Source organism: Azospirillum formosense (assembly GCF_040500525.1).
GTDB lineage: Bacteria > Pseudomonadota > Alphaproteobacteria > Azospirillales > Azospirillaceae > Azospirillum > Azospirillum formosense_A.
On record NZ_CP159402.1, the window covers coordinates 223544 to 333727 of the forward strand.

Consider the following 110184-nt stretch of genomic DNA (forward strand, 5'->3'; position numbering starts at 1 on the left):
ACGCGCCCCGTGCGCTCATCTATCACGCGAGATCGCAAAGGGATACGTGACCGCCATGTTCTCCATTCCGCCCGCCAACAAGCCCGTCGCCGCCGGTGCCGCTCCCGCCGCCGGTGACCTGATCAAGGACAGCAGCGACCGCGCCTTCATGGTCGACGTCATCGAGGCGTCGCAGTCCGTGCCGGTGATCGTCGATTTCTGGGCGCCCTGGTGCGGCCCGTGCAAGCAGCTCGGCCCGATCCTGGAAAAGACGGTGCTGGCCGCGAAGGGCAAGGTGCGGCTGGTCAAGATCGACACCGACAAGGACCCGATGATCGCCTCGCAGCTCCGCGTGCAGTCGATCCCGGCGGTCTACGCCTTCTTCCAGGGACGTCCGGTGGACGGCTTCATGGGCGCCCTGCCGGAGTCGCAGGTGAAGGCCTTCGTGGAGAAGCTGGTGAAGCTGGCCGGCGCCGCGGGCGGCGGCGAGGGCGACATCATGGAGGAGGTGCTGGCCCAGGCCAAGGAGGCGCTGGAGGCCGGCGACACCCAGACCGCGTCGGAGATCTACGGCGAGATCCTGCAGGCCGATCCGGAGAACCCGAACGCCGCCGCCTTCGCCGGGCTGGTCCGCTGCCTGATCGTCAACGACGAGCTGGACCGCGCCAAGCAGATGCTCGACAAGGTGCCGGAGCCGATCGCCAAGGACAAGGAGATCGCCGCGGTGCGCAGCGCGCTGGAGGTCGCCGAGCAGGCCGCCAACGCCGGCCCGATCCCGGAGCTGACGGAGAAGGTCGCCCGCAACCAGGACGACCACGAGGCCCGCTTCGACCTCGCGCTCGCCCTGTTCGCCGCCGGCCGGCGCGAGGCCGCGGTGGACGAGCTTCTGGAGCTGGTGCGCCGCGACCGCGCCTGGAACGACGAGGCCGCCCGCAAGCAGCTCGTCAAGTTCTTCGAGGCCTTCGGCCCGACCGACCCGCTGACGGTGCAGAGCCGCCGCCGGCTGTCCTCGATCCTGTTCCGCTGATCACGGGCCGGCGGCGCGGAACCGTCTCCGCGCCGCCGCCGGCACCGTTCCAGGCCGCTTCGTTCGCGGCCGCTCTGTTCGCCGTGTCCGGGGGTTCTATATTCGTCGCATGAGCCGGAACCCCATCGACCCGTCACCGGACCGCTTGCCGCGGCAGCTCCCGATCTTCCCGCTCGCGGGGGTCCTGCTGCTGCCGCGCGGGCGCCTGCCGTTGAACATCTTCGAGCCGCGCTACCTCGCGATGGTCGAGGACGTGCTGGCCGGCGACCGCATGATCGGCATGGTCCAGCCGACCGATCCGGCCTGCCGCCTGCGCGAGCCGGCGGTCTACGGCACCGGCTGCGCCGGGCGCATCACCAGCTTCGCCGAGACCGAGGACGGCCGCTACCTGATCACCCTGACCGGGGTCAGCCGCTTCGCGATCATGCGGGAGCTGGAGGGCCAGCGCGGCTACCGCCGGGTCGCCGCGGACTGGGACCGCTTCTCCGGCGACCTGATCGACCCGCTGGAGCGCGGCGGGAGCCTGGGCGACGGCTGCGGGCTGGACCGCCCGCGTCTGCTGGCCGGGCTGAAGGGCTATTTCAAGATGCAGGGGCTGTCGGTCGACTGGAAGGCCATCGACGGCACGCCGGACGAGCGGCTGGTCACCTCGCTGGCGATGATCTGCCCCTTCTCGCCCAGCGAAAAGCAGGCCCTTCTGGAGACGCCCGACCTGCCGGAGCGCGCGAAGCTCTTGATCGCCCTGGTCGAGATGGCCATTCTCGACGGCCACGAGGGCGACGGCGGCAACGCGCTGCGTCACTGACCGTTTCCTTCGACCGACACTGCACCTTCCGACTGCGAGGCCCGATCCATGAGCGCCCATCCCCACGACGACACGCCCGCCGACGGCAAGACGCAGGCGCGCGTCGATCCGAAGCTTCTGGAAATCCTCGTCTGCCCGCTGACCAAGGGGCCGCTGCGCTACGACGCCGAGCGCGCCGAGCTGATCAGCGACCGCGCCGGGCTCGCCTATCCGATCCGCGACGGCATTCCGATCATGCTGATCGACGAGGCCCGCAGCCTCGACGGGAAGCCGGGGGCGGCCTGATGTCCGACGAGCAATTCGCGTCGGACGCCTTCGGCACGAAGCATTGGCCGGTGGAAGTCCGGCTGAAGAAGGAGGAGAAGCGGCTGGAGGTCGATTTCGACAACGGCCGGACCTTCTCCTACCCGGCGGAGTTCCTGCGCGTCCACAGCCCCAGCGCCGAGGTGCAGGGGCACGGTCCGGGCCAGAAGCAGACCGTCTCGGCCCGCCGCCACGTCGGCATCATGAGCCTGGAGGCCATCGGCCACTACGCCCTGCGGATCGTCTTCGACGACCTGCACGACAGCGGCATCTACTCCTGGAAGCTGCTGTACGAGCTGGGCGAGGACCAGGACCGCCTGTGGGCGGAGTATGTGGCGGAACTGGAAGCCAAGGGGCTGAGCCGCGATCCCCGCGGCCGGCGCTGACGCGATGGAAGGCGGGGGCGGCTCCGGCCGAGGCCCCGCTTTTTCCATGTGGCTTGTCCGGGCGGCTTTTTCAGGTGGCCTTTCCGGACACCGGGGCGCGGCGTGTTGCGCTTTCATGAAAAGGGCGTAGATAGGCCCATCGACCGTTCCTCCGCCGCAGGATGACCGCCGTGACCGCGACCGACCCGCCCGGCGCGACCGCCAGCCAGACCGCCGCCCCCGACACCGATCCGCCGCCTGTGGGCGGCGCCGGGTTGCCCGTTCCCACCACGCCAGCACCGGACACGGCGCCGGACGGCCCGCCACCGCCGCCGCCACCGCCGCCGACGGGCGGCTGGGGCTGGGCGGGCGGCTATGGGCGGCGCGGCAGCGCCCTGCGGCAGAGGCTGGCCGCGCATCTGGCGGCCCGGCGGCGCAAGCGGCGCGCCTGGGCGCGCGACATCGCGCGGATCGTCCTGGTGGTGTCGACACTGGCGCTCGCCGTGCTGGCCGTGGAGATCGCGCGCAAGGCCGTCGTCGTGCTGAACCGCGCTGATCTGGGCATCGTCCACCTCTTCGGGGAGCGCGGCTGAAGCGCTTGATGTTCCCTCTCCCCAGAGGAGAGAGGGCTAAAATGGCCGAACGCAGGCGAAGTGCTCCTCAGGGCAGGATGACCACGTAGCGTTTCGTCGTGGTCTCCAGCACCTCCCACACGCCGTCGAATCCCGGCTCCAGCGTGAAGCGGTCGCCGGGGCCGACCAGCCAGCGGCGCCCGTCGGCGTGGCTGATGGCGCTGCTGCCCTCCAGGATCTCGCAATACTCCCACTCGTCGTAGACGATCCGCCAGGAACCGGGGGTGGAGCGCCAGACCCCGGCGAAGCGCTTGCCGTCCGCCGACTCGTACTCGTTCCAGGTGGTGAAGACCGGGGCGCCGGACAGGACGCGCTCGGCGGCCGGACCGCCGGTCTCGGGCTCCGCGGCGGGGCGGGCGGGGTCGGTCAGCAGGGCGAAGCTCATCATGGGTCTCCCATTCACCAGGCGGCGAGCAGCGGCGGCAGGCCGTGGAGGCTGTCGATGCGGCGGTAGTTCTCGGTGGGCGGCTCGGCCACCTCGTGCGCCCAGGTGACGTGGTAGGGCACATGCACGGCGTGGCCGCCCACGGCCAGCACGGGCAGGATGTCGGACCGCACGGAATTGCCCACCATGACGAAGCGCGCCGGGTCCACCCCGTGCCGGTCGAGCAGGCGGCGGTAGGTGGCCGGGTCCTTCTCGCTGACGATCTCGATGGCGTCGAAGCGCTCGGCGAGGCCGGAGCGGGCGATCTTGCTTTCCTGGTCGAACAGGTCGCCCTTGGTGACGAGCAGCAGCCGGTAGCGCCCGGCCAGCCCCTCCACCACCTCCTGAACCCCGTCCAGCAGGTCGACCGGGTGCTCCAGCATTGCCTTGCCGAACTCGACGAGGCTCTGGATGTCCCGCCCGCCGATGCGTCCGTCGGTCAGGTCCACCGCCGTCTCGATCATCGACAGGACGAAGCCCTTGATGCCGTAGCCGTAGACGCGAAGGTTGTCGCGCTCCGCCTGGAGCAGCCGGCGGTCGATGTCCGCCGGATCGGCCAGATGGTTGGCGAGCAGCGCGCGGAAGCGGTCCTGCGTCATCGAGAACAGGGACTCGTTGTGCCACAGCGTGTCGTCGCCGTCGAAGGCGATGGTGTCGATCATGGAAGAACTCGGTGTCGGACGACGGTCGGAACCAGAGGTAGGACGTGCCGCGGCGCCTGTCCAGCGCTCCGTTTTAAACCCTGTTTGTTGGTGGACTGCACAATTTGTGGCGCCCAAAAGCTGTGCATTCGTCCATTATTCTTGCATCGGTGATATTCCTACGACAGCTATCGAGAAAGCTCACGGCTCGCATACCCACATGGCGGTGGCGGGTTTGCGCGGGATGAGCAATATTCTTTCTCACAAAGCGAGGGCGCGGCGGCCACTTCCGGCAGGCCCCCTCGGGACCTTCAAAGATAGGATGACCACCATGGCAATCGCTCTGCGCACGGCCCCCTCCGGCCGTACCCTGCGCCCTGCTCCGGTGGCGTATGTGCTGGACAGCGTTCTGGACACGTTCGCCCTGTGGCGGCAGCGCACCATCACCCGCCGCGAGCTGGCTCGCCTGGACGACCGGATGCTGCACGACATCGGCATCTCCCAGTTCGACGTCGAAGACGAGATCAGCAAGCCGTTCTGGAAGGCTTGATGCCGTCGTCACGGCGGCGGGAGACCGCAAGGAAAAGGGCCGCCCCTGTGTAAGGGAGCGGCCTTTTTCGCATTTGGGTCCCGTTTCCGGCGTCTGCCCCCTCCCCGACCCTCCCCCTCTGCGAGGGAGAGGGTGCCTTCTGCGAAGCGGTGGCCAGTCCCCTCCACCTCGAAGAGGGGGAGGGTTAGGGAGGGGGCAGCAGAAGCTGGACATGAAAAAGGCCACTCTTCCCGCAGGAAGAGTGGCCTTTTTCTTAACCGAACCGCCGCCCGATCAGATGCAGATCTGCTGGAGCGGGGCGAAGCCGTTGAAGCAGACCGCCGAGTAGGTCGTCGTGTAGGCGCCCGTGGCGTGGATGCGCACGCGGTCGCCGGCCTTCAGGTCCATCGGCAGCTTGTACTCGGCGCGCTCGTAGAGCACGTCGGCGCTGTCGCAGGTCGGGCCGGCCAGCACGACCGCCTCGGTGTCGCCTTCCCCGTCGTCCCCCATCACTTGGATCGGGTACTGGATCGCCTCGTCCATCGTCTCGGCGAGACCGCTGAACTTGCCGATGTCCAGATAGACCCAGCGCTTCACGTCGTTGGCAGACTTGCGGGAGACGAGGACGACCTCGCTCTCGATGATGCCGGCGTTGCCGACCATGCTGCGGCCCGGCTCCACGATGGCTTCCGGCAGGCGGTTGCCGAAGTGGGTGCGCAGGGACTCGAAGATGGCCTGCCCGTAGGCGGTGGTCTCCGGCACGTCGGTGCGGTAGCGGGTGGGGAAGCCGCCGCCCAGGTTGATCATGCCGAGGTCGACGCCCAGCACCTCAAGCTCGCGGAACAGCTGCGCCACCTGGAAGATGGCGTGGTCCCACTGCATCAGGTCCTTCTGCTGCGAGCCGACGTGGAAGGACACGCCGTAGGGAACGACGTTCATGCCCTTGGCCTTCAGCAGCAGCTCGCGCGCCATGGCGAGGTCGCAGCCGAACTTGCGCGACAGCGGCCACTCGGCGCCCTCGCCGGAGGTCAGGATGCGGCAGAAGACGCGGGCGCCGGGGGCGGCGCGGGCGATCTTCTCCAGCTCCGCCTCGCTGTCGAAGGCGAACAGGCGCACGCCCAGCTCGAAGGCGCGGCGGATGTCCGCTTCCTTCTTGATGGTGTTGCCGTAGGAGATGCGCTCCGGCGCGCAGCCGGCGGCCAGAACCATCTGGATTTCCGGGACGCTGGCGGTGTCGAAGGCCGAGCCCAGACGGGTCAGCAGGCCGAGGATCTCCGGTGCCGGATTGGCCTTCACGGCGTAGAAGATCTTGGCGTCCGGGAGCGCTTCCTCCAGGTCGTGGTAGTTCGCTTCCACGACGTCCAGATCGACGACGAGGCACGGGGTCTGCGGACGCTGCTCTTCGAAAAAGCGCGCAATCTTATCGGTCATCTCAGTCTCCCGGACGCAAGATGAAGGTGTCGGACGAATTGTGAAAAAGCAGGGGCGGAGCGGCCGCGCGCTGCTGACCGGTCAGAAAGAAAAGACGGTCAGGCGCTCAGGCCGCCCATACTGGACTGCCGTGTCGCCTTGCGGGGAAGAGCTGAACGGGACAGAACCGGAAAGAGTCGGAGACGGGTGAGCCGGCGCCCACCCACAACAACATGAACCATCGTAACCTCCAAGACGCCGCCTTGCTTAAGGGACGGTCGGGGATCACGCGTTACGTCGTTGCATAACCACATCTCGAAAAGGACGAGGGGCGGGCCAGCGGCACGTGCGCTTGCGAGTTGCGGTTACATAGATCGAACCGGCCGCCTTTTAAAGTGAAAAATGCGACCGGGCGCAAAAAAGTAGCAAGCGTTACGCAAAGGTAAAAATAGGGAGGAATAACATGGACTTGAGTACGGCCATTCCGGTCTGGGACATGGCGGCCCGGCTGGCTGCGGCGGCGGTTTGCGGGGCGGCGCTGGGACTCGACCGCGAGATCCGGGGCAAGGCGGCGGGGCTGCGCACCCACACGCTGGTGGCCATCAGCGCGGCGGTGACCACCCTGGTTGCGCTGGAGCTTTACTGGGGCATGGCCGGGAAGGGGACCGGCGGGGGCGACATGGATCCCACCCGCGTCATCCAGGGCATCGCCCAGGCCATCGGCTTCATCAGCGCCGGGGTGATGTTCCGCGCAGGGACCACGGTGCGCGGGGCGACCACCGCGGCGGTGATCTGGATGGCCGGCGCGCTGGGCATCGCCTGCGGAGCTGGTTTTTATGTGCTGGCGGGGATGGCGCTGGCGCTCTGCCTCGCCGTCACCATTGTCTTCTCCTACGTCCTGCGCTGGATACCTGAGTCCGTCAAGTCCGAGGACTGACCAGAAGCCGGTGGGCCAGCGCGCCGCCGAGAGCGACCAGCCCGATCGCGGTCATCATGGGAAGCTGGCTGTCCGCGTGGGTGTGGCCGAGCACCACGCCGATCAGAGCCGCCACGGTCATCTGCACGAAGCCGACCAGCGAGGAGGCCAGCCCGGCCATCATCGGGTAGGGGCCGACCGCCCCGGCCATGGCGTTGGGCAGGGTCAGCCCGGCGCCCAGCATGAACAGGAAGACGGGACCCACCACCGCCGCCAGATGCAGCACCCCGCCCAGCGCCAGCCCCACCCCCAGCAGCCCGCCCGCCAGAGACACCGCCGTGCCGGTGCGGATCATCCGCGGGCCGCCCAGCCGCGCGCTCAGCCGCCCGGCCAGGAAGGAGCCCACGGCGTAGCCCAGCACCACCGCGCCGAAGCTCGCCCCGTACTGCGCGGGCGTCAGGTGCAGTCGTCCGATCAGCACGAAGCTGGACCCGGAAATGAAGGCGAAGATGCCGCTGTAGGCGAAGGCCACCGTCAGCATCTGCCCGACGAAGCCGCGATCGCGCAGCAGCAGCGCGTAGTTGGCGAGCAGCCGGCCGGGCTGCAGCGCCGTCTCGTCGCGGTTGGCGTTGGTCTCGCCCATCAGGGTCCAGGTGGCGGCCAGGATCAGCGCGGCGAAGCTGGTCAGCAGCAGGAAGTTGCTCCGCCAGCCGAACCACTCCGTCAGGACGCCGCCCAGGATCGGGCCGGCGGCGGGGGCCAGCGTCATCGCCATCGCCATGTAGGCCAGCACGGTGGCCGCCCGGTCGCGCCCGAAGACGTCGCGCACCACCGCCCGCGCCACCACCGGCCCGCAGCAGGCGCCCAGTGCCTGGAAGAAGCGGGCGACGATCAAAGTCTCGATGTCGTCGGTCAGCGCGCAGGCCGCACTCGCCACCAGATAGATGAGGATGCCGCCGAGCAGGGCGGGCCGCCGTCCGAACCGGTCGGACACCGGCCCGTAGACGAGCTGCGACACCGCGAAGCCGGCGAGGAAGACCGACAGGGTGAGCTGCACCGTGGCGATGTCCGTGCCGAACACGGTGACCAGGGTCGGCAGGGAGGGCAGGTAGAGGTCGGTGGACAGCGGGCCGAAGGCGACGAGCGCCGTCAGCAGCACGCGGACGGTCAGGGAATCGGGACGGGGCATGGAGGGAGTCGGGCCGAAGGACGGAGGGAGGAGCGCACTCTAGCAGAGGCGCGGCGCGACCCCGTCACGGCGTTTCGGTATGACCGTCATTTGCAAATGAAACCATTTCCGTCCCGTCCCCGCCGCCTTCGCCATAGCGCAGCAGCCGCGCGCCGTTGGCCTTCAGCCAGAGGCGCGGCGTGCGCACGTCGCCGGTCAACTGCGCGCACAGCGTCCAGAAGCGCTGGGAGTGGTTCATCTCGCGCAGATGCGCCACCTCGTGCCCCACCACGTAATCCAGAACGGACTCCGGCGTCAGGATCAGCCGCCAGGAGAAGGAGAGCCGCCCGGTGGCCGAGCAGCTTCCCCAGCGGCTCTTGGTGTCGCGCACGGTGACGGCGGCGACCCGCGCGCCGATCAGCGCGGCCTTGGCGCGCGACCGCTCGGCCAGCTCGCGCCGCGCCTCCGCCATCAGGAAGTCGCGCACCCGGCGGGCGACATGCTCGGCCCGGCCGCCGACCAGGATCGCGCCGTTCTCGCGCCGGGTCGCCCCGCGCAGGTCGGGGTTGTGCCGGATGACATGGTCGGTGCCGAGATAGGGCACCACCGCCCCGTCGGCGAAGGGAAGCTGCGGCGGCAGGGCGGCCAGCCGCGCCCGCACCCAGCCGTCGTGCCGCCCGACGAAGCGCAGCGCCTCGGCCTCCGGGACGCCCACCGGGATCACCACCTGGATCAGCCCGCGCCCGGCGTCCACCCGCAGGGTCATCCGGCGGGCGCGGGCGCTTTCCCGCAATTCCAGCGGCACGGGCAGGCCGGCGACGGCCAGCGCGCGCGGGGCCTTGGGGCGTGGGGCGTGGGTTTTGGAAGGGTGGGATTTGCGGCGGAAGAGCATACCTGACTTATAGCCCGCAAGGCCGGCCGGGGCCAATGGGAGCCTTCTCTTTCACATTCAAACGGAATTTGTCCCAAGTGAGTTTTGCATGTGATATTTGACTCGGATGGGCAAGTGGCCGGATAAGTGTGCTCTGATCTCAGTTTTTGCGGTGAAGTTGTGGCCGAGTATACCCAGAAGAACTCAACCGAAAGTCATATGACTGATCGTGCGATCTGGCTTGAGGCTCTGGTCTCCGCCAACGGCGCCGCTCACGCTCTGCTTGGGCTGGACGCTCGGCTTCTCGTGGTCAACCAAGCCTTCGCGGCGGCCTTCGGCTGTCTGCCGGAGGAGGTGGAGGGCAGGGAGCTGACCGACCTGGGCGTTCCGGCGGCCATCGTTTCCCAGGTCGAGGCGCAGGTCCGCCGTGCCGTCCTCACCGGCGCGCCGGTGTCCGCCTTCGGCCTGCTGCCCCGGGGCGAAATGGTGCTGAGCCCGGTGCGCGACGCGGACGGGGCGATCACCGCGGTCGCCGCCATCGCCGACACCAACGCCGCCGCCCTGGCCGCCGCCCGCGCCGAGGCCGAGCGCGCGAAGGCCGAGACCGAGCGGGTCCGCCAGGAGGCCGAGACGGGGCGCACCGCCATCGGGCGCTTCCTGTCCGCCGCCAGCCACGACCTGCGCCAGCCCTTCCAGGCCATGCACCTGTTCCATCATCTGCTGATGGGCCGCCTGACCGATCCCGGCGCGCGCGATCTCGGCGAGAAGCTGGAGATGTCGATCGAGGCGGCGGAGGCGCTTCTGCGCGCCCTGCTGGACGTTTCGAAGCTGGAGGCCGGGCTGGTCCGGACTCAGGTGCAGACCTTCCCCATCGACGAGACGCTGAGCCGCCTGCTCAACGAGTTCGCGCCGGAGGCCGACGCCAAGGCCCTGCGCTTCAACGTCCGCCCCGCGGATGCGGAGGTGAGCACGGACCCGGTTCTGCTGGAGCAGCTTCTGCGCCCGATCCTGTCCAACGCCCTGCGTTTCACCGAGTCGGGCGGCGTGCTGCTGGCGGCGCGGCGGCGCGGCGCGGCGTTGCGCATCGAGGTGTGGGACACCGGCCTCGGCATCGCCCCCGCCGACCAGTCGGCGATCTTCGACGACTTCCACCAACTCGGCAACCCGAACCGCGACCGGCGGCACGGGCTGGGGCTCGGCCTTGCCATCGTCCGGCGCCTGGCGGCGCTGCTGGGCCTGCCGGTCTCGCTGCGCTCGGTGCCCGGCAAGGGCTCGGTCTTCGCGGTGGACGTCCCGCTGGCGACGGTGAGCGCCGCGGACCTGCCGGTCGCGAGCAGCAGCGCGGCGTGACGGGGCGGGAAACCGCACCCCCTTCATCCACCGAACGAAAAGAGAGCGTCGTCCCCGCTTGCGCCCGCCGACCCGTCCATCGGCGCCGCGCCGGGCGGTGATGGAGCGCGCATACTTCCTCCGAAGGCCGGGTCCGTTCACGGCCCGCCGCGCCCGGCGTCAGGGTCTGGGTGCGGCTGCGGCGCGGCCCGGGATCGGAGGACGGCATGCATCGACTTGCAGGGCGCCGGTTGGCCATCGGCTTGGCGGGGATGGTCATGGTCGCGTGTGCGATCCCGCCCGCCGCCGCGCAGACGACGAGCCTGGACTGGGACCAGCGCGGCTGCGTCTTCGGACCGCGGCCCGGCCTGGACCGGCTCGTGCCCGGTTACAACCCCGGTGCGCAGCCCTATTACTGCCCGCCGCCCGCCGCGCTGTACCCCGCGCCGCCGGTCGCGGCTCCGGCGGCGTCGCTCCATCTGTCGGCGCCGAGCCGTTCCTACTGCCTGCTGCGCTCCTCCGGCCTGATGGGCGACAGCCTGTCGCAATTGGCCGGCTCCCTGTGCCGGGACGACGCCGCGCTGTGGGCGCTGGCCCAGACAGGGCACCCCGAGAGATGACGTAAGGGGGATAGACCATACTGATACGTACGGCTGATTGACAGCCTCCCTCTCTGTCCTTAAGGCTTGCAAAAAAGGGCAAACACTTATGCGGGGAGGAAAACCATCGATGCCGGCGCAGCACCCGTCACCACCCTAAGTCCCGTTCCGTGCGTCACGCAGGACCGCTGTCGCAACCGTGAATAGCGGGTGCGGTGCGTCCCTGCGCGCGCGTTCCGCATGCGTCATCAAATTTTCACAAGACCGTCGCGGGACCGCAACCCGCGCCCTGCATGTCAGCACATCACGCAATCGATTGGTTCCAGGGAGAGACCACCATGCTGACCCGCCGCAAGCTCGCCGTCTCGACGGCCGCCTTCGCGCTCGCCGCCGGTTTCACCGGCGCCGCCTACGCCCAGCAGAAGACCGTCGTCGAATTCTGGCACGGCCTGCCCCAGCCGCTCGGCGGCCAGCTCGAGCAGGTGGTGAAGGGCTTCAACGACAGCCAGGACAAGGTCCAGGTCAACCCGACCTTCAAGGGCAGCTACCCGGAGACGATGCAGGCGGCCATCGCCGCCTTCCGCGCCGGCAACGCCCCGCACATCGTGCAGATGTTCGAGGTCGGCACCGCCACCATGCTGTCCGCCGGCCCGGCCATCAAGCCGGTGCACCAGCTGATGAGCGAGACGGGGTCGGGGCTCGACGCCGCGGCCTACATCCCGGCGGTGCGGGGCTACTACAGCTCCAAGGACGGCAAGATGATGGCGCTGCCGTTCAACAGCTCCACCACCATCACCTTCTACAACAAGGACGCCTTCCAGAAGGCCGGGCTCGACCCCAACAAGCCGCCGGCGACCTGGCCGGAGGTGGCCGACGCGGCGCGCAAGCTGAAGGCGGCGGGCGTGACCTGCCCGATGACCTTCTCCTGGCCGACCTGGACCCAGTTCGAGCAGGTCGGCGCGCTGCACGACAAGCCCTTCGCGTCGGAGGCCAACGGCTTCGGCGGGCTGAACGCCACGCTGAAGATCAACGACCCGTTCTTCGTGAAGCATCTCCAGACTCTGATCGACCTGCAGAAGGAAGGCGCGCTGCGCTACGGCGGTCGCGACAACGCCGCGGACTCGCTGTTCCCGTCGGGCGAATGCGCGATGATCCAGGCCTCGTCCGGCCTGCGCGGGCGCATCGTGAAGGAGGCCAAGTTCAACTGGGGCGCCGCGCCGCTGCCCTACTGGCCGGACGCCATCGCGTCGCCGAAGAATTCGATCATCGGGGGCGCCGCCTTCTGGGTGATGACCTCGCCCAAGCGCACCGCTGACGAGTACAAGGCCGTCGCCGCCTTCTTCAGCTACCTCGCCCGTCCGGAGGTGGACGCCAAGTGGCACATGGACACCGGCTACGTCCCGGTGACGCTGCAGGGCTTCGAGCTGGCGAAGAAGGAAGGCTTCTACGAGAAGAACCCCGGCGCCGAGGTGCCGGCTGAGCAGCTCACCCGCACGGCCACCACGGAGAACACGATGGGCCTGCGGCTGGGCAACCTGCCGGAAATCCGCAACATCATCCAGGAGGAGATGGAGAAGGCGTTCCAGGGCCAGCAGACCGCCCAGCAGGCGCTGGACAACGCGGTGAAGCGCGGCGACACGGTCCTGCGCAATTTCGAGCGCGCCAACAAGAACTGAGTGGTTCTGTGGCTTGTCCCCTCTCCCCCCTGGGGAGAGGGTCAGGGTGAGGGGGGTGCGCTTTTGCCGGACGCTCCGACATGCGCAAATCCCCTCACCGCCCGCTTCGCGGGCACCCTCTCCCCGGAGGGGAGAAGGTTGAAAGGGGTTCCATGCAACGTCGCGTGATTTTCGACAACAGGGCGCTGCCCTACCTGCTGTTGGCGCCGCAGGTGGCGGTGACGCTGATCTTCTTCATCTGGCCGGCGGCGCAGGCGCTGTGGCAGTCGGTGCATCTCCAGGACGCCTTCGGGCTGCGCAGCCAGTTCGTCGGGCTGGAGAACTTTCATGCGGTGCTGAGCGACCCGAACTATCTGGAGACGGTCAAAACCACCATCATCTTCAGCGCGTCGGTGACCGTCCTGTCGCTGGCCTCCGCGCTGGGGCTGGCGGTGATGGCCGATTCGAAGATACGGGCGGCGTCGGCCTACAAGACGCTGCTGATCTGGCCCTACGCGCTGGCCCCCGCGGTGGCGGCGGTGCTGTGGATGTTCATCTTCAACCCGGACATCGGCATCCTGGGCCGCGCGCTGAACAACCTCGGCTACGCCTGGGACTACCGGCTGAACGACGGGCAGGCGCTGACCATGGTCATCCTGGCGGCGAGCTGGAAGCAGGTCTCCTACAACTTCATCTTCTTCCTGGCCGGGCTGCAGGCCATCCCGCGCTCCGTCCTCGAGGCGGCGAGCATCGACGGGGCGGGGGCGGTGCGCCGCTTCTGGACGATCACCTTCCCGCTGCTGTCGCCGACCACCTTCTTCCTGCTGGTGGTGAACATCGTCTACGCCTTCTTCGAGACCTTCGGCACGATCCACGCCCTGACCCACGGCGGGCCGGGCAAGGCCACGGAGACGCTGATCTTCCGCGTCTACCAGGACGGCGTGGTCAACCACGACCTCGGCGGCTCGTCGGCGCAGTCGGTGATCCTGATGGTCATCGTCATCGCGCTGACCGCCATCCAGTTCCGCTTCGTCGAGCGCAAGGTGCATTACTCATGACCCGCGACCGCGACACCCCGCGCTCCGGCGGGCGCCTGATGGACATGGTCCCGCACCTGATCCTGATGCTGGGCGTCCTGATCTTCGCCTTCCCGATCTACGTGACGATCATCGGCTCGACCTGGGACGCCGCCACCATCGGGCGCGGCAACCTGCCGCTGACGCCGGGCGGGGAGATGCTGAACAACTACGCCTCGGCCTGGAGCGAATCGCAGGGCAACCGCGTCATGCACACGCCCGTGCGCATCATGATGTGGAACAGCCTCGTCATGGCGCTGGTCATCGCGCTGGGCAAGATCGCCATCTCGATCATCTCGGCCTACGCGGTGGCCTTCTTCCGCTTCCCGCTGCGCATGGCCTTCTTCTGGATGATCTTCATCACGCTGATGCTGCCGGTGGAGGTGCGCATCATCCCGACCTACGAGGTGGTCGCCAACCTCGGCCTGATCGACAGCTACGCCGGGCTGACCATCCCGCTGATCGCCTCGGCGACGGCGACGCTGCTGTTCCGGCAGTTCTTCCTGACCATCCCGGACGAGCTGGTGGAGGCCGCGAAGATCGACGGGGCGGGGGCGCTGCGCTTCTTCCTGGACGTGGTGCTGCCCCTGTCGCGCACCAACATCGCGGCGCTGTTCGTCATCCTCTTCATCTACGGCTGGAACCAGTATCTGTGGCCGCTGCTGATCACTAACAGCGCGGAGATGGAGACGGTGGTGATCGGCATCACCAAGATGATCGGCAACGGCGAGGCCGCGACCGACTGGAACCTCATCATGGCGACGACGGTGCTGGCCATGCTGCCGCCGGTGGCGGTGGTCGTGCTGATGCAGCGGTGGTTCGTCAAAGGCCTTGTGGACAGCGAGAAGTAAGAAAGAACCAATCGAGATGGCAACGGTCGATCTGAATCAGGTCCGCAAGTCCTACGGCTCCGTGGAGGCGATCAAGGGCATCGACATCAGCGTCGCGGACGGGGAGTTCCTCGTGCTACTCGGCCCTTCGGGCTGCGGCAAGTCCACGCTTCTGCGCATGGTCGCCGGGCTGGAGAGCATCACCGGCGGCGAGATCGCCATCGGCGGGCGGGTGGTCAACGGGCTGGAGCCCAAGGACCGCGACATCGCCATGGTGTTCCAGAACTACGCGCTCTACCCGCACATGAGCGTGTTCGACAACATGGCCTACGGACTGAAGATCCGCGGCCTGCCCAAGGCGGAGATCCAGGCGCGCGTGGCCAAGGCCGCGGAGATCCTGGAGCTTGGCCGCTTCCTCGACCGCCGGCCCAGCCAGCTGTCGGGCGGGCAGCGCCAGCGCGTCGCCATGGGCCGCGCCATCGTGCGCGAGCCCGCCGCCTTCCTGTTCGACGAGCCGCTGTCCAACCTGGACGCCAAGCTGCGCACCCAGATGCGCGTCGAGATCAAGCGGCTCCAGGACCGGCTGGGCATCACCAGCCTCTACGTGACTCACGACCAGGTGGAGGCGATGACGCTGGCCGACCGCATCCTGGTCATGAACCACGGGGTGGCCGAGCAGATCGGCACGCCGCTGGAGGTCTACCAGCGTCCGGCCAGCCTGTTCGTGGCGGGCTTCATCGGGTCGCCGCCGATGAACGTGCTGGACGCGCGCTTCGACTCCGCCGGGCAGGCGGTGGCGCTGCCCGGCGGCACCGCCTTCCTCCTGCCGCGCCCGCGGCCCGACATGGCCGGGCGGCCGGTCAAGCTGGGCGTGCGGCCGGAGCATCTGGCCGTCACCCCCGGCGACGGACCGCTGATCGTCACGGTCGATCTGGTGGAGGCCCTGGGCGCCGACACGGTGGTCTACGGCCGCCTGCCGGACGGCGAGGCGCTGGTGGTCCGGGTCGCCGGCCTGCCGTCCTGCCGCGAGGGCGAGACCCTGCGCGTCGGCGCGCCGCCCGACGCCCTGCACCTGTTCGACGCGGAGAGCGGACGGCGCCTGCCGGATTGATTGGGTGCCGGACCGAACGGGGTCGAGAGGTTGCATCCTCAGCCGCCCCATGCCCTCCTGTCGATCCGTCATGTCCCGCCGGAAACAAGGATAAGAAACGTCATGAAACTCTACCTGAAGCCGGGCGCCTGCTCGCTGTCGCCGCACATCGTCCTGCGCGAAAGCGGCTTGGCCTTCGACGTCGCGGTCGTCGACCTCGCCGCCAAGACGCTGGAGGACGGCGGCGATTTCCTCGCCGTCAACCCGAAGGGCCAAGTGCCGACGCTGGCCTTCGACGACGGCGCCATCCTGACCGAGGGCGCCGCGATCGTTCAATACGTCGCCGACCGCGTGCCGAAGAGCGGCCTGCTGCCCGCCGTCGGGACGATGGAGCGCTACCGCGTGCTGGAGTGGCTGAACTTCATCGGCACGGAGCTGCACAAGACCTTCAGCCCGCTGTTCCGCCCGACCACGCCGGACGCCTTCAAGGACATCGCCAAGCAGACGCTGACCGCCAAGCTCGCGGTGGTGGAGGCCGGGCTCGCCGGCAAGGACTACCTGACGGGCGACCGCTTCACGGTGGCCGACGCCTATGGATTCACGGTGCTGCGCTGGGCGCCGCGCGTCGGCCTGCCGCTGGACGGCTATCCGAACATCACCGCCTTCATGGCCCGCGTCGCCGCGCGCCCGGCGGTGGCCGCGGCGCTGGCGGCGGAAGGGATCGCCTGACCGCTGGCCGGACGGGGAGGGGACGCACCTGTTCGATCCCGAGACAGGCCGGTGATTGCCCGAGTAGACTGCTCGGGCAATCACCAGCAGGGAGGGGGCGAAGACCCCGACGAGCATGAGCGCAACCGACCGCAAACCCGTTCCGCCCTTCCACCTCGCCTTCCCCGTCCGCGACAAGGAGGAGGCGCGCGCCTTTTACGCCGGCCTGCTGGGCTGCGGGGTGGGACGGGAATCCGACCGTTGGATCGACTTCGACCTCTACGGTCATCAGGTGGTGGCCCATGTGACCGAGGAGGCCGGGACCCGCGCCACCAACCCGGTCGATGGCGAGGACGTGCCGGCCTGCCATTTCGGCGTGATCCTGGCGTGGGACGACTGGCACGCGCTGGCCGACAGGCTGAAGGCCGAAGGGGTGAAATTCCTCATCGAGCCGCAGATCCGCTTCAAGGGTCAGGCCGGCGAGCAGGCCACCATGTTCTTCCTCGACCCGAGCGGGAACGCCCTGGAGTTCAAGAGCTTCCAGGACATGGGGCAGATTTTCGCGCGGTGACGCCGGCGCGATCCTTCGACGCCATCGGCATTTCCTTCACCGTGGCGGGAAAAATCCGGCCCATGCCGCCGGTCCGGTTTTCCCCTCCGTCCCGGCGAAGGCCCGTGTTTCCGCGCCGTCGGGATGGCATGAAAGCTGCTCATGGGAAATTGCCGAAGCCATTTCGGCGGTCAACCGTGAGGTGTTTCATGAACCGCCTGCCCGCCGCCGCGCCGGGATTTGAATCGTCAAGAGCCTACGCACTGAACGGCGGCGTGGTCACCCGCTTCTCCGCGGCGACCAAGGCCACGCCGGAGATGATGGCGCGCGTCGGCGATCGCGCTTTTCAACAGCAGATGAGAATCGCGGCGGACCCGAACGCCGTGGACCCGGCGGTCACGGCGCGAAGCCGCGCCGTGCAGGCCCACACGCTGTTCCGGCAGGGCGGTCAGGTCGTCGCCGTCGTCTGGCGGGACGGCCAGACGCAAATGAGCAATGGGCTTGCGGCGCGGCTGGACTGGAGCGCGCTGGAGCGGCAGACCGCCGCCCTGTCCGACGCGCAGCGGCGGGACGCGATCGCCGCAGCCATCACGAAACAGATGGGAGGGAGCGTCCAGGTCCAGCGCTACGGCGACAGCGGCGCCGCGCCGACCCGTGGCGCGGTGATCGACGAGCAGGCCGCGGCGAACCGGTCGGCGGACTGGGCGATGCACGGCGGGCGGTGATCCCGCCGCGCACCGGACAGGCACAGGCTGTATAGACTCAGGCCGCGGACCGCTTGTTGCCGCCCGGCTGGCCGCCGTGCGGGGCGGGGCGGCGGTTGTGGCGGTTCTGCTGGTTGGCCGAGGCCTTGGCCTTCAGCGGCTGGTCGCCGGTGGCGCCGGCAACCCGCGCGCCCTGCGGCGCCGGCGGCTTCGCGCCGTGGGCCTTCGGCGCCTGAGGCTTCTGGCCCTGCGGCTTGTTGCCGCCCGCCTGCTGCTGCGGCTGGCCGCGGCCCGGACGCGGCTGCTTGGGCGCCGGCTTCGGCGGCTTGGCGGAGGAGGCGTGGATCGCCGCCACCACCGACGCGTGGTAGGGATGGTCGTGGTCCGCCGGGACCGGCTGGCGGATGGTCTTCTCGATGGCCTTCAGATAGGCCACCTCCTCCGCGTCGCAGAAGGACACCGCGCTGCCGTCGGTGCCGGCGCGGGCGGTGCGGCCGATGCGGTGGACGTAGCTTTCCGGCTCGTTCGGCAGGTCGAAGTTGATGACGTGCGTGATGCCGTCGATGTCGATGCCGCGCGCCGCGATGTCGGTCGCCACCAGCGCCTTGAGGTCGCCGCTGCGGAAGGACTCCAGGGCGCGCACGCGGGCCGACTGCGACTTGTCGCCGTGGATCGCGTCGGCGGGGACGCCAGCCTTCTTCAGATGGTCGGCGATGCGGTCGGCGCCGTGCTTGGTGCGGGCGAAGACGATCGTCCGCTCCATGGCGCCCTCCTGGAGGAGGTCGGCGAGAAGACGGCGCTTGTCGGCGCGCTCCACGAACAGCACGCGCTGGGCGATGCGCTCCACCGTGGTGGACTGGGGCGCCACCTCGATCCGCTCGGCGTCGGTCAGGATGCTGTGCGCCAGCTCGACCACGGCTTCCGGCATGGTGGCGGAGAACAGCAGGGTCTGGCGCTGCTTCGGCAGGACCGCCACCACCTTCCGCACGTCGCGGATGAAGCCCATGTCGAGCATGCGGTCGGCCTCGTCCAGGACGAAGATCTCGACCTGGTCGAGCACGCACTGCTTCTGCGCCATCAGGTCGAGCAGGCGGCCCGGAGTCGCCACCAGCACATCGGTGCCGCGGGCCAGGGCAGCGACCTGCGGGCTCTGCCCGACGCCGCCGTGGATCACGGTGCGGCGGATCGGCAGGTGGCGGCCGTAGGTGCGGAAGCTCTCGCCGATCTGCAGCGCCAGCTCGCGCGTCGGCGTCAGGATCAGCGTGCGCGGCGCCTTGGCCTGCACGCGCTTCTTGTTCTGGAACAGCCGCTGCAGGATCGGCAGGGTGAAGGCGGCGGTCTTGCCGGTGCCGGTCTGGGCGAGGCCGAGAACGTCGCGGCCCTCCAGAAGAACGGGGATGGCGCCGGCCTGGATCGGCGTGGCGGTCTGGTAACCCTCTTCGGCGACGGCGCGCAGAAGGGGCTCGATCAGGCCGAGGCCACTGAATTCGGTCATACGGGGAGGGTCCTGGTCACGTGAACAGAGGCTGCACCTGGGCCGTGCCCGGACATGGCCGGGGCGGCGTGGCTTGGGGCGCTCCGCCGCGGGAGTGCGCGGAGCCATCAATTCACCGTGGGAAGGCGCAAGCGGCGCCGGTACCGGGACGACAAGGAGCCGGCAGCCCCAAAGCAAAATCGACCGACCACACATAGGCGGTGGGGCGGCTTTTGGCAAGCAAACAAGGACCTTGGCCCGCTTCCGGACCGGAAATGTCCCTGGGCCGGGCGGCGATTCCGGGGGACGGTGGGCGGCGCGGCGTGCCGCCTCCCGGTGGGTGAGGCATTTTGCCGCGTGAATTCCCGGACAAAAAAACGGGGTATAGGATTGCGAATGAATTTCAGTATTATGATCCGCGCTGCAGCATGGCGACCCGGATCGCGGGAGACGGCGCCGCAACGGATGGCAAAGGCGGTGGGGCAATGACGTCGCGTCTCGAATCCTTGTGCCTGGAAAAGGGGCTGAAGATGACCGGCCAGCGCCGGGTCATCTCCCAGGTCCTGTCGGAGTCGGAGGACCATCCCGACGTGGAGGAGGTCCATCGCCGCGCCGTCCTGATCGACCCGCGCATCTCCATCGCCACGGTCTACCGCACGATGCGCCTTCTCGAGGACGCGCAGGTGATCGAGAAGGTGGATCTGGGCGACGGACGCGCCCGCTACGAAGAGGCGTCCACCGACCATCACCATCATCTGATCGACACGCGCAGCGGGCGGATCATCGAATTCGCCAGCCCGGAGCTGGAGGCGCTGAAGGAGCGCATCGCGCGGGAGCTGGGCTACCGCATCGTCGGTCACCGGCTGGAAATCTACGGCGTTCCGCTCGACGGCGCTTCTCTCGACGGCGGCGGCACCCTGGACGGCAACTCTGTGGATGGCGGGGAGCGTCGATGAAAGGCATGCGCTGGCTGACGATCGACCCCTACCCGGCGGTGAGCCTGAATTGCCGCGACGCGGTCCAGCGCTGCTACGCCGGCCTGTGCGACTGCGGCCAGCCGGAGCGCTACGCGCTGGAGGCGGCGGTGACCGTCTTCCGCTACCACCATCCCGAAACCCCGCCCTTCCAGGCGGAAACCATCGTCAGCCAGTGGGTGGCCGGACCGGTCCGGCATTGACTCCATCCCCCGCCGGCGTCACCAGCGCCGCCGCTTGCGCTCCAGCGTGTCGGGGGCGAAGTCCTCGGGCCGCAGGGTCTTGGCGAAGTCCGGCGGGGCGAGCTGGTTGTCGAGGCCGCTCACCACATAGCGGTCGCCGGTGAGGTTGTAGGTGATCTCCAGCGCCGGGGCGAAGACGGGCACCTGGGGATAGGCGACGCCGTGCGCTTCGGCGTAGCGGACGAGATCGCCCTTGGCGTCGTAATGGTCGGCCATGACGATCTGCCAGGTGTCCTCGTCCAGATAATAGGTGCGCTCCGGCAAGGCGTGGCGGAAGTTGGGCTTCACCCGCGCCTCGACGATCCAGACCCGGTGCATCTCGTAGCGCAGGAACTGCGGGTTGGGGTGGCCCAGCCACAGGAAATCCACCGGCGCCAGATTGGGCGTGTTCATCCGGCTGGCGTTGTAAGGCACATACATCTCCCGCCGCGTCACCAGCGCGAAATCGAAGCGGTCGAGCGGGCCGCTGAACATGTCCAGCATATCGGCGGTGCGGATTCCGCCGCTGGCCGGGTCCGGCGTGTCGTAGACGAAATCCGGCGCGCGGACGGGCTTGCCGCCCTCGCCCTGGCGGAACCAGGCGGCGAAGCCGGACTGGATCGGGTTCAGCGTGCCGTGCAGCAGCAGGGTCGTCCCGGCCTCCGCCTTGGGCATCAGGGTGGTGCGGCGGTAGTGGAAGGGCCGCCCGCCGTCGATCCCGGCGGCGTAGCTGGACTGCCAGTCCTCGCGGTAGACCGCCGCGGTGTGGATTCCGCCGGCCTCCGGCAGGACGGTGGCGCCGGTGCGGCTGAAGGAGGTGCCGCGCCAGCGCAGGATGTGGTTCCACATCGCCTGCACGCCGTTGGCCGGGATGGGGAAGGGCACGCCCACCTGCGCCCCGCTCAGCGCCAGACCGTTCTCGCCCAGCCTGGCGCGCTTGGCGTTCGCGATCGATTCGTCGTAGACGCGCTGCGGCGCGGCGGCGCTGCGGCGGCTGGGGAAGACCGGGATCTCGAAGGACGGGTACTTGGTCAGCATCTCCTGCAGGCCGCCGGACAGGCGGACCTTGTAGCGGTCGATGTCCGCCGGCCCCACGGTGAACCAGCGCCCGTCCTCGTCGTAGGGGTCGGGCAGGGGCGTGCCCGGCTTCCAGCCGTCGGGGGCTCGGGTCAGCCCGCCCTTCCAGGCCGGAATGGCCCGCGTCCGGCTGGCGCCGCGCACCGCGCCGAAGGGAGTCAGCTCCTCCCCCAGGGCCGGGACCTTCTCCTGCGCGGCGATCGGGGCGGCGTAGGGAAGCACCGGCAGGGAGAGCAGAAGGCTGGAGAACTGGCGGCGGTTCATGCGCGTCTCGCGGCGTGGCGGGTCGCGGGGACGATACCCCAATCGGGCGCCGGTTCGAACGGACAAAGGGCGTTCAAGTGGGGGGTCAGGGCGCCGCTGCCGTGGCGAGGGCGCGCTCGACCTCCCGCATCGCCTGTTCCAGCGCTTCGGCGAGCGCGGTCACCCGGTCCCAAGGGGCGTCCTGCCTCACCGCCTGCTCCAGCGCCTGCGCCGCGTCGCCGAGCGGTTTCGCGCCGGCGTTGCGGGCGCAGCCTTTCAGATTGTGGGCGCCGGCGCGGATCGCCGTTGCGTTGCGCGCGGCGACGGCGGCGGCGACCTCGTCCGTGATGTGACGGCTGATGCCGACGAAGTCGTTCAGCAACTCGTCCATCAGCGCCCGGTCGCCGGCGCAGAGCCGGCGCAGCGCGTCGCGGTCGATCGCGGGACTCTCCGGCGGCGGCGAAGGTGGACCCGGCGCCACCGCGTCGCTGTCCGTGGGCGGCAGGAAGCGCGACAGAACGGCGTCGAGCTTGACCAGATCCAGCGGCTTGCTCAGCGCGTCGTCCATGCCGGCGGCGAAGTAGCTCTCGATGTCCGCCGGGGCGGCGTTGGCGGTCAGGGCGACGATCGGCAGATGGGCGCCGGTGGCGCGCTCCGCCGCGCGGATGCGGCGCGTCAGCGCGAACCCGTCCAACTCGGGCATCTGGATGTCGGTCAGCAGCAGGGCGTAGCGCCGCCGTCCCAGAGCGGCCAGGGCCTCCGCGCCGCCGGTGGTCAGCTCCGCCGTGTGGCCCAGCGCGGTGAGCTGCATCTGCAGGACCTTGCGGTTGATGGCGTTGTCCTCCGCCACCAGGATCAGCCGCCCGCGGGCCTCCGCCTCGGCGATGGCCCGCTCGGGACTCGGCGTGGCCGGGGCGCAGGGCGTTGCGCAGGGTGTGGCGGGGGGCGGGCCTTCGCCGGGTGCGGCGTCCGCCAGGGCGCGCCCGGCGGCCACCGTGACGGCGCGCACCAGCGCGGCGCGGCGGACCGGGCGGCTCACCGGGATCGCCCCGTCGGCGGGCTGCCCGCCGCCGGCCGCCGGGTCCTGCAACAGCACCGTCGGCACCCGCGCTTCGCCGGCGCGGCGGCCCAGCAGCTGCGGCGCCTGGGCGGCGGCCGGGGTGTGCAGCGCCTCGTCGACCACCACGACGTTCAAGGCGCCGCTGGCTTCGCAGGCCGTCCGCGCCTGTTCGGCCAGGGCCCCCGGCTCCCCGGCGGCCAGCACCCGCGCCCCGGCGGCCTCCAGATAGTCGGCGACGATCCGGCGCTCCGCTGTCTCCGGCAGGCCAACCAGGACGGTCAGCCCGGCAAGGTCCGGCTCCGCCGCCGCCGGGGAGGCCGGCGCCGCGGCGGCTTCGGCCGGGGCGTGGGCGGCCGCGCTGTCGAGCGTCAGCTCGACCCAGAAGGTCGAGCCCACCCCCGGCGCGCTGTCCACCCCGATCGTTCCGCCCATCAGCGCGACCAGCCGCCGGCTGATCGACAGGCCCAGCCCGGTGCCGCCGAAGCGCCGGGCGGTCGAGCTTTCCGCCTGGGTGAAGGGCTGGAAGAGCTGGCGGCGCGCCGTCTCGGCGATGCCGATGCCGGTGTCCGCCACCTCGATGCGCAGCCGGGTGGCGGTCCGGGTGTCGGTGCCGGCCCCGGCCGCCAGGGTGGCCTGCACAACGATTCGCCCGCGCTCGGTGAATTTGATGGCGTTACCGCACAGGTTGAACAGGATCTGGCGCAGCCGCACCGGGTCGCCGGTCAGCGCCGGCGGCAGCGCCGGGTCCACGTAGGTCAGCAGCGCCAGCCCCTTGGCCCGCGCCGCCGGGGCCAGCGTGTCGGCCACCCCCTCGACCAGGGCGGGGATGGAGACGGGCACCTGCTCCAGGTCCATCTTGCCGGCCTCGATCTTCGAGAAGTCGAGGATGTCGTCGATGATCCGCAGCAGCGAGGTCGCCGATTCGCGCATGGTCGCCACGGTGTCGCGCTGCCCGCCGTCCAGCGGCGTGCGCTCCAGCAGCTCCAGCATGCCCAGCACGCCGTTCATCGGGGTGCGGATCTCGTGGCTCATGGTGGCGAGGAAGGCGGACTTGGCGGCGGTCGTCTGTTCGGCCTGTTCCTTGGCGCGTTCCATCTGGTGCTCGGCAAGCTTGCGCCGGGTGATGTCGTAGACCCAGGCGAGATGGACCGGCCGGCCGTCGAGCCGCATGGGGTCCACCGACACCAGCACCCAGAAGGTCGAGCCGTCGGCCCGCCGCACCCGCACCTCGGCGTCGCGCAGCGAGCGGCGGAAGAAGGTCCAGTGCGTCTCGTGCGCCTCGGTGTTGTCCGGCTCGATGAACAGATCGGCGATGGAGACCCCGACCAGCCGCTCCTTCGGCACGCCCAGCAGATGGACCAGCCGGTCGTTGCACATCACCAGCACGCCGTCATGGGTGTAGGCGCAGACACCGACCGGGCTCGATTCCAGGATGGCGCGCATCTGCTCGCGGCTCTGCCGCAGCTCCTGCGTGCGCTCGGCCACCTTGGTCTCGATGGAGCGGATCTGGTCGTAGGCGCGCAGCGCCGCGATCACCGCGGTGAACAGCCCCTCCGCCGACAGGTCGGCCTTCGACTTGTAGTCGTTGATGTCGCAGCCGACGATCACGTCGCGCTGCGGCGCCTGTCCCGGCTGGCCGGTGCGCAGGATGATGCGGACGTCGAGGTTGCCGAGAGCGCCGCGCACCCAGCGGACCAGCGTCAGCCCGGCATCGTCCTCCTCCATCACCACGTCGAGCAGGATGACGGCGATGTCCCGCCGGTGGCTCAGCAGGGCGCGCGCCTCGGCGGCGGAGCGGCAGCCGATCAGCTCCAGCCGGCGCCCTTGGAACTCCACGTCGTCGAGCAGGAGGGCGGTCATGGCATGGACGTCGTCCTCGTCGTCCACCACCAGGACGGGCCAGGGCGGGGTCTCCTCCCGGTCTCCATCCTCCTCGTCGGCGAACAGGATTTCGTCGTCCGGGTTGGGATCGGTGTCGGGCACCATCAGCTCGTCGGTCATGATGCGTCCGTCATGCTGCGTCGGTTGCCGGGTCCATCCCGGCGGCGCCGGCCATCCGCGGCGCCGTCAGGGGAATCCGCAGGAGGAAGCTGGTGCCCCCGCCCGGGCGGTCGTTCGGACGCGGGCTCTCCACCGAAATCCGGCCGCCCAGCGATTGCGTCACCAGATTGAAGACGATGTGGAGGCCGAGCCCGCTGCCCCCGGTGCCGCGCTTGGTCGTGAAGAAAGGTTCGAACACCTTGGGCAGATTGTCCGGGGCGATGCCGACGCCGTCGTCGGAAAAGCGGATGTCCAGCTCGCCGTCCGGCAGTTCCTCCACGGTCAGCGCCATCGCGCCCTCCCGCCCGTCGGGGAAGGCGTGGGTCAGCGCGTTGATGACCAGATTGGTGATGACCTGGCTGAGCGCGCCGGGGTAGCCGTCCATGGTGATGCCGTCCGGGCAGGCGACGGTCATCCGGTGCGGGCTCTTGCGCAGGCGCGGCCCCAGCGAGGTGATGATCTCGTCCAGGTAGGAGCGCAGGTCGAAGCGGCGGCGCTCCTGGCTGGTCTGGTCGACGGCGACGCGCTTGAAGCTCTGGATCAGCTCCGCCGCGCGGGTCAGGTTCTGCTCGATCAGGCGCGCGGATTCGCCCGCCGCCGCCACATAGGCGGTGAGGTCGGACTTCTTCAGCGCGCCCTTCGCGAAGGCCTCGGTCAGCGTCTGCGTCTTCGACGCCAGATGGGTGGAGCAGCTGTAGGCGATGCCCACCGGCGTGTTGATCTCGTGCGCGACGCCAGCCACCAGCAGGGCGAGCGAGGCCATCTTCTCCGCCTGGACGAGGCTGTCCTGGGTTTCCTTGAGGTCGGCGTAGGCGGTCTCCAGCGCCTCCATGGCGTGGAACACCTCCTCGGCGGAGCGCGCCTCCACCGTCACGTCGGTGAAGGTGCGGACGAAGCCGCCCTCCGGCAGGGGGTTGGACCGCACCTCGATGATCGTGCCGTCGGGCCGCCGCCGCTTGAAGGCGAAGGGCTGGTCGGGAACCACGGCGGTGTCGTCCAGTTCCAGGTCGGGATCGATGCTGAAATCCTCGAAGGCGCCCTGGGCGCGCTGGCGCTGGATGATCTCGGGGAACAGCGGGTTGCCGGCCAGGAAGGCCGCCGGCACGTCGAGAAGCTCCGCGGCGCGGCGGTTGGACATGACGACCCGCAGGTTGCGGTCCACCATGATGATGCCCTGGTCGGTGTTGTCGAGCGTGATCTGAAGGACGTTCCGTTCGCGCGCCAGATCCCGTTCGGCCTGCATGCGCTCCGTCACGTCGGACATGGTGCCGGTCAGGCGGACGGCCGTTCCCTCGCCGTCGCGCAGGGCGGTCGCCCGGTCCTCGATCCAGCTCCAGCCGCCGTCGCGGCGGCGCATGCGGTAGACGGTGGCGTAGGCGCTGTCCTTGTCGCGCACGCGGCTGCGGGATTCCGCGACGACGCGCGGCCGCTCCTCCGGGTGGATCAGCGACTCCCAGGTCCGCGCGGTCATCTCCAGCTCCGCCGGGCCGTAGCCGAGCAGGGCCGGAAACTCCTTCGACCACCAGTACTGGCCGGTCCGCAGATCGTAATCCCAGACGGAGGAGCGGGTGGCGGTGATGGCCAGCCCCAGCCGCTCCTCGCTCTGGCGCAGGGCGGCCTCCTCCTCGTCCAGCCGGGTCAGCATGCCGTTGTAGGCGGCGATCACCCGCCCCAGCTCGTCGGCCGACGACCAGTGCACGGGCTGGCGCAGATGCTCCTGCTCCGCGGTGCGGATCGAGGCGATCAGCCGGCCCAGCGGCACGCCGATGGTCAGCCGGTGCGCGGTCAGGGCGGTGACCAGCGTGCCGATCAGCATCAGCAGCAGGAGCCACAGCGTGTTGACCATCTCCTGCCGGATCTGCTCGTCCACCGGGGCGTAGCTGAAATGGAGGGTCAGCGTGCCGAGCCGGCGGTTTTGCACCTGGATCGGACGGCGCACCGTCTCGCGCCCGGCAAAGGAGCGGCAGTCGTCCTCCGGCCACGCGAAGCGGCCGTCGGCCAGCTCGTCCGCCACCTCGATGCATCGAAGCTCGCGGTTGACGGAGATCGCCTGGATGATGTTGCGGATGGCCGGAACGTCCACCGCCCACAGGCTGGAGGACAGGGCGACGGCGTTGATCTCCGCCACCGCCTCGATCCGGTCGCGCAGGGCGCCGCGCAGATCCTTGTACTTGCCGTAGAAGAAGATCGAGGAAAAGCCGAGCGTGGTCAGGACCAGGATGGGAATCAGGATCAGCAGGAATTTCGCCGACACCGTCGGCACCGTTTTCCACGCCTGCTCGATCACCGTCATGAAAGGGGTTCCCGCTGCGGGGTCGCGTGACCGGGGCGGAGCGGCGGCGGGCCGCGGCCTTCACCGGTCAGGTGGTTGTACTCTCAACGGACGCGGTTCGTCTATGGTGTGAATGGCGTGAAAATTCTCCTTATGATCGATTAATTCGAGCGCATGTATACTTGAAGCTTGAGAGGGGATCGGCCTTGCACTACTGTCCGCGGGAGCCGCTTGCGCGGTGCAACACAAGAGGATGTCATGAATTTCCAGGTGCGCCGTTCCTCCGAAACCATCGAGGTGCTGTTGAGCGGCCGGTTGGAATTCACCGACCATGACAGCCTTCCCGACATCGTGGACCTGCTGAACGGGGAGGGCGCGCGCCGCGTCGTCCTGGACATGGACGGGCTGACTTTCATCGACTCCGCGGGGATCGGCATGCTGCTGATCCTCCAGGACGAGGCGGAGCAGCGCAACATCAAGCTGGTGCTGCGCAAGCTGCAGGGCGACGTGCTGCGCTCCATCGATCTGGCGCGGATCGGCGAAGTCGTCACCATCGAACGGTGAACGGACGATGGACGGTCCCTCCGCCTCCTCCACCAGCCTTCCGCCCGGTCCGGCGGGCGCGGTACGCCCCTTCAGCGTGATGAGGGACCGGGTGCCGGCGGACATCGCCGCACGGGTCGCGGCGCGCTTCGGCGTGGGCGATGCCGCCGGGGGTGCCGAAGACGCCGTCGATGACCGGGTGGCCGCCGCGGTCCTGCTGGCCCAGGCCGACCGGGACATCCTGCGCGGCGCCTTCGGGCTCAACCGCTTCCTGACGGTGGAACTGACGGAGCGCGAGGACGGCACCGGCGCCATCGACGCCGACTGGCTGGGCGCCCCGCCGGTGGAGCGGGGATTCTACCTGTCGCTGACGACCGGCACGGCCTACGGCCTGCAATGCGCGGTTCTGGTCTGCGACGAGCTGACCCGGCGCGGCGTGCTGACGCCGGAGCGGCGGGGCAACATCGAGCTGTGCCTGCACGAGGCCATCGCCAACGCCATCGTCCACGGCAATCTGGGCATTCCCAGCGCGACCAAGGAGCAGCCGGAGGGCTACCGCCTGTTCAGCCGGCTGTTGCGCGAACGGCTGGGCGACGGCGCCGTGCGGCAGCGGCGGATCGACATCTTCGCGCGCTGGGGCGCCGGCAGCCTGTCCATCGCGGTGGTCGACCAGGGCAACGGGTTCGACGCCGCGACCCTGCCGCAGGACACCGACAGCGGCGCCCATTCCGGACGCGGCTTCGTGTTCATGCGGGCGCTGGCCCGGCGCATCCACGTGACCGACGGCGGGCGCTGCACCCTGCTGCAGTTCGACCTGTGACGGGCGGGCGGGGTCGCGCATGCCCATTTCCCTCGCCGCCAGCCGTGTCCTGATCGTCGACGACAACGAGTTCAACAGGAAGTCGCTGGCCCTGATGATCCGCCGCGCCGGGCTGACCCAGATCGAGGTCGCCGAGAACGGCGTGGAGGGGCTGCGCAAGGTGGAGAGCTTCCGCCCCGACCTCGTCCTGCTCGACGTCAGCATGCCGGTGATGGACGGGCTGGAAATGTGCCGGCGCCTGCGCGAGCGGCTGACCCACGAGGAGTTGCCGATCCTCTTCGAGACCGCGCTGGACAGCGACGAGGAGCAGGTCCGCTGCTTCGAGGCCGGGGGCAGCGACTTCATCTCCAAGCCGATCAAGCCCGGCGAGTGCGTCGCCCGCGTCCGCCACCAGCTCGAAAAGCGCAAGCTGTTCACCGACCTCGCCAACTTCCGCGCGCGCGTGGAGCGGGAGCTGAAGCACGCCAAGGCGATGCAGCTGTCCCTGCTGCCCGAGCCGAAGGAGCTGGAGGCCGTCGCCGAGCGGTACGAGCTGGTGCTGGACGCCCATTTCGAAACGTCGTCGGAGCTGGGCGGCGATTTCTGGAACGTCTACCCGCTGGACAGCCACCGCGTCGCCGTCCTGATGGTCGATTTCGCCGGGCACGGCATCACCGCCGCCATCAACACCTTCCGCCTGCACACGCTGATCGACCGCTTCCCCATGCAGCATGTGCCGCCGTCGGAATGGCTGTCCGGGCTGAACCGGGCGCTGAAGGAGGTGCTGCCGGTCGGGCAGTTCGCCACGGCCTTCTTCGGCATCCTGGACCTGCACACCGACACGCTGACCTACGCCTCGGCCGGCGCGCCGAACCCGGTGGTGGGGATCGCCGGGGAACTGCGGCTGCTCGATTCGGCGGGGCTGGTGCTGGGCGCGTCGCGTCGCGCCGTCTACGCCGACCGCAGCCTGCGCCTGCCGCGCGGAAGCTGCCTGTTCCTCTACAGCGACGCACTGATCGAATGCAGCGGCCCGGACCACGAGCCGATCGGCCAGGACGGGGTACCCGGCCTGCTGCGCGACGCCATCGCCGCCAACCGCGCCCGCCCGCTGGGGCCGCTGCTGGAGCGCTTCTACGCCCGCACCAGCCTGCCGCTGCGCGACGACCTGACCGCCGTGTGGATCGCCCGCCGGGCGTGAAGCCCGGAAACAGGGAAAAGCCGGGAAACGAGAACCGGGAAACAAGAAAAGGCCGCCGCGGTTGTCCGCGGCGGCCTTTCCGCCTGAATCTCGGGGGGAGGGGCGCCGTTACGCCTGCGTCTCGGAGGCGGCGTAGCGGCGGCGGACCCACATCACGCTCTTCACCGCGAAGAGGGTGACGCCGATGCCCAGCGCGATGAGCAGGAGAATCTTCGGGCCGTTCTCGCCGATGGCGGCGGCGGCCTCGCCGAACAGGTAGCCGGCCCCGGCGAAGCTCCAGGCCCAGATGCCCGCGGCGATGAAGTTCCAGAACAGGAATTTGCGCCAGGGCATGCGGGATGTGCCGACGGCGACCGAGGCGATGTTGCGCACCCCGTAAAGGAAGCGGAATGCGAGGATGAAGCCGACCCCGTACACCTCCAGCCAATGCAGGACGCGGGACGCGCGGGCCTCCGCCGCCGGGAAGCGGGCCAGCGCCTTGGCGCCCCATTTGCGGCCGATCCAGAAATAGCACTGGTCGCCCATGAAACTGCCGATCCAGACGGCGGCAACCAACCAGTAAAGGTTGATGATCCCCAGATGCGCGCCCATCCCGCCGAAAATCACGAAGGTCTCGCCTTCGAAGAAGGCCCATATGAAGGCCAGGGGATAGAAGGCATCGCCCCAATCCTGGAGCCAGGTCATCCAGTCCAAAGCACCCTCCCCGCGGGTCGTTCCTTTCGTCCCGGACCGCCGGCGGCGCGCCACGGAAACGCAGGCGCGGCCATTGGTCAGGCTACGGACACATCATTGCACATAAGTGCGTGTCTTGTCGCGCAATCATTCCCGAATCGGGGGGAGGAACCCGTACAAAGTTGGGGTACGAAACGGTCTATTGCGGGGGGATTATTTTGTTTCCGGACACGTATTCTGTGAATCGGTCAGTGTTCGTGACTTGGTCAACCATCCTCCCCCGACAATTCGCCGACCGCCTGCCGGGCGGCGCGCAGCAGCAGGGGATTCGGTTCGGACGGGCCGTCCTCCCCCTCTTCCTCCTCCCACGCTCCCGGAGCGGCGCGGCGCTTCAGTTCGCGCGCGGCTTCGATCAGCAGATGGGCCAGCTTGTGGTCGGGCAGGGCCTGCGCCAGCGCCCGCAACTCCGCGTTGGTCAGGGCCGCCGGGTCGAAGTCGGCGCGCGGGGCCATCGGGACGGGCGGCGGCGGGACGAGCGCGAGGGTCATGGGCGCCGGGGCCGACGGTGACGGCACGTCCTCCCGCACCACGTCGACGGCCACCGGCGCCGCCACGGTGGTGGCGCGGGTCCGGCGCGCCGGCTTGCGCGCCCGCTCCGTCTCGGGCAGGCTGTCGAACAGGAGAGGTTGCGTGCTCATCCGGTCACCCGCGATCCGTTCACCGCTAGTTTGCGAAGTGTTCTCTTTTCATTCTAGAGAACGAAGGCCGGAAGTCGAGGGGAAACTTTTCGGGCGGGCGCGTGTCGGGCGGATGCGTGTCGGGCGGACGCCTGGGACGCAGACGCCCCCTGGAACGCGGAGTCAGGCGATCGCGTCGAGGAAACGCTCGGGACGCAGGATGCGGGTGCGGCCCACCTGGCGCACCGACAGAAGCTGCCGGTCCACGGTCACCAGCCAGTCGGCGTCGGCGGCCAGCGCCACCGCCAGGAACATGTCGTCGTCGGGGTCGCGGCACAGCCGTTCGACCGGGGCGGGCTCGACCCGCCGGGCCTCCGCGGCGAAGGCGGCCAGGAAGGCGGCGCGTTCCGCCGCCGGGCGGTAGCGCTCGAAGTCCGGGCGCATCAGCACCTCGCGCAGCTCCGCCAGGGTGGCGTCGGAGACGACGGCGGCACCCCGTGCCCGCACCGCCGCGACGCTGTCCCGGATCGCCAGGCTGCGGCGGGGCACCTCGGCGCCGAGCAGGGCGTAGCCGACGAGGATGTTGGTGTCCAGAACGACCCGGAAGGGGCAGGCGGCGTGGTGGAGGCTGGCGGTCATGCGCCCGTCGGGTCCATGGCCGGTCAGCCCTTGCGGGTCAGCAGCAGCGCGGTCAGGTCGTCATCGATCGGGCCGATGGCGCGCAGGCGCTCCAGCAACCCGTCCAGGAAGCGGGCGCCGTCCGTTTCCGCCATCCGCTCGGTGACCAGGGCGGCGAGGCCCGGCTCGTCGAGGACGTCGCTGCCGACCGGGATCTCGATGGCGCCGTCCGAATAGAGGAACAGGCGCCCGCCGGGGGGCAGGGGGAGGGAGCGCTCCTCATACTCCGCCGCGGCGAGCAGGCCGAGCGGCAGACCGGCGCTGTCGCCCAGCTGCGGCGCCGGATCGCCCGGCGCCCAGACCATCGGGCGCGTCGATCCGGCCGAGGCGTAGACGAAGCGGTTCTCCGAAGGCTCGACCACACCGGCCAGCATGGTTGCGAACTGCCCGTTGGGAAGCAGAGCGCACAGCCGCCGGTTGACGATGGACAGGAACTCGGCGGGGGTCAGGCCGGACATGTCCATCTGCTGGCAGATCGCGTGCAGGCGGAAGGTGTTCAGCGCCGCCCCGACGCCGTGGCCGGAGAAATCGACCATGTAGAGCATGGTCCGGCCCCGGCCTTGGACTTGTCCCCGATCTTGGCCCTGGCCCGGTTCGGCGTCGTGCCGCAGGTCCCAGAAGTCGCCGCCCAGCTCCGACGAGGGGGCGAAATGGGCGGTGATCCCCACCCCCGTCGCGGCCTCCACCTCGGCCAGCCGGTCCGGCGTGGGCATCAGCCGCTCCTGCATCTTGCGGGCGAGCGACAGCTCGCTCTCCGTCCGCTCGCGGAAGCGTTGCAGGTCGTGGAGCAGCGCGCGGTTCTGCAGATGGATGCGCACGCGGGCCAGCAGCTCGACCGCGTTGATCGGCTTGGTCACGTAATCGGTGGCCCCGGCGGCGAAAGCCTTGGCGCGGTCCTCCGCCCGGTTCAGGCTGGACTGCACGAGGACCGGCAGATCCTTCCAGGCGGGGAGCGCGCGCAGGCGCCGGCACATCTCGAACCCGTCCAGGTTCGGCATCATCAGGTCGAGCAGGATCAGGTCGGGCCGGAAGCTGTCCAGCCGGGCCAGCGCGTCGTTGCCGTCCTCCGCCATCTCGATCCGGGTGACGCCGCCGCGTTCCAGCAGCGCCTGGAGCAGGTGGCGGTTCACGCGGTTGTCGTCCACCACCAGGACGCGGGCCGTTTCCAGCCCCGGAACCTCCGGAAGGTTGTTCATCGCGCGCCCCCGTGCCCGATCCAGACCAGCGTGTGGTCGTCGAGCGGCACGTCGCCCTGGGCGGCGGCGAGCGCCGCGGTCACCGCCGCGAAGGCGTCGCCATCTTTTCCGCCGTCATCGCCGCCATCATGGCCGCCGTCATGGCCGCCGCCGGCCATGGCGTTCCGGACGGCGGCGCTCTGCAGCAGGGCGGCGAATCCGCCGTTGCCCCCGCCCAGCGCCTCCAGCACGGCGGTCGAGTGCAGGACCAGCGCGGCATCCGGCGGGAAGGGCAGGCTGCGCTCCTCGTAACGGGCGCCGGCGGCCATGCCCACCGGCTGGCCGGTCCCCTCGCCGAAGACCAGTTCGGCGCTGCCGGGCGGGATCAGGACCGGCGGGGCCGCCGCCGCCGCCGCGTAGGTGAAGCGCTGCCCCGCACGGTCCACCACGCCGTAGATCACCGTGGCGTGCTGGCCAAGCTCCAGCAGGCAGACGGCCCGCTCGTTCAGCTCGCTCAGGAAGGCGCCGGGCCGCTCGCCGAGATGCGGCGCCAGCTCGTGGATCAGCGTGTGCATGCGGAAGGCGTCCAGGGCCGCCGACACACCGCGCCCGGCCATGTCGAGCAGGAACAGCCCGAACCGCCCGCCGGCCAGCGGCAGCACCCCCCACAGGTCGCCGCCGAGGTCGGAGGACAGCGCCGTGTGCGAGCGCAGCGTCACCCCCGCGCCATCCGTCAGCGCGGCGCACAGCGCCGCGGAGGGCAGCAGATGGTCGTACATGGAGCGGGCCATTGCCAGCTCCCCCTCGACCCGCGCCCGGTAGGTCTGCAGGTCGCGGATCAGCACCCGGTTCTGCAGGTGGATGCGCACGCGGGCGACCAGCTCCGTCCGGTCCAGCGGCTTGGAGATCAGATCGGTGGTTCCGGCGGCGAAGGCGCGGTTGCGGTCGTCGCTGGACGACAGGGCGGTCTGAACCAGCACCGGCAGGTCCGCGTAGGCGTGGTCGGCGCGCAGGCGGCGGCACACCTCGAACCCGTCCATCCCCGGCATCATGATGTCGAGGATCAGCAGGTCCGGCGCCTCCGCCGCGATCTGGGCCAGCGCGTCGAAGCCGTCCTTGGCGTAGGCGACGTTCTGGAAGCCGGCTTCGGTGAGCAGGGCGCCGATCAGTGTGCGGTTGAAGTCGGTGTCATCCACCACCAGGATGCGGCAGGCGGCGATGGCGTCGTCCATCAGAGGGGGAACCTCATGCGGATGCGGCGCCCGCCGTCGAGAAGCTGAAGCTCTTCCACGATGGCGGCGATCAGGTCGAGCCCGCGGCCCGAGGCGCCGTAGTCGATGCGCTCCGGCCGGGCGAAACCGGTTCCCTCGTCGGCGACCTCCACCACCGCGCAAGCGCTTTCCAGCCACGCGGTGACCTCGATCCGGCGCTCGGCGAAGGCGGGGTCGGCCATGCGCGCCGCGAGATCGTGGGAGAAGCGCTCCAGCGCCTCGACGCTCAGCCCCTTCATGCCTTCGACCTGGAGGTTGCCGTGCACCACCGCGTTGCTGATCGCCTCGTGCAGCGCCAGCTCCATGTCGTCGCGCTGGGCCTCCGGCATCGGGTGCAGGGCGGCCAGCCCGTTCAGGATGCGCCCGGCCAGATGCAGGCGGTTGGCGGTCACCGTCGTCACGCAGGCGAACAGGTCGGCGCGGGCGGCGCGGCGCGCGGCCTCGACGATCCGGTCGTCGGACAGGCCGGCGACCTCGATCCAGGCGCCGAAGGGCCGCTGCCAGAATTCCGGCGCCTCGACGGCGCCGGCGTCGCCCACCAGAAGCAGAACGGACGCGCCGAAGGCCTCTCCCGCCGGGGAGCCGGGCCGCCGGGGCGGAAGCCGAAGCGCCGCCGACAGCCGGTCCAGCCGGTCGGCCGGCACGCCCAGGCCTTGCAGGGCGGCGACACGGATGGGGGAGGGGACCAAGGGGCTCAGTCCTCGATCGTCACGATCTTGTTGAGCTGGGCCACGGTCAGCACGCGCTTGACCTGCCCGGCGGCGGAGCGCAGGACGAGCTGCTTGTCCGCGTTCGCCATTTCCTCCCGCGCGATCAGAAGCATGCCGATTCCCGCCGAATCGACGAACTCCAGCGTGGAAAGGTCGAGCACCTGACGCTTGGCCTTGTTCTGCAGCATCTCCCGGATCAGGGCCCGCAGCTTGGCGTGGTCGTTGAAGGTCAGGCGACCGCGCAACCGAACCAGGGTCTCCTGCTCCTTGTCCTCAATTCCGTAGTCCATCGGTCCGGTGTTCCTGAAGGGTGTTCCTGAAGGGGCAGTGGGGCGGGTGGCCTTGTGCGGGCCACGCCACAATGGAGCAAGACCGGCCGGGGATTCCAGAGAATCCCTTGGCCTCAGAAAAGTTCGATGTCGCCGCCGGAACTGTCGTCCTGGCCGGCATCGACGTCAAGGACGCCATGCTCGTCCAGCGCCGTCCCTTCCAGCAGCAGACGGCGCACGAAGCGCTGGCGCATCTCGCTCAGCTTGAAGCGGCCCAGCAGCTCGTCGAGCCATTCCTGCGGAACCTGCGGCCCCAAGGAAGCGGGCATTTCGACGCGGGTGCGGTTTTCCAGCTCGTTCAGCCCTTCCGCCATGATGGCGAGGCTGTCGTTGATGGCCTCCAGCCGCTGCTTGGTCAGGTCCTGGAACTGCATCCCGGTGACCATGCGGCTGATGGTGGTGGACATGTCCGACGACACGGTCGCCGCGGTCTCCAGCACCGCCTGGAAGTGGTTGGTCTGGTCGACCAGGCTGTCCATCGTCTTGTCCACCCGCTCCTTGGCGAGCATCTGGGGGGACATGTCGGTGTCGGCGATCTGGCGCAGGATGTCGTGGCCGTTGCGCACGCCCTTGACCACCGCGGTGACCTTGGAGCGCATGCGGTCGGCCAGCGCCCCGGTGGAGCGGGAAAGGTGGCGCACCTCCTGGGCGACCACGGCGAAGGTGCGCCCGGCCTCGCCGGCGCGGCTCGCCTCGATGGTGGCGTTCAGCGCCAGGAAGTTGGTCTGGCGGTTGATGGCGTCGATGTCGCCGATCGACTTCTCTAGCTCCGCCACGTCCTTCTGCACGTCGTCGAGCAGATAGACCATGCTCATGGCGTGGCGCGACAGCGTGACGATGTTGGCAATCATGTCCGCGATCATCTGCTGCATGCCGGTGACCAACTGGTCCATCGGCACCCGCTCCCCGTCGATGGAGACGGAGCCGGCCATGCTGACGATCTGCTCCACCCGCTCCGACTGCTGCATGGCCTTCTCGGCCAGCTCGCGGAAGCGGGAGGAGAGGTCGAGCGTGGCGTCCTCGACCGTGGAGGAGGTGCGGGTCAGCTCGTGCTGCACCGCTTCCAGCGTGCGGCGCTGGATGTCGGCGTAGCCCATCCAGGTCGCCAGAAGCTCGCCGGTCACCGGGATCTTCGGGCCGATCTCGGGCAGGCCGTTCACCGGGGCGTCGCCGTCGGGCAGCTCCGGCGTCTGCGGTTCCGGTCCGGCTTCCGGGCGGGTGGCGCGGCCGTAGAAAGACATGGTGCTGCTCCTCAGTTCGCGCGCGTGCGGTGTTCGCCGATGGCGTCGAACGCGCGCAGCATCTCGGCCGGTATCTGCGCCAGCGGCAGTTCGACGGCGACCGCCCCGGCTTCCCGGGCGGCGCGCGGCATGCCGTAGACGACGCAGCTCGATTCCTGTTCGCCGATGGTATAGGCCCCCGCGTCGCGCATCGCCAGCATGCCCGACGCCCCGTCGCGGCCCATGCCAGACAGGATCACCCCCACCGCGTTCGCTCCCGCCGCCTTGGCGACGGAGGAGAACAGCACGTCCACCGACGGGCGGTGGCCGCTGACCGCCGGCCCGTCCTGGATGTGGCAGGAATAGCCCTGGGCGTCGCGGATCACCACCAGATGCCGGTCGCCGGGGGCGATGTAGACCTTGCCCTGGACCAGCCGGGCGCCCTGGGTGGCGACCTCCACCGTCGGGGGCGAGATGCGGTCGAGCCGGGCGGCGAAGCTGGGGACGTAGCTCGGCCCCATATGCTGGGTGATGACGATGGGCGGGCAGTCGGCGGGCATGACCGCCAGCACGTCGCGGATGCGCTCCACCCCGCCGGTCGAGGCGCCGATGGCGATGAAGCGCGTGCCCGACCCGGCGCGCCGCGGCGTCTGGAGGGGCGAGGCCGCGGGCTTGGGCCGCCGCATCGACAGGCGGGCGGTGGCGGCGATGCGGATCTTGCCGACCAGCTCGTGGGCCATCGCCTCGAAGCCGTGACCCTCCGAGCCGTCGGGCTTGGCCACGCAGTCCACCGCGCCGATCTCCAGCGCGCGGATCGTCGCCTCCGACCCCTCCTGGGTCAGGGAGGAAACCATGACGACCGGCGTCGGGCGCAGCGTCATGATCTTTTCCAGGAAGGACAGCCCGTCCATCCGCGGCATCTCGACGTCCAGCGTGACGACGTCCGGGTTGGTCCGCTTGATGACGTCCCGCGCCTCGTAGGGGTCGCGGGCGACGCCGACCACCTCGATGCCGGGCTCCTCGGAGACGATGGCCTTCAGCATCTCCCGCATCAGGCTGCTGTCGTCGACGATCACGACGCGGATGGGGCGTGTCATGGCTCAGTCCTCCCCGAACAGTTCCACGTCGCCCTCGATCGGCTGGTGCCGCAGGGTGGAGCGGAAATGCAGTTCCTGGTTCGCCGTCTCCGACAGGGCCTCCGGCCGCAGCATCTTGCGCATGGCCTTGCCGGTGTGGGGAAAGTAGTGGATGCGCCGGGCCGAGGCGCCGCCCAGATCCTGGCCCATCAGCTTCAGCCCCTCGCGCCGCACGTAGTCGAGCGCGAAGGCGGCGTTGCGCTGGCCGACGTCGAAGCTGGAATCGATGACGCGGGCGCCCCCGAACAGCTTCACCTCCAGCCGCCCGCGCTGGGCGCCGCGCGCCAGCAGGTCGTTGATCAGCCGCTCCATGGCCACCGAGCCGTAGCGCGCCGCCGCCCCGGTGCCGGCGTCCTCGGACTCCGGTACTTCGGGCAGCAGGAAATGGTTCATGCCGCCGATCGCCGTCGCCGGGTCGTGGACGCAGGCGGCCACGCAGGAGCCCAGCGTCGTCACCATCATCACGTCCGAGCGGTCGCTGACCAGATGGTGGCCGAGGAAGACCTTCAGCGTGTGGGCGCGGAACTGCGGGTGGAAGTAGCCGCCGGTCTGCCGGGCCTCCGCCGCACGGCGGCTCGCGAAAGCGGTCATGCGTCACAGCCTCCGGTAGATGGTGGGGCCGGTCTGGCGGAAGCGGTCCGACACGCCGTACAGGCTTTCCGAATGGCCGAGGAACAGATAGCCGCCGGGCTCCAGCAGGCGAGCGAAGTTGCCGATCACCTGGGTCCGCCCGACGCGGTCGAAATAGATCAGCACGTTGCGGCAGAAGATCGCGTCGAACGGCCCCTTCATGGGCCAATGCTCCAGCAGGTTCAGCGGCTTGAAGGTGATCAGCCGCTTCAGCTCCTCCTCCATCGCCACCATCGGCTCGCCGTCCTCGCGCTGGCGCCGGGTGTGGCGGTCGCGCAGGGGGGCCGGGATGCTGTTCGCCAGATCGGCGGGATAGACGCCGCGCCGGGCGGTGTCCACCATGTGGGTGTCGATGTCCGTCGCCAGGATCTTCGCGTCCCAGCGCCGCAGCTCCGGCCCGAAGCTGGAGGCCAGGACCATGGCGATGCTGTAGGGCTCCTGCCCGGAGGAGCAGCCGGCGGACCAGATGCGCAGCCGCGGGTGGGAGGACTCCCCGGCGTGGCGGGCGCGCATCTCCGGCACCGCGGTCTTCGCCAGGAAGTCGAAATGGTGCGATTCGCGGAAGAAGCTGGTCAGGTTGGTGGTCAGGGCGTTGACCAGGAAGCCGACCTCGTTCGCTCCCTCCTCGCTCTCCAGCAGGGCGCAATAACTGTCGAAGTCGGTCAGGCGCAGGTCGCGCAGCCGCCGGGCGAGGCGGGAATAGACCATCTCGATCTTGTGCGGGGCCAGCGCGATCCCGGCGAGCTGGTAGAGCATGCGGGCGATGAAGTCGAAGTGCCGCCGCTCGAACGGGAACTCCCGCCGGCCCGACGTCGCCGCGGGGACGCCGCCGCGGTCGGCCGCGTCCGGGGCGGGGCTGGGGGCCGCGGTCATGCCGCCCGTCCTCGGGCCTTGGCCCGGGCTTCGCTGGCGAGCGTGTCCAGCAGGCCGAGCACGGTGCCGGACAGCCGGTCGAGATCGGCCAGGGCCTGCGCCTCGGCGTCGTCGTCCCCCTGTTCATGGGCGCGCAGGGCGCGCTTGCCGGCCTCGTGGAAGCGGGCGTGCGGCTCGGCGATCCGGTCGAAGGACGGGCAGGAACGCACGGCGGCGTCGCTCACCGTGTCGTACCACTTGCCCAGGCGGCAGCCGTGATGGTCGGCCAGCCGGTCCGCGGTGGCGTCGCCGTGGCCCTGGACGGTCTTCAGCACGGTGTCGCGGAAGGTCACATGGTCGATCTTGGTGTTCTCGATCAGCTGGATGTGGCGGGCCAGCTCGGACCCGCCATGGGCGTGGCCGGCGTCCAGCGAGAAGAAGGCCATCTGCTGGCGCAGCTGCCCGCCCTGCTCCTCCAGCGAACGGGCGGCGGCGGTGCTTTCCTCGACCAGCGCGGCGTTCTTCTGGGTCATCTCGTCCATCTGGGCGACGGCGGTGTTGACCTCGTCCAGGCCGGACGCCTGCTCGGCGGTGGCGCGGGCGATCTCCGACACGAGGTCGGCGACCCGCGCGATGCCCGCCACGATCTCGGTCAGCGAGGAGCCGGCGGAGCGGACCAGCTCCACCCCGTCCTTGACCTGCGCCCCGCTGTCGAGGATCAGCGTCTTGATCTCCTTGGACGCCTGGGCGGAGCGCTGGGCGAGGTTGCGCACCTCCTGCGCCACCACCGCGAAGCCGCGCCCGGCGTCGCCGGCCCGCGCCGCCTCCACCGCCGCGTTCAGCGCCAGCAGGTTGGTCTGGAAGGCGATCTCGTCGATCACCCCGATGATGTCGGAAATCTTCTGCGACGAGCGCTCGATCCCGCGCATCGCCTCGACGGCGCTGGCGGCGACCTGACCGCCCTTCTCGGCGGCGCGGCGGGCGTCGTTGGCGAAGGCGTTGACCTGCTGGGCGTTGTCGGCGTTGGAGCGGACGGTGGCCGCCAGCTCCTCCATGCTCGCCGCGGTCTCCTCCAGCGAGGAGGCCTGCTGCTCGGTGCGCTCGGACAGGTCGAGGCTGCCGTCGGCGATCTCCCGGCTGGCCGCGGCGATGGACTCGGCGGCGCTGTTGATGCGGCGGACGATCTCCGACAGCTTTTCCGTCGTGCCGTTGAAGTCGTCCTTCAGGCGCAGGAACACGCCCTCGTACGGCTTGTCGATGCGCCGCGACAGGTCGCCCTGGGACAGCGATTCCAGCATGGCGGCCAGATCCTCGGTCACCCCGGAGACGTTGGCGGCCAGCCGGTTCATGCCCTCGCTGACCAGCCGGAAGAAGCCGGTCTTGCCGTCCAGCGCGATCCGCTGGGCGAAGTCGCCGCGCACGGCGCTGTCCACCATGGCGGCGATCTCCGCCTCGATGGACAGCTCGGCGGTCAGGTCGCGCCATTCGACGACGAGTCCCAGCTTCTCGCCGTGGCGCCCGGCGACCGGGCTGGCGGTGATCTCGAAGCTGCGGCGGCCCGCCTTGACCATGCCCTTGTAAGGGCTGGAGAGGCCGGTCAGGCTGGAGCGCAGGCGCGGGGCCTCGGTGTCGAGCGCGTCGAGGGTCGTCCCGATCAGCCCGGCGGCGTCGAAGGCGGGCAGGGCCTTGCGCAGGTCCGCTTCGGCGGCCTTGAACATCGCGAGCGCGGCGGCGTTGCAATAGGTGACGGTCCCGTCCTCCCCCACCGTCATGATGCAGGATGACACGCGGTCGAGCGCGATCCCGGCCCGCACGGCGGTCACCGCGTCCTCCTTGAAGGCGGCGACGGCGCGGGCCATCGCGCCCAGCTCGTCGCGCCCGTCGGTGTGGGGGACGGCGACCGACAGATGGCCGTCGCTGAGGTCGGTCATCACCTTGCGGATGCCCTGGACCGGGCCGGTGATCGAACGGGCGATGACCTGGGCGGCGCCGATGCCCAGAAGCAGCGACAGGCCGCCCAGCAGCAGGGCCAGCAGGACGCTGTTCCCCACCTCGGCCTCGGCGTGGGACTCGATCCCCTTCTGCTCGGCCTGGATGGCGGTGGCGATGGAGTCCAGCGTCGCGTTCAGGGCGGTGACGACCTTGGCGACGACCTCGGCGCGCAGGCGGTCGATCTCCTTGTCGGCGGCGAGGGCGTCGCGGAAGGCCGTGCGGTAGCCCGGCGCCCGTTCCGCCACCTCGCGCAGCAGCGCCGCCACGCGGGGTTCGGTCAGCAGGGCCTGCGCCTCGCGCACATGCTCCAGCATCTCGTCCAGGTTCTTCTCCATCGGCCCCACGGCGGCGGCGTCGCGCATGCCGAGCGCGCGGTTGGCGAAGAGGCGGCTCAGCACCCAGTGCTTCTCCATCTCCTCCCCGACCAGAGCGGCGTCCTTGTCGCCGGTGGCCTGGGCGCCCTCGACGATGCGCTCCAGAGTCTCGGTGATCTGGGTGCCCAGCGGGTCCATGGTCTGGCGGATGGCCGCGTCGTAGCGGTCGCGGACGACGCGGATCGCCTCGAACTGGGTGTGGTACTCGGTGTGCAGCCGCGCCAGCTCGGCGAAAGCCGCCGCCTGGCTGGAGCGCTGGATGGCCGCGCCGTGGGCGGCCAGCGCCTGGTCGAACTCGGTGCGCAGCGCGCGCTGGCGGTTGAGCGCCGCGGGGTCGCCGGACACCAGATAATCGCGCCCGTGGATGCGCTGGTTGGCGAGCCGGGCCGAGAGATCCTTGGCGAAGGTGGCGAGTTCACCGCTGGAGAGCACCGCGTCGACGCTGCCGTTCAGGCTGCGGATGCTCAGCAGGCTGGCGGCGACCTGGGCGGCCAGCAGGGCGAGCAGGAGCGCGAAGGCCAGCCACAGCCGCTTCGAGATGCCCATCGCCCCAACGAACGAACCGACCCCTTTCGCCATGCCATCCCCCTTGCCCGCCGCGTCACGCCGGCGTTAGCCCTTATTTGAAACCAACCCGTGTGAAAAGCCGCGACATGACGCACCCCCTTCGGCGCCTTGCGCGGGCGCCTCCGGGGGCGCTCCGGTCAGGACGCCCGTTCCAGCGCCGGCAGGGCCCTGGTCGCCGAGTCCAGCTCGCCGTTCTCGACCGAGAACAGCTTCTCGACGCAGAGCAGCGTGACCATGCGGTCGTCGGCGGTGTAGAGGCCGCTGAGATACTCGGCGTCGACCATGCCGCCGTCCACGTCGGGCGGCGGCTTGATGGCGTCGTGGCCGATCGCCAGGATGTCGGAGATGGCGTCGACCAGGATGCCGCGGGTGCGCTCCCCCACTTGGATCACCACCACGACGTGGCGCTTGGTGACCGACGTGGCGCCGCCGCCGAAGCGGGCGCGCAGGTCGAAGATGGGGATGATGATGCCGCGCAGGTTGATGACGCCCCGCACATAGTCCGGCAGGTTCGGCAGGCGGCTTTCCGGCGTCCAGCCGCGGATCTCGCGGACCGACAGGATGTTGACGCCGTACTCCTCGCTGCCGACGGTGAAGGTGACGTACTGCTCCTCGGCGGCGTTGACCGCCATGACGTCGTTTCGGGCGTCGGTGCGGCTACCGCCGACGGTGGCGAGCGCGGTGGAACTGCTCATCGCTGTGGCCTCAGACCGGTTCGAGTGCGGGTGCGGGCAGCGCGGCCACCGGCGAAGACGGCGGACGCGGCGCCCTGGAATCCATGTGCCGGCTCATCTCGCGCAGGCCCGCGACGTCCAGGATCAGGGCGACGCGCCCGTCGCCCAGGATGGTCGCGGCGGCCACGCCGTCGAGGCGGCGGAAGTTCGCTTCCAGGCTCTTGATGACGACCTGCTGCTGGCCCAACACCTCGTCCACGACGAGGCCGAGGCGCGAGCCGTCCTCCGTCTCCACCAGCACGACCAGCGCGCGGGTGGGGTCGGCGACGGCGCCGGGGATGCCGAACAGCTGGTGCAGGTAGACCAGCCGCACATACTCGCCGCGGGCCATCATCACGTCGCACTTGCCGACCAGCCCGTGCAGGTCCGCCGCCTTGGGGCGCAGGCTCTCCACGATGTTGGTCAGAGGCAGGACGAAGCGCTCCTCGCCCACCGAGATCACCATGCCGTCGAGCACCGCCAGGGTCAGCGGCAGCGACAGCACGAAGCGCGAGCCTTCGCCCGGCGTGGAATAGACGCCGATGCGCCCGCCGAGCGAGGAGATGTTCCGCACCACCACGTCCATGCCGACGCCGCGGCCCGACAGGTTGGACACCTGATCGGCGGTGGAGAAGCCGGGCAGGAAGATCAGGTTGTCGATCTCCTCGTCCGACAGGGCGGCCCCCGGCGGGACGAGGCCCTTCTCGATGGCCTTCGACAGCACCTTGGGCCGGTTGATGCCGCGCCCGTCGTCGGTGATCTCGATGACGATGCGGCCCGAGCGGTGCTGCGCCGACAGATGGACGGTGCCGGCGCGCGGCTTGCCGATGCGCTCCCGCTCCTCCGGGCCTTCCAGCCCGTGGTCGATGGAGTTGCGGATCATATGGGTCAGCGGATCGACAAGGTTCTCCACCACCGTCTTGTCCACCTCGGTCGTCTCGCCGCTGGTGACGAGCTGAACCTCCTTGCCGGTCGCGGCGGCGCATTCGCGGACCAGACGCGGCATGCGGGAGAAGACGCTGGACACCGGCTGGGCGCGGATCGACATCACGCTCTCGCGCAGCTCGCGGGTGTGCTGGGCCAGCTGCTCCAGCCCCTCCAGAAGCTCCTGGAACTCGCCGGGGGGCAGCTCGCGCACATGCTCGGCGATCATCGCCTGGGTGATGACCATCTCGCCGACCATGTTGACCAGCCGGTCGATCTTGTCGAGATCGACGCGGATGGTGTGGCTGGTCAGCCCGGCATGCTCCGCCCCGCCGCCGTTGGGGCGCGGGCGGGCGGCTTCGGCCTTGGGGGCGTCGGCCTTGGGCGCTTCGGCCGGTGCGGCGACCACCGCCGGCGGGGTGGCGACGGGCACCGGATCGGTGACGGGGGGCTGCGCCTCGGCGGCGGCGGGCGGCGGGGCCTCCGCGGTGATGCGGATGTCGCAGTCGTCGGCCACGAACTCGAAGACGTCGTTGATCTTGTCCAGATCGACGTCCGCGTCGGCGATCAGCGTGACCGTCCAGGAGAGGTGGAGGAGCTCCGCCTCCAGGTTCTGCAGGGTCGGCAGGGCGTCGGTGTGGCAGTCCACGGTGGCGTCGCCCAGCCGGCGCAGCGCGCGCAGCATGAAGGCCGGCTCGTTGCCCGACATCAGCAGGTCGGGCCGCGGCCGGAAGACGATGGTCCAGCGCAGCTTGCCGGGAGGAACCGGGTTCTCCTCCGCGCGGGCGGCGGCGATGGCCGCCATGGCGTCGCCGAACAGCCCGGCCTCGTCGTCCTCGTCGTCGGCGTAGACGGCGGCATGAACGGGGGCGGGAGCCGCCGCCGCTGCCGCTGCCGGAGCCTGGGCCTGAGGAGCGCCGCCCGACAGGTGGCGGCGCAGGGCGGCCACGGTGCCGTCGGTGGTCCCCGCCGGGGCGGCATCGCCTTCGCGCGCGTAGGCCAGCATCTGGCCGAGCAGGTCGTTGGCGCGGATCAGCGTGTCCACCAGCTCCGTCGTGACCGGGACGGTGTTGTTGCGCACCCCGTCCATCACCGTCTCGAACTCGTGCGCGAAGGCGACCAGCTCGGTGAAGCCGAAGGCGCCGCCGCCGCCCTTGATCGAGTGGACGGCGCGGAAGATGGCGTTGACCTCGTCGGAATCGACCTCGCCCGGCGTCAGCCGCAGCAGGCCGGCCTCGGCGACCTCCAGCAGCTCCGCGCTTTCGTCGAAATAGGTTTGCTTGAACCGGCTCAGGTCTTCCACGGGCGCCCCCTCACAAGCCAGGATGCGGCGTCAGCCGCACACCTTCTGCACGACGGAGATCAGCTTCTCCGGGTTGAAGGGCTTCACGATCCAGCCGGTCGCCCCCACCGCCCGGCCTTCGGACTTCTTCTTCTCGTCGGCCTCGGTGGTCAGCATCAGGATGGGCAGCGTGCGGTGCGCCGGGGTGGCGCGCAGACGGCGGATCAGGGTCAGCCCGTCCATCACCGGCATGTTCAGGTCGGTGATGACGAGGTCCACCTTGTTGGCGCCGATGACGCCCAGCGCCTGCTGGCCGTCGGCGGCCTCGACCACGTCGTAGCCGGCGCCCTTCAGCGTGAAGGAGACCATGTCCCGCATGGTCCGCGAATCGTCGACGGTGAGTACCTTCTTCTTCACGCTTGGCTCCATTGCTTCAACCAGCCGTCCAGCCCCAGATCCTCGCAGGCTTCCGCCAGGACCTCGGACGGCTGGGCGATGGCGAACGTGCGGTTCTGTTCGGCGGCGTGCCGGGAGGCGACCAGAAGAGCCTGGACGCAGGCGGTGCTGACCCGCTCCACGGCCGCGGCCTCGGCGATGACGGTCCGGGACGCGGCGAAGCCGGCGCGCAGGCTGTCCAGCAGGGGCTGCGCCATGGCGAGGTCGAGGTCGCTGGGCAGGCCCAGCCGCACCGTTCCCCCCTCGTCGCTCCACTTGATCAAAGTCACCGCCCGTCTCCTTGCAACCCGACCGGGCAACGCCCCGTCCGGAAGACTGATCATGTCCGGCATTTGGTAAAAAACCTGCCTGAAACACGTATAAGGATTCGTTAAGGCAACTGGACTGACCTGTGTCAACCGGAGCGCGTTCCGGCGGTGTGGTCCGGTTCTTTCGCGGCTTGATCCTTTTGTGGCACGGCGACCCGGCCAGTTCCTGCCGCAGCTGTTTCCGCCGCATCCATTTCCGCCAGCGGCACGGTGAAGGCGAAGGTGGCGCCGTGGCCGGGTGCGCTGTCGACCCGGATGCGGCCGCCGAGATGCTCGACGATGCGCTTGCTGATGGCCAGCCCCAGCCCGGTGCCCTGCGGCTTGTCGGTCATGGTGTCGCCGACCTGCCGGAAGCGGTCGAAGACGATGGCCTGATGCTCCGCGGCGATGCCGGGGCCGCTGTCGGTGACGGACACGCGCAGATGGCCGTCTTCCGCCGCGACGGACAGCGCGGCCCGCCCGCCCGCCGGGGTGAATTTCGCGGCGTTGGACAGCAGGTTCACCGCCACCTGGACCAGCCGGTCATGGTCGCCGCGCACCGGCGGCAGGCCGTGCGGGATGGTCACGGACAGCGCGATGCCGCGCTCGTGGAACAGCCGGGCGGTGGCCGCCGCCGCCTGCTCCAGCGCCGCGCCGAGGTCCATCGGGCGGACCTGCCAGTCGATCTCCCCGGCCTCGATCTTCGCCATGTCGAGAACCTGGTTGATGAGGCGGGTCAGCCGCTCGCTCTCGGTGATGACGAGGCCGAGGAACTCCTGGCGCTGCTCCAGCTCGATGTCGGGGTTGTCGTGCAGCACCTCGGTCAGGGCGCGGATGGAGGTCAGCGGCGTGCGCAGCTCGTGCGTCACGGTGGACAGGAACTCGTCCTTCAGCCGGTCCAGCTCCGTCAGCCGTTCGTTGGCGGCGCGCAGCGCGGCCGAGGCGCGCTCCAGCTCCGCCGTCTTGTGTTCGAGCTGGCGGCTGTATTCGATGACGTGGCTGGTCTCGTCGAGCATCCGCATCAGCTCGGGGTAGCTGACCTCGCCGCCCTCCACCGCGGAGGCCAGCGCCACCCGCGCGGACGCGGCGCCGATGGCCCCGGCCAGCAGCCGCTCGGCGAAGCGCACCAGCTCCGCCCCGGCCCGGCGGTCGGGCTCCAGCGGGCCGTTGCGGCGGACATGCTGGGCGAAAGCCGCCTCCGCCCGCTGCGGGCCGAGGAAGCGCGCGACGATGCGCTGCAGGTCGCCGACCGTGGCGGTGCCGCGCCAGGCGCCGGCGGGCAGGGGGGTGTCGCGGTGCTGGAACACCTCAACGAAGGCGGTGGCCTGCGCCCGCTCGCCCAGGCCCGGCCGGTCGAGCAGGGAGACCGCCACGTAGAGGCCGATGTTGAGCAGCATGCTCCAGAATAGGGCGTGGGTCAGCGGGTCCATGCCGTCGAGCCCGAACAGAGCGTAGGGCTGCAGCAGGGCGACGCCCCACGGCCCCTGGTCGATGAAGGAGGCGGGCAGCCAGCCGGACCGCGCGAAGCTGGGCAGCAGCAGCGTGTAGGCCCAGGTCAGGATGCCGGCGCCGAGGCCGGCCAGCGCGCCGCGCCGGGTCGCCCCCGCCCAATAGACGCCGCCGATCAGCGCCGGGGCGAACTGCGCCACCGCCGTGAAGGAGATCAGGCCGATGGCGCTCAGCGCGTAGGCCGAGCCGGCGATGCGGAAATACAGGTAGCCGAGCAGCAGGATCGCCACGATGGCGACGCGCCGGATGGTCAGCAGAAGCGGCGACAGGTCGTGCAGCCGCTCCAGCCGGGCGCTGCGGGCGCGCAGCAGGAGCGGCATCACGATGTCGTTGCACACCATGGTGGACAGCGCGATGGCCTCCACCACGATCATGCCGGTGGCCGCCGACAGCCCGCCGATGAAGGCCAGCAGGGCCAGCCACTCGTTCCCGGCGGCCAGCGGCAGCGCCACCACGAACATGTCCGGGTCCACCGCCCGGTCGGGAAAGCGCATCAGCCCGGCCACCGCCACCGGCAGGACGAACAGGTTGATCAGCAGCATGTAGAGCGGGAACAGCCACAGGGCGCGGGTCAGGTGCCGCTCGTCCACATTCTCGATCACCGTCACCTGGAACTGGCGGGGCAGGCACAGCACCGCCGCCATCGACAGCAGCGTCATGGTCAGCCAAGACCCGTCGGCCAGCGCCGGGGCGGAGGTGTAGAGGGCCTGGATCTCCGGATGCTCGGCGGCCGTGGCGAACAGCGCGGTTGGGCCGTCGTGCAGCCCCCAGACCACCGCCGCGCCGACCGCCAGGAAGGCCACCAGCTTGACCACCGATTCGAAGGCGATGGCCGCCACCATGCCCTCGTGATGCTCCGCCGCGTCGATGTGGCGCGTGCCGAAGATGATGGCGAAGGCCGCCATGACCACCGCCACGTAGAAGGCGTTGTCCAGCACGACGGGCAGGGACAGGCCGCCGGTGGCGCCGGACGGGTCGGTGCCCCACAGAACGTCGAAGCTGACCGCCACGGCCTTGAGCTGCAGGGCGATGTAGGGCGTCACCCCGATCACCGCGGTCAGCGCCACCAGCCCGCCCAACCCCTGGCTGCGCCCGTAGCGGGAGGCGATGAAGTCGGCGATGGAGGTGATTCGCTGCGCCTTGGCGATGCGCAAAATCTTGCGCAGCACCAGCGGCCCCAGCAGCATCAGCAGGGTCGGGCCGAGATAGATCGGCAGGAAGCCGATGCCCAGCGACGCCGCCCGCCCGACCGAGCCGTAGAAGGTCCAGGTGGTGCAGTACACCGCCAGCGAGAGCGCGTACACGTACGGCGACGCGATGACGCTGCGCCCGCCGTCGGCCCGCCGGTCCGCCCACCAGGCGATGGCGAAGAGGAGGAGCAGATAGGCGAAGCTGGCGGCGACGATGGTGGGCCAGGGCATCTCAACGCCCCCTGCGTTCCAGAAGCACCGCCGACAGCGCGATCACCCCGCCCCACACCCCCAAGGCGTACACGTACAGCAGCGGCAGGCCGAACAGCGTGTCCCCGGCGCCGAAGACGCGCAGCAGCGGCGGGTTGAAGGCGACCACGCCGAACAGGAACAGCGCGATTAGCCGGTCGGTGGCCGCCCGGCGCGGTGGAGGGGGAATGGGTTGCGGGGCGGGCCCGCCGGTCAAAAGGCGCGCTCCCGCGCCGCCAGCTCGACGATGATGTTGGCGCCGCGGATGGCGTCGTCGAGCGTGCGGACGTCGCGTTCCTTGAGCATCTCCACCATGCGCAGGAAGACCGCGGCGGTGACGAGGCTGTCGCCCAGCGCCGTGTGGCGGTCCACCACCTCGATCCCCAGCCGCTCGGCGATGCCGTCCAGGGTGTGGTCGCCCCCCTCGCCGAGCAGCATCCGCGACAGCAGCATGGTGTCGAGCACCGGGCTGTCGAAACGCACGCCCGAGACCCGCTCCTTCATCTTCAGGAATTTCAGGTCGAAGGCGGCGTTGTGGGCGATCAGCACCGCGCCCGACACGAAGCCGCGGAACTGCGGCAGCACCTTGTCGATGGTCGGCTTGTCGGCCACCATCGCGTCGGTGATGCCGTGGAAGGGGATCGATTCCGGCGGGATGCTCCGCTTCGGGTTGACCAGCGTGTTGAAGGTCTCGCCGGTCAGGATGCGCCCGCCGACGACGCGCACGGCGGCGATCTGGATGATCTCGTCGCCGGTGCTGGGCGACAGGCCGGTCGTCTCGGTGTCGAAGACCACGTAATGGAGCTGGTCGAGCGGTGTGCGGCCAAGCTCGCTGGTGGCCAGCGGCTGGTGCAGCAGGTTGAAGTCGAAGAACTCCGGCCGCGCCCCGCCGCGCGCCGCGGTGTGCGCCGACGGCGGCTTCAGCGCGGGCGGCAGCGGCACGCGCAGGCGCGACAGCAGCTCGCCCTCCGATCCCGGCCCCTTCACCGGCTCGCTCCACATCGTGCTCTTGTGGTGCTGGAGCACGTCGCCGACCGTCAGGCCGCCCAGCGCGTCGGGCAGCGGGTGGTCGAGCCAGCTGTCCACGATGCCGCTGGGCACCGACGGGCCGCGCCAGGTGATGTCCAGATAGACCCAGCGGTCTCCGGGCTCCACCGACAGGTCGTAGGCGGGGACCCCGGTCAGCGCGTAGACGTACTCGATCAGATAGCCGAACAGGATGACGAGGCTGTAGCTGTCGCCGTGCACCCATTGCGGCAGGCCGGTCAGCGTCACGCCGTACTGCGCCTCCGGCCCGACCCGGTGGCGGATCAGGTTGATGAGGTTGGTGGAGTGGATGTCGCTCATCGGCCAGGAGCCGGTGACGACGCTGCGGTACGCGTTGGTGACGCGGGCCAGCCGCTCCGACAGGGTGTTGGAGGACTCCATCAGGGCGGCCTGGAAGGCGGCGCGCTCCTCCGGCCCCAGCTCCGGCGTGTCGTCCAGCGTCTCCAGAACGGCGCGCAGGTTGGCGATGGGGGCGCAGAAGCCCTCCGTCGCCTCGCGCAGCAGGGCGTCGCGCTGGCCGAGCGCGGCCAGCTCGCTGGTGGCGTCGGACAGGGTGATGACGTAGCCGGTGATCGTCGGCGGTTCGTCCGATCCCTCCGGCGGGTCCTGCAGGATGGCGCTCATGCGCCCGGCCAGCAGGATGCGGCCGTCCGTGGTGGCGCCGACGAACTGGGCGGTGGTGCCGTGCTCGTGCTCGACGTGCCGCCCCTCGCGCACGCGCAGGGTCAGCCGCTCCAGCGTGTGGATGACCGGCTCCGCCACCACGAAATGCAGCAGCGAGCGGCCCAGCCCGAGGTCGCCGGCCAGATGCAGGATGTCGAGCGCCGTCTGGTTGTAGAGAAGGATCTGATGCTTGAGGTTGCAGACCAGGACGCCTTCGTGCAGGTCGCGCAGGACGGCGGCGAGCCGCGTCTTCTGCTCCTCCGCCTTGGCGGTCGATTCCGCGACGGTGCGCGCGGTGTCGCGGCGGGCGGCGGCCAGCTTGTCCGACAGCTCGTTGACCGCCCTGGCCACCGGGGCGAGGTCGCCGTAGCGGGCCAGCGGGATGCGCGCGCCGGTCTTGCCGTCGGCGGTGCCATGGGCGATCAGCCCGGCCTCGCGGCTCAGCGTTTCCGAGGCGCGCAGCAGCCGCCGGTCGACCAGCCCCCACAGGCCCCAGACCGCGGCGGTGACGGCGGCGGTCATGGTGACGGCGTAGGTGACGAAGGCGTTGGGGTCGTTGTTCGCGCTGAAGCCGACCGCGGCCCCCGCCGACAGCAGGGGCAGGCCGACGCCGGCGGCGCGGAAGGCCAGGGGGATGATCCGGCGCGGTTCCGCCGGGGTGGCCGGGGTGGCCGGGGTGGTTGACGGAGCGGCGGCTCCGGTGCTTCCGGTGGTCGCCGGGGCGCTCATGGCTGAGGCTCCGCGGCGCCGCCCGGCGCGCCGTCCTGGTGGTTGTCGGGGGTCAGGTACTTGCGGACGGTGGCGACGAGGTCGCGGGTCGAGAAGGGCTTGGTGATGTAGTCGGTGGCGCCCAGCGCCATGCCCTTCTGCCGCTCCACGTCGCGGCTCTTGGCCGTCAGCATGATGATGGGCAGCGACTGGTAGGCGGGGTCGGCGCGCAGCGACTGGCAGACGTCGAACCCGTCGCGCCGCGGCATCATGGCGTCCAGCAGGATCAGGTCGGGCGTGCTTTCCGCAACCGATTCAAGGGCTTCCTCGCCGTTGCGGGCGATGCGCACGGCAAAGCCCGCCTTCTGCAGCAAAACCTGCAGCGACAGGACGATGCTGGGCTCGTCGTCGGCGACCAGGATCGTCGGCTTCATACCAGGGTTTCCTCCGGTTCGCCGGTCTGATGCGCCGGCTTCTTGCGGGCTGCGCTTGTTCTAATATGCGTGCCTGTTCAATCCCATGTTAGCGGCAAGGAGAAGGACAGATCAAGACGAAGCCCGTCCGCAATACCGAAATTGCGGACGGGCTTTTGCAAAGGAAAGAAGCGGAATAGAGGGAAGCGACAGTTTGTCGCGGCGGCGCCGTTGCCTGCGGTCAGCGCGTCGAGACGACGATGGGCTGCGCTTCCACCTTGCCCTTCAGCGACGCGGCGGCCTGACGGGCGGCGGCGGTGTCGGCGTAGCCGCCGACGCGGACGACGTGCCAGGAGCGCTGCTCGGCGTCGGTCCAGTCCAGCGCGTAGGCGTTGAAGCCGAGACCGCGCAGGCGGCGGACCAGCCCCTCGGCGTTGTCGGCCTGCTGGAAGGACCCGACCTGCACGGCGTAGCGCCCGTCCGCAGCGACGGCGGACGCCGGCGGCGTCAGCACGCCCGAGGACGGCGCCGTGGCGGGCGGCGTGGAGGCGGGCGTCGTGGAGGCGGGCGTCGTGGAGGCTGTCTTGGGGGCCGGCTTGGCGGGTTGCGGCGCCGGGCGCGCCACGGCGGCCGGACGCTGGGGCGCGGCCGGCGGAGGCGGGGCCGAGAGCATGGCCTGAAGCTCCGCCGTTTCCGCGGACTTCACCGGGGCGGGCGCCTTGGCGGGCTCGGCCGGGGGCGGGGCGATGGTCGAAACCGGCGGATGCGCCGGGGTCTTCGCGCTCTCCGCCGTTTCCACGGGGTGCGGCGCGGGTTCGGCCGGCTTGGCGGCGGCGGGGGTGGGCGAGGGCAGGGCCGGCGGTTCCGGCACCTTCAGCGCCGGCGGCGGAATCTGCGGCAGCGCCATGGGCGGCGTGGCCACGGCGGGCGCCGGTGCGGCCGGAGCGACGACCGTCTGCGTCTGCATCGGCGGCTGCGGTTGGGCCGGGGTCGTTTGGGCCTGGGTCGGTTGGACTGGCGCGGGGGCCGCGCGCGTGATGAGCGGTTCCGGTTTGGCCTGGGCCGGAGCCACGGCGCTGGGCGAGCCGCCGCCGGGGGCCGGGGCGCTGGGGACGGCGGTGATGAGCGGCGCCGGGGGCGCGGACGGCGCTTCCCCGCCCTGGTCCAGCATCACGACGACCGCGCCGATGCCGATGGCGGCGGCGAGCGCCGCGGCGATCTTGCCGATGGGCAGATGCCGCTCCGCCTTCCGCCCGGCGTCCGGGGACAGGAGATCGTCATCCTCCGCCGGGTCGGCCTTCAGGTCGTCGTTGAGGGCGCGCAGAAGGCGGGCGATGTCGTCCCTGGCCTCCCCGCCATCGTCGGCGGGGGCATCGGCCATGGGGCGCGCCTTGTGATCCGCCGTCCGACCGGCGGCCTTCATCTCATCCTTGAACGTCACGGCGGCGTGCGCACCCAGTTGAAGATCGCAAGGAATCAGCAGTCACGGGACCGCGGCCCCGAAAGGGGCGCGCGGCGTTCCAAAGACCTTCTACTGTATTTCGACGTTCGTTCAAACGCCGATGCGACGAATTGGCGTGAGAAAGTTGGGCCGGAAGCGCGCCCAGGGCGCTTCAGGCCGCCGACCGGTAGGGATGTTCGGCCATCCAATGGCGGGCGATGTCCAGCCGGGTGGCGACCCACGCCTTGTCGTGGCCCCGCACATAGTCGAGGAAACGGGCCAGCGCCGCGGCGCGCCCCGGGCGCCCGACCAGACGGCAGTGCAGCCCGATCGACATCATCTTCGGCTGGTCTTCGCCTTCGGCGTAGAGCACGTCGAAGCTGTCCTTCAGGTAGGTGAAGAACTGCTCGCCGGTGTTGAAGCCCTGGTTGGTCGCGAAGCGCATGTCGTTGGCGTCAAGCGTGTAGGGCACGATGAGCTGCGGCCGGCCGAAGCGGTCGTCCCAATAGGGCAGGTCGTCGGCGTAGCTGTCGGCGTTGTAGAGGAAGCCGCCCTCCTCCGACACCAGCTTCCAGGTGTTGGGGCTGCACCGCCCCAGATACCAGCCGAGCGGGCGGGACCCGGTGACGCGGGTGTGGATCTCGATGGCGCGCAGCATGTGCTCGCGCTCCACCTCTTCCGGCAGATGCTGGTAGTCGATCCAGCGGTAGCCGTGGGTGGCGATCTCCCACCCGGCGTCCAGCATGGCGCGGACGGCGTCCGGGTTGCGCTCCAGCGCCATGGCGACGCCGTAGACGGTCACCGGCAGGCCGCGCTCCGTGAACATCCGGTGCAGCCGCCAGAATCCGGCGCGGGACCCGTACTCGTAGATCGACTCCATGTTCATGTGCCGCATGCCGACGATGGGCTGGGCGCCGACGATCTCCGACAGGAAGGCCTCCGACGCGGCGTCGCCGTGCAGGACGCAGTTCTCCCCGCCCTCCTCGTAGTTGATGACGAACTGCACCGCCACCCGCGCGCCGCCCGGCCAGTTGGCGTGCGGCGGACGGGACCCGTAGCCGATCAGGTCGCGCGGGTAGGTCTGGGACATGGCGGGTGCGCTCCGTTGGGAAGAGGGACGGTCAGGAGGCGGAGGACGAGGACTTTTCGGCCGGCGGCTCCTCCGGCACCTGATGGCGCAGGATCAGCGGGGCCTGGAGGGCGCTGAACAGCAGGGTCAGCGGCATGATGCCGAACACCTTGAAGTTCACCCAGGCGTCGGTGGTCATGGTGCGCCACACCACCTCGTTCAGCGCGGCCAGTAGCAGGAAGAACCACGCCCAGCGGATCGCCAGCGTGCGCCACCCCGCGTCGGACAGGTTCAGAACCGACCCCAGGACATGCTTCAGCACGTTGCGCCGCGTCAGGTGCGCCGTGAACAGGACCGCGGCGAACAGCAGATTGACCAGCGTCGGCTTGATCTTGATGAACAGGTCGTCCTGGAGCCACAGCGTCAGCCCGCCGAACAGCAGGACGAAGCCCGCCCCGACCACCGGCATCACCGGCACCTTGCGTTCGAACCGCCAGGAGATCAGGACGGAGATGCTGGTCGCCACCATGAACACGGCGGTGCCGATCATGATGCCGGCCTGGGAATTGGCGATGAAGAAGGCCGCCAGCGGGCCGGCTTCGATCAGCAGTCGGGCGTATTGGTTCATGATCCTCACATAGACCGAACCGGGCCCGGGATAAAGAGGGAAGCGGGGGGACGCCCCCGCTCCCGGTCAGAACCGGTAGGAGGCGCGGATCGAGCCGTAGTTGCTGTATGATTTCTGCCCCTCGAACTCCGGCGACAGGAAATTCTGGGCGTAGGAGATGCCGAAGGGGCCGTAGCGCAACGCCACGCCGAGCTGGAAGGCGGCGACGAAGTTGTGCTTGTCCACCGACCGGCTGTCGCGGAAGCTGTTGCCGTCGAGGAAGATGTTGCGGGCGACGGCGCGCCCCTCCGCCCCGGCGTAGACGTACCAGGAGAAGGGCGGGCGCGGGGCGCCGGAGGCCACGCTGTCCTGGTAGGGGATGCTGGCCGTCGGACGGAGGATCAGCGCGCCGACCGGCGGCGCCATGTTGCCGCCCAGCCGCATCGTGACGCCCGCCCCGCCGAAGGTCAGGACGTTGCCGACGCTGCCGGCGACGTGGGGGCTGATGTCGGCCTCGAAGGGGCCGATGCGGGCCGGGCGCTCGGCGCGCCAGACATGCTCGTAGCTGAGGATGATGCCGGGCTCGTTCTTGAGCTGGTAGTCCCAGCCCTCCGGCCAGCGGGCGCCGGGAACGATGCGGTGCACCGCCTTCTGGGTCTGCTCCGCCAGCGAGGCCGGGCCGACCATGCCGAGGTCCAGGTCGATGCGGTCCACCTGCCGCGTCTCCTCCGCGATCACCGACAGGCGGCCGTACAGCCAGCCGGCGTAGGGACGGTCGGTGGGGTCGGGGATCGGCTTGGTGATGTCGCTGGGGGTGTACATGTTCTGGCCGAAGGCGATGCCGTAGCGCCGCACCCCATGCTCGCCGATCCACGGGACGAGGTTGGCCAGCCAGTCGATGTTGCCGTAGGTCGGGCGGTCGCCGGAGACGTAGTAGAACTGGACTCCGTTCGTGTAGTAACGGTCGGTGCCGCCGCCGAACAGGTCGTTGTCGACCCAGGCACCGATGGACGCACCGGACCGGGGCGTGGTTTCCGCCGGCGGAGCGGTGCCGGTGTTCGGAAGGCTGTCCGCCTCTGGTGCGCTTTGGGCCAGCACCGGCCCCGCCGCCAGCCCGAGAGAAAGGGCGGCGATCACGCTCCAACCTGCACGCACGGCCATAATGGTCGACTTCCCTTCGTTGCCGAGCACCCTAAGATAAGACGCGGGCGCCCTTTGGCGCCTGCACTTTCGGGTGGGGCAAAATGGCTTTCGGAGGGCGGCTTACTGGAAGGCCGCCTCGGCGAAGCTGCGCAGCTTGCGGGAATGCAGCGTCTCCATGCCGTGCTCGCGCAGAAGCTCCATGGCGAACACGCCGATCTTCAGATGCTGGTCCACCCGCTCGCGGTAGAAGCGGTCGGCCATGCCCGGCAGCTTTAACTGCCCGTGCATCGGCTTGTCGGAGACGCAGAGCAGCGTGCCGTAGGGGACGCGGAAGCGGAAGCCGTTGGCGGCGATGGTGGCGCTTTCCATGTCCAGCGCGACGGCGCGGCTCTGGCTGAAGCGCATCAGCGGCTCGCGGTGGTCGCGCAGTTCCCAGTTGCGGTTGTCGATGGTCGCCACGGTGCCGGTGCGCATGATGCTCTTCAGCGCGTAGCCGGACAGGCCGGTCACCCGCTCCACCGCGGTCTCCAGGGCGCGCTGCACCTCGGCCAGCGCCGGGACGGGCACCCAGGTCGGCAGGTCGGCGTCCAGCACATGGTCGTCGCGGACATAGCCGTGGGCCAGCACATAGTCGCCCAGCCGCTGCGTGCTGCGCAGCCCGGCGCAATGGCCCAGCATGATCCAGGCGTGCGGGCGCAGCACGGCGATGTGGTCGGTGATCGTCTTGGCGTTGGACGGGCCGACGCCGATGTTGACCAGCGTGATGCCGTTGCCGTCCGGGCGGGTCAGGTGGTAGGCGGGCATCTGCGGCAGGCGGAGCAGCCGCGCGCCGTTGGTGGGCGCCTCGCCGGGGGTGCCCCCCAGATTGGCGTTGTGAACGATGACGCCGCCGGGCTCCACGAAGCGGTCGTACTGGCTGCGGTAGGCGGCCAGCTCGGGATCGCCGGTCGGCTCCATGATCTCGCGGGCCATGCGGATGAACTCGTCCACATAGAACTGGTAGTTCGTGAACAGGACGAAGTTCTGGAAATCCTCCGGCGCCGTCGCCGTGTAGTGGCGCAGCCGGTGCAGCGAGAAATCCACCCGCGGCGCGGTGAACAGGGCCAGCGGCTTCACCGCGTCCAGCGACTCCTCGTAGGTGCCGTTGACGATGGTGTCGTCCATGCGGGCGAGGTCGGGCAGGTCGAACAGGTCGGGCAGGCCGGCCAGCCGCTCCGGCGTCAGGTCGCCCTCGACGTGCATGCCCTGGGGGAAGGCGAAATGGATGGGGATCGCCTCGTCGCTGACGCCGACCTCCAGCGGGACATGGTGGTTGCGCAGCAGGAGCGAGAACTGTTCGCGGTAGTAGCGGTCGAACAGGTCGGGGCGGGTCAGCGTCGTGGCGTAGGTGCCTGGCCCCTCGACGAAGCCGTAGGCCAGCCGGGTGTCCACCGTGGCCGCCGAGGCGGTGGAGAGGCGGACATAGGGATAGTGGGCCTGCTCCCGCCGGCCGCCATCCTCGCCGCGGGTGAAGGCGGCGAAGCGGTCCCGCAGATAGGTGGTGTTGCGGTCGTAGAGGTTCTTGACGAGGGCCAGGGCGGCGTCCGCGTCGGTGAAACGCTCGACAGGACCGGGGGGAACGGGGGAGGGGGAGGTCTGGGCAGCCGTCATAGTCTTCAGATAGGGCTTGGGCGTGGCGGCCGGAAGCCCTTTTCTCGTCCTGCCCGACCGCCCGCCGCCGGCCCGCGTTGCGGGCGCCGCTACTGCGACGGCAGCCCCATCAGCGACTTGGCGAACTGGTCGGCGTCGAAGGGGCGCAGGTCGTAGACGCCCTCGCCGATGCCGATGGCGTGCACCGGCAGCTTGAAGCGCTCGGCCAGCGAGACCAGAACGCCGCCGCGCGCCGAGCCGTCCAGCTTGGTCAGGATCAGGCCGGAGACGTTCACCATGTCGCGGAACACCTCCACCTGATTGTGCGCGTTCTGGCCGGTGGTGGCGTCCAGCGTCAGCAGGGTGGTGTGCGGGGCGCTCTCGTCCACCTTCTTGATGACGCGGACGATCTTGCGCAGCTCCTCCATCAGGCCGGCCTTGTTCTGCAGGCGGCCGGCGGTGTCGATCAGCAGGATGTCCACGCCCTGGCGCCGCGCCTCCTCCAGCGCGTCGAAGGCGAGGCCGGCGGCGTCGGCCCCGGTGTCGCGGGCGATCACCGGACAGCCGGTGCGCTCGCCCCAGATCTTCAGCTGGCTGACCGCGGCGGCGCGGAAGGTGTCGCCGGCGGCCAGCATGACCGTCTTGCCCTCGGCGCGGAACTGGCGGGCCAGCTTGCCGATGGTCGTCGTCTTGCCGGTGCCGTTGACGCCGACCACCAGGATGACGTGCGGCTTCAGCGCGGCGTCGATGACCAGCGGCTTGGCCACCGGGCCGACGATCTTCGCCACCTCGGCGGCCAGCGTGGCCTTGACCTCCTCCGGGCTGACCTCCTTGCCGAAGCGGGTGCGGGCCAGCTCCGCCGTCACCTTGGCCGCCGTGGTCGGGCCGAGGTCGGCGGTGATGAGCAGCTCCTCCAGCTCCTCCAGCGCCTCGTCGTCGAGCTTGCGCTTGGTGAAGATGCCGGAGATGCCCTCGGTCAGCTTGGACGAGGACTTGGACAGGCCGTCCTTCAACCGGGCGAACCAGCCCTTCTTGGGCTTCTCCTCCTCGGCGGTCAGGGCCACGGGGAGGTCGTCGCGGGCGATCTCCGGCGTGTCCTCGCGCTCCTCCGGCCCGGACGGCGGGGCGATGGGCGGCGGAGGCGGGGTCTCGACCGCGGGCGGGGGCGGCAGCTCGGGTTCCGGCACCGGCTCGGGCTCCGGGGCCGGCGGCTCCTCGGCGACCGGTTCCGGAACAGGCGGCTCCTGGAGCGGCTCTTTGGCGAGCGGCTTTTCGGCGACCGGCTCGGCGGGGACCGCTTCCGGAAGCGGGGCGGTCGTTTCGTCCTTGCGGGCTTGCTCTTCGGGCTTCTTGCGGCCGAACCAACGCAGGATCATGGTGTGTCCACTGTTCTCAAGGGGGGTGCCGGTCAGCGCGCCGCCGGCCACGCCGGTGACCGTGGCGCGCAGGACGGAGCCGGGAGGCCGGGGCGTGCCCAGGCGGATTTCGGCGAAATGCTGGGTGCGGCCGAGATCGTCCTTCTCGACCAGCACCGACACCTCGCGCCCGACCAGCGAGGCCAGCGTGCGCGCCTCGGCCTCGGCGCCGCGCGCGCGCAGACGGGCCGCGCGCTCCTTGCGGAGGCCGCCGTCGACCTGCGGCATGCGGGCGGCCGGGGTGCCGGGGCGCGGGCTGTAGGGGAAGACGTGCAGCCAGGTCAGGCCGCACTCCTCGACCAGCCGCAGCGTGTTCTCGAACATCTCGTCGGTTTCCGTGGGGAAACCGGCGATGAAGTCGGCGCCGAAGACCATGTCGGGGCGCAGGGAGCGCACGCGCTCGCAGAAGGCGATGGCGTCGGCGCGGCTGTGCCGGCGCTTCATGCGCTTCAGGATCATGTCGTCGCCGGCCTGGAGCGACAGGTGGAGGTGCGGCATCAGCCGCGGCTCCGTCTCGATCAGCCGCCACAGGTCGTCGTCGATCTCGATGCAGTCGAGCGAGGACAGGCGCAGCCGCGGCAGCTCCGGCACCAGCGCCAGCAGGCGGCGCACCATCTGCCCCAGCGTCGGCGTGCCCGGCAGGTCGGGGCCGAAGCTGGTGATGTCCACGCCGGACAGCACCACCTCGTTGTAGCCGGCCTTGACCAGCGCCTGCACCTGCTCCACCACCGCGCCGATCGGGACGGAGCGCGAGGGGCCGCGGCCATAGGGGATGATGCAGAAGGTGCAGCGGTGGTCGCAGCCCTGCTGGACCTGGACGAAGGCGCGCGCCCGGTCCTCGAACCCGCCGATCAGGTGGCCGGCGGTCTCCTTGACCGACATGATGTCGTTGACCAGCACCTTCTCCGCCGGGGCCAGGCCCCAGCTTTCCGGCTGCAGCTTCTCCTGGTTGCCCAGGACCTGATCGACCTCCGGCATGGCGCCGTAGCGCTGCGGGTCGATCTGGGCGGCGCAGCCGGTCACCACGATGCGGGCGTTCGGCCGCTCGCGGCGCAGCTTGCGGATGGTCTGGCGCGCCTGCCGTTCCGCCTCCGAGGTCACCGCGCAGGTGTTGACGATGACGACGTCCTCAAGCCCGGCGTTGCGGGCGTGGGTGCGCATCACCTCGGATTCGTAGGTGTTCAGGCGGCAGCCGAAGGTGACGATCTCCGGCTCGTTGGTCACAGTGTCGCTCATGCTCTTTCAGCCTAACAGGCGGCCATTGATTCAGGTGGCCGCCAACTCCGCGGACAGCCGCCCGCTGTAGCTGAGGGCGACCGGACCGGTCATCAGGACACGGCCGTCCTCTCGCCATTCGATGGTCAGGGTGCCGCCGTCGAGGATCACGTCGACCTTGCGGCCGGTCAGCCCGCGGCGGATCGCGGCGACCGCGGAGGCGCAGGCGCCGGTCCCGCAGGCCTGGGTGATGCCGGCCCCGCGCTCCCACACCCGCATGCGGACGGCGGTGGGGGACAGCACCTGGACGAACTCGACGTTGGTACGCTCGGGGAAGGCCGGGTGATTCTCGAACACCGGGCCGACCTCGGCCAGCGGCACCGCCTCGGCGTCGTCCACGAAGAAGACGGCGTGCGGGTTGCCCATGCTGACCGCGGTGGGGCCGGCGAAGCCGCCGTGCGACACCGCGTCGAGGCGCAGCGTGTCCGCCGGCTCCGCCAGCGGGATCTGCGCCCAGTCCAGATTGGCCGGGCCCATGTCCACGGTGATGCGCCCGTTGTCGGCGCGGCTGGCCTGAAGGACGCCGGCGTTGGTTTCGAAGGCGACGCGCTCCGCCCCCGCCTCCTCCATCAGCAGCCAGCCGACGCAGCGCGAGGCGTTGCCGCAGGCCGACACCTCGCCGCCGTCGGCGTTGCGGATGCGCATGAAGCCCGCCGTGCCGTCCGTTTTCGCCGGCTCGATCACGATGAACTGGTCGCAGCCCACCCCGGTCTTGCGGTCGGCGATGGCCCGCACCTCGGCCTCGGCCGGCGTGTACGGCGTGTTGCGGGCGTCGATCACGACAAAGTCGTTGCCGAGCCCGTGCATCTTCAGGAATTCGCGCGTCATGACCGCCGTTATATGGCGACCGGGCCCGCGGAGTCCATGGCCGCACGGGGGACCGTGGCAAACAGTTCACGGGATCGTCGGGGGAGTCAGTGGGTTTCGGCCCCGCCGCTGTCCGCCGCGTCGCCGTCGGGCAGGGTGGCGGGCAGGGTGGCGCCCGACACCGGGGGAATGCCCTCGAGCAGGTCGAGCATCCGGGCGAGCGTGTCCTCCGACTCGGGCCGCGGCGGGGTTCCGCCGGTCCGCTCCCACGCCTCGTAGTCCCAGCCCGCGGCGCCCATCGCCATGTCGGGCAGGGTGAAATGCCCGTCCATGGCGTGGGTCTGCGGTCCGTCCGCGCGGGACAGCCCGACCAGCAGGGCGATGGACACGGTGACCCCAGCCACCCAGGCCCATAGCACGTCGCTGTTGTTCATGGCTCCCTCCCGGCTCCTTGCCAAGGCAGGTCGGTGTCGGGGCCATTCCCGTTGGATGCGCCCCATTCCATGGACGTCGGGTGTCCGCGGCGGCGCACAATAAGGCTTCGGGAGATATCCGGAAGGAGAGGTTGCCCCTGGGGGCCCGAAGGTCAGGCGCCCTTGAAGACCAGATGCTTGGAGGCGGCGAAGTTCAGCGCCATGCCGGACAGCGAGCCGGCGGCGACGGCCAGCACCGGGTGGGCCTCGGCCAGCGGCAGGGCGGCTTCCAGCCCGACCGAGACGCCGTAGTTCACCGCCCCGCCGAAGGCGTTGGCGGCCAGGAAGGTCGCCCATTGCCGGTAGAGCGGCGCGTCGGCCGCCCCGCGGAAGGTGAAGGCGCGGTTCAGCGCGAAGGTCGTGGTGGCGGCGGCCAGATAGGCCGGGACGCGGGCGGCGAAGAACTCCAGCCCGGCGCCGAAGACCAGGGCGTAGACCACGGCGGTGTCCACCACCAGACCGACCACGCCGACCAGGCCGAACTTGCCGAACTGCACGGCCAGCCGTCCGAGCCGGCCGTCGGGCAGGGAGCCGATGAGGTTGCCCATGGTCAGGACCCGGCGGCCTTGCGGACCGGATGGACGCCCGGCGCGGGGATGGAGAGGTAGCGCATGCGCTTGGCCTCGCGGCGGCCCAGCGTGACCGTGTCGAGGATCAGCCCGCAGGTCAGGCTGAGGAAGCCCAGCAGCATCAGCCCGGTGGACAGCACGGCGGTGGGCAGGCGCGGCACCAGCCCGGTCTGCAGGTAGGTCACCACCACCGGCCAGGCGAGGATCACCGACGCCGCGGCCAGCGCCGCGAAGATGGCGAAGAAGAAGGGCAGGGGGCGCTCCTCCTTCACCAGATTGACGATGGTGCGCAGGATGCGGATGCCGTCGCGGATCGTGTTCAGCTTGCTGTGCGATCCCGGCGGGCGGTCCTTGTAGGGCGCCTTGATCTCGGCGATGGGCATGTTCAGCTCCAGCGCGTGGACGGTCAGCTCCGTCTCCGTCTCGAAGCCGCTGGCCAGCGCCGGGAAGGACTTGATGAAGCGCCGAGAGAAGACGCGGTAGCCGGACAGCATGTCGTGGATGCGGTTGCCGAAGATCAGCGCGACCATGCCGGTCAGCAGCTTGTTGCCGAAGCGGTGGCCGGGCCGGTAGGCCTTGACGATCTCGGTGACGCGGGCGCCGTTGACCATGTCGAGCTGGTCCTCCCACAGCCGCTTGACCATCAGCGGCACGGAGGGTGCGTGGTAGGTGTCGTCGCCGTCCACCAGCACATAGACGTCGGCCTCGATGTCGGAGAACATGCGGCGCATGACGTTGCCCTTGCCCTGCAACGGCTCGTGCCGGACGACGGCACCGGCGGCCTTCGCCACCTCCACCGTGCGGTCGGACGAGTTGTTGTCGTAGACGTAGACCGTCGCGTCGGGCAGCGCCGCCTGGAAGTCGCGCACGACGGCGGCGATGGCCGCCTCCTCGTTGTAGCAGGGGATCAGCACCGCGACGATGGGAGCCACCGCGGGCGCCGTGTCCGGGGCCGAAATAGGGGCTGCGGACGTCGCGGGGCGGTCGATGGAATAGTCGGCCGGTCGATCAATGGTGGAGACGGTCATGGCGATGCGCTTCGAAACGGTGCCGATGTAGGGTTAAACAGCACAATCGCCTGATTTAATCCACTGACCTTTCATGGTCCGCCATGCGCGTCACGGCGCAGAGGTTCAGCGGCTCGCCCAGGTTGTTGAGAATGACGCGGCAGTTGTCCTGCGCCACCCGCAGCCCCAGCAGGGCGGCGGCTTTCGCGGCGCCGGGCGTGTCGGGGATGGTGCTGAGCATCAGGAAGCGCCCGCGGTGCGCCCCCACCTTGTCCTGCATCAGCGCGAGGTAGCCGTTGCCGACCGAGTCCGGCTGGAGGAAGTTGGACTGGATGCGCACGAAGGGGATGCGCGGCGGGAAGGCCGGAACGACGTGGGAGATCGCCCAGTAGCCGGCCATCAGCACCATCGTGTCGTCGGGGTCCTCGATGGGCGGCACGACGGCCTCCACCCAATGCTCGCTCCACGGCACGCGGCCCCAGTCGGCGGGCCGGGCGGTGGCCTGGACCAGCAGCAGGAGCAGCGCCGCCAGGGCGAGCGCCGCCCGGCGCGGCACCGGCAGCAGGCCCGCCGCCATGACGATGGCCAGCGGGGCCAGCATCTCCAGCGGCACCAGGTAGCGGTAGATGCAGAACATCCCCACCCACAGCGCGTAGGTCACCGCCATGGCGGTCAGCAGGTAACGTGTGGCGGCCTTCTCGGTCAGTTCCGCCGACGGTTGGCGGAAGGCCAGTCCGAGCAGCGCCAAAGCGGCGGCGGCGGGCACGAGGAGGAACAGCACCAGGACGCGCAGGTCGAAGAAGGGGACCTCGCCGACCTTCAGCGGCGCGAAGGGGAAGACCAGAGGGAAGAGCAGCCGCTCCAGCCGGGAGTCCGGGAAGAAGCTGACGTTGACGTAGCCGGACAGCGCGGCGAAGGGCGATTTGAAGATCTGGTTCATGTGCGGGAAGACGGGATTCCCGTATTCCACCCACAGATGGGCCATCCAGAAGCCGCCGCACAGCGCCAGCCCGCCGAGCACGCCGAGGCCGAAGACGAAGGCCAGCCACAGCCGCCGCCAGGGCCGGGCCGGCAGCGCCAGGAAGGCGAGGCAGAGCCCGACCGCGTAGATCACCGTCGGGTTCTTCATGCCCATCGCCGCCCCGGCCAGCAGCCCCGCCGCGCCCGCCCGCGCGAGGGCGCCCGGCGCCGGCCCGCCGATCAGCCGCGGCAGCGACCCGGCCACCACGACCAGCGCGCCGAGCACGCCCAGGCTGACCATGTTGTCGTGGAAGGTGGTGCCGAGCAGCCCCAGCGTGCCGCCGCCGAAACCGGCCATCACCGCCAGCAGGGCGGCCAGGGCCACCCGCTGCCCCGCGCCGCCGACGCGCAGCGTGGCGTGGGCCAGAAGGAAGGCCAGAGCCAGGTTCAGCCCGTGCAGCGTCCCCCAGACGAAGCCCGCCGCGCGCGCCGGCAGATGGCTGGCGAGCAGGTAGAAGGGGACGTCCAGCAGGGGGTTGTAGAAGCTGGGCATCTGCGCCGGCAGCATGTCCATGCCCAGCCGTCCGGTCAGCAGGGCGTAGGCGTTGTACCAATGGTAGTTCCGCAGGTCCCAGTTGGCGTCCATGCCGAGCGCCAGCCCGAGCAGGCCGTAGAGCGGCGGGGCCAGCAGCAGGAAGGCGAACGCCGCGGTGCGCGGGCGGGGGGCGGTGGGGAGCAAGGTCATGAAGGTCGCGGAACCCAGGGAAGCGTCGGCCCCTTGGTAGGCGAGGGGGCGCCCCACAGCAAGGACGCGATGCCGGACCGCCCCCCTCGAGACCCCTGCGAAGACCCCCCTGAGGACCGTGGCGGAGGGAAATCGGGAGCAATTTCGTTGCGTCCGGCTGTGTTCCGGGATGCGGAATCGCGCGCCGCGGGCGGCTTTTGCGGCAAGCTTCCTCTGGCAATGGCGGGACGGGTCTGCTATTCACCGAACTCCGCATGCACACGCTTGCGCCTCTTTTGCGCGACAGGATTCTGGCGATGGAAAAGTTTACGGTTCTCACCGGTGTTGCGGCGCCGCTGCCGATGATCAACGTCGACACCGACATGATCATTCCCAAGCAATTCCTGAAGACCATCAAGCGGACCGGGCTGGGCAAGCATCTTTTCGACGAGATGCGCTACACCCCCGACGGCGCCGAGGTCGCGGAATTCGTCCTCAACAAGCCGGCCTACCGCAGCGCCAAGATCCTCGTTTCGGGCGACAATTTCGGCTGCGGCTCCTCGCGTGAGCATGCGCCGTGGGCGCTGGCCGATTTCGGCATCCGCTGCATCATCGCGCCGAGCTTCGCGGACATCTTCTTCAACAACTGCTTCAAGAACGGCATCCTGCCGATCAAGCTGCCGAAGGAACAGGTGGACCTGCTGCTCGACGACGCGTCGCGCGGGTCGAACGCCATCGTCTCGGTGGATCTGGAGAAACAGGAGATCACCGGTCCGGACGGCGGCAAGATCAGCTTCGAGGTCGACCCCTTCCGCAAGCACTGCCTGCTGAACGGGCTGGACGACATCGGGCTGACCATGCAGCAGGCCGCCTTCATCGACCAGTATGAAGGCAAGCAGCGCGGCGGCCAGCCCTGGCTGTGGGGCTGACCGGCCCGGCTGCCACCTGGGCCAACCGATACGGGCCCCATGGCGTCCGGCTGTGACGGCCTTGCGGACCGGCGGAGCGGGAACCACCTTCCGGCCTGTCGGTCCGCGGATTAGACAACACTGATAAAGTCTCCAATGGGAGTGCGTGCGCCATGCCCGCCAACAAGAAGCTTCTGTTTTTGCCCGGCGACGGGATCGGTCCGGAGGTCATGCGCCAGGTGCGCCGGGTCATCGACTGGCTCGACCGCAAGCGCAACGTCACCTTCGACGTCACCGAGGGGCTGGTCGGCGGCGCGGCCATCGACGCCTACGGCGTTCCCCTGAAGGACGAGACGCTGGCCGACGCGCTGGCGGCGGACGCGGTGATGCTGGGCGCCGTCGGCGGCCCCAAGTGGGACAACCCCACCGACTACACCAAGCGCCCGGAAGCCGGCCTGCTGACGCTCCGCAAGGAGCTGAACCTGTTCGCCAACCTGCGCCCGGCGGTGGTGTTCGACGCCCTGGTCGACGCCTCGACCCTGAAGGCCGACGTCATCAAGGGCCTGGACATCCTGATCGTCCGCGAGCTGACCGGCGGCGTCTATTTCGGTGAGCCGCGCGGCATCACCGACATCGGCAACGGCGAGCGCCGCGGCGTCAACACCCAGGTCTACACGACCAGCGAGATCCGCCGCGTCGCCCGCGTCGCCTTCGAGCTGGCGCGCAAGCGCGGCAACAAGCTCCACTCGATGGAGAAGGCCAACGTGATGGAATCGGGCCTCCTGTGGCGCCAGGAAGTCACGAAGCTCCATCAGGAGGAGTTCTCCGACGTCACGCTGGAGCACATGTACGCCGACAACGGCGCCATGCAGCTGCTGAAGAACCCGAAGCAGTTCGACGTGATCGTCACCGACAACCTGTTCGGCGACATCCTGTCGGACGAGGCGGCGATGATGACCGGCTCGCTCGGCATGCTGCCGTCGGCCTCGCTCGGCGCTCCGGACGCCAACGGCCAGCGCAAGGCTCTCTACGAGCCGGTGCACGGCTCCGCCCCGGACATCGTCGGGCGCGACCTCGCCAACCCCTGCGCGACGCTGCTGTCCTTCGCCATGTGCCTGCGCTACTCGTTCAACATGGACGAAGAGGCGAAGATGCTGGAGAAGGCCGTGCAGAACGTGCTGTCGGGCGGCATGCGCACGGCGGACATCATGGCGCCGGGCATGGCCCGCTGCTCCACGACGGTCATGGGCGACTCGATCCTGCGCGAGCTGGACAAGCTGGCCTCCTGACCGGCCGCGCCTTCGGTCGGTCGGCTGCCGGTCGGTCGGGCTGCCGGTCCGTCGGGCTGGAGGACGCCGACCAGTGGACGGCGAAAAAGAAAGCCCCTCTCCGGTTCCGGAGAGGGGCTTTTCGCGTTGGTGCCGTCAGTCGCCTTCGCCCGGACGCAGGGCGGCCCCGCGTCCGCCATGGCTCGCCTGCCCGCCCTTCCGCCCCGCTTCGGCGGCCAGGGACGGGTTCTTGGAGAAGCTGCGGGAGGATGCCGGTACGCTCCGGCCCCCCTTACGCCCCGCCTCGGCGGCGAGTTCCGGGTTCTTGGAGAAGCTGCGCTTGTCGGCTGGCACGCTTTCCCCGCCCTTGCTGGCGATCTGGCGTTGCCGGTCACGGTCCATCGACGCGAAGCCGCGGTTCGATGTGCGACCGCTCCCGGATTGGACTTCGCCTTGGCCGTTGTCTTTCGAGGCCATCTTCAACCTCCACCTCTGCCACATGTCGGAAAACCGATGGGGGGCGACTTGGTTCCGGAGAGGTCGTGATTCTGATTCCTTCGGCACCCGTAAGTGGCAGCGGGATGCATCGGACCGCATCTGGGAACGCTTTGCCTCCCGATCGGTTGAGCGGACGGGGGTAAGCCGAAGCGGGACCACGAAGCAGAGAGGTTCAACGATGGGAGTCGAACTGACGGCCGAACGACGGCTGTTGTCCGAAAAGGAATTCGAGCAGGTCCGCCGCAGCCATTACCCGGATTTGGAGTCCCTGCCGCCCGACGAGACCCTGACGCTGGCCCGCTGGCTGCGCGGGGAGCGCGACCGGGCGCGCGACATCATCGCCTCGCGCCGCCGCGGACGGCGGGGTAAGGCCAGCGGCACCGGCCAGCAATCGGCCGACGCCAGCGAACGCGGCCTGTCCGCGAAAAAGCAGGTCTACGCGCGGGCCCTGAAGCGGGTGAACGGGCGGCTGGAGCGGTTCCGTGCCGAGCGACGGAGGGAAATCATCCAGGCCAACCTTCAGGACGCCCTGAAGCGTAGGAAGGAGGCGGAGCCCCAGCACCCGTCCCCTGGGCGCACCCCACGCAAGGGCATGCGCCCGATCCCCAGCGGGCGCCGGACGGTCGACACCGATCCGCGCGAGATCGGGCGCGTGTCGCAGTTCGTGAAGGACGCCCAGGCACGCCGCGATTCCTGAGCGCCCAGTCGACGAGAGGGGCGGTGGGCGTCAGCCCGCCGCCTCCAGCGCCCGGATCGCCTCGGCCAGCGCGACGAGGCGCCGGGCGTTCTCGACATGCAGGTTCTCCACCAGCCGCCCGTCCACCAGAACCACCCCCTTGCCCTGGGCGACGGCCTCGGCGTGGGCCTGGATGATCCGGTGGGCCTGGGCGACCTCGTCTCCGCTCGGCGCGAAGGCGGCGTTGCAGGCCGCGATGGTCTTGGGGTGGATCAGCGTCTTGCCGTCGAAGCCAAGCTCCCGTCCCTGCGCGCAGGACTCGGCGAAGCCCGCCTCGTCGTTCAGGTCGAGATGCACCCCGTCGAGGATGGCGAGGCCGTAGGCCCGCGCCGCCAGCAGGCAGAGGCCCAGGCTGGTCAGCATCGGCAGCCGGTCGCGCGTGTGGGCCGCGTGCAGGTCCTTGGCGAGGTCTGAGGTGCCCATCACCAGCCCGCCCAGCTTCGGGCTGGCTCCGGCGATCTCCCTGGCGTTCAGCATGCCGAGCGGTGTCTCCATCATGCACCAGATGGTCTGTCCCTCCGGCGAGCCGTTGGCGCGCAGCACCGCCTCGGCCTGGCGGACCATGTCGGCGCTCTCCACCTTCGGCAGCAGCACCGCGTCGGCCCCGCTGGATGCCGCCATCACGAGGTCGTCGTAGCCCCAGGGCGTGTTCAGCCCGTTGGTGCGGACCACCAGCTCCCGCCCGCCATAGCCGCCGGCGGCGATGGACGCCTGGATGGTGGCGCGGGCCTCCGCCTTGGCGTCGGGGGCCACGGCGTCCTCCAGGTCGAGGATCAGGCCGTCGGCGGGCAGGCTGCGCCCCTTCTCCAGGGCGCGGGCGTTGGAGCCGGGCATGTAGAGCACGCTGCGGCGCGGGCGGGCGGAGGCGGCCATGGCATTCCCTCAGGCGTTCTTGTGTCGTTGCCGCAGGATTAGCCGCAGGAGCGCGCCCTGTCCATGCGGCGCGTAAGGCGTGAAACTCTGGTCTGCATGGAAACATCCCCAGCGTGTGGCGCGGACGGTTTAGGATGCGCCCCCAACCTTTCGGATCGTCCGCCCATGAAGACCGTCATTTCGATCCAGTCCCACGTCGCTTACGGCTATGTCGGCAACCGGGCCGCGGTGTTCCCGCTGCAGCGGCTGGGCTGCGACGCCATCGCGGTGAACACGGTGCAGTTCTCCAACCACACCGGCTACGGCGAATGGACCGGGCAGGTCTTCACGGCCGAGCATGTGGCCGACCTGATGGACGGCGTCGCCGCGCGCGGCGTCCTGCCCGGCTGCGACGCGCTGCTCTCCGGCTACATGGGCGACGTCGGGCTGGGACAGGTGATCGTCGAGACGGCGGCCCGGCTGAAGGCCGCCAACCCGCGCGCCGTCTACGCCTGCGACCCGGTGATGGGCGACGTCGGGCGCGGCTTCTTCGTGCGTCCCGGCCTGCCGGAGTTCATCCGCGACCACGCCGTCCCCGCCGCCGACCTGATGACCCCCAACCAGTTCGAGCTGGAGTATCTGACCGGCCGGACGGTGGAGACGCTGGACGACGCGCTGGCCGCCACCGCCGCCCTGCGGGAGCGCGGTCCGCGGCTGGTCCTGGTGACCAGCCTGACCCGCAAGGACGCCGACCCCGGCCACATCGAGATGCTGGCCGACGACCGCGACGGCGCGTGGCTGGTCTCCACCCCGCGCCTGCCGCTGGACCCGCCGCCCAACGGGTCGGGCGACGCGGTGGCCGCCCTGTTCCTGGCCCATTACCTGAAGGCCTTCGATCCGGCCGAAGCGCTGGAGCAGGCGGCGGCGGCCATCTACGCCATCTTCCAGACCACCCGCCGGATGGGCACGCGGGAGCTGCAACTGATCGCGGCACAGGACGAGTTCGTGAACCCCAGCCAGCGCTTCACGGTCACCCGCGTCCGGTAAGCCACCCATTACGACACGCGTCCAAGAGACGGCGCGCACAGAGGAACGACATGCGGATTTGCGTCTATGCCGGGTCCAACCCCGGCACCAACCCGGCCTATGGCGAGGCCGCGGAGCAGCTCGGCCGCCACATGGCGGAACGTGGCATCGGCCTCGTCTACGGCGGCGGGCGGACCGGCCTGATGGGGCGGATCGCCGACTCGGTCCTGGCGGCGGGCGGCACGGTCACCGGCATCATCCCGCAATTCCTGATGGACAAGGAGGTCGGCCATCAGGGCCTCCAGGAGCTGCGGGTCGTCTCCACCATGCACGAGCGCAAGGCCCTGATGGCCGAGCTGTCGGACGGCTTCATCGCGCTGCCCGGCGGCATCGGCACGCTGGAGGAGCTGTTCGAGGTGTGGACCTGGGCGCAGCTCGGCCGCCACGACAAGCCCTGCGGGCTGCTCAACGCCTCCGGCTTCTACGACGGGCTGGCCGGTTTCCTCGACCATGTGGCGGAAGAACGCTTCATGCAGCCCAAGCACCGCGACATGCTGATCGTCCGCGACACGGCGCCGGGCATCCTCGACGCCTTCGCCGCCTACGAGCCGCCGGCGGTGCGGAAGTGGCTGGACGAGGCCCGCACCTGAGCCCGCGGTTCCTCAGGGCTCGAAGAGCTTCTTCATCAGGGCGTTCCAGTCGCGCTTGAACTGGGTGCCGAAGTCCACCTCGGCGACCGCGTTGCCGCGGCCGGCGGGGCGGACGATGGCCGCCGCCTGAGAGTCCGGCTGCGCCTTCGCCTTGCGCTGGACGGTGACGACCCGCTTCTTCGGGGGCGGGTCGGGCTTGCGGGCGGGCAGGGGGGCCGCGGTGACCGTGACGGCGGGCGCCGCCCCGGTCTGCGAGTTGCGGGAAAAGGCGTCCTTGCACCAGCCGCCGGCGCGCGCCTGGGTCAGCGCGTCCCCCTCGAGCAGCCAGCAGTCGACGCTGCCCGCCGCCGCGGCGGCGGGGGCGGACTGGATCGGTGCCGTCAGAAAAAGCGCCAGCGTCAGTGCACCGCACCGGGACCGCCAAGGCATGCTTCGCCCTCTCCCTCGCCGTTGGACCGACGTTCAGCAATACAACGTCGGGCGCCCCTTTATCTGCGGCGCGAAACGGGAGTAGGGCGGCATCGCCGTGGTAACACGGGTGGAGGCGCGCCGGCCCGGCCCTTCAGGTCAGGTGCTGCTGGCGCAGGTAGTCCTCGCTCTGCATCTCCATGAGGCGGCTGACCGTGCGTTCGAATTCGAAGGCGTGGGTGCCCTCGGGGTACAGCCGTTCCGGCGGGCCTTCGGCGGCGACCACGAGGTTGACCTTGTGCTCGTAGAGCGCGTCGATCAGCGTCATGAAGCGCTTGGCCTCGTTGCGCAGCTCGTCCTTCATGGTCGGCACGCCGTGGATCAGCACGGTGTGGAAGTGCGTGGCGATGGCGATGTAGTCGGCGGCGCCCAGAGGCTTGCCGCACAGGCTCCAGAAATCCACCAGGGCGACGCATTTGGCGGCGCAGGCGATCTCCACCTTCCGGCCCTGCACCGACAGATGGGTCGGCTCGCCCCGGGCGCCGTCGGTCAGCGTCTCGAAAGTCTGGCGGATCCTGGCGTCGCTCTCCGGGCCGAGCGGCCAGAAATAGACGGGCTTGCCCTGGAGCCGGTCCAGCCGGTAGTCGGTCGGCCCTTCCAGCGCCAGAACGTCGAGCTTCTCCTTGAGCAGGGCGATGAAGGGCAGGAACAGCTCGCGCTGCAGACCGTCCTTGTAGAGCATGTCCGGCGGCCAGTTGGAGGTCGCGACCACCACCACGCCCAGGTCGAACAGGCTGGTGAACAGCCGGCCGAGAATCATCGCGTCCACGACGTTGGTGACGTGGAACTCGTCGAAGCAGAGCAGCCACGCCTCGTCGGCCAGCGCGCGGGCCAGCTCGGGCAGCGCGTCGTCGGCGTCCTTGCCCTTGCTCTTGCCCGCCTGGCGATGCTGGTGGATGCGCTCGTGCACCTCCAGCATGAATTCGTGGAAATGGACGCGGCGCTTCTTCTCCACCGGGGCGGTGTCGAAGAACAGGTCCATCAGCATCGACTTGCCGCGCCCGACGCCGCCGTACATGTAGAGGCCCTGCGGCGCCTCCGCCGGTTCGGAACGCGGGCGGCCCAGCCCGAACCGCTCCAGCCAGCCGGCCTTCGCCCCTCCGGCCTTTTCGGCGGGCTGGGGACTGTAGCCCTTCAGCGCCTTGTAGAGGCTTTGGAGCTTCTCGGCGGCCAGCTCCTGGTCGGGGTCGGGGCGCAGCGTCCCGGTGCCGCGGCGGGCCCGGTAGAGCGAAAGCGGTCCGTCTGACATGGAATTCGCGGGTCTCGGCAGGGAAAGGTCTTACGTAGCCGATGCCGCACCGCGGGGCAACGCCCGATGCCGGGATGCAGATGCGCTCGGGCCATCAGCCTTCAGGCGATCATCATTCAGGCGATCACCACGCGGTTGCGGCCCTGGCGCTTGGCCTCGTAGAGCGCGGCGTCGGCCCGGCGGACGGTGTGTTCGTAATCCGGGTGTCCCTCGTGCAGGGCGGCCCCGATCGAGGCGGTGACCCGCAGCCCGTTCCCGCCGTCCCCGGCGCCGTGAAAGCGGTGCTCCTCGACCATGCGGCGCAGCTGGTCGGCCTTCACGCGCAGCGCCGCCTCGTCCATCTCGGTCAGCAGGATGAGGAACTCCTCCCCGCCGTAGCGGAAGACGAAGTCGCCGGCCCGGACGTGGGAGTGCAGCAGTTCGGCCATGTCCGACAGGACGGAGTCGCCCGCCTGATGGCCCAGCGTGTCGTTGATCGTCTTGAAATGGTCGGCGTCCATCAACAGCACGGCGAACGGCTTGCCGTGGCGCAGGCTGATGGCGACCTCGCGCTGGAAGATCGCCGGCATGAAGCGCCGCGTCAGCAGGCGGGTCAGCGGGTCGCGCCCGCTTTCGATCTCCATGGCCTTCTCGATGATGGTGCCGAGGATGTAGGCGATCTCCGTGACGTCGTTGTTCAGCTCCTTGACGAAGGCGGGCGTGACCCAGCCGCCGTCCACCGCCGCGGACACCTTGGCGCTGATGCGGTTCGTGCGGTCGCGGATGAGGTCCAGCTCGGTCACCCGGCCGAAGGTCAGCTCCGCCTTGTGGTTCAGCCACAGGCCGAAATCGGAGGATTCGATGGGCGGCGGGTTCGCGTGGTTGCTGTCCTCATGGGCGTAGAAGGACACCACCGTGTTGCGCAGCCAGTCGAACAGCGACGACTTCAGCCGCTCGCCCTCCAGCGCCAGATTGGGGCCGCTCATGAACATCTTCAGGGATTGCTGGTGGCGGACGTTGCCCAGCAGGTCGCCCAGATAGGCCTCGTGCATGTTGTCCAGCACGGTGTCCAGCAATTCGCCGACGAACAGAATGGCGGACGCGGTCTGCGCGCGGCTGAGGTCGGCGGCCAGCAGGCGGGCGGACAGCTCCTTCTTGATGATCCGCATCCCGGCGTTGACCAGGGTCAGCGGGATGTTGATGCGGGCGTGGATCAGCCCGACCTGGTAATTCTGCTCCAGCACCGCCGCGATGGCCTCGCCGGTGGAGGCGGTGAAGAGGGCGGTGATCCAGCGGGCCAGCGACGGGCGCAGCCGTTCCTGGACCAGCGCATGGCTGAGGAAGGTGTTGCTGTCCGGGCGGTCCAGCAGGATCGCGTAGAAGATTTCCGAGATCGCCTCGGCCTCGGCGAGCGCGATGGCCGTCACGCGCTCCCGCACGGCGGGTTCGGTGTCGGTCCACAGCGACGACAGCGTGGCGGCAAGGATCGCGGCCTTGCGGTCTTTCTGGCTGTCCATCGTCCCTTTTCCTTTGCGCAACCGTCCCCGATCCCCCCGAAGTCTTAACGCCCGGAGCGCGTCAGGCAAAGCGGCAATCGCGCATCCCGGCGATCGGCTTCATTGGTGCATTATGGTTAAACTTCCATTATGGTTTTCGCGCGAGATTGACGGTGACCGGTGGCGGTACCGTCTTACGTTGGGCAATGCCACGCGGGCGGTCCCTCAGCGGCCCCGTTTGGACGGCGTGCGGAGAGTTGTTCACAGCCATGGCCAGCCGCAATCCGGTTCGCGACGCGAACCTGCCGCCCTCCGGAACGGGTCCCGCCGGACTGGGGGAGCGGCTGTTCGAGGTGCTGGGGTCGGTGCGCTTCCTGATGAGGGCGTCCGGTGTGGCCTTCATCGTCGTGGTCAACACGATGATCGGCTACGGCGTCTGGCAGCGCCACACCGAGGCGGTGCAGGGGGCCGAGCGCTCGACCCGCAACCTCGCCCGCATCCTGGAGGAGCAGGCCGTCCGCACGGTGTTCAGCGTGGACCTGCTGCTGTCCGATCTGGTCACCGTCCTCGACACCCACCCGCAGGCCCGCACCGCGGCGGCGCCGTCGGTGAACGCCCTTCTGCGCAACCGGCGCGACGCCATCAGCCCGGTGTCCGGATTGGTCGTGGTGGACGAGCAGGGCCGCATCCTGCACCATTCCGCCGACAGCAGCCCGCCGGCCTTCGACCTGACCAACCGGCCCTATTTCGCGGTCCACCGGGACGAGGGCGCGTCGGACGGTGGGCTTCACGTCGGCGCGCCGATCGCCAGCATCGCCTTCCCCGGCACCTACGTCATTCCGATGAGCCGCCGCTGGTCCCACCCGGACGGGAGCTTCGCCGGGGTGGTCGTCGCCATGATCAACCCGCTGCGCCTGGGGGCCGGCTTCGAGGGGCTGCGGCTGGGGCTGGAGGGCACGGTCACCCTGGCGCTGGCCGACGGCACGGTGCTGATCCACCGCCCTTGGGACGAGGGACGGCGGCGCCTCGCCACGCTGGCCGACTGGCCGGACGTGGACGCCGCGCTGCGCACGCGGGACGCGGCCACGCTGGACACCGTGCTGCCCACCGACGGACGCCCGAGCATCGCCAGCGTCCGCCGCGTCGCCGACTATCCCTTCACCGTCGCCGCGACCCTGCCGAAGGCCGAGGCGCTGGGCGAGTGGAAGCGCGACAGCGCCGTGTGGATCGCCATGGGGCTGGCCATGTCCATGGTGATCGCCCTGCTGACCTGGTACGTGGAGCGGCAGCAGTCCCGGCGGGAGGAGGACCAGAACCGGCTGCAGCGCGCCTCCCGCCGCATCCGCGGCATTCTGGAATCCATGGTGGACGCGGTGGTCACCATCGATTCCCACGGCATCATCGAGACCTTCAACCCCGCGGCGGAGCGCATGTTCGGCTACGCCGAGGCGGAGGTGGTGGGGCAGAGCGTCAACATCCTGCTGCCGGAGGGTTTCCGCGCCGGCCACGACCGCTCGATGGCCGGCTACCGCCCGAACACCGGCTCGCGCATCATCGGCAACGACCGCGAGGTCCTGGCGCTGCGCCGCGACGGCAGCACCTTCCCGATCAACCTCGCGGTCAGCGCGTTGCGGCTGGGCGGGCCGGACGGGGAGGGGGAACCGGAGGGGAGGGGAGCGAAGGAGAATGGGGCGCCGCGCCGCGTCTTCGTCGGCGTCATCCGCGACGTCACCAAGCGCCGGCAGCAGGAGGCCGAGCTGCTCGCCTCCAAGAGCCAGGCGGAAATGGCCAACCGCGCCAAGTCCGAATTCCTGGCCAACATGAGCCACGAGCTGCGCACGCCGCTGAACGCCATCATCGGCTTCTCGGAAATCCTCGACAGCGAGTTCTTCGGCGCGCTGAACGAGCGCCAGAAATCCTGCGCCAAGGACATCCACGACAGCGGCAAGCATCTGCTCGACATCGTCAACGCCGTGCTCGACATGTCGAAGATCGAGGCGGGCCGCTACGAGCTGTCCGAAGAGGTGATCGACCCCTGCGAGGCGGTGGCCCAGTGCCTGACCATGGTCCGCGACCGTGCCGCCGACAACGGCGTGGACCTGCGCAACGGCGTGACGGGCGGCCTTCCCGCCGTCTGGGTGGACCGCCGCGCCTTCAAGCAGGTGCTGCTGAACCTGCTGTCCAACGCGGTGAAGTTCACGCCCGAGGGCGGCAGCGTCACCCTGGCCGCGCGCGTCGAGGAGGACGGCGCCCTGGCCCTCTCGGTGGCCGACACCGGTATCGGCATTCCGAAGGCGTTCATGGAGCATCTGTTCCAGCCCTTCCGGCAGGCCGACAACTCGGCCAGCCGCCAGTTCGAGGGCACCGGGCTGGGGCTGTCGATCTCCAAGAACTTCATGGAGCTGCACGGCGGCTCGCTGGCCTGCGACAGCACGCCCGGCGCCGGCACCACCATGACGCTGCGCCTGCCCGCCGAGCGGGTGGTGAAGCCGGAGGACACCGCCGCGAGGATCGCCGCCGCGCTGGTGTGATGCCGGCGAAGGCAAGGGTCCGCCGTCCGGACGGCAAAGAAAAAGGCGCCGCGAGGCGCCTTTTCGAGGTCCGGGGACCGAAGCCCCCGCGGTCGGGTGCGGAGGACGGTGCCCCCGCATTCCCTTTGTCGGTATCTCAGACGTCCAGCAGCAGGCGCCGCGGGTCCTCGATGTTCTCCTTGATGCGGACGAGGAAGGTGACCGCTTCCTTGCCGTCGATGATGCGGTGGTCGTAGGACAGGGCCAGATACATCATCGGGCGGATCTCGATCTTCCCGTTCACGACGACCGGACGCTCCTGGGTCTTGTGCATGCCCAGGATGGCCGACTGCGGCGGGTTGATGATCGGGGTCGACATCAGCGAGCCGTAGACGCCGCCGTTGGAGATGGTGAAGGTGCCGCCGGTCAGCTCGTCCATCGACAGCTTGCCGTCACGGCCCTTCTTGCCCAGCTCGCCGATCTTGCCCTCGATCTGGGCGAAGCCGAGCTTGTCGGCGTCGCGGACGATCGGAACCACCAAACCCTGCGGCGTGCCGACGGCGACGCCGATGTCGTAGTAGTTCTTGTAGACGAGGTCGGTGCCGTCGATCTCGGCGTTGACCGCCGGGATTTCCTTCAGCGCCTGGATGGCGGCTTTCACGAAGAAGGACATGAAGCCGAGACGCACCTTGTGGCGCTTCTCGAAGAAGTCCTTGTACTCGTTGCGCAGCGCCATGACGTTGGTCATGTCCACCTCGTTGAAGGTGGTCAGCATGGCGGCGCTGTTCTGGGCCTCCTTCAGACGCTCGGCGATGCGCTGGCGCAGACGGGTCATGCGGACCCGCTCCTCCTGCGCGGCGCGCGGACGGTCGCCCGCGGTGCCGGCGGCCCACTGGTACTTCTGGGGTGCCGCGGCCGGAGCGGCGGCGGGGGCCGCGGCCGGCTTGGCGGCGTGGTCGATCACGTCGCCCTTGGTGATGCGGCCGTCCTTGCCCGTGCCGGCGATCTGCGCGGCGTCGAGGCCCTTCTCGGCGACCATCTTGCGGGCGGCCGGGCCGGCGTCGGCCAGGGCGGCGTTGCCCGCCGGGGCCGGAGCAGCGGCCGGGGCGGCGGCCGGAGCCGGCGCGGCGGCGGGAGCGGCGGCCTTGGCCGGGGCGGCCACGGCGGCGCCGGCCTCGCCCAGGACGCCCAGCAGGGCGCCGACGCCGACGTTGGCGCCGTCGGCGGCGACGATCTCCGCCAGCGTGCCGGCGGACGGGGCGTTCACCTCAAGCGTGACCTTGTCGGTCTCCAGCTCGACCAGCGCCTCGTCGGCGGCGACCGCGTCGCCGACCTTCTTCAGCCAGCGGGCAACGGTCGCCTCGGAGACGGACTCGCCCAGGGTGGGGACCTTGATTTCGGTAGCCATAAGTTCCTCTCGTACTTTCTTGTTCTACGCCTGGGCGTCGAGTCAGCGGATGACGAGCGCGTCTTCCAGAAGCTTCGCCTGCTCCTGGTTGTGACGCTTGAGCAGGCCGGTGGCCGGCGACGCGGAGGCCGGACGGCCGACGTAGCTGGGGCGCGAGGCCTTGTGCTCGATCGAGGTGAGGGCGCCTTCCAGACGGCGGTCGACGAAGGCCCAGTAGCCCTGGTTCTCCGGCTCCTCCTGGCACCACACCACCTCGGCGTTCGGGTAGCGGGCGAACTCCTCGGTCAGGGCGGAGCGGGGGAACGGGTAGAGCTGCTCCAGCCGGACCAGCGCCACGTCCTTGATGCCGCGCGCGGTGCGCTCCTGCAGCAGGTCGTAATAGACCTTGCCGGTGCAGACCACAATGCGGCGGATCTCCTCGTTCGGCAGCAGGTCGGTCGCCGTCTCGCCGAGCACGCGGCGGAAGTTCGTGCCCTCGGCCAGCTCCGACAGGCTGGAGACGCACAGCTTGTGGCGCAGCAGCGACTTCGGCGTGAACAGAACCAGCGGCTTGCGGAAGGGCCGGCGCATCTGGCGGCGGAAGGCGTGGAACAGGTTCGCCGGGGTCGTCAGGTTGCAGATCTGCCAGTTGTCCTCGGCGGACATCTGCAGGAAGCGCTCCGGACGGGCCGAGGAGTGCTCCGGACCCTGGCCCTCGTAGCCGTGCGGCAGCAGAAGAACGAGGCCGGACATGCGCAGCCACTTCGACTCGCCCGACGAGAGGAACTGGTCGATGATGGTCTGGGCGGTGTTGGCGAAGTCGCCGAACTGCGCCTCCCACAGCACGAGGCTGTGCGGCTCGGCCAGCGAGTAGCCGTATTCGAAGCCGACCACGGCGGCCTCGGACAGCGGGCTGTCATGGACCTCGAAGGGACCCTGGTCGGGGCGCAGGTGGTTCAGCGGGATGTACTTGTTCTCGTTGTTCTGGTCGTACATCACCGCGTGGCGGTGCGAGAAGGTGCCGCGGCCCGAGTCCTGGCCCGACAGGCGGACGCCGTTGCCCTCGACCAGCAGCGTGCCGTAGGCGAGCGCTTCCGCCGTCGCCCAGTCGATGCCCTCGCCGGTCTCCAGCGACTTCTTCTTGGCTTCGAGCTGGCGGGCGATCTTCGAGTTGATCGCGAAGTCCTTCGGGTACTCGCAGAGCTTGTTGCCGACCTCGCGCAGCACGTCGATCGCCACGCCGGTGTTGCCCTTGCGCTCGTCGTCGGTCTTCGCGGCCTCCAGGCCCGACCACTTGCCTTCCAGCCAGTCGGCCTTGTTCGGCTTGAAGGAGTTGGCGGCCTCGAACTCACCCTCCAGCTTCTTCATGAAGTCCTGGATCATCTGATCGGACTCGGCCTGGGTGAGGACGTTCTCCTCGACGAGCTGCTTGCCGTACAGCTCCCGCGTGGTCGCGTGGGCGCGGATCTTCTTGTACATCAGCGGCTGGGTGAAGCCCGGCTCGTCGCCCTCGTTGTGGCCGTGGCGGCGGTAGCAGACCATGTCGATCACCACGTCCCGCTTGAACTTCTGGCGGAACTCGGCGGCGATGCGGCTGATGTGGACGACGGACTCGGGGTCGTCGCCGTTGACGTGGAAGATCGGCGCCTGGACCATCTTCGCCATGTCCGAGCAGTAGACGCCGGAGCGCGAGTAGGTCGGGTTCGTGGTGAAGCCGATCTGGTTGTTGATGATGAAGTGCACGGTGCCGCCGGTGCGGTAGCCGCGCAGCTCCGACAGGCCCAGCGTCTCGGCCACGATGCCCTGGCCGGCGAAGGCGGCGTCGCCGTGGATCAGCACGCCCATGACCTGCTCGCGCTCCAGGTCGTTGCGCTGCGCCTGCTTGGCGCGCACCTTGCCCAGCACGACCGGGTTGACCCATTCCAGGTGGGACGGGTTGGCGGTCAGCGACAGGTGGACGATGTTGCCGTTGAAGTCGCGGTCCGACGAGGTGCCCAGATGGTACTTCACGTCGCCCGAGCCCTGCACGTCCTGCGGGCTGGACGGGTTGCCCTGGAACTCCGAGAAGACCGCGGCGAAGGGCTTGCCCATGAAGTTGGTCAGCACGTTCAGGCGGCCGCGGTGGGCCATGCCGACGACGACCTCCTTGAGGCCGAGCTGGCCGCCGCGCTTCAGGATCTGCTCCAGCGCGGGGATCATCGACTCGCCGCCCTCAAGGCCGAAGCGCTTGGTGCCGGTGTACTTGAGCTGCAGGAACTTCTCGAAGCCCTCGGCGGCGATCAGCCGCTCGTAGATGGCGCGCTTGCCGTTCACCGTGAAGTCGGTGTGGTTGCGCCCGCCCTCGATGCGCTCCTGGATCCAGGCCTTCTCTTCCGGGTCCTGGATGTGCATGAACTCGACGCCGATGTTCCCGCAGTAGGTCTTCTGCAGGATCTCCAGGATCTGGCGCAGCGACGCCGTCTCCAGGCCCAGCGAGTAGTTCAGGAAGATCGGGCGGTCCATGTCGCCCGGGCCGAAGCCGTAGGTCGCCGGGTCGAGTTCCGGGTGCGGCTCGCGCTTCTCGAGACCCAGCGGGTCGAAATGCGCGTTCATGTGGCCTCGCACGCGGTAGACGCGGATGAGCATCAGCGCGCGGATGCTGTCGAGCGTCGCGGCGCGCAGCTGCTGGTGGCTGATGCCGCCATAGACCTGCTGGGCGTGGGCGACGAGGCCGGCGTTGCCGTTGCTGGCGGCCGGGGCGCCGATGCTTTCCAGCGAGGCGGCGACGGGGTCGAGCGCGCCGTTGGCGAGCGTGCCCTCCTCCAGGCTCCAGGACGGGCCGTTCAGCTCGTTCAGGACGGCGCGGGAGTCGTCGTCCAGCTCCCTGAAGAAGCCGTTCCAGCTCGAATCCACCGAGGAGGGGTCCTTCAGGAAGCGCGCGTACAACTCCGCGACATATTCGGCGTTCGAGCCGAACAGGAACGAGGTCTTCTCCAGATTAGCGGACATATGTTTGCCTCGGGCGTTTGCCCGGTTCCCTCAGAGAGTTTTTTTGCTTGTCGCTGGGCTCCGAGCGGCCCCGGATCTCCGGGAGGAGACACGGGGCCGCCGGTGCTTCGGCAGTGGGCGGGAATATGGGGTTCCGCCCCCGCTTTATCAGCCCTTGAAGACCTTGAGCATGGTGGAACCCAGGCTCGCGGGGCTGTCGGCGACGGCGATGCCGACGGACTTCATGAACTCGATCTTGAAGTCGGCGGTGTCGTTGCCGCCGGAGATCACCGCACCGGCGTGGCCCATGCGGCGGCCCGGAGGCGCGGTGCGCCCGGCGATGAAGCCGACGACCGGCTTCTTGGTCCCGGAGTCGCGGATGAACTCCGCGCCCTTGACCTCGGCGTCGCCGCCGATCTCGCCGATCATGATGATGCCCTCGGTCTCCGGGTCCTTCAGGAACAGCTCCAGGCTGTCCACGAAGTTCGTCCCGTTCACCGGGTCGCCGCCGATGCCGATGCAGGTCGTCTGGCCCAGCCCCGCCGCGGTGGTCTGCGCCACCGCCTCGTAGGTCAGCGTGCCCGAGCGCGAGACGATGCCGATCTTGCCGCGCTTGTGGATGTGGCCCGGCATGATGCCGATCTTGCACTCGTCGGGCGTGATGATGCCCGGGCAGTTCGGCCCGATCAGACGGGTCTTGGAGTTGCCCAGCGCCCGCTTGACGCGCACCATGTCGAGCACCGGGATGCCCTCGGTGATGCACACCACCAGCGGGATCTCCGCGTCGATCGCCTCCAGGATGGCGTCGGCCGCGAAGGGCGGCGGCACGTAGATGACGGACGCGTTGGCGCCGGTCTTCTCGACCGCGTCGGCCACCGTGTCGAAGACCGGCAGGTCGAGGTGCTTGGTGCCGCCCTTGCCCGGGGTGACGCCGCCGACCATCTTGGTGCCGTAGGCGATCGCCTGCTCGGAATGGAAGGTGCCCTGGGCTCCGGTGAAGCCCTGGCAGATCACCTTCGTGTTCTTATCGACGAGAACAGCCATCTTACGCGGCCTCCTTCACGGCCTTGACCACCTTCTCGGCGGCGTCGGCGAGGTTGTCGGCCGACAGGATCGGCAGACCGGACTCGCTGAGGATCTTCTTGCCCAGCTCGACGTTCGTGCCTTCCAGGCGGACGACCAGCGGAACGTGCAGGTGCACCTCGCGGGCGGCCGCGACCACGCCTTCGGCGATGACGTCGCAGCGCATGATGCCGCCGAAGATGTTGACCAGGATGCCTTCGACGTTCGGGTCGGAGAGGATCAGCTTGAAGGCCGCGGTGACGCGCTCCTTCGTGGCGCCGCCGCCGACATCGAGGAAGTTGGCCGGCTCGCCGCCGTACAGCTTGATGATGTCCATGGTCGCCATCGCCAGGCCGGCGCCGTTGACCATGCAGCCGATGTTGCCGTCCAGCTTGACGTAGTTGAGGCTGTGCTTGGCCGCCTCGATCTCGGCCGGGTCTTCCTCGGCCTCGTCGCGCAGCTCCTCGACGTCCTTGTGGCGGAACAGGGCGTTGTCGTCGAAGCTCATCTTGGCGTCGAGCGCCAGGATGTCGCCCGAGCCGGTGACGATCAGCGGGTTGATCTCGACGATCGCGCAGTCCAGGTCAACGAAGGCCTGGTAGGCGGCCTGGATGAACTTGGCGGCGGCGGAGACCTGCTTGCCTTCGAGGCCGAGGGCGAAGGCGACCTTGCGGGTGTGGTAGCCCTGGATGCCGGTGGCCGGGTCGATGGCGACCTTGACGATCTTCTCCGGAGTGTTGTGGGCGACCTCCTCGATCTCCATGCCGCCTTCGGTCGAGGCGATGATGGTGACGCGGCCCGAGGCGCGGTCGGTCAGCAGGCCGAGGTACAGCTCGCGCTTGATGTCGGCGCCTTCCTCGACGTAGAGGCGCTTGACCTCGCGGCCGTCCGGACCGGTCTGCTTGGTGACCAGCACGTGGTTCAGCATCTCGCCGGCGTTCTTGCCGACCTCCTCGATGGACTTGACGACGCGGACGCCGCCCTTGCCCTCGGGGTTGTCCTTGAAGCGGCCGGCGCCGCGGCCACCCGCGTGGATCTGCGACTTCACGACCCACACCGGGCCGCCCAGCTCGCGGGCGACGGTCTCGGCTTCCTGCGGGGTGTAGGCGACGCCGCCGCGGGGCACCGCGACGCCGTACTTCTTCAGCAGGCCTTTGGCCTGATACTCATGGATGTTCATCGGGCGTCCATCTGTTTTTATGGTCGGCTGACAGGGTGTGGTCGGCTGACGATGGGCGAAGATCGGGCAGGCGTTTCCTGCTGGCGGGCACGCCAGGGCGCAAGTCTTCGGGGGGACGAGTCCTTGAGGAAGCCTTACGCCGGCTGGCGCGAACGTCCACGGTCACTGTACCACCAGGGGCGGACGGTTCAACCGTCCGCCCCGGTGCGACAGGGCCGCAGGCCGCCGCGCAGGCAAAAAACAGGCCGCCTTACGAGGCGGCCTTCTCAGCCTGCTGCTTCTTGACCACCTCGACGAGCTGCTTCACAGCGTCGACCGAGTGATCGAACATCTTCTTCTCTTCCGCGGAGAGATCGATCTCGATGATCTTCTCGACGCCGCCGGCGCCGATGATCGTCGGGACGCCGACGTAGAGGTCGTTCTGGCCGTACTGGCCGGTCAGGTAGGCGGCGACCGGAACGACGCGCTTCTGGTCCTTCAGGTAGGACTCGGCCATCTGGATGGCGGAGGCGGCCGGGGCGTAGAAGGCCGAGCCGGTCTTCAGCAGCTTGACGATCTCGGCGCCGCCGTCGCGGGTGCGCTGCACGATGGCGTCCAGCTTCTCCTGCGTGGTCCAGCCCATCTTGACCAGATCCGGCAGCGGGATGCCGGCGACGGTCGAGTAGCGGACGAGCGGGACCATGGTGTCGCCGTGGCCGCCCAGCACGAAGGCGGTGACGTCCTCGACCGACACCTTGAACTCGTCGGCCAGGAAGTAGCGGAAGCGGGCCGAGTCGAGCACGCCGGCCATGCCGACGACGCGCTCCGGCGGGAGGCCGGAGGCCTGCTGGAGGACCCACACCATCACGTCCAGCGGGTTCGTGATGACGATGACGAAGGCGTTCGGGGCGTACTTCTTGATGTTCTCGCCGACGGTCTGGCAGACGCCGGTGTTGATGCCGATCAGGTCGTCGCGGCTCATGCCCGGCTTGCGCGGCACGCCGGCGGTGACGATCACGACGTCGGCGCCTTCGATGACCGAATAGTCGTTGCCGCCGCTGAGCTTGGCGTTGAAGCCTTCGACCGGCGAGGTTTCAGCCAGGTCGAGGGCCTTGCCCTCCGGCATGCCTTCGGCGATGTCGAACAGGACGACGTCGCCGAGTTCCTTCTGGGCAGCGAGCAGAGCCAGCGTGCCGCCAATCTGGCCGGCGCCGACGAGCGCAATCTTCTTGCGAGCCATGGAGCGTTTCCCTAAGCGTGAGCGTCCCCCATTCAGCGGAGGACAGAACCGATTGAGTGTAGCGTCCTAGGGGTCCAGCGCCCTGAGATTTCGAGGGCGGTTCCTAGCGCGATTCCGGCCCGAGGGCAAGCGTGACCGCAAGCACGGGACACGGAACTCTGCAATCGATTACGGCGAATGGCCGGAACGGCAAACAGGAATTTGGCGTTGCGGGTGCGGCGCACTATTCTTTGGATAGGTTTTCACGGCCGTTCGGCCAGGGGGGAAGAACCATGATTCGCTTTGCATCGGCATTCTGCCTGACCGCGACCCTGGCGCTGGGAGGCGGCGGCGCGGCCTTGGGACAAACCGTCGCAGACTATGAGGCCGCTCTGGCCGAGGCCCCGTTGAACACGGCCGCCGCCGCTCCGGCGACCACGGCGGTGCCCAATGCGGCGCCCATGGCGGCGGACGCCCCGTCGGCCACCGACGTACTCTATTGCCGGCCCGTGTCGAACTACGTGTACACCTCGGTCCCGCCGGGGGAGCGCAGCGGCATCGTGGTGCCCTTCGTCGCCTTCGACGGGCCGAGCGACCCGGCGATCCTGCGCAAGCGCGCCCTGTGCGAGACGGTGCGCCGGATGGCGGTGATCCAGTTCGATTCCGGGTCGGGCGAGGAGATCGTCACCCCGCCGCAGCTGATCGACACCGACCCGTCGCGCCCCCTTTACCAGAGCGATCCGACGCCGGCCCCCGACGCGCGGCGCGCGCCGGCCCGCCGTCCCCTGGAAATCCAGTAACACCCCGCTTGGAAGCGGCGCTCCGCGGCGTCAGGAGCGGACGCCGTAGAGCGCGAGGTGGCGGGCCATGTCCGCCGCGGGCAGCGGGTAGTCGGTGCCCTGGCGGGCGTTCAGCACGGCGCGCGGCGGGATGCCGGCGGCGCGGACCTGCACCCGCATGGCGCAGCGCATCGAGTAGCCCGCCCGCCAGACCAGCGCAGTGACCGCACGGGGGTCGCCGGAGCGCAGGATGTCGTCCACGATCCCCGGATGGACGGCGGCGCGCAGGGCCAGCGCGGCGCGGACGAAGTCCGTTTCCTCCCAGGACAGGGCGTCGCCCAGCGCCGTCTCGTCCAGGGCGCCCTGGCGGTGCAGGCGGACGGCGCGGCGCCCCGGCGACTCGGCGGGATCGCGCTCTTCGACCCAGGAGACGCGGCGGCGGGTCACGGCGGCGACCTCCGCCGCGGTCGCCGCGTCCAGATCGGTGCGGCGGCGCAGCAGGTCGGCCACCGAGTCGTCGACGAACTCCGCCAGCCGCAGGGCCAGCCGCTGCGGCAGGGCGCGGCGGCCGGCGAGCTTGGCCTGCCAGTCCGGATGGCCGCCCGACCGCTCCACCAGATCCTCCAGCCGGTCGTCCGGGATGACCGCGCCGTCGTTGTCGAGCAGGACGCCCGTGGCCTCCACGTCGCCCGTGTCGACGATGGCGCAGGACAGCGGCGCGCTGACCGCCGGCCGACGCGCGATGGCCGACAGCGCCCAGCCCGCCGGGTGGGCGGCGATGACCTCCAGCAGGTCCTCGTCGGTCAGGGTGGCGCAGCAATGCAGGATCGGCTCCGCCACCGAGCGCTCCACGTCGCGGGCCAGCGTGCGCGCCACCGCGGGCGGGGCGCAGGCGACGTCCTTCAGGGCCCCGGCCAGCGCCGTCCGCACATGGGTCGCGTGATCGCGGGCCAGCCGCTCCAGCGTGCGCAGGGCGGCGGCGGTGGCCCTGTCCTGGCGGTCCGGAGGCAGGTCGGGCAGCAGCCGGCACAGCTTGCGCGCCAGCAGCGCGCGCACCCCGGCGTCGCCCATGCCGGCCCGCCGCGATTCGACCAGCGCCGTGCCGACGCGGCGGCGGGCCGGTTCCGGCGCCGCGGCACCCGGGGGAGGATCGTCGAACAGATAGCCGAGCAGGTCCGGGTCGACCCCCTCGTCCTTGGGGATGCCCGTTCGCGGCGCCGGGCGGGCCGCGCCGGGGTGGTCGTCCCCGTGACCGGCGTGGGGAGGCTGACGTGGCTGCATCCGCCTATCCAACGACGGCGCGGTTAACGGGCCGCTAACGGCGCCGAACTTGTCATCGAAGCGGCCATCGCCGCCCGCCCGGCGCAACCGTTCCCCGCACCCGCAGAGATGCCGCCGGCCGGCGATGTCAAAGCGTCGAAAAACCTTGGCTGAAAAGAAAAAAGGCCGCAGCCCCGATGGGGCGCGGCCTTGAAGAGTTTAGGGAGGAAACGCACTGCAAAAGCAGTAACGGGGCGGATGATAGGCTCTGACCTTGGCGGATGGTAATACCAAGTTGGTATTGGTGCGGTGCGGTGTGCGCATGGCGGCGTGGGAATAAAATGTTGCTTGCCCAGCGGGTGGGCAGGATTTCGACCGTTTGCACACATTCGAGCCGGCTGAGCGGATGGTGGAAACACAAACGATCGGACCCGGAATATTGTTTGCGACCGGAACGATGACGCGTGGCGTCTCGCCGAATGCTGGGAAACAGCCGTTCGCGCACGCCCGGGGTCACCGCTTTCCTTGGCTGCGGTTCGTCCGTTCGGCGAATTGTCCGTGAGGCGTGGGGCCGGTCCGCTGGGAAAGCCCTCCCCCGCGGCGGGCCGGCGGCGCGGGGGAGGGGATAAAGAGGCGGTGCTCAGGCGGCCAGCTTCTCGCGGATCAGCGCCTTGGTCTCGTCCAGGCCGTAGAGCTGGATGAAGGAGCCCATGCGCGGGCCGGTGGTCTGGCCGAGCAGCACCTCGTAAAGCGCCTGGAACCATGCGCGCAGCTCGGTGAAGCCATGCTCCTTGCCGACCGCGAAGACCTCATTCTGTATGACGTCGCCCGCCGCGTCGGCGGGGATGGCGTCCAGACGCGTCAGCAGATCCTCCAGCGCGGCGCGCTCGGCGTCGGTGGGGGCGCGGAAGCGCTTCGTCGGCTTCACTTGGTCCTGGTAGTAGCGGACTGCGTAGCCGACCAGCTTGTCCAGGAAGGGGCTGTTCTCCGGCGTCGCCTCGGGCGCGTAGCGGCTGATGAAGCCCCACATCACGTCCTTGGTCTCGGCGTTCGCCGCGCCGGCGAGGTTCAGCAGCAGGTTGAAGGACACGTCCGAGCGCACCGCCGGAGCCGTGCCGTTGTGGATGTGCCAGGCCGGGTTCTCAAGCGCCTTGGCCGGCTCCTCCACCGGCAGCTTGGCGACGAAGGCGAGATACTCGTCCACCGCCCGCGGGATCACGTCGAAATAGAGGCGCTTGGCCGACTTCGGCTTCTGGAACATGTAGAGGGCGAGGCTTTCCGGCGGGGCGTAGGCCAGCCACTCCTCCATGGTCAGGCCGTTGCCCTTGGACTTGGAGATCTTCTGCCCCTTGTCGTCGAGAAACAGCTCGTAGTTGAAGCCCTGCGGCGGGGTGCCGCCGAGGATGTTGACGATCTTTCCGGCCAGTTCGGCCGACGGGATCAGGTCCTTGCCGTACATCTCGTAATCGACGCCCAGCGCGTACCAGCGCATGCCCCAGTCGGGCTTCCACTGGAGCTTGACGTGACCGCCGGTGACCGGGACCTCGACCTTCTTGCCGTCCTCGTCCTGGAAGACGATGGTGCCGGCGTCCACGTCGCGCTCCAGCACCGGGACCTGCAGCACGCGGCCGGTGGAGGGGGAGACGGGCAGGAACGGGCTGTAGGTCTGCTGGCGCTCCTCGCCCAGAGTCGGCAGCATGACGGCCATGATCTCGTCATAGCGCCGCAGCACGCCGAGCAGCGCCTCGTCGAAGCGGCCCGACTTGTACCAGTCGGTGGAGGACTGGAACTCGTACTCGAAGCCGAAGCTGTCGAGGAAGGCGCGCAGCCGCGCGTTGTTGTGCGCACCGAAGCTGTCGTGCGTGCCGAACGGGTCGGGGACCTGGGTCAGCGGCTTGCCGAGGTTGGCGGCGACCAGCTCCTTGTTCGGGATGTTGTCCGGAACCTTGCGCAGCCCGTCCATGTCGTCGGAGAAGCAGAAGAGCTTCGTCGGGATGTCGCTCATCCGCTGGAAGGCCTGACGGACCATGGTGGTGCGCGCCACCTCGCCGAAGGTGCCGATGTGCGGCAGGCCCGACGGACCGTAGCCGGTCTCGAACAGGACGTAGCCTTTGGCCGGCGGCTCTTTCGCGAAGCGCGCGACCAGTTTGCGCGCCTCCTCGAACGGCCACGCCTTCGCCTGCAACGCCAATTCCCGCTCGCCGGTCATGGTAGAGCCCCTTCAAAACTCGACGGAAGTGTAGAAAGGCAGCGACCCTAGGGCGCAGCGCGCCGTCCGTCAACGGGCGCCGCTTGTCCGTTTCACGGTTCGGGCGCATGTCTGGATGTGGATCACCCGCCGAGGACCCGCATGAGCTGGCTGTTTCTGTCCGTCGCCATCGCCTTCGAGATCGTGGGCACCGTCGCCATGAAGATGTCCGACGGCATGACCCGCCTGTGGCCCAGCCTGGCGGTGGTCGCCTGCTATCTGGTGGCCTTCGCGATGCTGGCCCAGGCGCTGCGCGAGATCGAGGTGGGCGTGGCCTACGCCATCTGGTCTGCGGTGGGCACCGCGGCCATCGCGGCGATCGGCGTGTGGGTGTTCGGCGAGTCGCTGAACTTCCTCAAGCTGGCCGGGATTCTGCTGATCGTGGCGGGGGTGGTGAGTTTGCGGATGTCGGGGGGCGGGGCGTAGTCGTTTTTAAGAAAAGGTGATGGCTTGCATAGCATTGCCCCCTCCCCGGCCCTCCCCCGCTTCGCAGGGGAGGGCCGGGGAGGGGGCAATGCAGGCGCCAATGTACCCTTCAAAGAAAAGGAGCATTCTACTTCGCGCAATCGGCCAGCCCGTCGCGCTCGACCACCGCCATGCGCCGCTCGATGACCCCGGCGCGCCGCGCCACATAGGCGCCGGGCGGGTTCGGCGACCAGTTGCGGGGGTTGGGCAGGACGACGGCCAGCAGGGCGGCCTCGCGGCGGGTCAGGGCCGAGGCCGGCTTCTTGAAATGGTGGCGTGCGGCGGCCTCGGCGCCGTAGACGCCGTCGTCCCACTCCACGATGTTCAGATAGACCTCCAGGATGCGGCTCTTCGGCCACAGCGTCTCGATCAGCAGGGTGAACCACGCCTCGATGCCCTTGCGGGTCCAGCTGCGGTCCGGCCAGAGGAAGGCGTTCTTGGCGGTCTGCTGGCTGATGGTGCTGCCGCCGCGCAGGCGCCGGCCCTCCTCGTTGTCCTCGAAGGCGCCCTCGATGGCCGCCCAGTCGAAGCCGCCATGGCCGCAGAACAGTGTGTCCTCCGACGCGATGACGGCGCGGGCGAGGTGGGGAGACATCTGCGACAGGGGCACCCAGTCGTGCGCCAGTCCGGACCCGCCGGCGGCGCGGATCAGCATCAGCGGCGTGGCCGGCACCGGAACCACGCGGTAGAGCGCCGCCCAGCCGACGCTGAAGGCCACCAGGGCGACGGCCAGGGCCATCAAAAGTCTCAGCAGACGCCGGACCGGAAACCGCATGCGCTCGACCTCTCCTCTGCGACGCTCAAGGACGGGGGAGCACTTTCGAGGGGGCGGGCGGATCGGTCAACACGGGTTTGCTCGCATTGCGGCGGCGGGGACCACTATACTGCGCGCCATGGATCTGACCTCGGCGCCTTCCCTCCCGTCCTTCAGTCTCGATGACGCGCCGGCCCTGGTCGCCGGCGCGCGGCGCGTGGTCCTTCTGACCGGCGACGGCGAGGTGGAGGAGTTGCCGCCCGCCGCCGCGGCGAGGCGGGCGCGCCGCCAGCCTCCGCTCGTCTGCCACGCGCGGGCCATGGCGCGGCGGCTGGGGACGGAGCCCTTCGCCGCCTTCGACCTGCTGGAGCTGTTCGCCTTCGTGCTGCCCGCCCGCTTCTGCGTGCCGACCCCGCGTGGGCTGGCCGAGGCGCTGGACCTGCCGATCCCCGACGGGCTGGAGGACGACGCGCTGGCCCTGCACCGGGCGGTGCGCAAGCTGCTTGGCCTGCTGGGCACGCCGGGGCGGGAGGAGGCGTCCGACCCGGTGGCCTTCGCCTGGGAGATGGGGCGCGCCGGCTGGCTGTGGGCGCCCGCCGTTCTGGCCGCGCTCGGCAAGCCGGACGGGCCGGAGAAGGGCGCCGGCCGCGCCGGCCTGCGCGTCTGGACCCGCATCAAGGAATGGCAGGACGGCCCGCCCGAGCCGCCGCCCGCCCACCACCCGGTGGAGCCGGACGAGGCGCGCCGCCGGCTGTCGGTGATGCTGTCGGCCAGCGTGCCCGGCAAGGTCGCCGAGCCGCGCCCGCAGCAGGCCGACTACGCCAGCGCGGTGTCCGCCGCCTTCGCCCCGCGCCCCGCGCCCGACACGCCGAACGTCGTTCTGGCGGAGGCGGGAACGGGCGTCGGCAAGACGCTGGGCTATCTGGCGCCGGCCACGGTGTGGGCGGAGAAGAACGGCGGCACGGTGTGGATCTCCACCTACACCCGCAACCTCCAGCACCAGATCGACGCGGAGCTGGACCGCCTCTACCCCGAGCCGGCGACCAAGGCGCGCAAGGTCGTGCTGCGCAAGGGCCGGGAAAACTACCTGTGCCTGCTGAACCTGGAGGAGGCCGTCCGTGGCATGCCGATGCAGCCGCACCACGCCATCGGGGTCGGGCTGATGGCGCGCTGGGCGGCGGCGACGCGCGACGGCGACCTGACCGGCGGCGATTTCCCCGGCTGGCTGGTCGACATCGCCGGGCGCGGGCGGACGCTGGGCCTCGCCGACCGGCGGGGCGAGTGCATCTACTCCGCCTGCGACCATTACGCCCGCTGCTACATCGAGAAGAGCGTGCGCCGCGCCCGCAAGGCCGACGTGGTGATCGCCAACCACGCGCTGGTCATGGTGCAGGCGGCGCTCGGCGGCGGCGAGGAGCCGACGCTGCCCACCCGCTACGTCTTCGACGAGGGGCACCATGTCTTCGACGCGGCGGACAGCGCCTTCGCCGGGCATCTGACCGGGCGCGAGACGCAGGAGCTGCGGCGCTGGCTGCTGGGGGCGGAGGAGACCGGGCGCAGCCGCGCCCGCGGGCTGAAGCGACGCATCGAGGATCTGGTCGCCAGCGACGAGACGGCGCAGGAGCTGATGGACGCGGTGATGCTGGGCGCCCGCGTCCTGCCGGCGGAGGGCTGGGCGGCGCGGCTGTCCGCCGACAACCCGCAGGGACCGACCGAGGCCTTCCTGCTCGCCGCGCGGCGGCAGGTCTATTCGCGGACGGCGGGGCAGGGCGGCCCCTACAGCCTGGAGGCCGACAAGGCCTATCCGGTGGACGGACTGCTCGACGCCGCGGCGGCGCTGGAGGCGGCGCTGGTCCGGTTGGCGGAACCGCTGGCCGGGCTGGCCAAGCGGCTGGCGGCAAGGCTGGAGGACGAGACCGCGGAACTGGACAGCGACCAGCGCCGCCGCATCGACGCCATGGCGCGCAGCCTGACCCGGCGCGGCGTGCTGACGGTCGAGGCGTGGCGGGCCATGCTGAAGACCCTGCCGGTGGAAACGCCGGCGCAGTTCGTGGACTGGTTCGCGGTGGAGCGCATCGACGGGCGCGACGTGGACGTCGGGCTCTACCGCCACTGGATCGACCCGACCGTGCCCTTCGCCGAGGCGCTGGCCGGGCCGGCGCACGGCATGGTGGTCACCTCCGCCACGCTGACCGACGGCACCGGCGACACCGCCATGGACTGGCAGGCGGCCGAGGACCGCTGCGGCGCCAGCCACCTGCCGAAGCCGGCGCTGCGCGCCCAGGTGCCGTCGCCCTTCGACTATCCCAACCGCACGCGGGTGATGGTCGTCACCGACGTGCGCAAGGACGATCTGGGGCAGGTGGCGTCGGCCTACCGCACGCTGTTCCAGGCGGCGGGCGGCGGGGGGCTCGGGCTGTTCACCGCGATCAGCCGCTTGCGCGCCGTCTACGACCGCATCGTCGAGCCGCTGGACGCCACCGGCGTCCCGCTCTACGCCCAGCATGTCGACCCGCTGGACGTGGCGACCCTGATCGACATCTTCCGGGGGGAGGAGCACGCCTGCCTGCTCGGCACCGACGCGGTGCGCGACGGGGTGGACGTGCCGGGCCGCAGCTTGCGGCTGATCGTGTTCGACCGCGTGCCCTGGCCGCGCCCCGACATCCTGCACCGCGCCCGGCGCGACGCCTTCGGGCGGCGGCGCTACGAGGACATGATCGCGCGGCTGCGGCTGAAGCAGGCCTTCGGCCGGCTGGTGCGGCGGGCCGACGACACCGGGGTGTTCGTTCTGCTCGACCCGATGATGCCGAGCCGCCTGTTCGGCGCCTTCCCCGAGGGGGTGGAGGTCCGCCGCGTCGGCATCAAGGAGGCGGTCGAGGCGACGGCGGAGTTCCTGCGGGGCTGGTGAGACCCCGCAGGAATCGGGAAGCCGTTCAGGCGGCGCGGATCGCCGCCAGGAAGCTCTCCACGTCGCGGCGCAGGTTCTCCGCCTGCGACGCCAGCCCGCCGGCGGCGCCCAGCACCTGATGGGCGGCGGCCCCGGTGGTGCCGGCGGCTTCGGTCACCTGGGCGATGTTCCTGGAGACCTCGCGCGTGCCGATCGCCGCCTGCTGGACGTTGCGCGAGATCTCGTTGGTCGCGGCGGACTGCTCCTCGATCGCGGCGGCGATGGAGGTGGAAATCTCGTTGATCGCCGCGATGGTGCGGCCGATCCCTTCGATGGCGCCGACTGAGCCGGCGGTGGCCTCCTGGATCGCCTGGATCTGGGCGGCGATCTCGTCCGTCGCGCGGGCGGTCTGGTTGGCGAGCTGCTTCACCTCCGACGCGACGACGGCGAAGCCCTTGCCGGCCTCGCCGGCGCGGGCCGCCTCGATGGTGGCGTTCAGCGCCAGCAGGTTCGTCTGGCCGGCGATGTTGGTGATGAGCTGCACCACGGCGCCGATGCGTGCGCGGCGTCGGCCAGCCCGCGCACGGAGTCGGTGGTGCGCCCGGCCTCCTGCACCGCCTGTCCGGCGATGCCGGTGGAGCGGGTGACCTGCGACCCGATCTCCCCGATGGAGCTGGACATCTCCTCCGCGGCGCTGGCGACCGTCTGCACGTTGGCGCTGGTCTGCTCCGCCGCGGCGGCGGCGTTGGCCGCCTGGTCGTTGGTCTGGCGGGCGGTGGCCGCCATGCTCTGGGCGGTGGTGTCCAGCTCGGTCGCGGCGGCGGCGACGTTGCGCAGCGCGTCGGCGACCTGATCCTCGAAGGAGGCGATCAGCCGCTCGACCGCCTCGGTCCGCCGCAGCTTGGCGGCCTGCTCGGCGGCCTGCTCGGCGGCCAGCCGGTCGGCCTCGATCAGCCCGTCCTTGAAGACCTGGACCGCGGTGGCCATGGCGCCGATCTCGTCGCCGCGGCTGGCGAAGGGAATCGCCGTCGTCTTGTCGCCGCCGGCCAGCCGGCGCATCGCCTCGGTCATCGCGCCGATCGGCGAGGAGACGCCGCGGATCATCATCACCGCGCCGCCCAGGCAGACGGCGATGCCGATGACCAGCGCGACGATCAGCATCGAGCTGGACTGGGCATAGACCACGTCGGCGTCGTCGCTCGCCTTGGCGGCCCCGCGGTTGTTGTGGTCGATCAGGGCGTCGAGCGTCCGCACGACCTCCTGGAAGGCCTTGTCGGCCGCGTCGCGGAACAGGGCGTTGGCCGCGGCGTTCTCGCTGCGGCGCGACAGGGCGACGATCTGGCGGTGCAGGGTGAGATAGTGCGCCCATTGCTGCTCGAACTGGGCGAACAGCCCGCGCCCCTCGGCGGTGCGCAGCGTCGCCTCGTAGGTCCGGCGGGCGTTGGCGATGCTGGCCTCCAGATCGTCCATCCGCTTTTCCGCCGAGGTCATTTCCGCCTCGGTGGCGCTGAGGATGTGGGCGCTCTGCAGGATGCGGAAGTTCGACACGGCGTCATTCACGGTGTTGACCTGAACGACCCGCGGCATCCAGAAGCTGGCGATTTCCGTCGAGCTGTCGTTGACCACCGAAAGACGGTTGATTCCCAAGGCGCCGATGCCGGCGAGAAGCATGGATAGAAACGCAAAAACGGCAAAAGTCTTTGTTCTGACGCTGATGTCATTCATGGTGTTTTGCTTTTTTGTGTTGTCTTGGCGGTCGGTTTCCTCGAGCGCTCACCAAAGGAGGATTTTTTATTTTTGTTTGTCTTCGTTGATAGTGAACAATTGCGCAATGAACCGGTTGCGGCAAAATCGTTCATTGTGTGTCAGCGAGGCGATGCCTCGCATGGTCCGCCCACCGGCCGCACGGGCGCGGATGGGCAATGCAAAAGCTCACATGTTCTGCGATAAGTTGAAGAATCGGGTGGCGGCCGAGAGGCGGCCATGCGGAGAGATTCGCAGGACGCTTCCGAGGACGTCGGCCCGGAAGAAACTGGCGTCCAACTGTCGCCGCCGCCGCCGTGCTCCCGCGGTCGGTGAAGGAGACTTCGCCATTCCACCGGTGCGGAGCTGGACGCCCTTCGGGAATGCACGGTTTCTAGTGTGGCGTGCCGACGCTCACCGGCGGCCCCGCAGAATCCGCACCAAAGGCAACATAAAGGGAGCGCACACCGAGAATGGCCATGTCGTATCCATACATAAAAGTGCTGCGCACCGCGTATCCGAGCGTTTTTTACATGATAATACGTGCCGTCACAACATGATAAAACGTGCAACCAACGACCGGCCTCGTCCCGAGCGGGGCGCCGTGGGAAGCAAGTTCACCCTGGAAACGCAGGCTCTCACCCCAGGCCGGGGAGAGACCGGCCTGGTGCAACTCGGGGATCGGCTCAAAACCGTGCGCGAATTTCTCGGCGAGACACAAAAAACGATGTCGCGCCGGTTCCGCCTCGGCGAGAACACGTGGCAGTCCTACGAGTTGAACGGCAAGCTTCCCAAGGGAGAGACCCTGTCGGAACTGGCGGCCCTGGGCATCGATATGAACTGGCTGCTGACCGGCCGGGGCGGCATGCGGAAGGCGGCCGGTGGGCCAGAGTCGGGCGAGGGTGCCCTTCCGCTCCCGCCGCGGGAGGCCGCCACCCCCCGATCGGCCCTCGACCTCGCGCTGTTGAGCGAGGCGGTCGCTCTCGTCGAGCAGGGGCTGGCCGTCCGGGGCCGCCGGCTGTCGCCCCGCGCCAAGGGCCATCTGGTGGCGGCCTTGTACGGGCTGGCGGCGGAGGGTGGGGGCGGCTCCCGTCCGTCCGGCGTCAGCCCGGCCGCCGCGGCTCATCTGCTCTGGCTCGCCTTGCAGATGGACGATGGGGCGCACCAGGCGGTGAGCGGCGACGGGACGCCAGAGCCGCCGTGACGACGGCCTATCCGGCTGTGCCGATGCGCGAGAGGTCGAAGGGCGTGGTCTGGTAGATCTGGTTGATCCAGTTGGCGAACAGCAGATGGGCGTGGCTCCGCCACCGGTTCTCGGGCGGGCGGCTCGGATCGTCGTCGGGGAAATAGCCCTGCGGAACCGGCGTGGCCGGGTCCTTGGCGACGTCCCGCACATACTCGTTGCGCAGCGTGTCCGTGTCGTACTCGATGTGGTTGAACATGTGCAGCGACCGGTGGGCGGCGTCCTCCAGCAGGCAGGGGCCGGTCTCCGGGGAGTCCAGGAGCACGCGCAGGCCGCTATCGGGAGGGAGGTCCTCCTCGCGCACCTCGGTCCAGCGCGAGACCGGGATGGGCACGCCGTCGGACAGGCCGCACAGGTAGGGCGAGGCGGGGGCGCGGTTGCGGTGCCGGTACACGCCGGACGCCTTGCGCGGCAGAAGATGCTTCGGCACGCCGTGGAAATGATGGACGGCGGCCTGCGCCGCCCAGCAGATGTTCAGGCAGGCATGGACATGGCTCTGCGTCCAGTCGAAGACCGAACACAGCTCGTCCCAGTAGGACACCTCCTCGAAGGGCATCGTCTCGACCGGGGCGCCGGTGATGATGAAGCCGTCGAACGTCTCGCGGCGCGCGTCCTCCCACGACCGGTAGAAGGCGCTCATATGGTCCGCCGCGGTGTTGCGCGGCACATGGTTGGTGATCCGGATCAGCGACAGCTCGACCTGGAGCGGGGTGTTGCCCAGAAGGCGGGCGATCTGCGTCTCGGTCCGGATCTTGTCGGGCATCAGGTTGAGCAGGCCGAAGCGCAGGGGCCGGATGTCCTGCCGGATGGCGTCGGCCTCCTGCATGACCATGACGCCCTCGGTCTGGAGGGCGGTGAAGGCGGGAAGATCGTTGGGTATCCTGATGGGCATGACTCGTCCGGCTCCGCTGTCGGTGCATCGGTCGGAACAGACGTCATGGCGAACCCCGTTTGTTTGCCGGTCCGGCCACATCCCCCTTCGGGACGCCACCTTGCTCGGGAAAGCAGGTTGGCGTTGAGCGTCCGCTCAACTCTTGATGCGCGGTGCACATTATACGGGCAGCGGCGGCTTGGCAACAGCGGCGGGACCGCCGGCGGGCGGTCCCGGTCGCCTGATGCCCAGGCCGCTTCGCCTCAGGCCGCCTTGATGGCAACGAGGAAGTTCTCCACCTCGCTCTTCAGGCGCATCGCCCCCTGGTTCAGCTCGCCGGAGGCCGACATCACCTGGGTCGCGGCGCTGCCGGTCTCGGTCGCGGCCTGCGACACCCGGCCGATGTTGCTCGTCACCTCCTGGGTGCTCTGCGCCGCCTGCTGCACGCTGCGGCTGATTTCCTGGGTCGCCGCGCCCTGCTCCTCGATGGCGGCGGCGATGGAGGAGGAGATGTCGTTGATCGAGGAGATGGTCGCCCCGATTCCGCGGATGGCGCCGACCGCGCCGCCGGTGGCCGCCTGGATGGCGCCGATCTGCTGGGCGATCTCCTCCGTCGCCTTGGAGGTCTGGTTGGCGAGGCTCTTGACCTCGCTCGCCACCACGGCGAAGCCCTTGCCGGCCTCGCCGGCGCGGGCCGCCTCGATCGTCGCGTTCAGCGCCAGCAGGTTGGTCTGGGCTGCGATGTTCTGGATCAGGTCCACCACGTCGCCGATGCGCTGGGCCGCTTCCGACAGCCCCTGCACGGTGGCGTTGGTGCGGTCGGCCTCGTCCACCGCCTTGCCGGCGATGCCGGCCGACTGCGACACCTGCTGGGAAATCTCGGTGATGGAGGCGGCCATCTCCTCCGACGCGGCGGCGACGGTCTGCACGTTGGCCGAGGTCAGCTCCGCCGCCGACGCCGCGCTGCCGGCCTCGGCGCGGGTGTGCTCGGCGATGTCGGTCATGCTGCGGGCGGTGGTGTCGAGCTGCGAGGCCGCGGCGCCCACGGTCTGCAGCACGCTGTGCACCGCGCCGTCGAAGTTGCGGATCAGCGAATCAATCCGCTCGGTGCGGCGGCGCTTGTTCTCCTCCTCGGCGGCCTGGGCGGCGGTCAGCCGCTCCGCCTCGATCAGCCCGTCCTTGAAGACCTGCACCGCGCGGGCCATGGCGCCGATCTCGTCCTGCCGGTCGCCCCCTTCCACCGCGACGCCGAGGTCGCGCCTGGCGAGACGGTCCATGATCGAGGTCAGGGCAACGATGGGCCGGGCGACCGACCTGGTCATGGCGACGCCGGCGATCAGGCAGAGGAGCGCCACGAAGGCGATGGCCCCCAGGATCCAGTTCTGCGCCCCGACATAGGTGGCCCGTCCGGAGTCCGCCGCCTTCGTGGCGTTCTCGACGTTGGAGGCGGTCAGCTCGTTGACGAGCGCGTTGCTCTCCTCATAGGCCTTGCGCGATTGCTCCCGGTAGATGCCGGTGGCCTTCTCATTCTCGTTGGCGCGGGACGGGGGAAGAAGCGTGTCCCGGCTGATCGTCATGTAGCGGTCCCAGGAGGCTTCCCAGCGCTTGAAGGTCTGGGTTTCAAAGCCGGTGGTCAGCAGCGGCTCGTACTTCCGCCTGGCCTCGGCCAAGCGCTTCAGGGTCACCGCCATTTCCTTTTCGACCTCGGCCATCTCCGCGGGGTAGAGGGCCAGGATGTGGGAGGCCTCCAGGATGCGGTAGTCGCTCATCGCGCTGTCAATCTCGCCGATGGCGGTGACGCTGGGCAGCCAGTTGGCTCGGATGTCCTCGGCGGCCCGGTTGACGGTGCTCAGCCGGTCGACGGCGAACAGTCCCAGGGCGATGGACATCAGCAGGACCGCAATCGTGGCGGCGACCACCTTGGTCCGGATGGTCATGGAACTCAGCATGGACATGGCGCGTGTCTCTTTCCCCGGAAACGAAGCCGTGGCTATCGATTGTATTGAGTCTGAACGAAAGGATTCGGCAGACCAGGCGCCCGTGCGTCGGGCGTTGGACTTGCCGTGATCAAATGATTGAACAACAGATGTTAAAAAAAGATGCAAGACCGGCGCGGCGCGGTCTGCGTGGCTTTGTTCAACGATGTCTTTGTTTCAGAAGGATGAACGGCCGGAGAGGCGCGTGCGGGCAGCGCAGGTCACGCCACGGTTCAGACGGGCGGCGCGTAGGTGGCCAGCAGGAAGGACAGGGTGACGACGCTGGCGATGGTGGACATCAGGATCGCGGCGGAGGTGCGCTCCACATAAATGCGGTACTGGCTGGCCACCACGAAGGTCAGGGCGCCGGTGGGCAGTCCGGCGAGGATGATGGCCGACCCGGCCCAGAAGGGGTCCAGCGGGAACAGGGTCCGGATGAGGAGCCAGGCCAGCGCCGGCTGCACCACCAGCTTCAGGGCGCTGATCCAGCCGGCCTCCAGCAGGTTGGCCTTCAGGCTCTGGGTCGCCAGGAACAGGCCGATGGCGAACAGGGCGCAGGGACCGGCGGAGGCGCCCATCAGGTCGCAGTAGATGGCGATCGGGCGCGGCACCGGCACGCCGGACAGGAGGACCGACCAGGCGAGCCCCAGGGCCGTGGAGATGATCAGCGGGTTCTTGACCAGCGCCCGGCCGACGTCGCGCAGCGCCTTGCCGATGCCGCCGCCCTGGCTGTTGGCGAACTCCAGCCAGATCACCGCGATGCCGACCATGATCGCGCTCATGATGACGGTGGCGAGGATGGCCGGGGCCAAGTGGTCGGGGCCGAAGGCCGCCAGGAACAGCGGGATGCCCATGTAGCCGGTGTTGGAGAAGCAGGCGTTCAGACCCTGCATGCACTGAATCTGCGTCCGTTCCCGGTGGATCAGCCAGCCGAGCAGGGCGCCCAGCGCGTAGACCGCCAGCATCGAGCCGAGGAAGGCGCCGATGAAGGGGCCGTTGAAGATCTCCGGCAGCGAGCGTTTGGCCGTGCCGAGGAACAGCACCGGCGGCAGGGCCATCCAATAGACGAACTTGTTCAGCGCCTCCGACGAGGCGGGACCGAGCAGCTTCGCCTTACCGGAGAGGACGCCCGCCAGGATGATGGCGAAGACCGGGAGCGCCACGTTGAAGACCACCGACATGGGGGCGGACCTTAAGGGGCAACCCGTCCCCTGTCGAGGGACCCACCCGTCCGCCCCGGGCATAGCTCCCTTGCCGGCGCTCGCTCCCTTGACGGCGCGCGGGGGGCGGGCAAGATTGGGCGGGGCCCTTTTTCCGCAGGAGTTTCGATGATCAACCATCACAGCGCGCTCATCTACGTCATGGTGCTGGTGTCGGCGTGCGACGGCGACATGACGGACGCGGAGCTTGAGGCCATCGGCGAGAACGTTCGCTATCTGCCGATCTTCAAGGATTTCGACATCGACCGGCTGACCGACGTGACCCGGGAATGCTCCGGCCTGCTGGCCGACGCCGACGGGCTGGAGACGACGCTCCAGATCGTCAAGGAGGCCATTCCGTCCAGGCTGTCCGAGACCGCCTACGCGCTCGCCTGCGACATCGCCGCGGCGGACCCGTCGGCCTCGCAGGAGGAACTGCGCATGCTGGAGCTGATCCGGCACAAGCTGGGCGTGGACCGGCTGTGCGCCGCCGCCATCGAACGCGGCGCGCGGGCGCGCCACACCCGCCTGTGACGGACCGGGACATGACCGGACAGAGCGGTCTGGCGGGACGGACGATCGGCTTCATCGGGCTGGGCCTGATGGGCCGGCCGATGGCCCGCAATCTGGCGAAGGCCGGCGCGGCCCTGGTGATCAGCAGCCGCAGCCCCGGCCCGGTGGAGGAGCTGGCGGCCGAGGGCATGAGCCCCGCCGCCGGGCCGGCCGAGGTCGCCGCCCGCGCCGATTCCATCGTTCTGATGCTGTCGGACACGGTGGCGGTCGAGGCGGTGGCGGCATCCCTGATGGACGCGCTGCGGCCCGGCCATCTCGTCATCGACATGGGCACCACGGCGGTCGGGGCGACCCGCAAGCTGGCCGAGGCCGTCCGCGCCAAGGGAGCCGACTGGGTGGACGCCCCGGTGTCCGGCGGCACGGTGGCGGCGGAGGCCGGCAGCCTGACGATCATGGCCGGCGGCACGGAGGAGGCCTTCGCCCGCGCCCTGCCGCTGTTCCAGGCGATGGGCCAGCGCATCACCCATGTCGGCGGCAGCGGGGCCGGTCAGGTCGCCAAGATGGCGAATCAGGTGATCGTCGCGCTGAGCATCGGCGCGGTGGCGGAAGCCCTGGCGCTGGCCAAGGCGGCGGGGGTGGAGCCGGGCAAGGTCCGCGACGCCATCCGCGGCGGCTTCGCCGAATCGCGCATTCTGGAGCTGCACGGCCAGCGCATGGTCTCCGGCGACTTCACGCCGGGCGGCCGTGTGGTCACCCAGATCAAGGACCTCAAACAGGCGGAGGAGTTGGCGGAGCAGTCCGGCATCCAGCTTCCCGCGCTGGGCCTCAGCCTGGAGCTGTTCGAGCTGCTGGCCGAGCAGGGCGACGGTGGGCTGGACCACTCCGCCTTGTACCGGCTGTTTGCAAGGGAATCGTGAAGGACGCGTTTGCCGAGTGTTCGGCTCGATGAGAACTGGCTTGCAAGCGAGGGCATAGACTTCCATGCCGACAAGGGGTGGTGACTTGCTGCAGGCCAGTTTTTTCGTATCCTGGTCAATCGTCGGAGCGTTGATCGGCTTTATCGTCGCGGCATGGGAAGGAAGCGTGGCAGGCGCCGCCCTTGGACTCCTGCTTTCCCCCAATCTGGCCGGGCGCCTTGTCGTCGGGAAGCGCCACAGAGCTTCAAACGATGCGGTCGCGTCATGGCATCGCACCAAAGCCTGCATCTTCCTGCTCAGCGGCTGCTTTTTCGTTTTCTCGCTCGGTGTCGTGTTTTTCGATTCACTGCCTGGCAATCCGATACGAAGCCGCTGTGTGGCGTATTCGTCAGTCTGTGGGTATGGAGCGAACCTGGGAGTTCTCCAATTTATCGGAGATGTATCATCGTCGATGATTGATTGGTTTGGGTTTTCTGGAGGCCGGATGCGTTCATTCGGCATCGTTCATGGGTATCTCTCGTTCTTTGTTATGAATTTTCTAGTGTTCTTCATGATCTTTGTCTTGTATTTGGTGTATTTCTTTGTGTTCCGGCTCAGGCTTAGCTGGGAAGATATGTTCTTTGGGCGTCATTTTGAAGGATGGAAATTTCTTTTCCTTGTGGCTGCGTGTCTTCTCTTTGTCTGTTGGGACACATATTCCGTGCTGCGCGCCTACATCAGTGTGCCTGACAGTGATATTGCCATGGCCCACAGAAAAATATTTTCTTCATATGGAAGAACAGCGTTTTGGTTTGCTTTGAACGCACAGATTATTTGGGTAGTGGCTAAAGTGTTTTTGTTGCTCCTTGCTCAGTCCTTTGCAAGGTTTGCCCGATAGCCGCGACCGCGTCGTGGGTTGGGCGTGCGCAACGTTGGCGCGCCTGTTCGTCAAACAGGGCCGTCAGGCGCCGGTCGGGTCGCCTCGGCCGGAGCCGTCAAGGGCCAGATGCAGCAAGGGGAACGGGCGGCCGCTGTCGTCCAGCGCGGAGCGCCCGACCTCCCGGAAGCCGAGGCGCCGATAGAAGGCCCGGGCGGCGCTGTTCTGCTCGTTCACATCGACCGTCAGGTCCGGTCCATCCACCAACGCGCGGGCGACCAGGGCGCGGCCGATCCCCCGGCCGTGCCACGCCGGATCGACGAACAGCGTGTCGATCTTGCGCCCGGTCATGCCCAGGAAGCCGACCGGCCGGTCGTCGCCGTCCACCGCGACCAGCAGCGCCGCCGCCGGAAGATATTGGTCGCGCACGAGGTCGGCGTAGAAGCCGATGTCCTCCTCGCTCAGGAAGTCGTGCGTGCTGCGCACCGCGGCGAGCCAGACGGCAAAGAGGACCGGGGCGTCGTCCGGACGGGAGGGGCGGATCGTGATCACGCGTCGAGATAGTCCTTCACCAGCAGCTCGGCGATCTGCACGGCGTTGAGCGCGGCGCCCTTGCGCAGGTTGTCGGTGGCGGCCCAGAAGGACAGGCCGTTGTCCACCGTGTAGTCCTCGCGGATGCGGCTGACGAAGACCGGGTCGTCGCCGGCGACCTCGACCGGGGTGATGTAGCCGTCGTTCTCCTGCTGGTCGATCACCTGCATGCCCGGCGCCTTGCGCAGGATGCGGCGGGCCTCCTCGGCGGTCAGCGGCTCGACGCACTCGATGGTGATGGCGGCGGCATGGCCGATGAAGACGGGGACGCGGACGCAGGTTGCGCTCACCTTGATCTTGGGATCGAGGATCTTCTTCGTCTCGACGTTCAGCGCCCACTCGTCCCGCGTCGCGCCGTCCTCCATGAAGGGGCCGACGTGGGGGATGACGTTGAAGGCGATCTGCTTGGAGAAGACGGACTTCTGCACCGGGTCGTTGACGTAGATGGCGCGGGTCTGGCCGAACAGCTCGTCCATGCCTTCCTTGCCGGCGTCCGAGGCCGCCTGGTAGGTGGAGACGACGACGCGGCCGATCGTGGCCTGTTCGTGCAGGGGTTTCAGCGCCATGGCCAGGAGGACGGCCGCGCCGCCGGGGCTGGCGACGATGTTCTTCGCCGCGTAACCGGCCAGCGCGTCGGCGTTGACCTCCGGAACCACCAGAGGGACGTCGGGGTCCATGCGGAACTGCGGGCTGGAGTCGATCACCACGGCGCCCGCCGCGGCGGCGCTCGGCGCGTGGGCCGCCGAGACCTTGGCGTCCGCGGCGAACAGCGCGATGTCCACGCCCGAGAAATCGAAGCGGACGACGTCCTGGACCTTCAGCACCTCGTCCTCGCCGAAGGACACCTCCTTGCCGACGGCGCTGTCGGCGGCCAGGGCGATCACCGCGTCGGCCGGGAACCGGCGGTCGGCGAGGGTGGCCAGCATTTCCCGTCCGACGTTGCCGGTGGCGCCGACGACCGCGACTGTGTAGCCCATGGCGGTTAATCCCTGTGATCTGCGGTGCGAAGAGGGCTTGAGGTATGCGGTTCCCAATGGAATTGCAACAGCGCCCGCGTTGTGACACCGTGTCCGCCCTATCACGAACGACCGCGACCGGCACACCGGGGCATGGCCACTCCGCTCGAAGACATCATCGCCAAGGCGATCAAGGACGCGGACAAGTCCTTCTTCAACGAGGACTACACCAAGCAGGCGCGCTCGGTGATGAACGCGCTGAAGAAGGCCGGCTACGAGGTCGCCCCCATCCGCCCGCCCGAGGGGCTGGTGGAGTGGGCCAAGGAGAACATCCCCTTCGGCCGGCTGCGTCCGGCGGAGCTGATTACCCAGATGTATTCGATGATGGTGGAGAATGTTCGCCGCTTCGACAAGTAATAGGCTGAACGGCAAAACGGCGTTTGCGCCCTGGTAATACCAGCTGCAGCAAAGCCCGTTAGTTTTCAGGCACTTCCCGCGGTGCGCCATTTTGGCCACGGCCAAGTCCCTGCCGTTGACTCGTGTGCGGTAGAGGCGTAATTCAATCGCCAAACACAGCAGGGCTTAAAACTTTCGGTCTCGCATCACCCGCCGTCGCGGCAACAGCCCTCCTTGCCGCGACCGGTCGCCGAACTGAGGACGACGCAATGGCAAACGGCAGCGGTCGGCCGCTCTCCCCGCATCTGCAAGTCTACAAACTCCCCAGGACCGCGATCCTGTCCATCACGCACCGCATCACGGGCGTGGGGCTGGCCGTCGGTACCCTTCTGCTGACCTGGTGGCTGGTCGCCGCCGCCACCAGCCCCGCCGCGTACGAGCGCGCGCAGCACTTCATCGGCTCGTTCTTCGGGCTGCTGCTTATGTTCGGCTGGTCGCTGGCGCTCTACTACCACCTGTGCAACGGCATCCGGCATCTGGTGTGGGACGCCGGCAAGGCGTTCGAGCTGAGCGAGGCCGACCGCGGCAACCAGATCGTCATCGGTGCGGCGGCCGTGCTGACCGTGCTGACCTGGATCATCGGCCTGGCCGTGTGGTGAGGAGAGAAGACATGGCGTCCAACAGCAAGACCCTCCGCTCGCCGCTGCAGATCGCGCGCGGCCTGGGCTCCGCCAAGCACGGCACCGAGCATTGGTGGCACCAGCGCGTGACCGCCATCGCCCTTGTTCCGCTGACCATCTGGTTCGTCTTCGGCGTGATCCGCCATCTGGGCGCCGACCACGCGGCCTTCGTCGCGTGGCTGCAGTCGCCCTTCTCGGCGCTGATGATGGTGCTGACCGCCGTGGTCACCTTCCACCACGCCCAGGGCGGGCTGCAGGTGGTGATCGAGGACTACGTGCACAACGAGATGGCGAAGATCCTGAGCATCCTGGCCGTGAAAGCCCTGTGCTTCGTGCTGGGTGCCGCCTGCGTCATCGCCGTCCTCAAGATTTCGTTCGGAGCCTGACGAGCCATGGCCGCCTACGATATTATCGATCATTCCTATGACGTCGTCGTCGTCGGTGCCGGCGGCGCGGGCCTGCGCGCCACCTTCGGCATGGCCGAGAAGGGCCTGAAGACGGCGTGCATCACCAAGGTCTTCCCGACCCGCTCGCACACCGTGGCCGCCCAGGGCGGCATCTCGGCGGCGCTCGGCAACATGAGCGAGGACGACTGGCGCTTCCACATGTACGACACCGTCAAGGGGTCGGACTGGCTGGGCGACCAGGACGCCATCGAGTACATGTGCCGCGAGGCCATTCCGGCGATCATCGAGCTGGAGCACTACGGCGTGCCCTTCTCGCGCACGCCGGAAGGCAAGATCTACCAGCGCGCCTTCGGCGGCATGACCGCCCATTACGGCAAGCAGCAGGCCTACCGCACCTGTGCGGCCGCCGACCGCACCGGCCACGCCATCCTGCACACCCTCTACCAGCAGTCGCTGAAGCACGAGGCGGAGTTCTTCGTCGAGTATTTCGCGCTCGACCTCATCATGGAGGACGGCGTCTGCAAGGGCGTGGTGGCCTGGAACCTCGACGACGGCACCATCCACCGCTTCCGCGCCCAGCTCGTCGTGCTGGCCACGGGCGGCTACGGCCGCGCCTACTTCTCCGCCACCTCGGCCCACACCTGCACCGGCGACGGCGGCGGCATGGTGCTGCGCGCCGGCCTGCCGCTGCAGGACATGGAGTTCGTGCAGTTCCACCCGACCGGCATCTACGGCTCCGGCTGCCTCATCACCGAGGGCGTGCGCGGCGAGGGCGGCTACCTCACCAACTCCAACGGCGAGCGCTTCATGGAGCGCTACGCGCCGTCGGCCAAGGACCTCGCCTCGCGCGACGTGGTGTCCCGCTCGATGACCATCGAGATCCGCGAGGGCCGCGGCGTCGGTGAGCACAAGGACCACATCCACCTGCACCTGGAGCATCTCCCGCCGGAGATCATCCACCAGCGCCTGCCCGGCATCGCCGAGACGGCCAAGATCTTCGCCGGCGTGGACGTCACCAAGGAACCGATCCCGGTTCTACCGACGGTGCACTACAACATGGGCGGCATCCCCACCAACTTCCGGTGCGAGGTGGTCAACCCGACTGCCGAGGACCCGGATCGCGTGGTGCCCGGCCTGATGGCCATCGGCGAGGCGGCCTGCGTGTCGGTGCACGGCGCGAACCGCCTGGGCTCCAACTCGCTGCTCGACCTCGTGGTGTTTGGCCGTTCGGCGGCCATCCGCGCCGCCGAGATCGTCGAGAAGGGCAAGTCGGTGTCGTCGTCCGCCGCCGCGACCGACGTCGCCCTGGAGCGCTTCGACCGCATCCGCAACGCCAAGGGCTCCATCAAGTCGTCGGAGCTTCGCCTGGAGATGCAGCGGACCATGCAGAACAACTGCGCGGTCTTCCGCACCGGCGAGGTGCTGGAGGAGGGCGTCAAGCTCATCGACCAGACCTTCGCCAAGAAGAGCGACATGGCGATCAGCGACCGTTCGCTGGTCTGGAACTCCGACCTCGTCGAAGCCATCGAACTGGACAACCTGCTGTACCAGGCGGTCGCCACGCTCCACTCGGCGAAGAACCGTCCGGAGAGCCGCGGCGCCCACGCCCGCGAGGATTATCCGGACCGCGACGACGAGAACTGGATGAAGCACACCGTCATCGAGGTGTCGGACAAGGGTGAGACGAAGATCGGGTACCGCCCGGTCCATCTCTACACCCTGACCGACGAGGTGCAGGTGTTCCCGCCCAAGGCCCGCGTCTACTAAGGCGGCAAGAGCAAGGCAAGGATACGAACCATGGTCGAATTCAACCTGCCCGCCAATTCCAAGGTCGGCGTCGGCAAGACCATCAACGCCGCCAGCGGCGCCAAGCGGGCGAAGACCTTCAAGATCTACCGCTGGTCGCCGGATGACGGGCAGAACCCGCGGGTCGACACCTACGTCGTCGACCTCGACAAGTTCGGCCCGATGATCCTGGACGCGATCATCTACATCAAGAACAACATCGACTCGACCCTGACCTTCCGGCGGAGCTGCCGCGAGGGCATCTGCGGGTCCTGCGCGATGAACATCGACGGCACCAACACGCTGGCCTGCCTGAAGGCCATCGAGGAGGTGAAGGGCGACGTCAAGATCTACCCGCTGCCGCACATGCCGGTGGTCAAGGATCTCGTCCCCGACCTGAAGCACATCTACGCCCAGCTCGCCTCGATCAAGCCGTGGCTGCAGTCGCAGTCGCCGGCCCCGAGCCGCGAGCGCCTGCAGTCGCCGGAGGACCGCGCCAAGCTGGACGGCCTCTACGAGTGCATCCTGTGCTTCTGCTGCTCGACCTCTTGCCCCAGCTACTGGTGGAACGGCGACCGCTACCTCGGCCCGTCGATCCTGCTCCAGGCCTACCGCTGGATCGTGGACAGCCGCGACGAGATGACGGGCGAGCGCCTCGACAACCTCGAGGATCCGTTCCGCCTCTACCGCTGCCACACCATCATGAACTGCACCAAGGCGTGCCCGAAGGGCCTGAACCCGGCCAAGGCCATCGCCGAGATCAAGAAGCTGATGGTTCAGCGCCGCTGATCCGTCCGCTTCGGTTCGTTGATGAGGAACGGGGCGCCTCCGCAAGGGGGCGCCCCGTTTTCTTTGGCCGTTCGGCGTCTGCGTTTACGCGAAGTCGGGATCGGTGGGCCGGGACGGCGGCAGGTCGTCGTTGGGCAGGGGGGAGGGCATGTCCTCCTGCGGGCCGGGAGTCGGCAGGTCCGGGTTGTCGGTGAGAGGGCCCGGGGTGGGAAGGTCCTGACCCGGCGGCGGGAAGGGCGGGGCCGCGCGCAGCGGCTGCGGAAAGGCGCTCGAATAGGTCCAGCCCATGGATCGGTCGCTCCCGAAGTGATGAGGGTGTCCTTCATCAACCGTCCGGCTGGCCCGTCTGCGCAGGTTGACCGGCGGCGATGAGGGGGTATGCTTTTCGAGGGATCGAACCATCCGGATAGAACCAACCCGAAGCCAAAAAGGGAGAGGATCATGGGCAGCACGGCCGGTCAGGCGTTGAGCTACATCCAGGGCGAATGGATCGCGGGCAACCCCGCCATCGTCGGCCCGATGACTCACGCGCTCTGGCTGTCTTCGGTCGTCTTCGACGGCGCCCGCGCCTTCCAGGGCGTGGCCCCCGACCTCGACCGCCACTGCGCCCGCGTCGTGCGCTCCGCCCAGGTGATGGGCCTCGCCCCCATGCTGACCGCCGGGGAGATCGAGGAGCTGTGCTGGGACGGCATCCGCCGCTTCCCCAAGGAGGCCGAGCTGTACATCCGGCCGATGTTCTACGCGGAGGAGGGCTTCGTCGCCCCCGACGCCGAGAGCACGCGCTTCGTGCTGTCGGTCTACGAGGCGCCACTGCCCAGCGCCGCCGGCTTCACCGCCGGGCTGTCCAGCCGCCGCCGCCCGGTGCCGGACATGGCGCCGACCGAGGCCAAGGCCGCCTGCCTCTACCCCAACGCCGGACTGGCCCTGAAGGAGGCGCGGGAGCGCGGCTTCGACAACGCCATCATGCTCGACCCCATCGGCAACGTGGCGGAATTCGCGACGGCCAACCTGTTCATCGCCAAGGACGGGGTGGTGCGCACGCCGGTGCACAACGGCACCTTCCTCAACGGCATCACCCGCCAGCGCGTGATCGCCCTGCTGCGCGACGACGGCGTGACGGTGGAGGAGGCCAGCCTGAGCCCCCGCGACGTGCTGGAGGCGGACGAGGTGTTCTCGACGGGCAACTACGCGAAGGTGGTGCCGGTTACCCGCGTCGAGGAGCGCGCCCTGCAGCCCGGTCCCCTGGCGGCGCGGGCGCGGGGCCTCTATTGGGAGTTCGCCTTCCGCTGACCCTTTTCGGCCCACACGGAACGCCGGCTTTCGGGCGGTATGCGGCCCGAAAACCGGCTTGATGGGTGGTTCATTCCGCGGCATGATTCCTTCGAACGGTGGCCTGGCCCACCGACGGAAACGGTCGAGGGGGAAAGGGAATGCAATTCCGCGAACGGCGCCGCGTGATCCAGGTGATCCGCACCGTCTACGATCCGGACTTGAAGCGCGGCCGCTCGGAACTGGTCGGGAAGATCGACAAGGCCGCGCCCGCGGTCACCGACAAGCTGCAGAAGAACTGCACGCCGGAAGAACTGTCGGAAGTCCTCAGCTATCTGGACGACCGCCACCACCGCCTGCGCAACGAGGCGGTGCGCGCCGGGGCGGAAACCCTGCCGGCCCAGATGCGGGAGGCGGCGGAGTATTTCCGCACCCACCGCGACGACGACGCGCGGGCCTTCGCCACGGACATCCGCATGGCGTGGGAGGAGTTGAAGACGGCCCTGCGCGAGGCCGGCTTTTCAAAGAGCAAGGTGTTGAAGAGGGGCGTCGAGCGAGCGGAGGCGGAGCGGGCGGAGGCGCCGGTGCCCTCCGCGCCCTTGGTCGTGGAGGACGCGGCTGGTCCGATGACGTCCCCATCCCCCGCGGCGCCGGTGCGCAAGCCGCGCGCAAAAAAGGCGCGGACCACGCCCGCCGCGGTGGAGGGGACGGCCCCGGAAGCGGACGGGACCGGAGCCCCACCGGCGGCCTGAGAACCGCGCCGCTTCACCCGTCGATGCGGACCAGCGCGCTGGCGGCGTTGCGGTGATGGGTCAGCGAGGCGACGAGCCGGGCCAGCCATTCATCGGTGATGACCCGGTCGACGGGCAGGGTGCGGCGGCGGCGCGCCGAGCCCCGACGCGCCTCCGCGGCCAGCCGGTTGTGCAGGCGAAGCGCGGCGGCGTGGGCCAGGGTGGCGCAGCGCTCCGCCCCGCCGAGAACCGCCGTCCGCAGAGCGCCGCGCGGCGGCGTGTCGTCGTGATGACGTTCCAACTCTTCCAGAAGGGACGGGCCGGGAGGCGTTCTGGCGATGCCGGTCATGATCGGACATTGGATCATGCCGCCGCGATTGTAAAGGAAAAATATCCTAGGACGGTGTGCCGCCGCCGTGACGCTTACTGGCTCGCCCAGACGATGCGGGCCATCCAGGCGACCTCGGCGCGCGGGATGCTGCGGTCCGGATGGGCGCGGTTGATGGAGATCAGCTCGATCTTGGTGGCGGTTTCGCGGACAAGCTGCTTCGCCATTACCTCGCCGCCCTTGGTGCGGACGACGACACGGTCGTTGCGCCGGATCTGCGCGGCGGGCGAGACGATGATGGTGTCGCCGTCGCGGTACACGGGGTCCATGCTGTCCCCGGCGATCTCCAGCGCGTAGGCGTGGGGGTCGCCGATGCTGGGGAACAGAAGCTCGTCCCAGCCCACGCCGGAGGGAAAGCCGGCGTCGTCGAAAAAGCCGGCGTTGCCCGCCTGCGCGTAGCCGATGACCGGCACCCGTTGCAGCGAACCCGCGCCGGCGGAATCGCCGACGAGGCTGACGAATTCCGACAGCGACGCGCCGGTCGCCTCCAGAACCTTGGACACGCTCTCCGTCGAGGGCCAGCGGAGCTTGCCGTCGCCGGTGGTCCGCTTGCTCTTGTTGAAGGTCGTCGGGTCCAGCCCCGCGCGCCGCGCAAGCCCGGAGGCCGACAGCCCGTGCTGGGCCGCGAGGCGGTCGATCGCCCGCCAGATGTCCGCATGTTTGAGCATGGGAGGATAATCACATAATCGCGC

Annotated in this window: 105 protein-coding genes, 1 pseudogene and 1 riboswitch (1 of these 107 running past the window's edge); of the genes and pseudogenes, 42 read left to right on the forward strand and 64 right to left on the reverse strand. The window is 69.4% G+C overall.

All coding sequences use genetic code 11. From position 1 onward, the window contains the following. The 6 genes from ABVN73_RS01030 to ABVN73_RS01055 all read left to right on the forward strand — a co-directional run. Position 1 carries a 1-nt sliver of a prolyl-tRNA synthetase associated domain-containing protein gene (locus tag ABVN73_RS01030; RefSeq protein WP_353858545.1) on the forward strand. 566 nt of this gene lie to the left of the window's left edge, so just 1 of its 567 coding nucleotides falls inside the window; the start codon falls outside the window, past its left edge; only part of the stop codon is in view: it crosses the left edge, with 1 base visible at position 1. Between the two features lie 54 nt (positions 2-55). Beyond that, positions 56-1006 (forward strand): co-chaperone YbbN, encoded by a 951-nt coding sequence (locus tag ABVN73_RS01035; protein ID WP_353859491.1) that lies wholly within the window; start codon positions 56-58, stop codon positions 1004-1006. A gap of 109 nt (positions 1007-1115) precedes the next feature. Next, positions 1116-1811, forward strand: a complete 696-nt coding sequence (locus ABVN73_RS01040; protein ID WP_353858546.1) for an LON peptidase substrate-binding domain-containing protein — start codon at positions 1116-1118, stop codon at positions 1809-1811. A 48-nt stretch (positions 1812-1859) separates the two neighbouring features. Beyond that, a complete protein-coding gene (locus ABVN73_RS01045) occupies positions 1860-2096 on the forward strand; it encodes a Trm112 family protein (protein ID WP_014238566.1) in 237 nt (78 codons plus the stop codon). After that, positions 2096-2500: a DUF971 domain-containing protein gene (locus ABVN73_RS01050; protein WP_353858547.1), complete on the forward strand. Its 405-nt coding sequence runs from the start codon at positions 2096-2098 to the stop codon at positions 2498-2500. The genes ABVN73_RS01045 and ABVN73_RS01050 overlap by 1 nt, the downstream gene beginning before the upstream one ends. A 170-nt stretch (positions 2501-2670) precedes the next feature. Beyond that, complete coding sequence (locus tag ABVN73_RS01055; protein WP_353858548.1) at positions 2671-3072, forward strand: hypothetical protein; 402 nt, start codon at positions 2671-2673, stop codon at positions 3070-3072. Between the two features lie 67 nt (positions 3073-3139). On the opposite strand, the gene ABVN73_RS01060 is transcribed toward ABVN73_RS01055, so the two are convergent. Next, the gene (locus ABVN73_RS01060) at positions 3140-3499 is read right to left on the reverse strand and encodes a cupin domain-containing protein (protein ID WP_353858549.1); all 360 of its coding nucleotides are present in this window, start codon (positions 3497-3499) and stop codon (positions 3140-3142) included. A gap of 11 nt (positions 3500-3510) precedes the next feature. After that, positions 3511-4197 (reverse strand): HAD family hydrolase, encoded by a 687-nt coding sequence (locus ABVN73_RS01065; RefSeq protein ID WP_353858550.1) that lies wholly within the window; start codon positions 4195-4197, stop codon positions 3511-3513. A gap of 301 nt (positions 4198-4498) precedes the next feature. On the opposite strand from ABVN73_RS01065, the gene ABVN73_RS01070 reads away from it, so the two are divergent. Beyond that, a complete protein-coding gene (locus ABVN73_RS01070) occupies positions 4499-4726 on the forward strand; it encodes a DUF1127 domain-containing protein (RefSeq protein ID WP_353858551.1) in 228 nt (75 codons plus the stop codon). A gap of 273 nt (positions 4727-4999) precedes the next feature. Here the strand turns inward: ABVN73_RS01070 and ABVN73_RS01075 are convergent, their stop codons facing one another. Beyond that, positions 5000-6136, reverse strand: coding sequence for a type III PLP-dependent enzyme (locus ABVN73_RS01075; RefSeq protein ID WP_035669307.1), 1137 nt, complete (start codon positions 6134-6136; stop codon positions 5000-5002). Between the two features lie 442 nt (positions 6137-6578). Between ABVN73_RS01075 and ABVN73_RS01080 the strand changes: the two genes are divergently transcribed. Then, positions 6579-7052 (forward strand): MgtC/SapB family protein, encoded by a 474-nt coding sequence (locus ABVN73_RS01080; RefSeq protein ID WP_200477431.1) that lies wholly within the window; start codon positions 6579-6581, stop codon positions 7050-7052. Here ABVN73_RS01080 and ABVN73_RS01085 read toward each other — a convergent pair. After that, on the reverse strand, positions 7036-8220 hold the full coding sequence (locus ABVN73_RS01085) for a multidrug effflux MFS transporter (RefSeq protein ID WP_353858552.1): 1185 nt from the start codon (positions 8218-8220) through the stop codon (positions 7036-7038). The genes ABVN73_RS01080 and ABVN73_RS01085 overlap by 17 nt on opposite strands. Positions 8221-8284: 64 nt before the next feature. Further along, complete coding sequence (locus ABVN73_RS01090) at positions 8285-9091, reverse strand: SprT family zinc-dependent metalloprotease (protein WP_353858553.1); 807 nt, start codon at positions 9089-9091, stop codon at positions 8285-8287. 198 nt (positions 9092-9289) lie between these two features. Here ABVN73_RS01090 and ABVN73_RS01095 point away from each other — a divergent pair, with 198 nt between their 5' ends. The 9 genes from ABVN73_RS01095 to ABVN73_RS01135 all read left to right on the forward strand — a co-directional run bounded on the left by ABVN73_RS01095 (position 9290) and on the right by ABVN73_RS01135 (position 17632). After that, a complete protein-coding gene (locus ABVN73_RS01095) occupies positions 9290-10420 on the forward strand; it encodes a HAMP domain-containing sensor histidine kinase (RefSeq protein WP_353858554.1) in 1131 nt (376 codons plus the stop codon). A gap of 206 nt (positions 10421-10626) precedes the next feature. Further along, on the forward strand, positions 10627-11019 hold the full coding sequence (locus ABVN73_RS01100; RefSeq protein WP_353858555.1) for a hypothetical protein: 393 nt from the start codon (positions 10627-10629) through the stop codon (positions 11017-11019). 317 nt (positions 11020-11336) lie between these two features. After that, complete coding sequence (gene ugpB, locus ABVN73_RS01105; RefSeq protein WP_353858556.1) at positions 11337-12674, forward strand: sn-glycerol-3-phosphate ABC transporter substrate-binding protein UgpB; 1338 nt, start codon at positions 11337-11339, stop codon at positions 12672-12674. A gap of 152 nt (positions 12675-12826) precedes the next feature. Next, positions 12827-13711 (forward strand): sn-glycerol-3-phosphate ABC transporter permease UgpA, encoded by an 885-nt coding sequence (gene ugpA / locus ABVN73_RS01110; RefSeq protein WP_353858557.1) that lies wholly within the window; start codon positions 12827-12829, stop codon positions 13709-13711. Further along, entirely contained in the window at positions 13708-14580 is an 873-nt protein-coding gene (gene ugpE / locus ABVN73_RS01115) for a sn-glycerol-3-phosphate ABC transporter permease UgpE (RefSeq protein ID WP_353858558.1), read from the forward strand. The genes ugpA and ugpE overlap by 4 nt, the downstream gene beginning before the upstream one ends. Before the next feature lie 16 nt (positions 14581-14596). Beyond that, complete coding sequence (locus ABVN73_RS01120) at positions 14597-15670, forward strand: sn-glycerol-3-phosphate import ATP-binding protein UgpC (protein WP_353858559.1); 1074 nt, start codon at positions 14597-14599, stop codon at positions 15668-15670. 102 nt (positions 15671-15772) lie between these two features. Beyond that, on the forward strand, positions 15773-16378 hold the full coding sequence (gene gstA, locus ABVN73_RS01125) for a glutathione transferase GstA (protein ID WP_353858560.1): 606 nt from the start codon (positions 15773-15775) through the stop codon (positions 16376-16378). A 115-nt stretch (positions 16379-16493) separates the two neighbouring features. Next, positions 16494-16928 (forward strand): VOC family protein, encoded by a 435-nt coding sequence (locus tag ABVN73_RS01130; RefSeq protein ID WP_353858561.1) that lies wholly within the window; start codon positions 16494-16496, stop codon positions 16926-16928. Between the two features lie 188 nt (positions 16929-17116). Continuing rightward, positions 17117-17632: a hypothetical protein gene (locus ABVN73_RS01135; RefSeq protein WP_353858562.1), complete on the forward strand. Its 516-nt coding sequence runs from the start codon at positions 17117-17119 to the stop codon at positions 17630-17632. Positions 17633-17669: 37 nt separating this feature from the next. On the opposite strand, the gene ABVN73_RS01140 is transcribed toward ABVN73_RS01135, so the two are convergent. Next, on the reverse strand, positions 17670-19106 hold the full coding sequence (locus tag ABVN73_RS01140) for a DEAD/DEAH box helicase (RefSeq protein ID WP_353858563.1): 1437 nt from the start codon (positions 19104-19106) through the stop codon (positions 17670-17672). A gap of 464 nt (positions 19107-19570) precedes the next feature. On the opposite strand from ABVN73_RS01140, the gene ABVN73_RS01145 reads away from it, so the two are divergent. Then, complete coding sequence (locus tag ABVN73_RS01145; RefSeq protein WP_353858564.1) at positions 19571-20041, forward strand: Fur family transcriptional regulator; 471 nt, start codon at positions 19571-19573, stop codon at positions 20039-20041. Positions 20042-20046: 5 nt separating this feature from the next. Next, the gene (locus ABVN73_RS01150; protein ID WP_353858565.1) at positions 20047-20262 is read left to right on the forward strand and encodes a hypothetical protein; all 216 of its coding nucleotides are present in this window, start codon (positions 20047-20049) and stop codon (positions 20260-20262) included. 18 nt (positions 20263-20280) lie between these two features. Here ABVN73_RS01150 and ABVN73_RS01155 read toward each other — a convergent pair whose 3' ends face one another. The 3 genes from ABVN73_RS01155 to ABVN73_RS01165 form a co-directional block, all read right to left on the reverse strand. Continuing rightward, positions 20281-21621, reverse strand: a complete 1341-nt coding sequence (locus ABVN73_RS01155) for a DUF1329 domain-containing protein (protein WP_353858566.1) — start codon at positions 21619-21621, stop codon at positions 20281-20283. Between the two features lie 85 nt (positions 21622-21706). Next, positions 21707-24661: an ATP-binding protein gene (locus ABVN73_RS01160; protein ID WP_353858567.1), complete on the reverse strand. Its 2955-nt coding sequence runs from the start codon at positions 24659-24661 to the stop codon at positions 21707-21709. A gap of 10 nt (positions 24662-24671) precedes the next feature. Continuing rightward, positions 24672-26993 (reverse strand): PAS-domain containing protein, encoded by a 2322-nt coding sequence (locus ABVN73_RS01165; RefSeq protein WP_353858568.1) that lies wholly within the window; start codon positions 26991-26993, stop codon positions 24672-24674. 237 nt (positions 26994-27230) lie between these two features. Here ABVN73_RS01165 and ABVN73_RS01170 point away from each other — a divergent pair, with 237 nt between their 5' ends. Genes ABVN73_RS01170 through ABVN73_RS01180 form a run of 3 tightly spaced genes read left to right on the forward strand, consistent with a single transcriptional unit; the run spans position 27231 to position 29512 of the window. After that, the gene (locus tag ABVN73_RS01170; protein WP_353858569.1) at positions 27231-27536 is read left to right on the forward strand and encodes an STAS domain-containing protein; all 306 of its coding nucleotides are present in this window, start codon (positions 27231-27233) and stop codon (positions 27534-27536) included. 7 nt (positions 27537-27543) lie between these two features. Continuing rightward, positions 27544-28335 carry an ATP-binding protein gene (locus ABVN73_RS01175; protein ID WP_353858570.1) on the forward strand — a complete coding sequence of 264 codons (792 nt, stop codon included), beginning with the start codon at positions 27544-27546 and terminating at the stop codon, positions 28333-28335. 19 nt (positions 28336-28354) lie between these two features. Next, entirely contained in the window at positions 28355-29512 is a 1158-nt protein-coding gene (locus ABVN73_RS01180) for a fused response regulator/phosphatase (protein WP_353858571.1), read from the forward strand. A 108-nt stretch (positions 29513-29620) separates the two neighbouring features. On the opposite strand, the gene ABVN73_RS01185 is transcribed toward ABVN73_RS01180, so the two are convergent. The 32 genes and pseudogenes from ABVN73_RS01185 to ABVN73_RS01340 form a co-directional block, all read right to left on the reverse strand. Beyond that, positions 29621-30196 (reverse strand): DedA family protein, encoded by a 576-nt coding sequence (locus tag ABVN73_RS01185; RefSeq protein ID WP_353858572.1) that lies wholly within the window; start codon positions 30194-30196, stop codon positions 29621-29623. 254 nt (positions 30197-30450) lie between these two features. Then, positions 30451-30882, reverse strand: coding sequence for a hypothetical protein (locus tag ABVN73_RS01190; RefSeq protein ID WP_353858573.1), 432 nt, complete (start codon positions 30880-30882; stop codon positions 30451-30453). A gap of 162 nt (positions 30883-31044) precedes the next feature. Then, on the reverse strand, positions 31045-31500 hold the full coding sequence (locus tag ABVN73_RS01195) for a putative toxin-antitoxin system toxin component, PIN family (RefSeq protein WP_353858574.1): 456 nt from the start codon (positions 31498-31500) through the stop codon (positions 31045-31047). Positions 31501-31523: 23 nt separating this feature from the next. Then, entirely contained in the window at positions 31524-32735 is a 1212-nt protein-coding gene (locus ABVN73_RS01200) for a fused response regulator/phosphatase (protein WP_353858575.1), read from the reverse strand. Next, positions 32732-33946, reverse strand: a complete 1215-nt coding sequence (locus tag ABVN73_RS01205) for a fused response regulator/phosphatase (RefSeq protein WP_353858576.1) — start codon at positions 33944-33946, stop codon at positions 32732-32734. Before ABVN73_RS01205 ends, ABVN73_RS01200 begins: the two co-directional genes overlap by 4 nt. Further along, positions 33946-34674: an ATP-binding protein gene (locus tag ABVN73_RS01210; RefSeq protein WP_353858577.1), complete on the reverse strand. Its 729-nt coding sequence runs from the start codon at positions 34672-34674 to the stop codon at positions 33946-33948. The genes ABVN73_RS01205 and ABVN73_RS01210 overlap by 1 nt, the downstream gene beginning before the upstream one ends. Positions 34675-34679: 5 nt before the next feature. After that, complete coding sequence (locus ABVN73_RS01215) at positions 34680-34985, reverse strand: STAS domain-containing protein (protein ID WP_014241675.1); 306 nt, start codon at positions 34983-34985, stop codon at positions 34680-34682. A 113-nt stretch (positions 34986-35098) separates the two neighbouring features. Next, complete coding sequence (locus ABVN73_RS01220; RefSeq protein WP_353858578.1) at positions 35099-36265, reverse strand: methyl-accepting chemotaxis protein; 1167 nt, start codon at positions 36263-36265, stop codon at positions 35099-35101. Positions 36266-36276: 11 nt separating this feature from the next. Next, the gene (locus ABVN73_RS01225; RefSeq protein WP_353858579.1) at positions 36277-37341 is read right to left on the reverse strand and encodes a chemotaxis response regulator protein-glutamate methylesterase; all 1065 of its coding nucleotides are present in this window, start codon (positions 37339-37341) and stop codon (positions 36277-36279) included. A gap of 3 nt (positions 37342-37344) precedes the next feature. Then, positions 37345-37971 (reverse strand): chemotaxis protein, encoded by a 627-nt coding sequence (locus tag ABVN73_RS01230; RefSeq protein WP_353858580.1) that lies wholly within the window; start codon positions 37969-37971, stop codon positions 37345-37347. Positions 37972-37974: 3 nt separating this feature from the next. Continuing rightward, complete coding sequence (locus tag ABVN73_RS01235; protein ID WP_353858581.1) at positions 37975-38883, reverse strand: protein-glutamate O-methyltransferase; 909 nt, start codon at positions 38881-38883, stop codon at positions 37975-37977. After that, positions 38880-41807 (reverse strand): methyl-accepting chemotaxis protein, encoded by a 2928-nt coding sequence (locus ABVN73_RS01240; protein ID WP_353858582.1) that lies wholly within the window; start codon positions 41805-41807, stop codon positions 38880-38882. The genes ABVN73_RS01235 and ABVN73_RS01240 overlap by 4 nt, the downstream gene beginning before the upstream one ends. Positions 41808-41932: 125 nt before the next feature. Continuing rightward, on the reverse strand, positions 41933-42490 hold the full coding sequence (locus tag ABVN73_RS01245) for a chemotaxis protein CheW (RefSeq protein ID WP_353858583.1): 558 nt from the start codon (positions 42488-42490) through the stop codon (positions 41933-41935). A gap of 10 nt (positions 42491-42500) precedes the next feature. After that, positions 42501-44735: a chemotaxis protein CheA gene (locus ABVN73_RS01250; RefSeq protein ID WP_353858584.1), complete on the reverse strand. Its 2235-nt coding sequence runs from the start codon at positions 44733-44735 to the stop codon at positions 42501-42503. 30 nt (positions 44736-44765) lie between these two features. Then, positions 44766-45143 (reverse strand): response regulator, encoded by a 378-nt coding sequence (locus ABVN73_RS01255; protein WP_014241666.1) that lies wholly within the window; start codon positions 45141-45143, stop codon positions 44766-44768. Next, entirely contained in the window at positions 45128-45439 is a 312-nt protein-coding gene (locus tag ABVN73_RS01260) for an STAS domain-containing protein (RefSeq protein ID WP_353858585.1), read from the reverse strand. Before ABVN73_RS01260 ends, ABVN73_RS01255 begins: the two co-directional genes overlap by 16 nt. A gap of 125 nt (positions 45440-45564) precedes the next feature. Next, positions 45565-48387, reverse strand: coding sequence for a sensor histidine kinase (locus tag ABVN73_RS01265; protein ID WP_353858586.1), 2823 nt, complete (start codon positions 48385-48387; stop codon positions 45565-45567). Between the two features lies 1 nt (position 48388). After that, a complete protein-coding gene (locus ABVN73_RS01270; RefSeq protein WP_353858587.1) occupies positions 48389-48622 on the reverse strand; it encodes a hypothetical protein in 234 nt (77 codons plus the stop codon). Then, the gene (locus ABVN73_RS01275; RefSeq protein WP_353858588.1) at positions 48619-50844 is read right to left on the reverse strand and encodes an exonuclease domain-containing protein; all 2226 of its coding nucleotides are present in this window, start codon (positions 50842-50844) and stop codon (positions 48619-48621) included. The genes ABVN73_RS01270 and ABVN73_RS01275 overlap by 4 nt, the downstream gene beginning before the upstream one ends. Further along, positions 50841-51257, reverse strand: a complete 417-nt coding sequence (locus ABVN73_RS01280; RefSeq protein ID WP_353858589.1) for a response regulator — start codon at positions 51255-51257, stop codon at positions 50841-50843. Before ABVN73_RS01280 ends, ABVN73_RS01275 begins: the two co-directional genes overlap by 4 nt. A 220-nt stretch (positions 51258-51477) precedes the next feature. After that, positions 51478-52617 (reverse strand): SPOR domain-containing protein, encoded by a 1140-nt coding sequence (locus tag ABVN73_RS01285; RefSeq protein ID WP_353858590.1) that lies wholly within the window; start codon positions 52615-52617, stop codon positions 51478-51480. A gap of 232 nt (positions 52618-52849) precedes the next feature. Next, positions 52850-53767 carry an allantoinase PuuE gene (puuE, locus tag ABVN73_RS01290; protein WP_353858591.1) on the reverse strand — a complete coding sequence of 306 codons (918 nt, stop codon included), beginning with the start codon at positions 53765-53767 and terminating at the stop codon, positions 52850-52852. A 31-nt stretch (positions 53768-53798) separates the two neighbouring features. Beyond that, on the reverse strand, positions 53799-54374 hold the full coding sequence (locus ABVN73_RS01295; RefSeq protein ID WP_137139855.1) for a septation protein A: 576 nt from the start codon (positions 54372-54374) through the stop codon (positions 53799-53801). 66 nt (positions 54375-54440) lie between these two features. Continuing rightward, entirely contained in the window at positions 54441-55514 is a 1074-nt protein-coding gene (locus ABVN73_RS01300) for a lipid A deacylase LpxR family protein (protein WP_353858592.1), read from the reverse strand. 102 nt (positions 55515-55616) lie between these two features. Next, positions 55617-57146 (reverse strand): AMP nucleosidase, encoded by a 1530-nt coding sequence (locus ABVN73_RS01305; protein WP_353858593.1) that lies wholly within the window; start codon positions 57144-57146, stop codon positions 55617-55619. An 89-nt stretch (positions 57147-57235) separates the two neighbouring features. Then, the gene (gene ftsY, locus ABVN73_RS01310; RefSeq protein WP_353859492.1) at positions 57236-58501 is read right to left on the reverse strand and encodes a signal recognition particle-docking protein FtsY; all 1266 of its coding nucleotides are present in this window, start codon (positions 58499-58501) and stop codon (positions 57236-57238) included. An 18-nt stretch (positions 58502-58519) separates the two neighbouring features. Continuing rightward, positions 58520-59776 (reverse strand): annotated as a pseudogene (mtaB, locus tag ABVN73_RS01315) (tRNA (N(6)-L-threonylcarbamoyladenosine(37)-C(2))-methylthiotransferase MtaB); the annotation flags it as partial. Positions 59777-59806: 30 nt separating this feature from the next. After that, positions 59807-60643 carry a diaminopimelate epimerase gene (dapF, locus tag ABVN73_RS01320; RefSeq protein ID WP_353858594.1) on the reverse strand — a complete coding sequence of 279 codons (837 nt, stop codon included), beginning with the start codon at positions 60641-60643 and terminating at the stop codon, positions 59807-59809. An 86-nt stretch (positions 60644-60729) separates the two neighbouring features. Beyond that, positions 60730-61056: a hypothetical protein gene (locus tag ABVN73_RS01325; RefSeq protein ID WP_353858595.1), complete on the reverse strand. Its 327-nt coding sequence runs from the start codon at positions 61054-61056 to the stop codon at positions 60730-60732. A gap of 152 nt (positions 61057-61208) precedes the next feature. Then, positions 61209-61643 (reverse strand): GtrA family protein, encoded by a 435-nt coding sequence (locus ABVN73_RS01330; protein ID WP_353858596.1) that lies wholly within the window; start codon positions 61641-61643, stop codon positions 61209-61211. A gap of 2 nt (positions 61644-61645) precedes the next feature. After that, the gene (locus ABVN73_RS01335; RefSeq protein ID WP_353858597.1) at positions 61646-62692 is read right to left on the reverse strand and encodes a glycosyltransferase family 2 protein; all 1047 of its coding nucleotides are present in this window, start codon (positions 62690-62692) and stop codon (positions 61646-61648) included. A 55-nt stretch (positions 62693-62747) separates the two neighbouring features. Next, the gene (locus tag ABVN73_RS01340) at positions 62748-64376 is read right to left on the reverse strand and encodes a hypothetical protein (RefSeq protein WP_353858598.1); all 1629 of its coding nucleotides are present in this window, start codon (positions 64374-64376) and stop codon (positions 62748-62750) included. A 296-nt stretch (positions 64377-64672) separates the two neighbouring features. Between ABVN73_RS01340 and leuD the strand changes: the two genes are divergently transcribed. Together leuD and leuB are read left to right on the forward strand one after the other, a co-directional pair. After that, positions 64673-65284: a 3-isopropylmalate dehydratase small subunit gene (leuD, locus tag ABVN73_RS01345; protein WP_014241647.1), complete on the forward strand. Its 612-nt coding sequence runs from the start codon at positions 64673-64675 to the stop codon at positions 65282-65284. Between the two features lie 152 nt (positions 65285-65436). Next, complete coding sequence (leuB, locus tag ABVN73_RS01350; RefSeq protein WP_353858599.1) at positions 65437-66552, forward strand: 3-isopropylmalate dehydrogenase; 1116 nt, start codon at positions 65437-65439, stop codon at positions 66550-66552. Between the two features lie 135 nt (positions 66553-66687). Here the strand turns inward: leuB and ABVN73_RS01355 are convergent, their stop codons facing one another. Further along, on the reverse strand, positions 66688-67008 hold the full coding sequence (locus tag ABVN73_RS01355; RefSeq protein WP_114861573.1) for a general stress protein: 321 nt from the start codon (positions 67006-67008) through the stop codon (positions 66688-66690). A 199-nt stretch (positions 67009-67207) separates the two neighbouring features. On the opposite strand from ABVN73_RS01355, the gene ABVN73_RS01360 reads away from it, so the two are divergent. Further along, the gene (locus ABVN73_RS01360) at positions 67208-67726 is read left to right on the forward strand and encodes a hypothetical protein (RefSeq protein WP_353858600.1); all 519 of its coding nucleotides are present in this window, start codon (positions 67208-67210) and stop codon (positions 67724-67726) included. 30 nt (positions 67727-67756) lie between these two features. Here the strand turns inward: ABVN73_RS01360 and ABVN73_RS01365 are convergent, their stop codons facing one another. Continuing rightward, complete coding sequence (locus tag ABVN73_RS01365) at positions 67757-68638, reverse strand: CoA ester lyase (protein ID WP_353858601.1); 882 nt, start codon at positions 68636-68638, stop codon at positions 67757-67759. A gap of 165 nt (positions 68639-68803) precedes the next feature. Between ABVN73_RS01365 and pdxY the strand changes: the two genes are divergently transcribed. Both pdxY and ABVN73_RS01375 read left to right on the forward strand, forming a co-directional pair. Further along, entirely contained in the window at positions 68804-69664 is an 861-nt protein-coding gene (gene pdxY / locus ABVN73_RS01370) for a pyridoxal kinase PdxY (protein WP_109469214.1), read from the forward strand. Between the two features lie 50 nt (positions 69665-69714). Next, a complete protein-coding gene (locus tag ABVN73_RS01375) occupies positions 69715-70293 on the forward strand; it encodes a TIGR00730 family Rossman fold protein (protein ID WP_353858602.1) in 579 nt (192 codons plus the stop codon). A 12-nt stretch (positions 70294-70305) separates the two neighbouring features. Here ABVN73_RS01375 and ABVN73_RS01380 read toward each other — a convergent pair whose 3' ends face one another. The 3 genes from ABVN73_RS01380 to ABVN73_RS01390 all read right to left on the reverse strand — a co-directional run bounded on the left by ABVN73_RS01380 (position 70306) and on the right by ABVN73_RS01390 (position 73506). Beyond that, the gene (locus ABVN73_RS01380) at positions 70306-70722 is read right to left on the reverse strand and encodes a hypothetical protein (protein ID WP_353858603.1); all 417 of its coding nucleotides are present in this window, start codon (positions 70720-70722) and stop codon (positions 70306-70308) included. A 133-nt stretch (positions 70723-70855) separates the two neighbouring features. After that, positions 70856-72010 carry a cell division protein ZapE gene (gene zapE, locus ABVN73_RS01385; RefSeq protein WP_353858604.1) on the reverse strand — a complete coding sequence of 385 codons (1155 nt, stop codon included), beginning with the start codon at positions 72008-72010 and terminating at the stop codon, positions 70856-70858. Between the two features lie 116 nt (positions 72011-72126). Continuing rightward, complete coding sequence (locus ABVN73_RS01390) at positions 72127-73506, reverse strand: diguanylate cyclase (protein ID WP_353858605.1); 1380 nt, start codon at positions 73504-73506, stop codon at positions 72127-72129. A gap of 248 nt (positions 73507-73754) precedes the next feature. Here ABVN73_RS01390 and ABVN73_RS01395 point away from each other — a divergent pair, with 248 nt between their 5' ends. Further along, positions 73755-76016, forward strand: coding sequence for an ATP-binding protein (locus ABVN73_RS01395; protein WP_353858606.1), 2262 nt, complete (start codon positions 73755-73757; stop codon positions 76014-76016). Positions 76017-76152: 136 nt separating this feature from the next. Here ABVN73_RS01395 and odhB read toward each other — a convergent pair whose 3' ends face one another. The 5 genes from odhB to mdh form a co-directional block, all read right to left on the reverse strand. Then, on the reverse strand, positions 76153-77403 hold the full coding sequence (odhB, locus tag ABVN73_RS01400; RefSeq protein ID WP_353858607.1) for a 2-oxoglutarate dehydrogenase complex dihydrolipoyllysine-residue succinyltransferase: 1251 nt from the start codon (positions 77401-77403) through the stop codon (positions 76153-76155). 42 nt (positions 77404-77445) lie between these two features. Next, the gene (locus ABVN73_RS01405; protein ID WP_353858608.1) at positions 77446-80370 is read right to left on the reverse strand and encodes a 2-oxoglutarate dehydrogenase E1 component; all 2925 of its coding nucleotides are present in this window, start codon (positions 80368-80370) and stop codon (positions 77446-77448) included. Positions 80371-80517: 147 nt separating this feature from the next. Continuing rightward, positions 80518-81393: a succinate--CoA ligase subunit alpha gene (gene sucD, locus ABVN73_RS01410; RefSeq protein WP_014241630.1), complete on the reverse strand. Its 876-nt coding sequence runs from the start codon at positions 81391-81393 to the stop codon at positions 80518-80520. A 1-nt stretch (position 81394) separates the two neighbouring features. Continuing rightward, positions 81395-82591 (reverse strand): ADP-forming succinate--CoA ligase subunit beta, encoded by a 1197-nt coding sequence (sucC, locus tag ABVN73_RS01415; RefSeq protein WP_094303045.1) that lies wholly within the window; start codon positions 82589-82591, stop codon positions 81395-81397. Positions 82592-82841: 250 nt separating this feature from the next. After that, positions 82842-83810 carry a malate dehydrogenase gene (mdh, locus tag ABVN73_RS01420; protein WP_014241628.1) on the reverse strand — a complete coding sequence of 323 codons (969 nt, stop codon included), beginning with the start codon at positions 83808-83810 and terminating at the stop codon, positions 82842-82844. Between the two features lie 272 nt (positions 83811-84082). On the opposite strand from mdh, the gene ABVN73_RS01425 reads away from it, so the two are divergent. Next, positions 84083-84589 (forward strand): hypothetical protein, encoded by a 507-nt coding sequence (locus tag ABVN73_RS01425; RefSeq protein WP_353858609.1) that lies wholly within the window; start codon positions 84083-84085, stop codon positions 84587-84589. A gap of 30 nt (positions 84590-84619) precedes the next feature. On the opposite strand, the gene ABVN73_RS01430 is transcribed toward ABVN73_RS01425, so the two are convergent. Further along, positions 84620-85849 carry a DUF2336 domain-containing protein gene (locus ABVN73_RS01430; protein ID WP_353858610.1) on the reverse strand — a complete coding sequence of 410 codons (1230 nt, stop codon included), beginning with the start codon at positions 85847-85849 and terminating at the stop codon, positions 84620-84622. 619 nt (positions 85850-86468) lie between these two features. Then, positions 86469-88037 carry a lysine--tRNA ligase gene (locus ABVN73_RS01435; RefSeq protein WP_137139875.1) on the reverse strand — a complete coding sequence of 523 codons (1569 nt, stop codon included), beginning with the start codon at positions 88035-88037 and terminating at the stop codon, positions 86469-86471. 141 nt (positions 88038-88178) lie between these two features. Here ABVN73_RS01435 and ABVN73_RS01440 point away from each other — a divergent pair, with 141 nt between their 5' ends. Continuing rightward, positions 88179-88502, forward strand: a complete 324-nt coding sequence (locus tag ABVN73_RS01440) for a multidrug efflux SMR transporter (RefSeq protein WP_014241623.1) — start codon at positions 88179-88181, stop codon at positions 88500-88502. Between the two features lie 127 nt (positions 88503-88629). Here the strand turns inward: ABVN73_RS01440 and mtgA are convergent, their stop codons facing one another. Then, positions 88630-89316, reverse strand: coding sequence for a monofunctional biosynthetic peptidoglycan transglycosylase (mtgA, locus tag ABVN73_RS01445; RefSeq protein WP_353858611.1), 687 nt, complete (start codon positions 89314-89316; stop codon positions 88630-88632). A gap of 118 nt (positions 89317-89434) precedes the next feature. On the opposite strand from mtgA, the gene ABVN73_RS01450 reads away from it, so the two are divergent. Beyond that, positions 89435-92203, forward strand: a complete 2769-nt coding sequence (locus ABVN73_RS01450) for an ATP-dependent DNA helicase (protein ID WP_353858612.1) — start codon at positions 89435-89437, stop codon at positions 92201-92203. A 25-nt stretch (positions 92204-92228) separates the two neighbouring features. Here the strand turns inward: ABVN73_RS01450 and ABVN73_RS01455 are convergent, their stop codons facing one another. Both ABVN73_RS01455 and ABVN73_RS01460 read right to left on the reverse strand, forming a co-directional pair. Then, positions 92229-92729 (reverse strand): methyl-accepting chemotaxis protein, encoded by a 501-nt coding sequence (locus ABVN73_RS01455; RefSeq protein ID WP_353858613.1) that lies wholly within the window; start codon positions 92727-92729, stop codon positions 92229-92231. Further along, positions 92678-93853: a methyl-accepting chemotaxis protein gene (locus tag ABVN73_RS01460; RefSeq protein ID WP_353858614.1), complete on the reverse strand. Its 1176-nt coding sequence runs from the start codon at positions 93851-93853 to the stop codon at positions 92678-92680. The genes ABVN73_RS01455 and ABVN73_RS01460 overlap by 52 nt, the downstream gene beginning before the upstream one ends. Before the next feature lie 799 nt (positions 93854-94652). Between ABVN73_RS01460 and ABVN73_RS01465 the strand changes: the two genes are divergently transcribed. Beyond that, positions 94653-95129 (forward strand): hypothetical protein, encoded by a 477-nt coding sequence (locus ABVN73_RS01465; RefSeq protein WP_353858615.1) that lies wholly within the window; start codon positions 94653-94655, stop codon positions 95127-95129. Between the two features lie 7 nt (positions 95130-95136). Here the strand turns inward: ABVN73_RS01465 and metA are convergent, their stop codons facing one another. The 3 genes from metA to ABVN73_RS01480 all read right to left on the reverse strand — a co-directional run bounded on the left by metA (position 95137) and on the right by ABVN73_RS01480 (position 99196). Continuing rightward, complete coding sequence (gene metA / locus ABVN73_RS01470) at positions 95137-96060, reverse strand: homoserine O-succinyltransferase (protein WP_353858616.1); 924 nt, start codon at positions 96058-96060, stop codon at positions 95137-95139. Positions 96061-96109: 49 nt separating this feature from the next. Then, positions 96110-96214, reverse strand: a riboswitch (SAM-I-IV-variant riboswitch). Between the two features lie 88 nt (positions 96215-96302). Then, complete coding sequence (locus tag ABVN73_RS01475) at positions 96303-97994, reverse strand: methyl-accepting chemotaxis protein (protein ID WP_353858617.1); 1692 nt, start codon at positions 97992-97994, stop codon at positions 96303-96305. 254 nt (positions 97995-98248) lie between these two features. Next, positions 98249-99196 (reverse strand): AEC family transporter, encoded by a 948-nt coding sequence (locus ABVN73_RS01480; RefSeq protein ID WP_353858618.1) that lies wholly within the window; start codon positions 99194-99196, stop codon positions 98249-98251. A gap of 147 nt (positions 99197-99343) precedes the next feature. Here ABVN73_RS01480 and ABVN73_RS01485 point away from each other — a divergent pair, with 147 nt between their 5' ends. From ABVN73_RS01485 to ABVN73_RS01495, 3 genes are all read left to right on the forward strand, one after another. Then, positions 99344-99748 (forward strand): tellurite resistance TerB family protein, encoded by a 405-nt coding sequence (locus ABVN73_RS01485; RefSeq protein ID WP_145622818.1) that lies wholly within the window; start codon positions 99344-99346, stop codon positions 99746-99748. An 11-nt stretch (positions 99749-99759) separates the two neighbouring features. Next, positions 99760-100644 carry an NAD(P)-dependent oxidoreductase gene (locus ABVN73_RS01490; protein WP_353858619.1) on the forward strand — a complete coding sequence of 295 codons (885 nt, stop codon included), beginning with the start codon at positions 99760-99762 and terminating at the stop codon, positions 100642-100644. An 85-nt stretch (positions 100645-100729) separates the two neighbouring features. Beyond that, entirely contained in the window at positions 100730-101521 is a 792-nt protein-coding gene (locus tag ABVN73_RS01495; protein ID WP_353858620.1) for a hypothetical protein, read from the forward strand. 63 nt (positions 101522-101584) lie between these two features. Here the strand turns inward: ABVN73_RS01495 and ABVN73_RS01500 are convergent, their stop codons facing one another. Both ABVN73_RS01500 and ABVN73_RS01505 read right to left on the reverse strand, forming a co-directional pair. Continuing rightward, positions 101585-102052 (reverse strand): acetyltransferase, encoded by a 468-nt coding sequence (locus tag ABVN73_RS01500; protein WP_353858621.1) that lies wholly within the window; start codon positions 102050-102052, stop codon positions 101585-101587. Beyond that, positions 102049-103068 carry an aspartate-semialdehyde dehydrogenase gene (locus tag ABVN73_RS01505; RefSeq protein ID WP_353858622.1) on the reverse strand — a complete coding sequence of 340 codons (1020 nt, stop codon included), beginning with the start codon at positions 103066-103068 and terminating at the stop codon, positions 102049-102051. Before ABVN73_RS01505 ends, ABVN73_RS01500 begins: the two co-directional genes overlap by 4 nt. 132 nt (positions 103069-103200) lie before the next feature. On the opposite strand from ABVN73_RS01505, the gene ABVN73_RS01510 reads away from it, so the two are divergent. The 5 genes from ABVN73_RS01510 to ABVN73_RS01530 all read left to right on the forward strand — a co-directional run bounded on the left by ABVN73_RS01510 (position 103201) and on the right by ABVN73_RS01530 (position 107104). Then, complete coding sequence (locus tag ABVN73_RS01510) at positions 103201-103464, forward strand: hypothetical protein (protein ID WP_353858623.1); 264 nt, start codon at positions 103201-103203, stop codon at positions 103462-103464. 248 nt (positions 103465-103712) lie between these two features. Further along, positions 103713-104102 (forward strand): succinate dehydrogenase, cytochrome b556 subunit, encoded by a 390-nt coding sequence (gene sdhC, locus ABVN73_RS01515; RefSeq protein ID WP_353858624.1) that lies wholly within the window; start codon positions 103713-103715, stop codon positions 104100-104102. Positions 104103-104113: 11 nt separating this feature from the next. After that, on the forward strand, positions 104114-104509 hold the full coding sequence (sdhD, locus tag ABVN73_RS01520) for a succinate dehydrogenase, hydrophobic membrane anchor protein (RefSeq protein WP_353858625.1): 396 nt from the start codon (positions 104114-104116) through the stop codon (positions 104507-104509). A 6-nt stretch (positions 104510-104515) separates the two neighbouring features. Further along, positions 104516-106297: a succinate dehydrogenase flavoprotein subunit gene (gene sdhA / locus ABVN73_RS01525; RefSeq protein ID WP_035675802.1), complete on the forward strand. Its 1782-nt coding sequence runs from the start codon at positions 104516-104518 to the stop codon at positions 106295-106297. Positions 106298-106327: 30 nt separating this feature from the next. Continuing rightward, the gene (locus tag ABVN73_RS01530; protein ID WP_014241601.1) at positions 106328-107104 is read left to right on the forward strand and encodes a succinate dehydrogenase iron-sulfur subunit; all 777 of its coding nucleotides are present in this window, start codon (positions 106328-106330) and stop codon (positions 107102-107104) included. A gap of 84 nt (positions 107105-107188) precedes the next feature. On the opposite strand, the gene ABVN73_RS01535 is transcribed toward ABVN73_RS01530, so the two are convergent. Then, positions 107189-107392 (reverse strand): hypothetical protein, encoded by a 204-nt coding sequence (locus ABVN73_RS01535; RefSeq protein WP_137139889.1) that lies wholly within the window; start codon positions 107390-107392, stop codon positions 107189-107191. A 153-nt stretch (positions 107393-107545) separates the two neighbouring features. On the opposite strand from ABVN73_RS01535, the gene ABVN73_RS01540 reads away from it, so the two are divergent. Together ABVN73_RS01540 and ABVN73_RS01545 are read left to right on the forward strand one after the other, a co-directional pair. Continuing rightward, positions 107546-108394 carry a branched-chain amino acid aminotransferase gene (locus ABVN73_RS01540; RefSeq protein WP_353858626.1) on the forward strand — a complete coding sequence of 283 codons (849 nt, stop codon included), beginning with the start codon at positions 107546-107548 and terminating at the stop codon, positions 108392-108394. A gap of 140 nt (positions 108395-108534) precedes the next feature. Beyond that, positions 108535-109125: a hypothetical protein gene (locus ABVN73_RS01545; RefSeq protein WP_353858627.1), complete on the forward strand. Its 591-nt coding sequence runs from the start codon at positions 108535-108537 to the stop codon at positions 109123-109125. 13 nt (positions 109126-109138) lie between these two features. Here ABVN73_RS01545 and ABVN73_RS01550 read toward each other — a convergent pair whose 3' ends face one another. Together ABVN73_RS01550 and ABVN73_RS01555 are read right to left on the reverse strand one after the other, a co-directional pair. Further along, the gene (locus ABVN73_RS01550; protein ID WP_353858628.1) at positions 109139-109453 is read right to left on the reverse strand and encodes a hypothetical protein; all 315 of its coding nucleotides are present in this window, start codon (positions 109451-109453) and stop codon (positions 109139-109141) included. A gap of 74 nt (positions 109454-109527) precedes the next feature. Beyond that, entirely contained in the window at positions 109528-110160 is a 633-nt protein-coding gene (locus ABVN73_RS01555; protein WP_145677380.1) for a helix-turn-helix transcriptional regulator, read from the reverse strand. Positions 110161-110184 lie beyond the last annotated feature (24 nt).

What these genes read in the sequence shown, in the direction of transcription:
- ABVN73_RS01035 (WP_353859491.1), top strand. Translation starts at nt 56, where the DNA reads ATGTTCTCCATTCCGCCCGCCAACAAGCCCGTCGCCGCCGGTGCCGCT.
- ABVN73_RS01040 (WP_353858546.1), top strand. Translation starts at nt 1,116, where the DNA reads ATGAGCCGGAACCCCATCGACCCGTCACCGGACCGCTTGCCGCGGCAG.
- ABVN73_RS01045 (WP_014238566.1), top strand. Translation starts at nt 1,860, where the DNA reads ATGAGCGCCCATCCCCACGACGACACGCCCGCCGACGGCAAGACGCAG.
- ABVN73_RS01050 (WP_353858547.1), top strand. Translation starts at nt 2,096, where the DNA reads ATGTCCGACGAGCAATTCGCGTCGGACGCCTTCGGCACGAAGCATTGG.
- ABVN73_RS01060 (WP_353858549.1), bottom strand. Translation starts at nt 3,499, where the DNA reads ATGATGAGCTTCGCCCTGCTGACCGACCCCGCCCGCCCCGCCGCGGAG.
- ABVN73_RS01065 (WP_353858550.1), bottom strand. Translation starts at nt 4,197, where the DNA reads ATGATCGACACCATCGCCTTCGACGGCGACGACACGCTGTGGCACAAC.
- ABVN73_RS01070 (WP_353858551.1), top strand. Translation starts at nt 4,499, where the DNA reads ATGACCACCATGGCAATCGCTCTGCGCACGGCCCCCTCCGGCCGTACC.
- ABVN73_RS01075 (WP_035669307.1), bottom strand. Translation starts at nt 6,136, where the DNA reads ATGACCGATAAGATTGCGCGCTTTTTCGAAGAGCAGCGTCCGCAGACC.
- ABVN73_RS01080 (WP_200477431.1), top strand. Translation starts at nt 6,579, where the DNA reads ATGGACTTGAGTACGGCCATTCCGGTCTGGGACATGGCGGCCCGGCTG.
- ABVN73_RS01085 (WP_353858552.1), bottom strand. Translation starts at nt 8,220, where the DNA reads ATGCCCCGTCCCGATTCCCTGACCGTCCGCGTGCTGCTGACGGCGCTC.
- ABVN73_RS01090 (WP_353858553.1), bottom strand. Translation starts at nt 9,091, where the DNA reads ATGCTCTTCCGCCGCAAATCCCACCCTTCCAAAACCCACGCCCCACGC.
- ABVN73_RS01095 (WP_353858554.1), top strand. Translation starts at nt 9,290, where the DNA reads ATGACTGATCGTGCGATCTGGCTTGAGGCTCTGGTCTCCGCCAACGGC.
- ABVN73_RS01100 (WP_353858555.1), top strand. Translation starts at nt 10,627, where the DNA reads ATGCATCGACTTGCAGGGCGCCGGTTGGCCATCGGCTTGGCGGGGATG.
- ugpB (WP_353858556.1), top strand. Translation starts at nt 11,337, where the DNA reads ATGCTGACCCGCCGCAAGCTCGCCGTCTCGACGGCCGCCTTCGCGCTC.
- ugpA (WP_353858557.1), top strand. Translation starts at nt 12,827, where the DNA reads ATGCAACGTCGCGTGATTTTCGACAACAGGGCGCTGCCCTACCTGCTG.
- ugpE (WP_353858558.1), top strand. Translation starts at nt 13,708, where the DNA reads ATGACCCGCGACCGCGACACCCCGCGCTCCGGCGGGCGCCTGATGGAC.
- ABVN73_RS01120 (WP_353858559.1), top strand. Translation starts at nt 14,597, where the DNA reads ATGGCAACGGTCGATCTGAATCAGGTCCGCAAGTCCTACGGCTCCGTG.
- gstA (WP_353858560.1), top strand. Translation starts at nt 15,773, where the DNA reads ATGAAACTCTACCTGAAGCCGGGCGCCTGCTCGCTGTCGCCGCACATC.
- ABVN73_RS01130 (WP_353858561.1), top strand. Translation starts at nt 16,494, where the DNA reads ATGAGCGCAACCGACCGCAAACCCGTTCCGCCCTTCCACCTCGCCTTC.
- ABVN73_RS01135 (WP_353858562.1), top strand. Translation starts at nt 17,117, where the DNA reads ATGAACCGCCTGCCCGCCGCCGCGCCGGGATTTGAATCGTCAAGAGCC.
- ABVN73_RS01140 (WP_353858563.1), bottom strand. Translation starts at nt 19,106, where the DNA reads ATGACCGAATTCAGTGGCCTCGGCCTGATCGAGCCCCTTCTGCGCGCC.
- ABVN73_RS01145 (WP_353858564.1), top strand. Translation starts at nt 19,571, where the DNA reads ATGACGTCGCGTCTCGAATCCTTGTGCCTGGAAAAGGGGCTGAAGATG.
- ABVN73_RS01150 (WP_353858565.1), top strand. Translation starts at nt 20,047, where the DNA reads ATGCGCTGGCTGACGATCGACCCCTACCCGGCGGTGAGCCTGAATTGC.
- ABVN73_RS01155 (WP_353858566.1), bottom strand. Translation starts at nt 21,621, where the DNA reads ATGAACCGCCGCCAGTTCTCCAGCCTTCTGCTCTCCCTGCCGGTGCTT.
- ABVN73_RS01160 (WP_353858567.1), bottom strand. Translation starts at nt 24,661, where the DNA reads ATGACCGACGAGCTGATGGTGCCCGACACCGATCCCAACCCGGACGAC.
- ABVN73_RS01165 (WP_353858568.1), bottom strand. Translation starts at nt 26,993, where the DNA reads ATGACGGTGATCGAGCAGGCGTGGAAAACGGTGCCGACGGTGTCGGCG.
- ABVN73_RS01170 (WP_353858569.1), top strand. Translation starts at nt 27,231, where the DNA reads ATGAATTTCCAGGTGCGCCGTTCCTCCGAAACCATCGAGGTGCTGTTG.
- ABVN73_RS01175 (WP_353858570.1), top strand. Translation starts at nt 27,544, where the DNA reads ATGGACGGTCCCTCCGCCTCCTCCACCAGCCTTCCGCCCGGTCCGGCG.
- ABVN73_RS01180 (WP_353858571.1), top strand. Translation starts at nt 28,355, where the DNA reads ATGCCCATTTCCCTCGCCGCCAGCCGTGTCCTGATCGTCGACGACAAC.
- ABVN73_RS01185 (WP_353858572.1), bottom strand. Translation starts at nt 30,196, where the DNA reads ATGACCTGGCTCCAGGATTGGGGCGATGCCTTCTATCCCCTGGCCTTC.
- ABVN73_RS01190 (WP_353858573.1), bottom strand. Translation starts at nt 30,882, where the DNA reads ATGAGCACGCAACCTCTCCTGTTCGACAGCCTGCCCGAGACGGAGCGG.
- ABVN73_RS01195 (WP_353858574.1), bottom strand. Translation starts at nt 31,500, where the DNA reads ATGACCGCCAGCCTCCACCACGCCGCCTGCCCCTTCCGGGTCGTTCTG.
- ABVN73_RS01200 (WP_353858575.1), bottom strand. Translation starts at nt 32,735, where the DNA reads ATGAACAACCTTCCGGAGGTTCCGGGGCTGGAAACGGCCCGCGTCCTG.
- ABVN73_RS01205 (WP_353858576.1), bottom strand. Translation starts at nt 33,946, where the DNA reads ATGGACGACGCCATCGCCGCCTGCCGCATCCTGGTGGTGGATGACACC.
- ABVN73_RS01215 (WP_014241675.1), bottom strand. Translation starts at nt 34,985, where the DNA reads ATGGACTACGGAATTGAGGACAAGGAGCAGGAGACCCTGGTTCGGTTG.
- ABVN73_RS01220 (WP_353858578.1), bottom strand. Translation starts at nt 36,265, where the DNA reads ATGTCTTTCTACGGCCGCGCCACCCGCCCGGAAGCCGGACCGGAACCG.
- ABVN73_RS01225 (WP_353858579.1), bottom strand. Translation starts at nt 37,341, where the DNA reads ATGACACGCCCCATCCGCGTCGTGATCGTCGACGACAGCAGCCTGATG.
- ABVN73_RS01230 (WP_353858580.1), bottom strand. Translation starts at nt 37,971, where the DNA reads ATGACCGCTTTCGCGAGCCGCCGTGCGGCGGAGGCCCGGCAGACCGGC.
- ABVN73_RS01235 (WP_353858581.1), bottom strand. Translation starts at nt 38,883, where the DNA reads ATGACCGCGGCCCCCAGCCCCGCCCCGGACGCGGCCGACCGCGGCGGC.
- ABVN73_RS01240 (WP_353858582.1), bottom strand. Translation starts at nt 41,807, where the DNA reads ATGGCGAAAGGGGTCGGTTCGTTCGTTGGGGCGATGGGCATCTCGAAG.
- ABVN73_RS01245 (WP_353858583.1), bottom strand. Translation starts at nt 42,490, where the DNA reads ATGAGCAGTTCCACCGCGCTCGCCACCGTCGGCGGTAGCCGCACCGAC.
- ABVN73_RS01255 (WP_014241666.1), bottom strand. Translation starts at nt 45,143, where the DNA reads ATGGAGCCAAGCGTGAAGAAGAAGGTACTCACCGTCGACGATTCGCGG.
- ABVN73_RS01265 (WP_353858586.1), bottom strand. Translation starts at nt 48,387, where the DNA reads ATGCCCTGGCCCACCATCGTCGCCGCCAGCTTCGCCTATCTGCTCCTC.
- ABVN73_RS01275 (WP_353858588.1), bottom strand. Translation starts at nt 50,844, where the DNA reads ATGAGCGCCCCGGCGACCACCGGAAGCACCGGAGCCGCCGCTCCGTCA.
- ABVN73_RS01280 (WP_353858589.1), bottom strand. Translation starts at nt 51,257, where the DNA reads ATGAAGCCGACGATCCTGGTCGCCGACGACGAGCCCAGCATCGTCCTG.
- ABVN73_RS01285 (WP_353858590.1), bottom strand. Translation starts at nt 52,617, where the DNA reads ATGGCCGATGCCCCCGCCGACGATGGCGGGGAGGCCAGGGACGACATC.
- puuE (WP_353858591.1), bottom strand. Translation starts at nt 53,767, where the DNA reads ATGTCCCAGACCTACCCGCGCGACCTGATCGGCTACGGGTCCCGTCCG.
- ABVN73_RS01295 (WP_137139855.1), bottom strand. Translation starts at nt 54,374, where the DNA reads ATGAACCAATACGCCCGACTGCTGATCGAAGCCGGCCCGCTGGCGGCC.
- ABVN73_RS01300 (WP_353858592.1), bottom strand. Translation starts at nt 55,514, where the DNA reads ATGGCCGTGCGTGCAGGTTGGAGCGTGATCGCCGCCCTTTCTCTCGGG.
- ABVN73_RS01305 (WP_353858593.1), bottom strand. Translation starts at nt 57,146, where the DNA reads ATGACGGCTGCCCAGACCTCCCCCTCCCCCGTTCCCCCCGGTCCTGTC.
- ftsY (WP_353859492.1), bottom strand. Translation starts at nt 58,501, where the DNA reads ATGATCCTGCGTTGGTTCGGCCGCAAGAAGCCCGAAGAGCAAGCCCGC.
- dapF (WP_353858594.1), bottom strand. Translation starts at nt 60,643, where the DNA reads ATGACGCGCGAATTCCTGAAGATGCACGGGCTCGGCAACGACTTTGTC.
- ABVN73_RS01325 (WP_353858595.1), bottom strand. Translation starts at nt 61,056, where the DNA reads ATGAACAACAGCGACGTGCTATGGGCCTGGGTGGCTGGGGTCACCGTG.
- ABVN73_RS01330 (WP_353858596.1), bottom strand. Translation starts at nt 61,643, where the DNA reads ATGGGCAACCTCATCGGCTCCCTGCCCGACGGCCGGCTCGGACGGCTG.
- ABVN73_RS01335 (WP_353858597.1), bottom strand. Translation starts at nt 62,692, where the DNA reads ATGACCGTCTCCACCATTGATCGACCGGCCGACTATTCCATCGACCGC.
- ABVN73_RS01340 (WP_353858598.1), bottom strand. Translation starts at nt 64,376, where the DNA reads ATGACCTTGCTCCCCACCGCCCCCCGCCCGCGCACCGCGGCGTTCGCC.
- leuD (WP_014241647.1), top strand. Translation starts at nt 64,673, where the DNA reads ATGGAAAAGTTTACGGTTCTCACCGGTGTTGCGGCGCCGCTGCCGATG.
- leuB (WP_353858599.1), top strand. Translation starts at nt 65,437, where the DNA reads ATGCCCGCCAACAAGAAGCTTCTGTTTTTGCCCGGCGACGGGATCGGT.
- ABVN73_RS01355 (WP_114861573.1), bottom strand. Translation starts at nt 67,008, where the DNA reads ATGGCCTCGAAAGACAACGGCCAAGGCGAAGTCCAATCCGGGAGCGGT.
- ABVN73_RS01360 (WP_353858600.1), top strand. Translation starts at nt 67,208, where the DNA reads ATGGGAGTCGAACTGACGGCCGAACGACGGCTGTTGTCCGAAAAGGAA.
- ABVN73_RS01365 (WP_353858601.1), bottom strand. Translation starts at nt 68,638, where the DNA reads ATGGCCGCCTCCGCCCGCCCGCGCCGCAGCGTGCTCTACATGCCCGGC.
- pdxY (WP_109469214.1), top strand. Translation starts at nt 68,804, where the DNA reads ATGAAGACCGTCATTTCGATCCAGTCCCACGTCGCTTACGGCTATGTC.
- ABVN73_RS01375 (WP_353858602.1), top strand. Translation starts at nt 69,715, where the DNA reads ATGCGGATTTGCGTCTATGCCGGGTCCAACCCCGGCACCAACCCGGCC.
- ABVN73_RS01380 (WP_353858603.1), bottom strand. Translation starts at nt 70,722, where the DNA reads ATGCCTTGGCGGTCCCGGTGCGGTGCACTGACGCTGGCGCTTTTTCTG.
- zapE (WP_353858604.1), bottom strand. Translation starts at nt 72,010, where the DNA reads ATGTCAGACGGACCGCTTTCGCTCTACCGGGCCCGCCGCGGCACCGGG.
- ABVN73_RS01390 (WP_353858605.1), bottom strand. Translation starts at nt 73,506, where the DNA reads ATGGACAGCCAGAAAGACCGCAAGGCCGCGATCCTTGCCGCCACGCTG.
- ABVN73_RS01395 (WP_353858606.1), top strand. Translation starts at nt 73,755, where the DNA reads ATGGCCAGCCGCAATCCGGTTCGCGACGCGAACCTGCCGCCCTCCGGA.
- odhB (WP_353858607.1), bottom strand. Translation starts at nt 77,403, where the DNA reads ATGGCTACCGAAATCAAGGTCCCCACCCTGGGCGAGTCCGTCTCCGAG.
- ABVN73_RS01405 (WP_353858608.1), bottom strand. Translation starts at nt 80,370, where the DNA reads ATGTCCGCTAATCTGGAGAAGACCTCGTTCCTGTTCGGCTCGAACGCC.
- sucD (WP_014241630.1), bottom strand. Translation starts at nt 81,393, where the DNA reads ATGGCTGTTCTCGTCGATAAGAACACGAAGGTGATCTGCCAGGGCTTC.
- sucC (WP_094303045.1), bottom strand. Translation starts at nt 82,591, where the DNA reads ATGAACATCCATGAGTATCAGGCCAAAGGCCTGCTGAAGAAGTACGGC.
- mdh (WP_014241628.1), bottom strand. Translation starts at nt 83,810, where the DNA reads ATGGCTCGCAAGAAGATTGCGCTCGTCGGCGCCGGCCAGATTGGCGGC.
- ABVN73_RS01425 (WP_353858609.1), top strand. Translation starts at nt 84,083, where the DNA reads ATGATTCGCTTTGCATCGGCATTCTGCCTGACCGCGACCCTGGCGCTG.
- ABVN73_RS01430 (WP_353858610.1), bottom strand. Translation starts at nt 85,849, where the DNA reads ATGCAGCCACGTCAGCCTCCCCACGCCGGTCACGGGGACGACCACCCC.
- ABVN73_RS01435 (WP_137139875.1), bottom strand. Translation starts at nt 88,037, where the DNA reads ATGACCGGCGAGCGGGAATTGGCGTTGCAGGCGAAGGCGTGGCCGTTC.
- ABVN73_RS01440 (WP_014241623.1), top strand. Translation starts at nt 88,179, where the DNA reads ATGAGCTGGCTGTTTCTGTCCGTCGCCATCGCCTTCGAGATCGTGGGC.
- mtgA (WP_353858611.1), bottom strand. Translation starts at nt 89,316, where the DNA reads ATGCGGTTTCCGGTCCGGCGTCTGCTGAGACTTTTGATGGCCCTGGCC.
- ABVN73_RS01450 (WP_353858612.1), top strand. Translation starts at nt 89,435, where the DNA reads ATGGATCTGACCTCGGCGCCTTCCCTCCCGTCCTTCAGTCTCGATGAC.
- ABVN73_RS01460 (WP_353858614.1), bottom strand. Translation starts at nt 93,853, where the DNA reads ATGCTTCTCGCCGGCATCGGCGCCTTGGGAATCAACCGTCTTTCGGTG.
- ABVN73_RS01465 (WP_353858615.1), top strand. Translation starts at nt 94,653, where the DNA reads ATGTCGCGCCGGTTCCGCCTCGGCGAGAACACGTGGCAGTCCTACGAG.
- metA (WP_353858616.1), bottom strand. Translation starts at nt 96,060, where the DNA reads ATGCCCATCAGGATACCCAACGATCTTCCCGCCTTCACCGCCCTCCAG.
- ABVN73_RS01475 (WP_353858617.1), bottom strand. Translation starts at nt 97,994, where the DNA reads ATGTCCATGCTGAGTTCCATGACCATCCGGACCAAGGTGGTCGCCGCC.
- ABVN73_RS01480 (WP_353858618.1), bottom strand. Translation starts at nt 99,196, where the DNA reads ATGTCGGTGGTCTTCAACGTGGCGCTCCCGGTCTTCGCCATCATCCTG.
- ABVN73_RS01485 (WP_145622818.1), top strand. Translation starts at nt 99,344, where the DNA reads ATGATCAACCATCACAGCGCGCTCATCTACGTCATGGTGCTGGTGTCG.
- ABVN73_RS01490 (WP_353858619.1), top strand. Translation starts at nt 99,760, where the DNA reads ATGACCGGACAGAGCGGTCTGGCGGGACGGACGATCGGCTTCATCGGG.
- ABVN73_RS01505 (WP_353858622.1), bottom strand. Translation starts at nt 103,068, where the DNA reads ATGGGCTACACAGTCGCGGTCGTCGGCGCCACCGGCAACGTCGGACGG.
- ABVN73_RS01510 (WP_353858623.1), top strand. Translation starts at nt 103,201, where the DNA reads ATGGCCACTCCGCTCGAAGACATCATCGCCAAGGCGATCAAGGACGCG.
- sdhC (WP_353858624.1), top strand. Translation starts at nt 103,713, where the DNA reads ATGGCAAACGGCAGCGGTCGGCCGCTCTCCCCGCATCTGCAAGTCTAC.
- sdhD (WP_353858625.1), top strand. Translation starts at nt 104,114, where the DNA reads ATGGCGTCCAACAGCAAGACCCTCCGCTCGCCGCTGCAGATCGCGCGC.
- sdhA (WP_035675802.1), top strand. Translation starts at nt 104,516, where the DNA reads ATGGCCGCCTACGATATTATCGATCATTCCTATGACGTCGTCGTCGTC.
- ABVN73_RS01530 (WP_014241601.1), top strand. Translation starts at nt 106,328, where the DNA reads ATGGTCGAATTCAACCTGCCCGCCAATTCCAAGGTCGGCGTCGGCAAG.
- ABVN73_RS01535 (WP_137139889.1), bottom strand. Translation starts at nt 107,392, where the DNA reads ATGGGCTGGACCTATTCGAGCGCCTTTCCGCAGCCGCTGCGCGCGGCC.
- ABVN73_RS01540 (WP_353858626.1), top strand. Translation starts at nt 107,546, where the DNA reads ATGGGCAGCACGGCCGGTCAGGCGTTGAGCTACATCCAGGGCGAATGG.
- ABVN73_RS01545 (WP_353858627.1), top strand. Translation starts at nt 108,535, where the DNA reads ATGCAATTCCGCGAACGGCGCCGCGTGATCCAGGTGATCCGCACCGTC.
- ABVN73_RS01550 (WP_353858628.1), bottom strand. Translation starts at nt 109,453, where the DNA reads ATGACCGGCATCGCCAGAACGCCTCCCGGCCCGTCCCTTCTGGAAGAG.
- ABVN73_RS01555 (WP_145677380.1), bottom strand. Translation starts at nt 110,160, where the DNA reads ATGCTCAAACATGCGGACATCTGGCGGGCGATCGACCGCCTCGCGGCC.